The sequence below is a fragment of the Bacteroidota bacterium genome, assembly GCA_013360915.1.
Lineage (GTDB): Bacteria > Bacteroidota > JABWAT01 > JABWAT01 > JABWAT01 > JABWAT01.
Genome location: JABWAT010000005.1, coordinates 1 through 115343 on the forward strand (window position 1 = coordinate 1; position 115343 = coordinate 115343).

Genomic DNA, 115343 nt, shown 5'->3' on the forward strand with positions numbered 1-115343 from the left:
CGAGTGGGGACAGGGAATCGGCATCGAGAAAATTTCCAACGCCTCCGACGGTCATTCTTTCAGCATTGTGGCCCGTCCGCTGGATGATACGCTGGAATATTACTTTTCCATCGATCCATCCGGGCTCGATTCGGTGGTGATCGATACATTGGGTGTCTGGCAACTGGCCGTCCGGGCAGGAGAGGCATCGGCAGAACTGGCCAGTGATCTGAAACATGTAGGCCGGGTTTCTCTCTCATCCACCGGGGAAAGCATCACCTTCACTCCCAATACAGCCCGTTACGATTACTGGGTGGTCGATCCGGTCGGCAACAAGTTCCGTCTGGGACGCGATGGGGAGGCAGGTCAACGCGAGGTGACTTTCAAACATTCAGTGTCCATTTATCCGAATCCGTTCAATCCGGCCACCACATTCCGGGTTACGCTGGCCGGGCCGGAGACCCTTTCGGTCAGAGTCTTTAACCTGCTGGGACAGGAAGTGGCGGTGCTGGCATCGGGGTGGCATGATACCGGTGAGTATGCCTTCCAATTTAACGCATCCACATTGGCAAGTGGGGTGTATGTGTATCAGGTGCAGATTGGCCGGGAGGTTCAAACCGGGAAACTTCAGTTGCTGAAGTAAAACGCAGCCTCGGGAAACGCAAAAAGTCCGGCCACCAGCCGGACTTTTGAGTTTAATGGTGGGTGGAAAAACCGGACCGAGCAAAGAAATCAGAAAACTAGAGAACAGAAATACCCGGGCCTGAGGCTCCCGAAGGGGGCGGGTATTTCAAAGCAAAAATTCAACAGATCCGAACCCCTTCCCTCTCCTGCGGAGGAGAAGAAATTCGGAATTCTGAATTCTTCCTCCTGCCTTTTCCTTACTCTCCCAATTTGAATTTCACAGGCAGAATCACGTCGGCCGTAACAGCTTTACCATCTTTAAAGGCTGGTCTGAACTGGATTTTCTGAGCGGCATCCATGGCAGCCTGATCCAGGTCGGTAAAACCAGAGGACTTTGCAACGGACACTTTCATTACAGTCCCGTTTTCACTGACCTGAATGGAAAGCACCGTCATTCCACTTCGTCCTTCCTTCTTTGCCTCTGCCGGATAGATGATGTTCTTCAGGACCGATCCGATTCCTCCGATGGGTTCCGGTTCTGAAGTGACCTGTTCCGGTTTTTCTTTCCGGGCAGTATTTGGTTCATTCTGCAGTTTAAACTTGAAAGGCAGTTTCATTTCCGATTCAACCGGCTGACCATCCTTCATGGCTGGTTTAAAGGTCAATTCCTGAGCTGCCACCACCGCCTGTGCATCAAGCGTTGCTGACCCGGTTGATTCCAGTATCTGAACGGACTTAATAGCACCGGTTTTTGAAATGACCAGATTCAGCAGGACGCGGCCCTGAATTCCCTGCTGCTTATCCATTTCCGGGTACCGGATTTGCTGACTGATTTTTGCCAGCGCATCCATCCCACCCGTTAATTCAGGCGGAGTGACAGTGGTGCTGTCTCCGGTGGCAGATTCCTGCCTGGGTATCGTTGGAAAACTGGCATTGGAAGTGGCCAGCACCGAAGAAACAAGCAAAGCGGTAAATCCAACCGCAACCAGCGATTGTAGCCACTTGTTTTGGCCGGAAGTCGGGTATGTTTTCATGTGAACAATCCTTTCTTTCAGATTTCGGGTTGAGTGGGCCATGGCCGCTGCAACGCCGGTCGGAGCTGTCGGTTCTTCCAGATGCGTCAGCAGCAGGGTTGCATACTCACGTTTCTGATCAGGACAGGAAGCTACCACCCGCTCATCACACACCATTTCCCGGAAGTTGCTGATTTGCCGGGTGATCAGATGCAGAAGCGGATTCCAGAAGAAAAGAAATTTCAAGGCTTGTTCGAGGATCTGTTTAAGGTAATCTCCATTGCGAATGTGCATCAGTTCATGACGGAGAATCAGATCGAATTGAATCGGATTGGCTGAGTATCCGGCCGGAATAACAATTTTGGGGTACAGAATTCCAAAGGTAAACGGTGTTACAAAACCGTTTGACCGGTAAACGGTTATGGGAATCCGGACTCCACAGTCACGTGCAATCTGCCGGATGTGTTCCGTCTCGGGAATCCACTCGAGATATTGATGATAACGGGCTAACCGGTGAAACAGGATGAGATAACCCTTCAGAAATGAAAAACCAGCCAGAAGGGAAAGTCCGGTTATCCACCCGATCAGTGGCTTCCAATCAAGAGCAATTCCGTTTGTTGGTGCTGTCAGAGTTGTTACCGGTTCTGATACAAGCCATGCAATGGGTTCGGGTATAATGAGGTAACCGGAACCTGGTTGAGTCCAGGCAACATTTAAAAGGATATGGAGAAAAATGGATGCGGGAAGTCCCCACAGAAGCAACAGCCGGGCCCGGGTCTGAAAATCAGGGTCGGATGGAAATAAAAAACGCAATGTCCACAATAAAGGAAGACAACCGAGAGACCAGAGCACCACCGGAAGGAAAATGCGGTCAAACAGCCAATACCCTGATTCGGGCGACAGCAACAGGTCCATTATAAATCCCCGATGAGTTTCTTCAATTCTTCAATCTCGGCAGTTGACAGATTTTCACGTTTTACAAGGGTCTGAACCAACTGGACCCGGGAATTGCCGAAGACAGAGGAAACGAAAGAACCAGCCAGTTCCGCTTTCACTTCCGCTTCGGTCCGGGTGGGGAAATACCGGTAGGAAACCCCCTCCTTTTCGATGCGGAGCAATCCCTTATCCGCCAGTTTTTTCATAATCGTCATCACCGTGGTATAGGCCACCTTCCGGTAGGACCGCATCGATTCATGCACATCGGATACAGTGGCATTCTGTAGCCGCCACACATGATTGAGCACTTCCATTTCAGTTTCTCCGAGACCGGCTACGGATCGCTTCTGCATCATTTTCTCCTGACAAATCAGCAACTAAGTCAAAAGTACTACTATAATAGTACGTTGTCAATAGTAAGACGGTGAATAGTGAGTGGTGAGTGGTGAGTGGAAAAACGAGTGAACAGTAATCAGAGAACAGAAATACCCGGGCCCTGAGGCTCTCGAAGGGGGCGGGTATTTCAAAGCAAAAATTCAACAGACCCTCACCCATTCCCTCTACGGTGGAGAGGGTGAAATTCTGTATTCTGAATTCTGAATTCTGAATTCTGAATTCTGTATTCCTTCTTCTGTCTCCTGTCTCCTTTCCTCTTCATTTCGTATTTTCGTTCATGATCCGCCCAGAACAGATTTTTTACCAGGGAGAGCCGGGAGCTTACAGCCAACTGGCCGCATGGTCGGTTTTCCCGGGAAGCAAGCCGGAAGGGCTGCCTGCCTTTGCCGATGTCTTCGACCGGCTGGCCACTGTGAAGGGGAACGTGGCAGCCGTCCTTCCCATTGAGAATTCCATTTACGGATCGGTTCACCCGGTCCTTGATCTCCTTCAAACCAATCCGTTTCCCATCGTTGGCGAATACAAACTGCGGATTCAGCATTGTCTGCTCGCCCATCCGTCCACGCCTGTATCTTCCATCCGTGAGGTGTATTCCCATCCGCAGGCACTGGGACAGTGTGAAAGCTTTTTCCGGCAGAATCCGCAGATGAAACCCGTACCCTGGCCCGACACTGCCGGTGCTGCCCGGTATCTGGCCGACCATCCGGAGCTGACCACCACCGGTGCCATTGCCTCTGAACAGGCCGGATTGGAGTATAAACTGGCCGTCCTGCAGAAAAATATCGAAAGTTTCGATCATAATTTTACCCGTTTTGTGGTGGTCACCCCCCAACCGGAGCCGGTTCCTGATGCGAATAAAACGTCCATCTGGTTCGAGGCCAAGGATTTACCAGGAAGTCTGTATAACTGCCTCGGCTGTTTCGCCTCGAGAGAAATCAACCTGATTAAAATTGAAAACCGTCCCGTCTGGGGGAAAGCCTGGAAACAGATTTTTTATCTGGATATCACCGGCGGACTTCATCAGCCAGCCATCCGTGAAGCCATTGAAGAACTTCATGCTTTCACCGAATCGGTTCACATTCTGGGTTCGTACCGTGAAGATCAATCCGAAAAAGGACATGTATCGGGCTTATGAGTTTATCCTACATCATCCGTGAAAGTCTGTCGGGTTTTAAGCGGACCAAACTTTCCAGTTTCGTCAGCATTTCAACCATTACGCTCAGTCTGGTTCTGCTGGGCACCTTTCTGCTGCTGGCGGTCAATGCACAGAGACTGGTGACCGAACTTCGGGCACGACTCGAAATTGAAGTCTTTCTTGAAAAATCGGTCAAGCAGGATGAAATCAAGTCGATCGGGGATTATCTCGGCGGAATCAAAGGGGTGAGGGAAACCCGTTTCATATCCCGCGAGGAAGCAGCGGCGATTTTTGAGCAGGAGTTCGGTGAGAATGTGTTCGACATTCTCGACACCAATCCGTTTCCGCCCAGTTTCCGCGTATTTGTCCGACCGGAATATGGGGTGATGGATTCGCTGATGCTGATTATTCCGCAGATAAAAAAGCTGGCTGCTGTCACCGATGTGAATTTTAACGAACAGTACATTTCGGCCCTGGATAAAAATGCACGCATTCTGTGGGGACTCACAGCAGGCATTGGCCTGATAGTGGGTCTGGCCTCAATTTTTCTGGTCAGCAACACCATCCGGCTGGCCATTTATTCACGTCGTTTTCTCATTCAGACCATGAAACTGGTGGGAGCAACGGCCGCCTTTATCAGAACCCCGTTTCTGATTGAAGGATTTCTGCAGGGGGTGCTGGGCGGTCTGATTTCCGGATTGACCATTTTCGGATTGCTCACCCTGACCGATCAGCGGATATTTCCCGTATTCCAGTACATCGTGTTGTCCCCTTCCTTTTTCCTGACTCTCATTGTGACCGGAGCAGTTTTTGGATTGCTGGGTTCTGTGATTTCGGTACGGAAATTTATTTCCATGAGGATCAGTGAATAACCCGGTTTCCTTTGCCGACGCACACAATGATTTGCTTCAGCGGGCACTGGCAGGTGATGCCATTCACCAGCGTTTACCCGATGGACATTCCGATTTTGTCAGAATACGTGAAGCCGGTGTGGTTTTACAGATTTTATCGGTCTGGGTTCCGGTCCGGTATGAACAGGAAGGAAAATCACCCGACCAGGCTCACCGTCTGATTGATGCCTTTGAAAAGTCCATCAGTCAGGCCTCCGATATTGCTGCCACCCGTTCTTCCCCGGGAAAAACCACTTACCTGCTTGGCATGGAAGGATCGCATCCTCTTGCAAGCGATCCACGTCAGGTGGAAGTGTTTCGTCGCCGCGGAATCCGGTATTTGTCTCCCACCTGGAACAACAGTGTCTCCTGGGCCACCAGTGCCCGCGATGAACATTCACCGGGGTTTTCCGGTCCGAAGGGACTAAGTGGGGCGGGTCGCGAAATGATTGCAGAATTTAACAGGGTTGGCATTGTTCCCGATGTGAGTCATGTGGGAGAAAGAACCTTCTGGGACATGATTGATGTGAGCAAAGGCCCCCTCATGGCCTCCCACTCGGCCTGCATGGCGCTGTGTTCCCATCCGAGAAACCTGACCGATGAACAGATCAGGGCCATTGCCATGACCGGCGGGGTGGTCTGCATGAATTTTTTCAGTGGATTCCTGGATCCCTCCTATTTCACCCGCCGGAATGAACGGCTGACGTCCATCCGGGCTGAGCGGAAAGGACCGGTTGAGTCCGATTTCCCGAACTACGAAGCTTTTTTCACTCACGAGGACCGTTGGATCGGCCGTGAAGTGGCCGACCTGAGACCCTCCATTGATCTCCTTACCGACCACATTCTTCATGCCCTGCGGATTGCTGGAGAAGACCATGTGGCTCTCGGCAGCGACTTTGATGGAATCGAAACAGCACCTGCCGGTATGGAGTCCGTTCTGGATCTTCAGAAAATTCCCGGCCTGCTCAAGGAACGGGGGCTTAGTGACCAGACCATCTCAAAAATCTGTTCGAAAAACCTGATCCGGCTTTTCACGGACTGATCAAAACAATCTTATCCACACCGGAGCGCCACATGAAATACATCACTCTTTTTCTGGCTGGTATATTCATGAGTCCGGTTGCGGCCCATTCACAATCCACCGGTAATCTTGGAACCCTCAATTTCTGGAATGCGACCAGCACCACCTGGACCGGTTCGTTTACGGGGGCCACTCTTCGTATCCGGTCGGTGAGTGATTCCATTTTTCAGATTGCCTATGATGACGGGGCAGACGCACCCACCGTCATGATTCAGACACCGCTTGCTGAAGGCCCAGACCTGACGGTGACCGAACTGGCCGACCGGATCACCCTGAATAACGGAACCCTCCGGATCGACGTGGCGCTTCCCGGCGGACTGCTGACTTTTCTCCGGTCCGATGGGTTGCTCATTACCAGCGAATCATCGTCCAGCCCGTATTCCAAATCAGGAGATATCACCCGGTTCACTTTTACTGAAGGCCCGGGACAGGTGTTTGGATTCGGGGAAAAAGGCATGTCCCTTAACCGGAAGGGACAATTTTTCGATACCTATAACCGGGCCAATTACGGATATTCCTCTGCGCTGAAAACCATGAAAGTAAACATCCCGCTGATGACCACCACCGAGGGATATGGTGTCTTTTTTGACTCATCCTATCCGGCGAATGTCGACCTGCGTTCCGGTTACAGTTACCAATCCCTTGGCGGACCCATGGTGTTTTATTTCTTCACTGGTGATCTGCGTGCACAAATTCGGCATTATTATCAGCTAACCGGCTTCCAACCCCTTCCTCCACGTTGGGCATTGGGATTTATTCAGTCCAAATATGGCTATCAGAATGAAACGGAAGTCAGGCAGATTGCATCCACCTTCCGGTCGAAGAACATTCCGGCCGATGCCATTGTTCTCGATTTATACTGGTTTGGCCAGGAAAATAAAATGGGAGATCTGCAGTGGGATCTGAACCGGTTTCCCGATCCTGCAGGAATGGTGGCCGATCTTCTTGATGATGGATTCCGGGTGATTCCCATACAGGAAACCTACTTTGTCAACGGAACACGCCTGTACAGCCTGTTCTCGGCATACGTGGGGAAAAAACCTGCCGGCGGGGCTTATACGTTCGGATTCTGGGCCGGCGATGCCCGGTTGTTCGATGTCACCCATGCGAGCGCGCCGCATTTGTGGTGGTCTCAATCCAAGGCCATCATGGAATCGGGAATTGCCGGCTGGTGGACCGATCTGGGTGAACCGGAGACCCATCCTTCCGACATGATTCATGCCGGCGGAAGTGCTGCCAAAGTTCATAACATTTACAATCTGATCTGGGCGAAAATTCTCTGGGACGGATTTAACAAGGACTATCCCGGAAAACGGTTTTTTAATCTGACCCGGTCGGGAACGGGTGGCATGCAACGGTTTGCCACCTTCCCCTGGTCGGGCGATGTGGACCGGTCTTTTGACGGACTTAGTCTTCAGCCCGGGATCATGCTGGGCATGTCCCTTTCAGGAATCGGATATGAGCATTCCGATCTGGGCGGATTTGCCGGGTCCCCCGCTTCGGCTGAATTGTACACCCGTTGGATGCAATTCGGTGCGTTTACAGGAATCATGCGTGCTCACACCTCCCATCAGAATCATGAGCCGTGGGCTTTCGGTTTGGTTACCGAACGCATCACCGGTAACTACATCAGAATCCGTCACCGGCTGAATCCCTATTTCTACACCGCCGCCTGGAATCATTCCATCCACGGTGAATTGCCCATCAGGCCGTTGCTGCTCGATTTTCCCGATCTGCCGGGTGTTTCTGACCGGACAGACGCATTTTTCTTTGGTCCTTCCCTGCTGGTAATGCCCGTTCTGCAACCGGATGTTACCTCGGTTAACACCGACCTTCCTTCGGGGACCTGGTACGATTTTTATTATCCGAATGCCGTCGTTCCGGCCGGTTTTCAGACCTTGGCCGCACCCTTGCAACAGATTCCGGTACTGGTTCGCGGCGGATCGGTCATTCCTCAGCGACCCGATGGCCGGACGGTGGCAGATGAATGGGGCGATACCCTGCTTCTCAGCGTCTTCCCGGACCGGGAAACCGGGCTGGCTTCCGGCTCCCTGATAGAAGACGACGGTCTCACCACCCAATCTCTTGCCGGTGAACGTCTGGAAACCCGGTTCCTCTGGGAGGAAACCCGGACCGATTCCATGACCGCACAGTTGACCTCGGTGATCTCGGGAACCGGATATCCATCCCTTCCAGGATCACGGATGACTCATATCCGGGTGGCCCGCCATGGATCCTGGACCCGGGTTCAATCGGGAACCACCCATCTTCCCTACATCGCCGATTCAACCCTATGGGCACAAAGCAACGAACCCGCCTGGACTCAAACCAGCACCCATGGTATGATCCGTACAACCGGCACTCCCTTTTCACCCCTGAATCTTTCCATCAGAGGTTCCCTTTACACATCAGTCCGTTCCGAACAACCGGCTGACTGGTCATTGGGAACGTTGTATCCCAACCCATTCAATCCGTCTGTGAACATTCCGGTAACCATTGCATCGCCCGGATCCCTGCGCCTCGTCGTACACAATGTATTGGGTCAGCAGGTGGCAGAAAAAATCTTTGTTTTTACAGTTGCCGGACCTCAAACCCTTTCATGGGAACCTCATCAGTTAACCTCGGGGCTGTATCACCTCACATTTATCAACGGATCAAAGCGTGAAACCCGCCGGGCGGTCTATCTGAAGTAACGCATGAAACGCCAGCCACTGCTTTTTCCCTTTCTGCTCATCCCTTTCCTGCTGCAGGGGCAGGAACTGATTCCGTTTTTCGAACAGAAGGCGACCAATGTGGCTCAGGTGATGTCAACTCCCGATGGCGACCGGTGGGCTGCCGTCCGTGGGGCCGGATTCGAAACGGCCGGCGGATTTTACCGCTACCGAAACGGATCCTGGTCGGTTTCCATGGCGTTCCCTTACTCAGATTCCCCGCTGCTGAAAGTCTTCTCTCCCCGGTCGGTTTACGGACTTCACCACGAAACCCACTTCGGTCATTGGCGGTATTTGTTTTATCACTTCGATGGCAGTCACTGGACCCGTCAGGACATTCCGCTGAAAAAGTGGGACGCCACGGATTATGTGATTATTCACTCCATGGATGGCAGGTCAGAGGCAGATTTGTGGCTGGTTGGTCAGAAGGCCACCGTACTCAGGCGGGTCAACGGAAACTGGGTGCCGGTGCGGTCTCCGGTGATCTGGAAAGAAGGGGAAGATGACTTTGCCAAGGATTTCCTGTCGGTCCTTACCGGCCGGAATGGCTACGTCTGGGTCGGTGGAAAAAACGGCATTCTGATCCGCTTTAACGGGTCAGAAGGAACCAGTATTCCGCTTCCCATCCGGTCAGCCGTGGTCTCCCTGGCCGAAGATGAAACCGGGTTGCTCTGGATCGGAACCGATAAAGGTGAGGTGATCACCTGGGATGGCACCCGATTCAACCCGGTACCTTCACCCGCTGGTGAAAAACGGATCCAGCAGATGATCAGCCGGTTGAATGGCTTGTTTGTCCTTTCCGGCGACCAGATTTTTCAATGGGATCCTTCAAGGCTGGCATGGTCCGCCCGCATGAATCTGACCGAACCCGGTGTTCCCATCACCTCATTTGATCTGGTCAATCCTGCCGATACAACCAGCGGATTCATCATCGGAACCACCACAGGACTGTTTGGAACGACGACCCGCGGAACCGTGAGCTTTCGTGATGTGACCAGTGCCTCGGCCATCTCTGCAAAGGCTCGCGGCGGATTTTTCCTCCAGGCCAATGACGATACCCACCCAGACCTGTACCTGACCGGGGAGCCCGGACTCCCCGACCAGTTGCTGATCAATACCGGAACCGGTCCGTTCACCGACCAGACCTATGAACGCGGACTTCTGGTTTCGAGCAACGGATCGCTGGCCGGAACGGCAGGCGATATCGACGGCGATGGAGATCAGGATCTGTTGGTTATCCGGCACACCGATCACAAAGTCTCTGTTTTCAGAAACCGTGATCAGATCCGGTTCGATGACATCACCGGTTGGTCCGGTCTCGATGCCATGAACGTTCCGGAACCGGAAACTTTCTGGGGCCACAGCATCCGGCTGCTCGATGCCGATCTGGATGGTGATCAGGATCTGTTTGTTTCATCCTGGGAAGCCGGGATTCAATGGTTTCAGAATGATGGTGTCGGGCGGTTTACACCCGGTGATTCAACCCTTTTCCAGGCATTGAATCAATTGGATAACCACCGGTTGATGGGATGGGTTTTGCTTCCCGGAACGAAGGAAGGTCTGGCCAGCCTGGTTGCGGTAACCGATAACGCCGGAACCTTTCTTTTCACCCTGTCACGTCCGGGTTTCAGCCTTCAGTCTGTTCGCCAGCATCCATCGCTGAAAAGCATTTCTGTCAATATTCTGACTCTCCCCGATACCGGTGAGCCGGTTCTTTTTCTTCCTGACCGGAATCTGGTCAATCGCATTGCCAGAGTTTCGGGGGATTCGCTGGTGGTCTCCTCCATTCCGGTCCGGATACCCTCCATACCAGCCTTTCCGGGATTTCCAGGTGGGTTCTGTCTGATTACCGATGCCGATGGAGACGGGGCGGATGATATTCTTTTTGGCAGTCATCTGCTCAGATGGGATGGTTCACGATGGGTGAGTGTGAAGGAAACAAGTGGTCTGACCCTCGATGGAAATTCCATAACAGGCGATGCCGATTCGGATGGAGACCCCGATCTGGTATTGTGCAGAGGGAGTGAGTTTGGAGCCTATCCGGTTACATTTTACCGGAATGAAGGAAAACCTGCGGCCGTCAGTCGTCTGTTTCTGACTGGTCTGAGTGATCCTGGTTTTCAGGTCAGCATAGAAACTGCCGATTCCGTTGGTAAACCGTTCCGGGTAAACGGCTGGTCGGGACAAACCGCTTTATCAACCGTGACCGCCATGCCGCTTGTTGTTCCGGTCGCTTCCGGTCGACAGGCCACGGTCACCGGACCGGGCGGAAATTCATGGTCCGGAAGGTTGTCTGGTCCGATGACAACTATTCAGGTCAACCCGGCAGGCAACGGGATCCTGCCAGAAGCCATCGTGAGTCCGCTCATCCGGACCTGGCTTTATCTTTCTTTGTGGCAGGAACTCTTGAAACTGCTGTTTATCGGGACCGGGCTCTGGTTTCTGAACCAGCGGAGCAACCTGACCGGCTGGATCGGGTATGCCCGTCAATGGTGGGCCTGGATACCGGGAGTTGTGCTGTACTGGGTGCTTTTCCTGAGAACCGCTCAGCATCCGCTGGCCGTTCATTTACTGGGTCCGGTTGCCGGGTCACTGCTTCTCTGGACATTAATTGCCACCGTTGTTTATTTCTGGGTCACCTACCTGCGGACTTCCCGAATCGGACCATACCGGTTGGGAAGGCTTCTGGGCGAAGGATCGAGCGGTAAAGTCTGGGAAGCCTGGAGCACCTCGGACCGGAAACCCGTTGCCATCAAAGTCTTTCACGACCGGGCTTTCGATACCTCAGAAGGTCAGATCCGGTTTCAGCGGGAAGTGGCGGCAGGAACGGCTCTTTCTCATCCTGCCATTGTTAAAATTTTCGGTCAGGGTGTACATGGCCGGCAACGGTATCTGGTCATGGAACTGGTTGAAGGAGAGAACCTGCGTGCATGGCTGACCCGGGACGTGTCGCCGGGTCAGGTCGTTCGGTGGCTTGCCGATCTGTGTGAGGCGATTCAGGTTCTTCACGATGCCGGCATGATTCACCGCGACATCAAGACCGAAAACATCATGATCAGTCCGGATGGGCATCCCAAAATCATGGATCTTGGCTTGGCAAAAGCGGCGGTTTTCGCCACCATGACCCGCCTTGGAACCAGTGTGGGAACCCTGGCCTACATGTCGCCGCAGCAGGCTGTTGGGATGCCGCTCGATGCCACCGCCGATGTGTATTCGTTGGGTGTGGTCGGTTATGAACTGCTTACAGGCGGTACCTTGCCGGTGACCGGTGATCATGACATGGCCTTTGTTTACAATATTTTTAATCAGGTGCCGGTTCCCCCTTCGGTCTATAACCATCTGGTTGACTCCGACCTCGATTCCATTATCATGAAATGTCTGGCCAAACAACCTGGTGACCGGTGGGCCAGTGCACAGGAAGCCGGGAATGCATTCGGCAACTGGCTGAAGACCTCAGCTGAATAAACAAAAAAGGCTGCCTTTTCGGGCAGCCTTCGTGTCAAACTTTTCCTGTCTGGTATCAGGGATTTGGTATCAGTTTATATCCGATTCCGTGAATCGTAATGATGTTTTTCGGATGTGCTGGATCTTCTTCCATCTTCTGCCGGATTTTCAGAATGAAATTATCCACGGTCCGGCTGCTGATGGAATCATCATATCCCCACACGTTGGTCAGCAGATCATCACGGCTGACTGTCTGGTTCCGGCGTTCCCACAGGTATTTCAGTACTTCCACTTCCTTGGGAGTCATTGGAATGTTTTCACCGTTGCGGGTAGCTGCGTAATTCGAGAAATCCACCACCAGAAGTCCGATGGTCACCGGGGCCATCACATTGCCGGTAAGCGGAACCTGACGCCGTAACACAGCCTTTACACGGGCCATCAGTTCACGCAGGCTGAATGGCTTGGTCATGTAATCGTCAGCACCCAGTTCAAGACCGAGGACCTTATCAATTTCATCTGCCTTGGCAGTCAGCATGATAATCGGGGTGGAATTTCCTTCGAGACGAACCCGGCGAAGCACATCAAAACCCGATAAACCCGGTAACATCACATCCAGAATAACCAGATCGAAGTCGCCTTTCTTGATATGATCGTACCCGTCGGTGCCAGTCAGGGCCAATTGGACCTGATACCCTTCCATTTCGAGGTTGTCCTTCAGACCAAGGGCAAGCTGGGCTTCGTCTTCAATAATAAGAATCTTACTCATAGATGGATCCTAAATGGGGACAAAGATAGCCTAAATATCTGGTTTTTTCCGGTTTGGGTGCAACATGGTGCACAAATAACGGCCATACCGGGTTATTAACTCTCTTTTGCAGCAGGAATCCAGATGGTGAAAACCGATCCTTTACCCACAGCACTTTCCAATTCAATGATGCCATCGTGATGGTTGATGATGTGAGTGGTAATGGCCAGTCCCAGGCCCGATCCCTTCGATTCATGAACCAGTCCGCTGGAAATCCGGAAAAATTTGTCAAAAACCTGACGGTGGTATTTCTGATCGATACCGATCCCTCGGTCTTCCACCCGGATTCCCACCAGTCCCCCTTTCCTGATTGTTTCGATCCGGAGGTACTTGCGGTCACGGCTGTATTTAATGGCGTTGTCGATCAGGTTGTTCACGGCTTCACCAAGTGCATCGGCATCGGCCAGGACTCTGGGCACCGGATTCAGGATCACATCGGCCTGAAAACCATCCTGTTCGATCTGCAGCTGATAAGGCTCCAAAACCCGACGCACAATTTCGCCCACATCTACCAGGGTTTTCCGGTAGGTGGGTTTGACACTTTCCGTGCGCGAAAAATTCAGGATGTTATTGATCAGCCGGCTCAACCGCTCCGTTTCTGTCAGAATTATGCGGTAATATTCTTTCTTGCGGTTTTCGTCGGTGGTCCGGTTCATACTCAGGGTTTCGGCATACATCCGGATCAGGGCCAGCGGGGTTCGCAATTCATGTGACACGTTCGAGACGAAATCGGTTTTTAACCGGACCAGATCCATTTCCTGCCGGATGTAACGGAATACAATAAAAATCCCCACCAGAACCAGGACACCCAGCACGGTGATGATGGAAATATTCAGGATCAGCCGGTTACCCAGCCAATCATCAATGGCCCGGTTTTTAAAACGGATTCCCACCTGATATTCCGGAATAATCCACAAAGGCTTAGAGACCCTGAATCCGCCGGGGTCAGAATCAGAAGTGGAGAAAATCAGCGTTCCACCATCGCGGTACTGTATACCAAGGTCATACTGTTCACCAGAAATTTCATTCAGCCGCGGACGGAGTATGTTTCTGATTAACTGATAGCCGTCAATGGTCAGGGCAGCCAGTTTCTTACCCGACCCGGGAGAATCGAACAGAAAGACAATGGCAATCAGCGGATCACGGACATCCGGTTTTGATAAGCGGATGGGAAGTAATTTGCGGTATCCGGTTTTCAGAAAGGAATACAGTTGCCTGATGCTTTCCGGGCGTCTCTTGAGACTATCCAGAATAACCGCGTTGGGTTCATAGAAGGTGGATCTCGCAGTCACCGTGCGGACGTTCACCCAGCTCGTATCCATATACAGAATCGAGTGAACAGCCGGATGGTTATTCAGAAAAAACCGCAATGCCCGCTCTTCGCCGGGCGGAATGCGTGCCACGTCATTGGCCCAATTATCCACCGCGCTCCAGGCATACTGATTCAGATTCAGGAGGACGGCCGCCAACTGCTCATCATACAGGTCCTTCAGAATCACTTCGTTACTGCTCAGGGTGTTGGCAAGATACCCGATATAGAGCAGAACCGGCAGGATGACCGAGGCGATAAACCAGAGTGTGATGCGTTTGATCATGATGTTGTTGTGCAAATATCATGAAATAGTCTGGCCATTCACATCCTGCCTGTCTTCGCCTTTCCGGATTTCATGTATGATATTTACGTTTTTTAATGGGTGGCCATCCGGAATGAACATACTTTTCATCAATTCCATCGGGGTAAACAAATTAGGTGGTGGCGAGAAATGGATGGTTCGTGCCGCTCGCGGACTCCTGAGCAACGGTCACCGGGTTTTTCTGGCGGGCAAGCCAGGCAGTGAAATTCTGGCCGAGGCCACCCGAGCAGGTGTTCCGACCCGGGTATTCAACATCCGGGCCGATATCAGCCCCATTGCCACCTGGAAAATTTACCGTTTTCTCAAAGCAGAACAGATTGATGTGCTGGTCTGCAATCTGAATAAGGATGTCCGGGTGGCTGGTCTTGCCGCCCGCCTGGCAGGTCATCCGGTGGTTCTGGCCCGTCATGGAATCCTTCTGGCTGGTAAAAAGTGGAAGCACAAGGTCACCCTGACCAATCTGGCTGATGGCATTATCACCAACTCAACCACCATCCGCGATGCGTACCGGGGCTACGGTTGGTTCCCCGACGGATTTGTACGGGTGATTTACAACGGCATTGCAGATAAATCTCAGGTGATGGCCCATGATTTTTCTAAAGACTATCCCGGTAAAACCGTGATTTTCTCGAGTGGCCGTCTGGCTGAACAGAAGGGATTTGATGATCTGATCACTGCCTTTGCTCAGGTCCATGCTCAGCGACCCGAAACAGTTCTGGTGATTGCAGGAAAGGGAAAACTCGAACAGGACCTCAGACAATTGGCCTCCCGCCTTGGGGTTGCCGGATCGGTTCATCTGATCGGATTTCTTGACAATCCGGATCCTTACACCAAAGGATGTCACCTCTTTGTGCTTTCCAGCCTGTTTGAAGGCATGCCCAATGTGGTGATGGAAGCCATGGCCCTGGGTAAGCCGGCCATTGCCACCGATGTAAATGGCGCCCGTGAACTGATGGGTGATACCGGGTGGATTGTTCCGCCAAAAAATCCATCCGTTCTGGCTGAAACAATTCTGAAGGTTTTATCAGATCCCACTGCCATGGACCAGGCAGGTAAGGCTGGTCTGGAACGGGTGCGATTGCATTTCACCATTCCCGCCATGGTAAGCCAGCTCGAACAGTTTTTTCAGGAAAAGTGTCGTGAAAAACAGCAGCGAACCCCTGAAAAAAACCATTAACCGGAAAAACAAACGGTTGCTTATCGACCTGATGGGGTTGTTTGCACGCCGCCGGAAAAGGGTCAGCCATTTCGAAGGACCCCTGGGTTCCGTTCTGATTCTGGCTCAGGAAAAACTGGGGGACTGCCTGTTACTGACTCCGCTTCTCAGACAGCTGCGTGACCGGTACCCCGACCTGGTGATTCACGTGGCTTGTTTCAGCGCCACTTCGTCAGATTTTTTCCGTCAGGAACCGGTCGTGAATCAGGTATTCAGGGTTAAAACCGATCTGTGGGGTTTTTTCCGTCATGGCCGGCGGTTTTCCTATGACCTTTTGTTTAACACCAAGGATCATCCCTCTTTTAACTTCATGCTCCAGAGCCTGCTGGTTAAGGCCCGGATCAAGGTGGGAATAGCCCATCCGAACCATCAGCGTTACTTTGATTATGAAATCGGTGGTGACTTTTACCGTCACATGCTCTCCAAGTATCTCGATTTTCTGCAATTTCTGGGGCATTCGCTTCAACCAGCCGATCTGAAACCCGCCCTTCCGCCTGTCCCCGTGTCACCGGCGGTTCAGACTTTTGCAAGTCAGCTGCCCGCCAGCACTGTCATCCTGAATCTGTCCGCCGGATCACCCGACCGTGAATGGACAGAAAGCCAGTGGGGTGCTCTTATCTGCCGGCTGAACAGTCCGCTCGTTCTGCTGGCGGTCGGAGAGCAGATGGCCGTGCGTTCCCGGCTCGAAAAGCGGTTCAGTCAGATTCTGCCCTGCCCCGATACCAAATCGCTTCAGGAAGCAGCAGCCATTCTGGAAAAGGGCAGACTGCTGGTCTCTCCCGACACCTCCATGATTCACCTGGCAGCTGGCGCCGGAATCCCGGTTGTGGGTCTGTACCAGAAAGGCGATCTTCATCTGGCCCGTTTTTCTCCCTGGCAGGTCACCTGCCGGATTGTTCAAAGTTCAACCCTCCGGGTGGCGGATATCGATCCCGACCTGGTCTGGCAGGCTGTAAAGGAATTATGTCCCGACTGATTGAACGCATTCTCATTTTATCGGAAGACTACCCGCCGTATCCGGGCGGCATTGCCCAATGGGCGCGGGGAATGGCACGTGGACTGGCAGGTGCATCGGGTGCCGATGTTCGGGTTCTGTACCGTCCGCGCAAAGAATTCAAGGTTCCCCCTGTCGATTCCGGTCTGACTCTGATACCGATTCAGGGAAAGCGGTGGAAACAATTCCGCACCTGGATCTGCCGGAAAGCCGTCCGCGAAACGATCAGTTCCGGGTTCCGGCCCGATCTCATCATCGCCACCACATGGAATGTGGCCCGTGGTCTCACCGGATTGAAGGAAAAACATGGCTTCCGGCTGGTGCTGGTGGTTCACGGTCTCGAAATCACCCGCCCGATGCCTGCACTGAAACGGTGGTGGCTTTCCGAAACGCTGGAAAAAGTGGATCAGATCATTTCGGTCAGTCGGTTCACTGCCGGACGACTGATTGCAGGATACCCCGATGTTGAATCCAAAGTCAGGGTGCTTCCCAATGGGGTTGATCCCGCCGATTTTCAGACCTCTGGCCTTATTCCATCTCTGAGGCAACGTTTCAACCCCGACGGCCATCCTTTGTTACTGACTTTTGCCCGTGTCATTGAACGGAAAGGACATGATACGGTGATCCGTGCACTGCCTGCCATTATCAGGGAAACCGGACCGGTTATTTACCTGATTGCAGGAAAGTGGGAGGAGTCCTGGTATCAGCAACTCACCCAATTGGTAAAGGATCTCCAACTGGAATCGGTTGTCCGCTTCACCGGCTATGTCACCGACGAGGAAAAAGTGGCTATTTATCAGATGGCCGATCTGTATGTCATGATGAGCCGGGAACTGGACGGTGATACCGAGGGATTCGGCATCACCTATCTCGAGGCCAATGTATGCGGGAAACCCGTCATTGGTGGTCGGTCGGGCGGCGTGGCCGATGCCATCGTGGATGGTGAAACCGGTTTTCTGGTCGATCCCACCGATTCTGACCGTTTGGCAGATCGCTGCATCGGATTAATTAAGGACCCCGGACTCCGGTCCCGGTTGGGTGAAAACGGCCGCAGCCGTGTAAGGACCACCCTCACCTGGCAGGCATTGGCCACCCGGTTTCTGTCGGAATAAACGGCATGCCCACGGTCAGCGTCATTATCCCCTGCTTCAACTACGGACACCTGCTCCCCGAAACGCTGAGTAGTCTTCTGGCACAAACCTTCCCCGATTGGGAAGGGATTGTTATTGATGATGGTTCCACTGACAACACCTCAGAGGTTGCAAAGGAGTTTGTTAAAAAGGATCCCCGTTTCCGGTATCATTACCAGACCAATGCAGGTCTTTCTGCTGCCCGGAACACCGGCCTGGATCTGGCAACCGGTGAGTTTATTCAGTTTCTCGATGCCGACGATTACCTGTTCCCAACCAAATTTGAACGTCAATTGGAAAATTGCCAGACTAACAAATCAGATATTTCAATTTGTGATTACCATAAGTCTGAGTTTGAGAACTTATTTACATTGACCCCAGAAAATATACACAGGATTCACTTAAACAGGGAGTATCCCTTACTAGACCTTTTTTTTAACTGGGAAAGAACTCTAAGCATACCCTGCCATTGCTTCTTTATACGTCGTTCACTTTTAATTAAAGGAAATCTGAGATTCAATACTTCACTTCCCAACCATGAGGATATTGATCTCTGGTTACGACTTTTTTCTGAAAATCCCTCATTCTCAATTGTCCATGATGTATTAGCTGTTTATAGAAAAACACCCGGTGGCATGACTAAAAATATCAAAAAAATGAGGGCAGGATATACAGAAGTTCTAACCAACCTTAACATTCCACAAACAAAGGATGCGAATTTCCAGAAACTATTGGCAAGAAAGATTAATCTTGTCAATCGAAAGGTTGCATTTAAATCTACTTTTCTTGCTTCGGTTTTCTACCATATCCAGAAAATAACCGGACCTTCAGTCATCAATCGATTTCTGCTTGGTGATCTTCCCAGAAACATCAGATAGATAATGAATACCATTTTCTTTACAGCTGATTACCATCAGACAATGAGCAGAAACAGATATCTGGCAGGAGCACTGATCAGGGATGGGTTCCATGTTATAAAAGGAGTCCCCACCAAAAATGATACGGGATCAATCTGGTTTCACGGTCTAAGCTTAAACGAGAAGCATCCGATTTCACCCGGTATCATTGACCATCTACGTCAATTTGAGGGTCGGATCGCCTTTTTTATGAATGATGATCATGAATTCTTTCATTGGAGTAAAATAGACCGGCAGCTTACTGAAAAGGCAGTTGGGTTTTATAAAAATCACTGGACCGATAAAAGTTTTCCTGCAGACTCAGCCATTATGGATAAAATCGGATTTGTAAATCCGGTACTTTCTCCACTTTCCTGTTATCCGGGGAACGATATTTCAAAAAGAAAACAACGAATTTTTTTTATCGGGAAGTTAACAGGTAATTCTATTTCTGATATCATCAGAAATCAGCGATTTGAAATTGTGAGCAAACTAAAAGCATCAGGACTTCCATTTGCTGGCGGACTAATCCAGACAAGAGACTTCCGAATTCCGGATGAACTGATTACCGACCCGTTAAAGCAAACAGACTTTCATAATGAGTTATCATCAAGTTCAATTGTTTTAGCCCCATGGGGTTTTTGTCCTCTTACTTACCGGTTCTGGGAGGGGTTAGCAAATCGATGTTTAGTGGTTGCACCTGATTTTAGTAATTACAGATTCGCATTTCATAATTTAGTCCCGAATGTTCATTATGTATCAATCCGACCAGATCTCACCGACTTACTTGATGTATGTGAGTACTATCTTATGAATCCAGATAAGGCTCAAGCGATTGCTGACAATGGGTATAATTGGTTCTCGGAACATGCCAGTTTTCGAGGTATATCCCTAAATTACCATATATCTGACATCATCTATGATTCATGGAAGAATCTGGAGTTACAGAAAGTCAATCGTTCTGGATTTCGCTTTTCGGCACGTGCCCTTTATTGCAGATTAAAAAAGCGTTGGTAAGTGTTAGCTAACGAAGTCATCCATGAAACAACAGCAAAGCAACCTGACTCCACTTGTATCGGTCATTATTCCGGTCTACAATACGGAGGGCACCATCAAAAAGGCTGTTGAAAGCATCGTAAAACAAACTTATCAACATCTTGAAATTATTCTCATCGATGACGCCTCCTCTGATCGGTCTTTTCAGGAAATAGCAAATCTGAATGACAGCCGCATCCGGATCCTTCGCAACGAAACCAATCTGAAAACCGCTGCCACCCTGAACCGCGGCATTGCTGAATCAAATGGAACACTCATTGCACGGATGGATGCTGACGATGTCTCCCACCAGGACCGGATCAGGCTGCAGGTCGGGTTCATGCAGTCACACCCGGATGTAGATGTGCTGGGAACAGCTTTCCGTAAACTTCCATCAGGCAAAAAAATCACCCAGCCACTTACTCACGAAGAAATTGATGTGGCCATGCTGGTCAGGAATCCCATCGCACATCCGTCGGTTATGATCAGAAAATCCCTCCTTGGTTCCGATTCGTTGTATAATCCTGATTTCCCCGCTGCACAGGATTTCGAACTTTGGCAGCGATTGATTTCAAAGGCTCGTTTTGCAAACCTACCCGACGGTTTACTGGATTATTACATTCACGCTAACCAGATTTCCACCGGACAGAAGGATAAACAGAACCGATTTGCTGATCTGGTCAAATTAAAACATCTTAGTACGCTACATTCCATTTCGGATGATGAAACCAAGACACTTTACCTCCGATTCATAAACAAGGATTTTCAATTCACTCCGGCTGAAACAAGAGAAATCGGGAACCTTTTGGTGGAACTGATTCAGAAAAACCGCACAATCAAAAGATTCGACCCGGTCAGGTTTGAAAGACTGTACGGCCGGTTGTGGTTTCAACTGAATCAGTCTGTTTCTTCAAAAACCGGCTGGGACGCCTCTGGATTTTTTCTCCCCGTCTTTTCATCAGGTCAATCGGTTCACCGTTCAGAGTATGCAAAGATTCGATTAAATCAGTTTAAGAGTTGGATACGGAATTTTTAAAGGAGCAAATCAATGATCATCCATGTGCGGATTCAGAATGAATTATACGCTATAATTGTAAAGGCAAGTTTCAGAGATCCGGGTATCAGGTTTTTTACCGATAATGAATTCTCCCAACAACTCGCCTTTATGAAGCATCCGGCAGGGAAACTGATACAACCTCATGTTCACAATCAGGTGCCCCGCCAGGTACAGTATACACAAGAGGTTTTATTCATCAGAAGTGGCCAGCTTCGTGTGGATTTCTTCGATGAAAAACAGGTTTATACAGAAAGTTATATTCTGGAGTCTGGTGATGTGATTCTGCTGATCAAAGGAGGGCATGGTTTCGAAGTCCTTTCCGATCTGGAAATGTTCGAGGTAAAACAAGGTCCCTATGTTGGAGAATCAGACAAAACCCGGTTTCAATCACCATCTATTGAAATAAACCTGAAGTCATGACAACGAACTATACACCTGTTCCAGTAAATGAACCCGATCTGTCGGGAAATGAAAAAAAATATCTGAATGAATGCATCGATTCCGGGTGGATTTCTTCAGAAGGTCCCTTTGTTAAAAAATTCGAGGATCTTTTCGCTGAGCGGGTCGGCAGAAAATATGGAATTGCTGTCGCAAATGGGTCAGTTGCACTCGATCTCGCGGTGGTGGCACTTGGAATTGGTCCAGGTGATGAAGTAATCGTACCGGCCTTTACCATTATCAGTTGTCTCGGTGCCATCGTCCGTGCCGGGGCAACGCCGGTTCTCGTCGACTCAGATCCGGTGACATGGAACATGGATGTCAGCCAGATCGAAGCAGTCATTTCAAAAAAGACGAAAGCAATCATGGTGGTGCATATTTACGGATTTCCTGTTGATATGGACCCTGTCCTTGAACTGACGAAAAAGTATGATCTGTATCTGATTGAAGATGCGGCTGAAATGCATGGTCAGACTTACCGCGGCAAACCCTGCGGAAGTTTCGGCACTATTTCCACATTCAGTTTTTATCCCAACAAACATATTACCACGGGCGAAGGTGGAATGGTTGTTGTGAGCGATCCCCTCCTGGCCGACACCTGCAGAAGCCTCAGAAACTTGTGTTTTATCCCGGAAAAACGATTTTATCATGAAGATCTTGGATGGAATTTCCGGATGACCAATCTGCAGGCTGCTCTTGGAGTTGCTCAGTTGGAACGTCTGGATTCATTTGTTCAGAAGAAACGTCACATGGGTGCATTGTACAGACAACTTCTGGGTAATAACCCACACCTTGAACTTCAGCCTGAACGGTTACCTTATGCCTCTAATATTTATTGGGTTTTTGGTATTGTTCTTAGTGATACGGTTCCATTCAATGCCGCTGCAGTCATGAAAAAACTGGCAGCAAAACAGGTGGGAACACGACCGTTTTTCTTTCCGATGAACCTTCAGCCGGTTTTCCATAAATCAGGATTGTTCAGGGATGTATCCATGCCTGTGGCTGAACGCCTGGGCGAAAGGGGATTCTATGTACCAAGCGGATTGGGACTGACCGATCATCAGATACATGAGGTTTCAGGCCGGTTGCTGGAGACTTTACATGAATCCCTTTAAAGACTATGCGGCCTATTACAATCTGATCTATCGCGACAAGAATTACGAATCTGAAGCCGACTACATCATTTCACTGCTAAATAAAACCGGAAAATCGGTTCAAACCATTGCAGAACTGGGTTGCGGAACCGGCGGACATGCCCTGTGTTTTGCGAAGAAAGGATTTCGGGTCGACGGCTTTGACTTAAGCAGCGATATGATTGGGATTGCCAGGTCGTCCCTGACAACAAGCGATTCATCCGTAAAAGAACAAGTGACCTTTTCTGTCGGTGATATCAGGTCACTGGACGTCCGCAGTAAACGAGACATGGTCCTGTCATTGTTCCATGTTATGAGCTACCAAAACAGCAATACTGATCTGATCAGTTCGTTCCGGACCGCTTCAGATTTCCTGAATCCAGGAGGTGTTTTCATTTTCGATTGCTGGTACGGTCCGGGGGTTCTGCGCGATCTCCCTGTTCGTAAGGAAAAAAACTTTGAAAATGATCATTTAAAAATCACCCGGTTAACCGTACCCGAAATGAAGTACAATGAAAACGTGGTGGATGTCCATTTTTATCTGACTATCCTCAATAAATTGAATGGCTCTCTGAATGAGCTTCATGAAATTCATCCGATGCGGTATTTCTTCCTACCCGAACTCACCCACTTTTTAGACCTGTGCGGATTCAGAATTCTTAATGCAAGAAACTGGATGACCGATCAGGCCCCAGATGAAAATTGTTGGTATTTGTGTGTTACTGCAGAGAAAGTGGCCTGATCCGCAATGAAAGTGAATCTGATCAGTTATGAAAATGTTAATGAGTGGATACTGGGGAAATTTGCACTCAGGATGAATGACCACCTGATTTCAATGGGTATTCAATCGGTCATTTCTTCGACACCCGATCCTGAAGCCGACATTAATCATCACATTTATTATGAACATGTGATTCCTGATCATAACCGTCAGTCGGTTGAGACCATGATGATCACGCATGTTGATCAGGATAAAAAGCTTAAAAAACTGAAGCACCAACTGGTAACAATGGATGCAGGAATCTGCATGTCAGCCGAAACCATGAATTTACTGGTTGCCCATGGTTTGGACAAAAAACGACTGACCTGGGTGTATACTCCTCAGGATGGAGTTATTAAACCCAGAAAAAAAAACATTGGCATCACAACCCGGTTGTATGCAGATGGCAGAAAACGTGAATTTCTCATCGACCGGCTGATCATGACTCTGGATCCGGAGTTATTCAGTTTTACCATCATGGGAGGTGGATGGGAGTCGCGGGTTTCCAGAATGAAAGAAGCCGGTTTTTCCGTCAGTTGGTTTCCCGATTTCGATCTGGACTCCTACCAGCGGCTGATCCCCGGATTGGACTATTATCTGTATACAGGAGAGGATGAAGGGCAAATCGGCGTACTGGATGCATTGGCAGCAGGGGTGTCGGTAATCACCACCCCGCAAGGGTATCATTTAGATGTAGCCTCCGGTGCAATTCCATTTTTTTTCCGGTCAGAGAATGAATTGATATCTGTTTTCGATTCTATCACTGCCGAAATCCGGCAACGGACCGGTTCGGTAAGTGACTGGACCTGGGAGAAGTATACCAAGAAACATCTTGAAATCTGGTTATATCTTCACAATAAAGCACATCACAAATCCGTTGCTTTCAGCCAGTTTCAAAATCCGGATGGATTGAATGGTTTAATCAATGTTCAATCGGTAACCCTGACCCAAAAATGGGTTCTTTTACAAAAAAACTGGAAAATTCGTTGGAAAGGTAAAATACGGACCAAAAGGAAATACCGGTTTTTACGTCCATTTCTGCGGTTCCTGGAAAGCTGATAAAAATTACCGGTATAATAACACTGATTCATGAAAAAAAAGCTTAGAATTTTGTCTGAGTGGGTGCGAACACTGTTTTCACCTTCAACAAACAGTCATCCTGAATCAATTACCTGGATTCAGACGACCAGCCTGGGTGATGCAGCCTTGCTGCTGCCGGTTTTGTATGTCTTTCAGTCCCGGGGCTACAGACAAACAATCATTTGTCAGCCTGCTTTGACAGATTTCTGGGAATCATTGCTTCCGAGTGTCAAAGCAGTGGGGATTGGCAACCCGGCAGTTTATCGTTCCCTTGCACCTTCCCGCTACATCATATCGTCATCTATCAGTCCGCAGGCAGCGGTAATCGCATTACAGGTTCCGGGTACTTACCGCTACGGAATGATTGAAGAAAGACGTTATTACACAGGAAGCCGACTCGCATTTAAAAAGGTATATATGGCCGGACGGAATGAACACATCAGCAACCGGTTCAGAGGTCTGGTAAGTTTGATTCCGCAATTTGCAGACTGGTTCGGAAATGGACTCTCCTATCAGGTATTTTCTTCCTCATCAAATAAGCACATTCTGATCCATCCGGGTGGAAAGTGGAAACCACGCCGGTGGCCGGCAGAAAATTACAAGGAACTGATCAGCAAATTGGTGAATCAGGGAAACCAGGTCCGGGTTCTGATTCACGAAACTGAGAAGGATCTTATCACAGAATTTGGAAAGCAAACAGGTGCCACCGTAGCTCTGACAAGATCTGTTCAGGACCTGATCACAGAAGTAAGTGCATGCAGTGTATTTATCGGTAACGATTCGGGACCCGGGCATGTGGCCAATTTGTTCGGAAAACCAGTCATTATACTTTGGGGGCCCGGAAACCTGGATCGTATTAGTCCGGTTGGATCGTTAGTCCGGGTAATCTATAACCCGATTGAATGTCGTCCCTGCAGGCAATACATTGATCCGGATTTTTGTGAACGGGGTGAGAACAGGTGCCTGACCCAAATCAGTGTAACCCGGGTTCTGACTACAATCAAAGAGCTACAACTTCTTTACCCGGTTTCCACAGATGAATAACCCTGGCAGACAGGAAAGATTCCGGAACAACACCGCTTACTGATTGGTTATCGGCCGGTTGCTCCTTATTTTCAGACCTGAGCGGGATCAACCGGGAACCCGGTGATCTGAATCAGGCGATGTTTGTACGATTTCTGGGACGATTCTGGTTTTCAATCTGTTACCAGTTCCCCGACCGAACCCTGGCACAGAAGTCCTATTTTGCACATCCCCTTTCCGCATAACCGCGATCATTTTTTTCTGAACCTATGAAAATGAGGCTTAATCGCTTTCACTGATTTTATGTCCGGTACCCCTCTTGTCTCGGTTGTCATTCCGGTTTATAACGGTGAGTCATTTCTCACTTCCTGTCTGAACAGTGTCCTCGATCAGACCTGGCCCAATCTGGAAGTGGTTATTGTTGATGACGGATCCACCGACCGGTCCCTCGATGTTGCCAATGCCTTTACAGGTCGCAAACAAGTGATCAGCATGTCCAATGGGGATGTGGCCCGTGCCCGGAACGCAGGCATTCTGGCTGCAACCGGTGAGTACATCGCCCTGCTCGATCAGGATGACATGTGGAAACCAACCAAAACAGAAAAACAGATGGCCGTTTTTCTGGCAGAACCTGAAATTGATCTGGTGTTTACAAACCTGACCAAATTTTTCAACAGTGGCAAAACCCATCTTTCTCGTGACAAGGATATAGCAGCACGCAACCTCACCGACCGGAACCTGTTTGGGAATCTGGTAATGAAAAATGTTCTCATGCCAAGCGCTGTGATTGCCAAAAAGAAAAGCCTGATTGACGCCGGCCTGTTTGATGAAACTTACCGCACCGCCGGGGATTATGAACTTTGGTTACGGATGGCTGCCCGCGGTATGAAATTCCGCTACATCCCCGAACCCCTGACTTTGTACAGGTATCACGGCGGCAATACATCCCGGAAAACCCAACTGATGCATGAGGATCGTGTAAGGGCCGTTCAAAGCATTTTTAACTCCGGATTGGTCCCCGCGAAATGGATGTACCTTAAAAACCGGGCATTGGGACAGGTCCACATGATTGGTGCACAAACGTTCTACTCGGACCGCAACTATGAAAAGTTTCTCGAAAACTTCTATCTTGCACTCCGGTACAGTAAAACATCCCTGACCTTCAAGGCCGCCAAACGGTGGCTAAAAACCAAGTTGTTCCGTAGACAGCGCCGGTTCTGACAGGCAGGTTCCCAGAAAGGCCGCCCCCGTTGAATTCCACTCCATCCACTGTGGTGTATGTGAACAAAGTCCACCTGGATGATGCGCTTCCTGCCGTCAATTTTACGTTATTCAATGCCATTGGTCTGGCACTTGCCGGTGCTGATACCCACCTGTTTGTTCAGGTCTGGCAGGATTACCCCGACGGAACCGGCTGGTTGAAAAAGTTTGGTTTCAACGACCCCCTGTCGCTATCCATTCACCAGATCCCCGACCGGCGATTCTTCGGAATCAAGTCGAATCAGTGGTTTTATCTGAGAACGTTCCGGGCAATCAGGAAATTACACAAATCCAAACCGGTCTCGGCTGTTATTTCCCGTGATCCTGGTGCACTTCCCTACCTGGTCAGACTGAAAAAACGCCTAGGAATTCCGGTTTTTTACCAACCCCATAATTTTTATCTCGATCTGTCCCTTCAACCAGACATCAATCCGAAAAATGCGACGAAATACCACCGGTTAGAAACCACTTATCTCCCCGGTGTGGATGGCCTGCTCTGTTTACAGGAAGCACAAGCAGACTGGTACCGTCGTTACCTTCCGGATCAGCAGGTAGTGGCCTCTCGGCCAGGACTGGTCAGTCACCGGTTTTCAGATCAGGATCGGTTGAAAAATCCATTGATCGGTTACAGCGGTTCGCTGCAATTAAAAAAGGGAATCCGGGTATTGTTGCAGGCCCTCCGTCTTCTTCATGATCGCGGAAGAAAAGTGCCGCTCGTTCTCATCGGCGGTAGAAATTCCGATGAAATTATACCCGTGCAGGAAGAAATCGCCACGCTCGGGCTGACCAATGCGGTTACCATTACCGGCTGGATTCCTTTCCCCGAGGTTGAAGCCTGGCTGGATCAGGTAACCATCGGTGTGCTGCCCCTGACCACCGGATTTTATAATCAATATCTGACAGCCCCCAATAAATTGTTTGATTATCTCTCCCATGGCATCCCGGTCGTTGCCAGCGACCTTCCGTCTGTCCGCGACTTCTTCCCGGATGGTGTTCCCGGTGACCTGGTCCCTCCGGACGATTCCCATGCGCTGGCCGCCGCCCTTGAATCTTTACTGAACAATCCTGATCAGTACAATTTTGCCAAGGATCGTTCCAGACAATTGGCCTTACAATACCATTGGAAAAATCAGGGAGCCATCATGCTTGGTCATTTAACCCAACTGATTCTAAAGAAGTCAGCTCACGTATGAATCTGTACCTGAAAGTCCTTGCTTTTGCCAAACCTTACTGGAAACACATTCTTTTCAGTTTTGGACTCACCCTTTTTTACATTCTGTTCAACTCGGTCTCCCTGTGGGTCTCAGTGGATTTTATCCGTGAATTGTTCCTGCCTGCCTCCTCGGGTGCGGGAACGGCAAAAGACCTGACCGGCCTGGTGGATACTCAGGGTATTTATGACAAAATCAGTAACGGATTCAGGTCCCTGCTGATACGGGATTCCAAATTCGATACTCTCTGGATGGTCTGTATGGTCATCCTGCTCAGTTATCTGTTTAAAAACATTGTCGAATATTACCGGAAAATCCTTCTCAGTTACATCGAGCTGAAAATCATCACTGCCATGCGTGACCGGCTGACGGCTGCGCTGGTGACATTCCCCCTAAGCTTCTTTGAACGGAATAAAACCGGAGAGCTCACTTCCATCGTTTTCAATGATGTCAGTGCGGTGAATTCGATGATCAACAACAGTTTCGGCCGGATGCTGCTGGCCCCTTTCCAGATTCTGGTCAATGTGCTCATCATGTTCATCATCAACTGGCAACTGGCCCTTATTACCGTTACCGTGATTCCGCTTTCAGCTCTGTCGATCTGGTACATCGGAAAAAGCATCCGCCGCCGAAGCCGCCGGGTCTTTTCAAAAATCGGATTGGTCTACAGCCACTTTCAGGAAATGGTCTCGGCCATCCGTGTGGTGAAAGCATTTACCAGTGAAAAAAGAGAGTCAGAAAAGATTGTTCACTCAAACCGCGAATTTTTTAAAGCCAATTTCCGTGCCACCCGGCTCAGCCACCTGACCTCTCCGCTGAATGAAGTTCTGATTGTTATCGTTCTGGTATTTCTATTATGGTATGGCGGCAACATGGTTTATACCAGCCAGCTGAACGCCGAAGATTTCATCCGGTTCCTCATTTTCATGATCACCATCTTTCAGCCGCTGAAGGAACTGACTCAGGTCAACAACGTGATTCAGAATGGAATGGCTGCAGCAGAGCGGATAGTCGGAACCCTTGAAACAGTACCTGAAACATACGATAAGCCAGGCGCTTCCGATATGAAGCCTCTCTCTGGTTCCATCGAATTTCAGTCCGTCCGGTTCAGATATTCACCCGATGGGCCGTTGGTTCTGAAGAATGTAAACCTCACGATCAGGAAAGGTCAGACAGTCGCTTTCGTCGGCCATAGCGGAGCCGGAAAAACCACCATGGTAGACCTGGTTCCCCGCTTCTATGATCTCGATGGAGGAAAAATTATCATTGACGGCATCGATATCCGCGACTACCGACTCGATTCCCTCAGGAAACAAATCGGGATCGTGGCCCAGGAATCGGTTTTGTTCAATGAAACCGTCCGGTACAACATTGGTTATGGCATGGAAAATGTAACCGATGAGGCCATTATTGAGGCAGCCCGGTCGGCCAATGCCTGGGAATTTATCCAGAAAATGGAAAATGGCCTCGAAACCATCACAGGTGAACGCGGAGTAAAACTATCGGGCGGTCAGAAGCAACGTCTTTCCATCGCACGGGCCATTCTTAAAAATCCACCCATTCTGATTCTGGATGAAGCCACCTCGGCACTTGATACTGAATCGGAAAAACTGGTCCAGGATGCCATTTACAAACTCATGAAAAACCGGACCGTTTTGGTCATCGCTCATCGTCTTTCCACGGTGGTACATGCCGATCTGATCGTGGTCATGTCGGACGGGGAGATTGTTGCAACCGGAACGCATCAGGAATTGCTGGATCATTCTCCCGACTACCGGAAATTGTACACCCTTCAGTTCCAGACCGGTTCTACCGATCAATCACAGAATCAATGAACATCGGTTTTCTGAATTCAGCCCGCTCCTGGGGCGGGAATGAGCGCTGGATGCAAATGGCTGCCGGTGAACTTTCAGCCAGTCATCAGGTTTTCCTTTTCTACCGCAGCCCGGTCATCGGCGATCGCTTTTCAAACAGAAAATGGCGCTTCCCCATGCTTTCCGAAGCCGATTTTCTTTCCATCGGACTTCTGGTCTGGAAGATTCTTACTCACCGGATTGATGTGTTAATCCCAACCAAACGGAAAGACATTGTTCTGGCTGGGATTGCTGCACGCCTGACCCGCCGGTACTCGGTGCTCCGTATCGGGATCCTACGCCAATACCAGCCAACCATCTGGAACCGGCTTATGTATGACTGGCTCGCCGATGGCATCATCGTCAACGCCCGCGCCATCCGGACCCAACTGACCGACACCCGGTTTGTAAATCCGGAAAAAATCCGGGTTATCTACAATGGTCTCCTGATGGAGGACATTCTGCAGAAGGCAGCAGAACCCACCGATCCGTTTACCGGATTTCAGGTGATTTCGGTGGGTGAACTTTCGGACAGGAAAGGACATGATCATGCCATCCGCGGATTTTCATCCTTTCTTCAGAGGCTGCCCGGGGAACAACGTTCCCGGTGTCGGCTGGTCATCGCAGGTTCCGGGCAAGCTTTGCGATCTCTGGAATCATTGACCGAATCCCTCGGCATTGTCAATCAGGTCAGTTTTGCCGGATTTCTGAAAAACCCCTATCCCTCCATCCGTCAATCGTCTGCCTTCCTGATGGTCTCCAGATCAGAAGGGCTTTCCAATGCCCTCCTAGAGGCCATGGCCCTGGGAATTCCCGTTGTTTCAACCGACGCAGGTGGTGGGGCAGCCGAAATAATTGACCATCAGAAGAATGGATGGCTGCTCCCCGATGCAGAACCGGAATCCATCGCCGAGGCCTTGTTCTTCCTTCATAACCACCCGGCAGATGCCAGGCAGATGGCTTTGAATGGAACCGAAACCATCCGGAATCAATTTGATCCCAAACGCATGGGACGGGAAATAGCCAGCTTTCTTTCCGGCATTGTAACCGGAACCAGATCTCCTGCGTAAACCACCATTATTTAAACGGAGCTGATGATGCAAAACAATCCCAAACCTCCCAAAATCGGATTTGCTGTATTCCTGATCATTCTCGGATTGTTCCTTTTACTGGATCAGGCCGAGGTGTATGATTTCGGCGAACTGATCAGAATCTGGTGGCCGCTCATTTTTGTGTACTTCGGGGTTCTCAGGATCTATACCAGTCAATCGCTCTCCGATTGGTTCAACTGGATCCTTATCGGTGGTGGTGCTCTTCTGATCCTTGACCGTCTTGATGTTCTGCCCATGGACCTTTCCGGATTTATCGTTCCCGCAGCCATTATCCTGGCCGGAATCTGGATTCTGATCAGGTCACGGGCACCGATCACTTCCTTACCTTCCACCGATACCTCTGCGGCCGGAAATGTCCTGCAGGAGCAGGTTTTTATGTCAGGTACTAAAAAATACTACACTTCCACCTTTTCACGGGGATCGGTCAGTGTCATCATGGGCGGAATCGAAATTGATCTTCGTGAAGCAGAACCAACCCCCGGAGCCACACTGGATCTTCAGGTCCTGATGGGAGGATGCGAAATTTATCTGCCCGCCAACTGGACCATCGAATACCGGACCCAGACTTTCCTGGGTGGAATTGAGGATTCGCGGAAAAACCGTCCGGAAAACGATACCCGGCACCTGGTGATTGTAACAGGAACGGTTATCATGGGTGGAATAGAAATCAAAAACTGACCCCTTTCCTCTTTATTTTGAGGCCGGACCGGTGATGACCGATCCGGCCTTTTTTTAATCCCACCTCAGATCCTTCCATTATAATTTAATTAGGTTTCCGAAAATGGTGGTGCAAACACAAAAAAAAGAGTAGATTGTACCCAAATTCTCGGGAGAACCGTCTGTGAAAGAGACCATGGCCATCATTCTGGCAGGCGGAAAAGGCGAACGACTTCATCCGCTCACCTCCGACCGAAGCAAACCATCGGTCTATTTCGGAGGCATTTACAGGATTATTGATGTGGTGTTAAGCAACTGCATCAATTCGGGTATTTACAACATCATGGTCTTTCCCCAATACAAGGGACAGTCCCTGATGGACCACATTGATGACGGCTGGAACATCTTCAATCATGAATTGGGTCACTTCATCCGGATTGTCCCCCCGCAAATGCGCGTGAGCAAGGAATGGTACAAAGGTACCGCCGACTCGGTTCGTCAGAACCTGTATACCCTGCATACGCTTCCCTTCACCAATTTCCTGATCCTGTCCGGCGACCATATCTACAAAATGAATTATGAGATTTTTCAGCAGTTTCACGAAGAAAATGCCTCATCACTGACCATCTCCTGTTACGAAGTACCCATTCAGGAAGCAGGACGTTATGGAGTACTCGAAGTAGATGCCGAGTGGAGAATTGTGGGATTTGAAGAAAAACCAAAGGAGCCGAAACCAATCCCAGGTAATCCCGATAAGGCATTGGTTTCCATGGGAATTTATCTGTTTAACCGGGAAACCCTGTTCGAGTCACTTGACACCATTCAGGGTGATGATTTTGGTAACCACATCATTCCCAGGCTGGTTGGGAATGAACGGGTATATGCCTATCCCTTCAACCGGCTGAACCGGATCAGGGATTACGTTTTTAAGACTTACCCGGATGGGACCCGTGAAAGGGTGATTGATACACAAACGGGAGATTCATCCTATTGGCGCGATGTCGGGGACATTGATTCTTACTGGGCAGCTAATATGGACCTGACCGGTATTGCACCAGCCTTTAACCTCTACAGTGTATTGTGGCCTCTGCGAACAGCCCCTCGCAATTACCCACCGGTTAAAACCATTTTCAAGTCTGAAGCAGAAGGTCGGGTTGGACTGATGACCGATTCTGTGGTTGCGCCGGGTTCACTCATCTCAGGGGGGCGGGTCGATCAGTGTGTCCTGCACTACGATGTACGCGTCAACAGTTGGGCCGATGTTCACCAATCTGTGATTTTTCCGCATGTGGATATTGGTCGTTATTGCAAAATCAAACGGGCCATTATTGACCGCGATAACCACATCCCACCCGGCACTGTGATTGGCTACGATCTGGAAGAAGACCGGAAAAAATACACAGTGTCCGATGGGGGTGTGGTGGTAATCGGGAAGAAATTCTTCGCTTAACCCTCTGCCCGTAAAGCGGAAACAATATTCAGGCGGGCTGCTCTGACGGCCGGTAAAAATCCGCCTACCAGACCCATGACCAGCGCAAAAATAAACGTGCTGATGATGGTTGAAGTACTCATTGAGAACCCGAAGGCCAATTCGGAAAACGTTCCGAAATTGGTGGTTGAGAACGTCACAGCCTGAAGTCCCGACGCTAAAACCAACCCGACAGCACAGCCAATCAGGGCAAGAACAACAGCTTCCACCAGAAATGCAGTGAGGATGCTTCTTCTTTTAAAACCCAGTGCCCTCAGGGTCCCGATTTCGGTGGTCCGGTTAGAAACCGCTGCATACATGGTGATCATGGCTCCGATCATGGCACCAAAACTGAATATGATGGTAACCACCAGTCCGAGAGCAGTGATAAATGTGGCCATGAACTGGGATTGTTCAAGGTAATAATCCTGCTCACGTTTCACCTCCAGATCCTGAAGTCGTTTCTCGGAACTCAGCCGGGTTTTAATCACCTCGAAATCATCCTGATTTCCCAGATGGAAAGTGAAGGTTGAAAAGGCATTGGCCCGGTTGTATTCATTCAGAATCAGGTCGGCATCGGTCCAGATTTCAGAAGCAAACCCGGTTTTGCCGGCATCCAGAATTCCAACAACCAGCAGTTTCCTGCTGCCGATTTCAATCTCCCTGCCAACTTCGGCGCCCTGAAACAGATCATGAACTTTATTACCCACCACTGCTTCTGCCTGCCCGGGCCGGAACCACCGACCTTCAACCAGCTTCACCTGTGGACGAATGTTGTTGGCTGGGTTTGCCATCCCCCTCAGGTAGATGTTACCCATATCACCGCTGCCCTTTTTATCCAGATTGATCATGGTCACCACATCAGCGGTTGCCATGATTGAGCCATCGGCATGTTTCTGCATTTCCGGGAATGTGGAAACCAGGTCGATCTGTTCACGCATGACCACACTTAATAAGTCAGAAGTCGACCCTTTTCTGATGATAATTAAATTGTCTTTTGAACCGGTGGCCACCATGGTATCCCTGATTCCTTCCGAGAGCATCAGAACGGCTGCAAAAACAAATACCACCAGTGAGATACCGGTAACCGTCAGACCAGTGGTCAGTTTTCGGGCCCATAGATTTCGCCAGTTGTAACTGAATGGAACTTTCATGGTTAATCTCCTTATTCGATCTGGCGTAAACCGTCTACGATGGTGGTCCGGCCCGATTTCCATGCAGGAAAGGCCGAAGCAAGCAACCCGACTCCCAGTGAAAATCCGACCGAGAGAATCATGGTAACCGGCATCACTTCAAAGACAGGGAAAATGGTCGGGAATGCCTGACCGAATGCATTGGCAATCGGAAAGGTCAATGCCAGACCAATCAGTCCGCCTGCGAATCCGATCAGCACCGATTCCCCGATAATTAAACCCGATACCAGAGCTGATGAAAATCCCAACGCTTTCAGAACGGCATATTCTCTGATCCGTTCCCGGGCCGACATGATCATGGTATTTCCAAGAACCAGAAGGATGATACCTATGATAACAAAGGAAATGATCTCGAGGGAAGCCAGAATGGCACTCGACATGGAAACAAATCCCTGCTGAAAGGCTTTTTCTGTTTCGGTTTTGGTTTTGGCGGAAGAGTTACTGAACAACCCATCAATCGACTCTGAAACCATTCCAGCCTGGTTGGCCTTATCAATGGCTACAATATACCAGCCCACATAACCCACACGGGAGGGCGAGGTTTCCTTCAGTGATTCATCCAGGTAAGCCCATTGAATGATCATCTGAGTCTCATCGACTGTTTTGTCGCGCCCAGAGTAAATACCGGTCACCACAAAGTCCCACATCCCAGGGAAAATATCGCCCTGCATGGTAATGATATCCCCGATTTTAAATCCGAACTGGTCGGCAATTTTCTTACCCACCACACACCCGTTCCGTTGAGAGATGAAAGCCTTCAACTGATCATCGGGCAGGATAAATTCGTTATAAACCGGGAAAAATGATTCCGGATCCACCGCAAACCGGGGGAAGAAAGCATCGGGGGCATTGTCTTTATAAACACCACCGAACCAGGTTGCAAAGGAAACCTGCTTAACACCCGGAATCTGGGCAATCTGGTCGCGGTAATTATAGGGTAGCGGAAAAATAAACGAGACCGCATGTCTGGTGATCAGGCGGGTCGACGAAGAGGCATCCACGCCGTAATTCCAGGCGGTCACCACAGTACGAAGCAGGCCAAATGCCATAACAGCAATGGCCAGACCAAGGATGGTCAACGCCGTCCGCAATTTGTGCCGGAAGACGTTTTTAACAATAAATTTGGTGATAATCATGGAGAACCTCAGCTTGCCATGAGCTCACCTTTTTCAAGGTGGCGAATGGTGTGTGCCCGTTCAGCTGCATGGGGGTCGTGGGTGACCATGATAATGGTTTTTTGTAGTTCCTTATTCAGTCGCTCAAGCAAGGTGAGAATGTCACCTGCCGACTTGCGGTCCAGATCTCCGGTTGGCTCATCACCAATCAGAATGGCCGGATCGGTTACGATGGCACGTGCAATGGCCACCCGCTGCTGCTGCCCGCCCGACAGTTGCTTGGGATAGTGATCCATTCTGTCGCCCAGACCCACCAGATTGAGCATGGCTTCCACCCGCTCTTTTTTCTGTTTCTTGCTCAGCGAGGTCAGCTCAAGCGGCAACTCCACATTTTCATAGGCTGTGAGAACGGGAATCAGGTTATAAAACTGGAAAATAAATCCCACATTCCGGCTTCTCCAGACAGCCAGCTGAGACTCTGACAGAGTGGCGATGTCGGTTCCTCCCACCATAATCGAGCCGCTGGTGGGACGATCAATTCCTGAAATCAGGTTCAGCAGGGTGGTTTTTCCCGATCCTGAAGGACCCATCAGGGCCAGAAATTCCCCGGATGGAACCGACAGATTCAGGTTTTGCAGTACCGGAATCTCGATGGATCCCCGATAGTATAATTTCGTCAGACCACTGACAGTTACAATATCACTCATTGCTTTGTCCTTTTTTTCGATCCACAGATTACTCGGTTGCCATCTGATCACCTGATTTCAGTGTCTCAGCGGGGCGGAGAATCACCCGTTCACCGGCCTGAACACCCGACAGGATTTCAATTCTGGAACCGGATGCTTCACCAGTGGAAACCACACGGCGATCGACGATTCCATTCGCAATCACAAACACCACTTTTTCACCGTCACGGTCCGTCACGGCGGTAATGGGAACGGTCAGCTTGGGAACCGATGCCTTTGCATCCCCCACCGACTTTTCATTAAGAAAATTCACTTTTGCCCGCATTTCCGGAAGCACTTTTTCATCCAGCGTTCTGAACCGAACCTTAGTAAGGACCGTGGCCTTTGCACGATCAGCGGTGGGAACCACCTTGTTCACAAAACCATTGTAACGGACCGATGGATAAGCATCCAACATGATTTCACAATTCATTCCTTCGCGGATGGATTGAATGCTTGATTCTGAAACTTCCGCCTCGACTTCAAGAGAAGTCATATCGGCGATGGTCACCACGGCACCACGGCTACCGGCAGCAGCACCAAACGGAGAAATCACCTCGCCAACATTTGCATTCTTGGTCAGCACCACTCCGTCGAACGGAGCACGGATACGGGTATTTTCGACTGCAACCGAGGCCGCTTTCAGATTTGCCTCTGAAACCTGAACAGATGCTTCCGCAGAAAGATAGGCCGCTTCAGCCCTGCGGAGCCGGAAATCGGCCAATTCCATTTCACTTTTTGAGATCAGATTGGTCCGAAACAGTTCAGCCTGACGTTTTTGAAAAAGAATGGCCTCTTCTTTTTCCACCTGAGCAGTGGAAAGGGTGGCACGGCTGATGGAAACCGAGGCAGACGCCTGATCATAAGCGGCCTCCACATCTCCCGATTCGATCCGGCCTATAATCTGACCCTGTTTGACACGATCACCTTCAATGACCGATAATTCCTCCAGCCGTCCGGTTCCTTTGCTGGCAACGGCTGCTTTCCGCTGGGCCACCACATAACCGCTCGATGTCAGAAGGGTGTTTTCCTGGGCCGGCGTCGTCAGAACCGCCAGTCCGGTTTCGGTTTTACCGGCTGTTTCACCGCCCGTCAGCAGCCAGATCAGACCCACCACAATCAGTACAATGGCTATGGCCAATCCCCCCACAAGCAGGGGCCGGCGTTTGGGTTGGTCCGGCTCCCGTGCCTCACGGTTCATTTTAAGAAAAGACAGATCGGTATTTTGGGCATCCGACATTCCAGAATCTCCAGAAAATGTCCGGTATACGATCCGGACGTTAATTTGTTACCTGTCAGGAAGGAAGTTTTCCCTGAAAATGAACCACCCGCTGCGGATAGGGAACGACCACACCAGCCGACCGGAGTGCTTCATTGATCTGAACACGCAATTCTTCGGCCACGCGGAATTCATCGCGGTAGTTAGCAACCCGGCTGATTACAGTCAGCAACAACCCATTCTCCTGAAACTCGAGAAAATAACATCTCGGAACCGGGTCTTTCATAATTTCCGGATGTGCAGCCGCGGTGGTTTCCAGTAATAACTTGACCTTTTCCAGATCGGTTCCGCTTGCCACAATCACATCAATCTTGACCCGGGCAGCCGGATCTGGGTAACTGTAATTGATCACCTGACTTTTTGCAATCTCTGCATTGGGAATAATAACCGTGTGGTTCTCAAAATTCAGAATCTTGGTGGACCGAAGCCCGATATGAATAACATCCCCGACCAGACCACTTGCCACCAGCCGTACGCGGTCTCCCACCCGGAATGGACGATCAATCATGATCACAAATCCGGCAATCATGTTCGACAAGGTATCCTGAGAGGCAAATCCGACTGCAAATGAAACAGCCCCGGCAAAAATGGCCAGACCCGTAAGATCAATCTGGAAATAATTCAGGACGAAGGCCACGCCGCCCACGTATATGACGATTTTAACAAGTCGCTCCACCAATGGAGCAAATTCCTCATCAACCGACGTTTCGGTTTTTGAAGCAATCGATTCCACATACCATTGCATGATAATATCGAACAATTTCACCAGGAACCGGCAAACGAGATAGGAGAAGATGGTTACCGACAGACCGATAAGCACGCTTTGGGTGGTTTCAGAAAAATGTCCCCTGATCTCATCGAAGGACAGGTAGAAGGCAATGATGAAAATGATCTGATCGATGGATTGGCTGATCAGGGTAAGAATTTTGTCGTCAAGGGTGGTTTCGGTTTCGCGGGTGATAAACCGCTCAATCACCACAAAAATCAGTTTGACCACCAGTACCAGCACACCGGCAGCGGCCAGCGCAAGAGCCAGAAAGGAAAAATCGGCCCAGACATCATCGGTTATGTAACCGGAAATCCATTGTCTGATGTCATTCAGACCCGAGATTAAAAAGAAAGGTGCCATTTTTTCAGTTCATCCAGAAATTGATAAGAAGTTAAATCGAATTGAATCGGGGTTACCGAAATAAAATTATTCAATACAGCAATTTCATCCTGATCATCGGCATCATCCACCATGATCATTTTTCCGGTCAGCCAGTAATAGGTGTTGTTGTGCGGATCCTTCCGGCGGTCATAGTCATCATCCCAGACCGCATTCCCCATTCTGGTGACTTTGATTCCTGCGATTTCAGATTTTGGCACCGGGGGAATGTTCACATTCAGGAGAACGCCGGCCGGTAATTGGTTTTTCAGGACCAGCTTACTGAACCCGGGAATAAAATCTGCGGCAGGACCAAAATCGGGGATGCCGAATGTTGCCAGGGAAATGGCCACCGAAGGAATCCCCATAAACGTTCCTTCCGTTGCAGCCGACACGGTTCCGGAATACATGATTGAAGTCGATGTATTAGCCCCGTGATTAATACCCGACACAATCAGATCGGGTTTTTCCTTCATGATGGATCGCAGGGCAAGTTTCACGCAATCTGCCGGTGTGCCATTAACCGCATGACCGAAAAATTCACCATTGATCCGGTGTTCCTGAACTCTCAGGGGAGATTGAATGGTGATGGCATGACCCACTGCCGACATTTGTTTATCAGGAGCGACCACTGTTACATTGAAATGATCTTTCAGCGCCTGTGCTAGTGCATAAATACCCGGTGCATTGATTCCATCATCATTGCACACCAGAACCCGTGGTTTATTCATAATCGGAATCAGTAACTTTCTTCTGCTGAAGGGAATTTTTTATTTCGGACATCATCGGCATACCGGCGGGCCGACTCAATGATTCTGGACCCCAGATCATCATAACGCCGGGCAAAGCGCGGCTTGAATTCGGTGAATAACCCGAGCATGTCATAACTGACCAGCACCTGACCATCACAGGAGGGTCCGGCACCGATTCCAATGGTCGGAATGGACAGGCTGGCGGTCACCTGTGCGGCCAGTTGGGCGGGTACTTTTTCTAAAACGATTGCAAAACAACCGGCCGCTTCCAATGCACGCGCATCCGATATCAATTGTTCGGCTTCCGTCTTTTCCTTGGCCCTGACTTTATAGGAACCAAACTGGTGAATACTCTGCGGGGTCAGGCCGAGGTGACCCATGACCGGTATACCAGCCGACACAATCTTGTTTATGGTAGCAGCCACGGCTTTGCCACCTTCCAGTTTAACCCCGGAAACCCCCGATTCCTTCATGATCCGTCCTGCGTTGATCAGGGCCTCCTCGGCTGTTACCTGATAGGACATAAAGGGCATATCGGTAATCACCAGCGCTCGGGTAGTTCCACGGACCACAGCACTGGAGTGATAAATCATCTGGTCGACAGTGACGGGAAGGGTGGTTTCATAGCCGGCAATCACCATTCCAAGGGAATCGCCTACCAGGAAAATATCGATGCCGGCCCGATCGAGCAGACGGGCCATGGTAAAGTCATAGGCAGTCAGCATGGTGAGCCGGGTGCCGGTCAGCTTGGCTTCTCTGACGGTTTGCGTGGTTACTTTTTTAAGCGATCCTTCAATGCTCATGGTTCACCCGGAATTTTTTTGACAGTTGAGCAATCAGTTCGTGCTCTTCCGGTTTCCAGTCCCCCGACTCAACCTTAAAACCGGTTACTTCACCGAACAGCCTGCGAAGATCGGAATAAAACACCGGAATAGAAAAACCGGGGTTCGCCTCTGAAAGACATGTTGCTTTCTTTGCGAGCACCGCCCTGGCTGATGCCTTTTCTTCGGGGGAAGTCCAGTTCAGATAATCAATCACCGCTTCATGGCTGTGATCTACCGGAATCGATCCGTGCTGCAGTATCACGGGACCATACTGCCGCTGGGCGCTGCCCACCACTTTTTTTCCGTTCAGCAGCAACTCACTCTGTGCAGAAGAAATGAAGCAGGGAACACTCCGGTATTGCTGATAAATGGCACGGAATTCATCCGATGAAGTGGTCCGCACAGTTTGAACGGACTGTTTCAGGAGAGCCAGATGAATGGCTTCATGAAGACGCTCGTACCAGTAGGACGGCGGGTGGTCACCCAGCGGAATAATGCAGCTGTAGGTAATTTCATTGGCGTGAAACACGGCTCTTCCGCCAGTGGGGCGTCTGACTACCATGGCCCCGGCGGCTCTGAGGGCCTCAAAATTGACTTCATCCGGCTTTTGGTGATAGCCAAGAGACAGACACCAGGGGGACCAGTTATAAAGGCGGAAAACGGGTTCTCCCAATCCGCTGATCAGGGACTCGATTGCAGCAGCATCGGCCCCCATATTGAACAATCCTGTTTGACCCGATTCCTCCATCCATCGGATGGAGCTCACTTTGGTCCCCGGATTATTCCGCGGTCACAACTGCGGATAAATTGCACAAAATAAGATACCTCAGGATTGGCAGGAACCTCGGCTTCAATGGCTTTCAGCGCATCACTGACATTGAGTCCCCTGCGGTAGAGTATCATAAAACAGGTGTCCAGTGATTCGATCGTCTCGCGTGAAAAACCACGCCGGCGCAGTCCGATCAGATTCAGTCCTTCCGCCACCATGGGTTCCCTTCCGGCCAGCACGTAAGGAGGAACATCCTTGGTTGCACGGAATCCGCCCCCGATCATGGCATGAGCGCCAATCTTAGTAAACTGATGAACCGGTGTCATTCCGCCGATGATGGCATGTTCGTGGATTTCCACATGTCCGGCCACCTGAACGCCATTTGCAAGGATAACTTTATTTCCAACCACACTGTCATGAGCCACATGCACATAGGCCATTAACAGGCAATCAGACCCGATTACGGTCTTATTGGAATGAACGGTGCCCCGGTTCAATGAACAGAATTCCCTGATCACCGTCCGGTCTCCTACCGACAGGATGGTAGGTTCTCCTTTGTATTTCAGATCCTGAGGAGCGGTAGAAACCACTGCTCCGTGATGAACCTTCACCTGATCACCCAGCCGGGCCCCGTTACCGATAAGGGTACTGCTCCCGATCACACAATCCTTCCCGATGATCACATCATCCTCGATGACGGCAAAAGGGCCCACGCTGGTACCTTCGCCTAACACCGCCTTTGAGGATACGATGGCTGTTGGATGTATCTGAGATGACATTGAAATTTCCTCAGGAATTACGTTCGATTATTGAAGCCATCATGTCTGCCTCGCAGACCACCTGCCCATCCACCAACGCCTTGCCTTTAATAGAGCAGATTTTCCGTTTGCGGGAAACCATTTCGATCTCTATCACCAACTGATCACCCGGCGTAACCGGTTTACGGAATTTACAATTATCAATGCTCATGAAATAAACAAGCGTTTCATTCACATTTTCCATTCCGTTGAGAAGAAGAATACCACCAGCTTGTGCCATGGCTTCCACGATCAGCACGCCCGGCATTACCGGATGTCCGGGAAAATGCCCATTGAAAAACGGTTCATTCCGGGTCACGTTTTTGATGGCTGTGATCTTTTCATCAAGCTTAAACTCGGTGATCCGGTCAATGAGCAGAAACGGGTAGCGATGGGGAAGGATTTTCTCGATGGCCTGGATATCAAAGACAATGTTTTCTTTTTTAACATGCTGGAATTTCCTGGTCAGCTTTCTGGCTTCGACCAGTTTTCTGAGTTCCTTCACGAACGCAATGTTGGCGGCATGGCCGGGACGGGCTGCAAGAACCTGCGCTTTCAGCGGGGCACCAATGAGTGCCAGATCGCCCATCAGGTCAAGGAGTTTATGCCGGGCCGGTTCGTTTTTATATCTCAGTTCCTTGTTATTTAAGATCCCGTTTTCTCCCAGAACCAGCTCAGATTGCAATCCGAGCTTTCCTTTTAAACGGTTCAATTCTTCCGGATTGATTTTCCGGTCTACGATAACCACTGCATTGTCGATGTCGCCACCCTGAATGAGGCCTGCTTCGGCCAGCATTTCGACTTCTGTGAGAAAACAAAAAGTCCGTGCAGAGGCAAATTCATTTACGAACTCACGGATGTTGAACATACCGGTGTGCTGACTTCCAAGCGCTGGGTTGTTGTAATCCACCATAACCGTCAGACGGAAATCATCGCTTGGCAGACCAACAATCTGAATACCCTTTGTTTCATCGACATACTGAATGGTCTGATCAATGACCAGATAATCCCGCATGGCCTGCTGTTCAACGGTACCCACGGTCATCAGGGCATCTACAATGGGTTTGGCCGACCCATCCATCACAGGTGGTTCCGGACCATCCAGTTCGATCCGGCAATTGTCGATCTGCAATCCAACCAGCGAAGCCAGAACATGTTCCACGGTATGAACCCGGGCCTCTCCAAGCTGAATGGTGGTTCCGCGTGCAAGATCCACCACATAGTTCACATCGGCAGGCACTTCGGGGTGTCCGGGTAAATCGACCCGAACAAACCGGTAACCATAATTTTCAGGGGCCGGTTTAAAGGTCAGTGTGGTGTGATGCCCGGTGTGAAGTCCCACACCGCGGATCGTTACATCACCATTGATGGTCCGCTGTTTTTCGATCATACGATTTATTTTCCTTCAGAAAGTTTAGCTTCCAGGTGATGGAGTTTGTCTTCCAGCTCCTTAACCTGCCGAAGCAAGACAGGCAACTGTCGCATGGCACCTTCCTGACGGAAAGCTTCCTTGACAGGCTTTGCAGGTGTTCCAAAATAGGTAAACCCGCTCTGGGTCAATGATTTACTCACTCCCGATTGTGCACCGATATTGACCTGATTGGCAATTTCAAGATGTCCGGCAATTCCGACCTGCCCGCCGATCTGACAACCAGATCCGATTTTCACCGAACCAGCCACGCCCACCTGTGCAGCCATGACCGTATTCTCTCCCACATTGACGTTGTGGGCAATCTGAATCAGATTATCGAGTTTGGTCCCATGTTTAACCACTGTGGCACCCAGTGTTGCACGATCGATGGTGGTATTGGCTCCGATTTCCACATCATTTTCAAGAATCACAAAGCCCATCTGCGGAATTTTGCGGTAAACACCGTCTTTTCCAGGTACAAAACCAAATCCATCCGAACCGATAACTGCACCGGCATGAATGATCACCCGATCATGAATCTGGACCTGATGATAGACGGTCACATTGGGATACAGCAGACAGTCATCGCCCAGAGAGGTTCCGGGACCAATCACAGTATTGGCATGAATCCTGCAACGGTCTCCGATTTTGACCCCTGCATAAATCACCACACCGGGACCAACAAAAACATCCTTGCCGACTGTGGCAGTGCGGTCAATAACGGCGCCGGGATGAATACCGGGAACCGACCAGGAAACCGGCGGATTAAACCGTTCAAGCGTAAACAGAAAGGCAGAATAGGGATCATCCACCCGGATGGAGTGTTCCGGCCCATGTTCGGGAATGGTGGTATCGTGGGAACAGATGACGGCCGAGGCCCGGGTGTTTGCCAGAAACTTTTCGTACTTCGGGTTCGAAATAAAGGTGATCTGGCCTTCACCCGCTTCTTCGATTTTGGCGATACCCGTCACTTCAAGCTCGGGATTCCCCTGTAAACGGCCGCCCAGAAAGTCGGCTAATTCTGCAAGTTTCACCATGTCCTCCAATCGGATTGGCCTTTTTTCAGGTGATCTGTCCCGGTAAGCCGGTTTTTCAGGCGCCTGATCAGGCATGTGTGTATGCTAAAATAAAGAACCAACCGAAAAAATCATTATCCGGCCGGATGGCTTTAAATAACAAAGGGCTACGGTTGACATCAGTCCCTCCGCAGCCCGTTTATTAACAGATTTTAAACTGTCTTATTTGCCAGACTTGGGTTTAGCCGGCGCTTTTGCAGTCTTCAGATAGTCCAGTACCTTGAAGGTAATATCCAGGCTGTCATCGGCATACATCACCACATTGGCAATGCTGTTAGTCTTATCAAGCACAAGGGTTAACCCTTCTTTTTTGGCAACAGCTTCGATGGCAGACATGACCTTTTCTTCCATTGGTTTGGTCAGTTCAACCTGCTTTTGCTGCAATTCCTGAACTTTATACTGGTTCAGTTGCTGAAGCTCCTGCTGTTTCGATTGCAGTTCTGACTCGGTCTGCTTACGTTTTTCCGGGGTGAGCAACTCTTTTTTTCTTTCATAGTCGGCGGCTTCTTCCTGAAACTTCTGAACCTTGGTGGCAAATTCGCTCTCGGCTGCCTCACGCAGCTTCTGCATTTGCTGCTGGATCGATTTGGTTTCGGGAATGTTTTCCAGAATCTGTTGCGAGTTTACTGTCCCGATTTTAACCTGGGCAGAAACCGGCTGAGAAAATCCGGCCAGCATAACCAGTGCAAGAATTGCAAGACTGTTTTTCATAGGTGGTTCTTTCTTTTATTGATTGTCGATGCCGGTAACCCGGATTTTCTTAATGATGGCTTCGGTAAGATCTAGCGAGGGGTTCGCATAAAAAATGGCCAGCTGCGAACTGCGATCAAACACATAGTCGAGTTTTTCTTCTTCGGCGACCAGTTTCACTGCTTTAAAAATACTGTTCTGAATGGGTTTCATCAGTTCGGATTGTTTGGTGAAGAGTTCACCATTCACTCCGAATTTCTGATTCTGAAATTCTGCGATTTTTTGTTCCATCGCAATGATTTCATCTTCCTTTTTCCGTCTGACTTCTTCAGAATACAAAAGCTGCTGGGTTCGGAATGCCTGAAATTTTTCATCCAGTTCTTTTTTCATTTTCTGAATTTCCCGGCGCCATTCATCCGACAGAATATCCAGCTGGGACTGAACGTCTTTCACCTCGGGTAATTTTTCCATAACCAGATTGCTGTCAAAGAAGCCGATTTTGCTCTGGGCAGCCCCGGTTAACGGGAACAACATCAGAAATGAGAAGACAAAAACGAAACGGTTTTTCATGCTGATACTCCGTGATTATTGACCCTGTCCGAAGGAAAAGGTGAGGGCCCATCCGTTCGGATTCCGGTTGGTGCCAATTCCATCCAGACCATACCCGTAATCCAATCCGATCATTCCCACAAACGGCAGGAAAATCCGCACACCTGCCCCAGCCGATCGTTTCAGGTCAAAGGTGGCTGCTTCATCAAAAGTCCGCCAGGCATTACCTGCATCAAGAAAGGTGAGAAAGTAAACACTGGCCTGTGGATTCAAAGTAAGTGGATAACGCAACTCTGCTGAATATTTATAAAACGATTTGGCACCAATGGGAATACCACTGGCATCCAGAGGACCAACCATCCGGTCATCATAGCCGCGCAATGAAACGGTTTCGAAGGCTGATAAACCAGAGCCGCCCATGTAAAAATATTCCTGATAGGGAATGGCTCTCAGATCATTGGGTTTTGTAGTGTGCAACAATCCGAACCGGGAAGACTGAAAGAGAACCAGATCACCGGCAATTCTTGAATAGCCTTCAAGGAAAAATTTATGTTTTGTGTAGGTAGCCGTTCCGGGTAAGAAGGGCGGTCCTGCAAGCTCCGTGTATAAAGTCAGGTTCGATCCGCTTCTTGGGAAAATCGGATTATCAAAACTATTTCTTGAAATCACCTGAGTCAGTGTATACTGAGTGGTGAAACCGCTCAGATAGTAGAGGGAATTATAACCGCCGCTGTAATCATTGCTCTGGTAACGAAATACCCAGTTACCGGAAAAATAGTCATCGGGCCATTTCAGGCGGCGGCCGACACTGACAGAAAATCCGCGCTGAATCAGCTGATAATAAATATTCTGGTAGGTGTAATACACACTGAAACCAACCGAAGTAGGTGTATCGAGAAACCACGGCTCCTGAAAGGAGATGGAGAAGGTGTTGTATCGGTTATTGACACCAAACTGTGCATCGAGGGAGAGGCGCTGAGCATCCCCAACTGGGATCGGACGCCAGGCACTGCCTTCGAATAAATCACCACCGGCAAAATTGGTGAAAGTGAGACCCACTGCACCCGAAAAACCAAAAGTGGCCGAATAGCCGGCGCTCAGATTCAGCTGATCACTCGATTTTTCTTCAACCGTGTAAACAAGATCCACCGTTTCCTGATCCACGATGGGGGTCTGGATATCAATTTTTTCCGGATTAAAGAAATTCAGCACCGAAATCTGACGCTGGGAACGTACAATGGCATCGCGTGAGAAGGTATAGCCAGGAAGCGTGTACAACTCACGGCGGATTACTTTTTCCTTGGTTTTTGTGTTTCCGCGGATGTGAACACGGCCGATATTAACCTGATTTCCCTCGGTAATGGTAAAGGTCAGATCCACCGAATCCTGCCCGATTACAGTTTCCTGTTTATCCACCGAGAAAAACATGTAACCGCGGTCGTAATAAAGCGACCCGATGTCCTTGCCTTCCTGAGTGAAATACAGGTTCTGATTCAGTTTTTTCTGGTCATACACATCGCCGGAAGCAAATCCAAGCACATCGGTCAGGACGGTATCGGAATACAATTTATTACCGATCCAGTTCACATTGCGAACGTAATATTTATTTCCCTCGTACAGGAAAATATCGATGAATAATTCCCGTGGTTTATCGGGATGGTAGTAAACACTGTCACGGATAATACGGAAATCTTTGTAACCCTGTTCCTGATAGAAATCCTTCAGAATACCTTTGTCTTTCTCGTAATCGTCCTTTTTAAACTTGGGTCCCCCGAAAATCCGCCACCAGCTATCCTGACGGGTTTCTTTAAATTCAGAAATCAGATCATCATCCTCATAACCGGTATTTCCATGAAATTTGATTTTCTTTACATAGACATCCGGTCCCTCATCAACCTCAATAATGAGATTGACTTTTCCCGTGGTGATCGGTTCTTCGGTGAACTTAACCGTTGTTTTCAGATAGCCGTCTTTGGCGTACCGGTTTACAATCAGATTTTCCCACCGTTTCAGCGTGGCCGGATCCAGCATTTGTCCTTTAATCAGAGTGATTTCCTTTTTAAGGTCATCCTCATCGAGTTCATCCAGACCTTTGAAGGACCAGGAGTCCATCCGGCTGTACTCCTGAATTTTGATCACCACAAAAATCTGATCACCGATCCGTTTATCTTCCAGAATCTGGATATCACTGAACAGTCGCTGACGCCACAGGCGTTTAACGGCGTTGGAAAATTTATCGGAAGGAATGGAAACCTGGTCACCGATGGCGAGACCTGAGTTGGAAATCACGACCTGCGGATCGCTGAAAACAGCACCTTCAACCGAAATACCGGCGATGGTGAACATTTCCTGTTTGGGTTGACCGAATTGAGCAAATGCGCTGGAGGAAAACAACAGCAGGGAGAGGAGAAAAACCAACCGGTTTGTCATGTTTACTAAAAAATCCTTATGCCGATACCGGCTTTAGTTGCTCACTGACTTTTCCGAATCGCCGTTCCCTGCGGTTAAAGGCACGGATGGCTTCATACAGCTGGTTTCTGCGGAAATCCGGCCAGAAACAGTCGGTGATGTAAAATTCTGAATACGCTAACTGCCAGAGAAGAAAATTGGAAATCCTCAGTTCCCCGCTGGTTCTTATCAACAGATCCGGATCAGGAATGCCTGCTGTGGACAGGTTTTCCGATACCGTTTCAGAGGTAATGTCTTCCGGCCGGATGGTGCCGGCCTTCACTCCTGCTGCAATTTGCTGGCAGGCATGCACCAAATCCCATCGACCACTGTAGGACAGAGCCAGTACCAGGGTCATCCGGTCATTCTGACGGGTCAATTCCACCGTCTGTTCCAGTTCGAGCCGGACTTTTTCGGGCAGGTCACTGGTATTCCCGATGGTTCTGAGCCTTATTTTGTTTTCGTTCAATGTGCGGAGTTCTTTCCGCAGACTGTGAATCAGCAGACTCATCAGGGCGCTGACTTCATCCTTCGGGCGACCCCAGTTTTCGGTACTGAAGGCATACAGGGTCAGATAGGAAACTCCGAGTTCCGCACAGGCTTCCACGGCATCCCGGACCGAATCAACACCCGCCTTGTGACCGGTAACCCGTGGCTGACCCTTCGCTTTGGCCCATCTTCCGTTACCATCCATAATGATGGCAATGTGTGCCGGAATCTGGCAACCAGCCTTTAACTCATCCTGTAACCGGCGATCTTCCGGGGTCCGTTTGTCTTTCACAGCCATCAATTTTAAGGTAACCTGCAAGTTACCCACCGGTCATTTTAAAGTCAACGAACCTGGCAGCCGCACGTCGGTTCGGTCGGTCAGAAACGCATGTATCAAAGGTACGATTGGGCAAACCCGTTGTGAATACCGATATTTGTACACCAACTAGTTAGTCTCAGGACCCCACTTATGCGTCAGGCCACCATAGACCGGAATACCCGCGAAACCCAGATCCATGTCGAACTGACTATTGACGGCAGTGGCCGGTACAGTGTCGGAACCGGCATTGGTTTTTTTGACCACATGCTGGAACAATTCAGTAAACACTCGGGGATCGATCTTCATATTCAGGCCAATGGTGACATCCACATCGATGATCATCATCTGGTCGAGGATACCGGACTGGCCATCGGTGCCGCCCTGAATCAGGCTCTTGGAGAGAAGAACGGGATCAACCGTTACGGATCGTTTTATGTACCGATGGATGAGACCCTTGCCCGCTGTGTGATTGATCTGTCAGGCAGAGCCTACACCGTATTTAATTGCCATTTTGAAAGAGAAAAGATCGGGAACCTCTCCACCGAAATGATCAGGGAATTTTTTGTGGCCATGGGAAATACCCTGCGGGCAAACATCCACCTTGAAGTTCTCTACGGCGTAAATGACCATCACAAGGCTGAAGCCCTGTTCAAAAGCTTTGCCCGCGCTCTCCGGGAAGCTGTCCTGATCAACGGCACCAGCCTGCCTTCCACCAAAGGAATTCTTTAAGGCAGACGCCCTCCCCTTACCGCCGTATAAAGGGCATACCATTCTTCCCGTGACAACTCGAGAAGCGTGGCCTGTGCGCACGCCCTGATTCGATCCGGATTGGTGGTTCCGATCACGGCCTGAATGCCTGCCGGAAGCCGAAGCAGCCAGGCCAGCACAATGGCTTCCCTGCTGACCGTGTATTTCCTGCTCAGTTCACCAATCATGCCGATGACCTTCCGGTAGGATTCATTTTCAGGGCTTGCGTTCTCATTGGTCAGGAGGCCTTTTGACAACGGTCCGTAGGATTGAAGCTGGATTTTATTTCGCTGACAATACTCCATGGTACCATGAAAGGCCGAGGAACCCTGCGCAGACCGGTGATTGGCGGTAACTCCCAGATCGAGCCAGTGATGATGAACCAGACTGAGCTCGACCTGATTGATCATGAGAGGCTGCTCGACAACCGTCTGCAACCAATCCAGCTGCTGCCAGGTAAAATTGCTGACTCCGAAATGACGGACTTTCCCCTGCCGGTGCAGTTGCGAGAAGGCTCTGGCCACTTCATCCGGTTCCATCAGCGGATCGGGGCGGTGCAGCAGCAGAAAATCCAGATAGTCGGTTTGCAGTCGGGTCAGGCTCTTTTCCACCGATGAGATCAGGTGGTGGTAGGAAAAATCATACCGGTGGGGCTTCCAGGGATCATCACTCAGGTGAATGCCGCATTTCGACTGGATGTAAATGGTGGATCGAAGACCCAGGTTTTCCTTCAGCAGCCGGCCAAACACCAGCTCAGCTTTTCCACGGGTGTAAATATCGGCATGATCAAACAGCGTGATACCCGCGTTAATGGCCGCTTCTGTGGCGACCCGGGCCTTGTTCACATCGTCGTTGGTTAGAGGGGAATCGTTCCACTCACCGCCCAATCCCATGCATCCGTAAACGATGGGACCGCATTGGTAACCATACGTGGTCACAGGAAGTTGTTTCATGTTCTTTTCTCCTATACTATGGACGTCCGGGCCAGTGATGACCCAGCAGCACGGCCGGATTTAACTGATCACCACCTGCCTGAATCCGGATCCAGTCAATAATCAGATTGAGACGGAAAACCAACTCTCTGAACTCTCCATCAAACACCCGCTGGTCCTCCACCATGAGTGCCAACCCCGGTTCGGACAACCCGGTGGCCAGCTCACGTTGCAGGATGATCACTTTCCACCGGAAAGTCACGGGAGGAAGCCAGTGAGTCAGCAACCGGAAATAGGAAAGCCAGAGTCCAGCCCATCGATCAGGCCAGCCATCTATCACCGACCCATGCCAGTGAATGGTATCCAGCAACCATGGGACCGGCGGAAAAATCAACGCTTCATCATCGGTGCCAGCCGGCACCTGTTCACGGTTCACCAATCCCTGAATACGGGAAGGAACCAGTTCATTCCAGGAAACATGCCCGGTAAGAACGTTCAGTGCCTTTCTGATCAGAATTAACCGGCGCGCCGGCACTTCACCGGTCAGCACCATTCCGAGAACCGGCGGACCAAACAACTCATCGGTGATGGTCACCACCTGTTTCTGAAAGCAATAACTTCCCACCGCCTCCAGATAGTCTCTGAAAAAGGATGAAAGCCACTGCTGACCCTCGGGGTCGAAACGGTTCCAGATGGATTCCGGGATGGGTCCGATGGGGTACCACCGGTTCAGTTCTCTGATGGCCATGCACAAAAATACACGGTCTGTTCGCGGAAGTCCGGATTGGCAACCTGAATGAAACCGCCAACCAGATTGACCCGAACCACTGTTTGGTGCATTTTTGGATATGAGAACCTTCAGAGCGCTCCTCAATCTTCTGATACTACCCGGTTATGTGATTCCCGTGCTGATCTGGTTTTACCTCATGATTCACAGCAGGCGATCGTACCGGTTCGAAATTGCATTAAAGCGACATTGCCGGATTCTCTTTCGCCTGCTGGGTGTGCGGGTCATTGTGAAAGGGAATCTGCAGCCGCTTTACCGGCAAAAGGTTATTATCATGCCGAACCACATCAGCTATCTGGATCTTCCGCTGCTTTTCGGATTTCTGAAGGTACCGATGTGTGGACTCGAAGATCACCGGCATTTCCGGTATCCTCTGTATGGAAAAATCATCCGGCGCATCGGAAACTTACCAGTCGACCGGCGCAATCCGGTTCAGAGTTTCAAATCGGCCGAACAATTGCGGATCCATTCGGAAAGTAAACAGGTTGTCATCTATCCGGAGGCAGGACGGTCCCGGGATGGTCATCTGATGGAATTGAAACGCATGCCATTTCAGGTGGCAAAGGAATTTGGAAGGCCCATTCTGCCGGTTTTTGTTTACGGAATGGCTGATGTGAATACGAAACAATCCCCGCTGATTTATCCCGGCGAAATTGTGATTTTTATCAGACCCGTGGTACCGCGTGAGGTGGTGATGAGATCGAACCTGGATGACCTCAGGTCTCAGGTAGCCGCCGAATTGTCCTTCGCGCCTTTTACCAAAAAGCCCACCCGGTCCTGACCAGAGAAGAAGTTGCCGGCCCGCGAAGGTTGTTCCGGCAAAAATCAGGGTCCGCCTTCCTGTCTTGCAGCCGAAGACAGAACCCTGCTTTTCATGTATTTCCGACTAAATCCTGGCAGATTCAGTCGTTTGGTAATCAGGGAACGATTCCGAGCAATTCCACTTCAAACAGCAGAATGGAACCAGGAGGAATTGGTCCGTTGCCCTGATTGCCATATCCCAGATTTGGAGGGACAATCAGCTCAATTTTTCCGCCTTCTTTCATAAGCAGTATCCCTTCGGTCCAGCCGGCAATCACTCCATCCAAAGAAAATTCGATGGGTTCGCCCCGTTTATAAGAACTGTCAAACTCCTGCCCATTGGTGAGGGTACCACGGTAATGAACCCGCACTTTTGAATCGGATCCCGGCTTCCTCCCCGTTCCTTCCTTCACCATCTTATACATCAGACCGCTGGGTGTCACCTGAATACCGGGTTTTTTTGCCATGGAGTTGAGGAATTTTTCGTTTTCCTCTGCCTGTTTCTCGTCGCGTTTTGCCATGGCTTCCATTTGTTTCTGCTGCATGATCATCTGAAATGCTCTGATCAGACCTGCGGTTTGTTCTTCGGTCAGATGCCCTTCCAGACCTGCAAAACCATCCTGGAAACCACGGGAAACCAGCTCCGGATTCAGGTCAAATTCGTTAACCCTGAAATTTTTTCCCATATCCTGACCAATGGAATAACTGATGCTGTCGCGCTGATCCTTCATGGATACCGGGCCGGAATTCTGTCCGCAGGCGGTCAACGGAATCAGCGTCAGTAGCAGGAAGGGAAAGAAATGACTTTTCATGTAGATGTCCTGTTAGTTGTGAAAAATTAGTAGCAGGTCTGGCTGACGATCCGGCCATTGATCAGAACGGTGCAGACCCGTGTGGTGTATTCGAACGGATCTCCGGTCAGAACAACCACATCGGCATCCTTACCCGGATCGAGGCTCCCCGTCCGGTGGCCAATGCCAAGAATGGTTGCTGCATCGAGAGTCAGGGCCTTCAGGGTCCGTTCCAGACCCAATCCGTTTGCTGCATATAACCCGGCCTCAAACAAAACCACACGGGTTTTGGGAACATATTCTTCATAGCCCGACTGGAAGGCAAACGGAACAGATGCCTCTGCCAGCATCCGGGCCGATTCAAACGTTGAATTCTTTAGATCACCCATGGTGCGAACCATGGAGGGCTGCAGCAGAACCGGACAGCCTGCTTTCCGGAGTTCAGGAATCATTTTCCATGCTTCCGCGGCTCCATCCAGCACCAGATCCAGATTAAACTCCTGTGCAAGCCGGATTGCCGACTGAATATCAGCCTGACTGTTCGCATAAATCAGGGCCTTGTCCTCCCTGCTGAGCAAACGGGAAAGGGACTCAAGACGCAGATCCGTCGCCGGATATTTCGAAGGATCTTTAGTGGCTTTCTTCTCACGGTATTCTCTGGCTTTGATCAGGTCGGCCCTGAGCATGGCAATGGCCTTTGCCCGGGTGCCTGGCGATTGAAAATGGCGGGAAGGTCCTTTTCCGACGGTGATGGCCTGCATGGTTTCCTGATCAATCAGATCTCCATCTGCCGATTCACCCAGGGTCTTCACAATGAAGGTTTGTCCTGAAATCAGGGCGCCGGGGGCATGGCCGGTGTGAATGGTGGTTACGCCAAAGCTCTGCAGCCATTTTACCAGTTCATCTTTCGGATTGTAGGCATCCACGGCTCTCAATTCGGGTTGAATGGCCGAAGTCAGGTCAAGCTGATCCTGATCATGGGGCTGGTTCAGCACACCGGTCAGTCCGACAACCGTCCGGGCATCAATAAATCCGGGAGTAACCACTTTTCCACTGATCACCTTGTAACCGGCGGGAATTGAGACCGAATCGGCCGGGCCGACCTGTTCAATTTTTCCGTTATTCACCAGAACCACGCCATTGGAAACCGGGGGTTTGCTGACCCGGTAAACCATTTCACCCCGGATGGCAACCTGCGAAAACAGACTGGCAGGTAATAAAATCAATCCGGTTAAAAAGAAAAATTGTTTCATTGATGACCTCCGCCGAGATCATGATGATCATACAGCAAATCGCGGTAAATCTGATATCCGCCGGTGGCATAAGCCTTGTCTGCAGGATTCTGCCTGTCAAACACTTTCTTTCCCTCGACCCACGTTTGTTCCACCGTTGTGTAAACACTGAACGGGTCACCGGAAAGAATGACCAGGTCGGCTGATTTTCCGGGTGCGAGGGAACCGACTTTCTTTTCAAGTCCCAGCATCTCTGCCCCGGCAATGGTTAATCCTTCCAGCGCCTTTTCCCTGTTCATGCCGAACCGGACAGCCATGGCAGCAGACCGGAGAAAGAGTCTGGAATCGGTAATCGGGTCATCGGTATGAAATGCCACACGGGCGCCTGCAGAATCAAGAATGGCCCCGGTCCGCGGACTTAAATTGGCTGCCTCCAGTTTACCGCCGGGCGAGTCGATGACAATAATGGAAGATGGAATACCGGCCCTGGCAATTTCACCGGCCACCATCCAGCCCTCAGAGACGTGATGAAGGACGACTTTGAATTGGAATTCTTTAGATAGGCGGATGGCGGTCATGATATCATCATGCCGGTGTGTATGAAAATGCACAATCCGTTTTCCATTCAGGATTTCCAGCATGGATTCCATCTGCAAATCTCTGGCCGGACGTTTGGAGGCATCGCTACCCGCCTGATCCAGTTTCTTTTTATAATCCTGAGCACGGACAAACAAGTCGCGCATCATGGCTGCACTTTTTGAACGGGTTCCGGGAAAAGGACCGGATGTCCGCATGGAATTTGTTCCATTGGCCATTTTCATTCCGCCGTAAACCGTACGGGTGTCATCGGTGTGGATCAGCAAGTCTTCTGCGGTCTTCCCAAACCGCATTTTCAGGTAAACCGTCTGACCACTCATCAGGTGTCCTGAACCCGGCATCACGTTAACGGTGGTGATTCCTCCTGCCCTGGCCCGCATGAATGTGTCACTTTGCGGATCAACCGAATCGAGAATCCTTACATCGGGATTCAGTGCGGATGTTCCGTCACCACCATCTCCCTGTCCGAGATGGGAATGGGTATCGACCAGACCGGGGATGATGACCTTGCCTTTGCAATCAATGATTTCGGCTCCCTCAGGAATCTGAAGAGTCCCGGCAGCACCCATGGCCGCAATGGTTTCACCCTCGGTAATCAACACTCCATTCTGTATGACCGGTGCTTTCACCGGATGGATGGTTGCGCCGGTAAACACTCTGGTCTGAGCCAGAACGCCCGAAGCAGCCATGAGGAAAATACAGACCCACGTACCTGACTTCATATCTTTTCCCGATAGGTAAAGGGGGCAAAGAACGGGAAGCAGACCGGAGTTTGCAAACGAACCGGCCCGTCAGGAAGGGAGGATCGGACGGGGAGTAAAAAAACCCGTTGCCTGCGGAATCGGAAGCGAGTACAGGTTATCAATCCGTATTTCCAAAGGTGGTTGTGTATCGCCCGATTCAGGGATCGTGAGAGCAAATCCGGCCAATCCCCCCGGATGCGTTCCATCCATCACCGAAAATCTGGTCCAGGAGGAAGCCGTACAAACCGATAAAACCTGATCACCCCTCACCAGACTGATTGAGGGATGGTTTTTCTCAGGAATCCACACGGTGCCCGATAAAACACCCGGAAGCCGGTTGTAAATATGAACAACCGGTCCTGTCAGACGGCGTGAGCTTCCGATTTTCCAGCCAGACAGGAACCGGACGAACCGGTTTTTCCAGATTTTTCCGGGGAAAGGACGGATTTTTTTCCTGAAGGGTACCGGAACCGCTGCCAGCACCAGACTTCTGAGCATCAGGGCCAGCAGGTAAACCGTTGCGGTTAAGGACCACTTACCGATTCCCAAAACAGACCAAACCACCTGAATCTGGCGCAGATAAATGGATATGAGGTTCAGGTAGTTGACCGACCAGGAGGAGGTTGTACTTCCATCCCATTTGTTTTTGATATATACAAAAGAATCGAGCCACCGGAAACGTCCCATGAGAGCCAGTCCGGAGAGCCACACTCTTTCTGTGTACATTTTTTTCCATGTCGGCCTGAAATAGTGCCCGGCGGCATGAACCGGGGCTGTTCTGAACAAGGCCTTCAGAGCCCCCAGCGCCAGGTGCCAGTGCTGGAAGAAAACAAATACATCCAGCGACCAGGTTTTCTGCTCAGTGAAACCGGCATAATCCACCGTTTCACCTGCAAGCACCTGCCCATCCAGTTCCCGACCCCGTGATGGACCGAAAACGGCAATTGCTTCCGGATCGGTTTCCAGGATTGAAACCATTTCCTTCAGGTTGCAGACTGGAAAGTGATCATCATGAGGAATCCAACGGAAGTAGGTGCCTTTTGCAGACTGCAGCAGCAGGTTATAATTATCAATCCATCCCTTCTGATCAGATGATTTCAGAAACCGGAATCGTGTATCGCCGGCATAGCGGGCTTCAAGCCGTTCAATGGTATCATCCAATCCATGACGGTCCGATATGAGAATTTCAAGATTCGGATAGTCCATGGCATCGATATTCCGGCAGATATTGTCGAAAAACCGGGCCGACCGGTACAGGGGAATTCCAACCGAAACCATCGGCCATTGAGCCATCAGACCAGACTCCCGGCCAGAGCAGACCCGAGTTGTTTTTTTAACTGAAGTGCGTGATACGGTGCGCTGGTGAATTTTCCGGTGGAAATGGAGAAATATCCGTCTTTTTTCTGAACACCGATGTCATATCGTTCATGTAATTCACTGTCAGGAAGGGTGATATCCTTGTAGGAGCCGCGTGAAAAAATAATTCCGGCATCAACCAGCCCTACCTGAGAGTTTTCAATTCCAGGTACCAGATGTTTATACACTTCGAAGACGTCGGAAATCAATTGATTTCTGAATTCCTCGGGCGTCAGACCATTGCAGGCTGCTTCCCAGTCTGAAGGCGTTGAAATATCATTGCTCCAGCCTTTCATCACCACCGGGTACCAGGACAGGTAAGACCATTCAGAATGGGGATAGGTAACCAGGTCCCCATACGCACCCAGCACATAAGTGAACGAGTCCCGAACAGGCAATTGGTCAGGTAACCTGATCATTAACCGGTATTTCAGGCGATTCACCCAGTGATAATCGGGAACCAGACCCACCTGTTGATCAATCCGGATACGGTCTTCCCACAAACAATTGACAACCAGATCAGACTCATAGGTTTGAAGGGATCCATCAGCAGCAGACGTAACCACCCGGAAGCCTGCAGGGGAATCATGTACTTCCATCACCTTTTCGTTCAGCCTGATCTGCACGCGATCACCATTCCCGTTCAGCCTGGTCAATAATTCCGTCCGGAATCCAACCAGATCCAGTGCGAGTTCACAGGTTTTCGCCCATGCCAGTCCCCTGTCGGGAGCAAATCCGACCGGGCATGAAATCGGTTCCCAGAACACCGGTTCCCTGAAACCCAGATAGTTCAGTTCAGGATCGGAAAGTTCACGGTGATAATCCTGAGCCAGCTGATCATAACATGCAAACAACCGGTCGGCCGGTACCATGGTATCGGTCATCACGGTGTAGGTAAACGGATTGGAGACCAGTGATTTCCAGGGAAACGGGGATCCGGTCAGTAAATCAAGACCCGGGGCAAACCTTAAGGCAGATCGCAGCATGAGAACCGGTGTTTTTCCGGTCGGATCATTGGCATAGACAAAGCCGAGGTGAATTTTTCCCTCATTCCGAAGGCTGGCCCTGTTGAACAGACTGGCAGCTTTATCGATAATGGTTACAGAAAATCCTTCTGATAGCAGGGCAAAGGCGGAGGAAAGTCCCTGAATTCCACCACCCAGAATCAATGCTTTTTTCAATTGAACAACCATTCCTTAAGTGAAAATTGACTGCAAAGTAACGGACAGAGAAAAACCGGAAGCAAAAGGAGACTTCTTGGTTTTATCCGGAAAGAATTCCCGGTAATCCACCCCAAAGAGACCATTAACAGGAATCGTAAATTCCTGCCTCCGTGGAGAACCATCGATTTTTACGTGCAATAAAAAACCCGCAAATCATTGAAATTCAACAACTTGCGGGTTTTTTTAGCGGAGGAGGTGAGATTCGAACTCACGATACCTTTCGGTATACACACTTTCCAGGCGTGCGCACTAGACCAACTATGCGACTCCTCCGGGAAGGGAATGCTTCCTTTTACAAACTGATGTGGGCCCTGCAGGGCTCGAACCTGCGACCAATGGATTATGAGTCCACTGCTCTGACCGACTGAGCTAAGGGCCCCGAACCCTGAGGGGACCGCAAAGTTAGACAAACCAGTGAATCGATGCAACCGGTTTTCAGAAATTTGACTCATCGGTCCAGCGAACCAGTTTCCAGGGAGAGGTAGCCGTTGGCCGGCCCAGCTGGAATCGGGCAATACCATCCCCCTGAATGACATCCACCGAAGAAAAAACCACGCGGAGGGTAAATGCCCGCGAGAGAATGGCCTGAACCGAATCGACACGGTAATCCCTGAAATAACTCCACTCCAGTTCCAACTGTTCACTGTTCCTGAACAGACCAGCTGTGGTTTTCATGTCCTCAGAACGGCCCCAGGACACATCGATACCCCGCTCGAAATCATAATAATTAAACTGAAAGCCATCATCCAGCAACTGACCGTAGAGGGTGGTGTCCTGTATCCGGTAGGCAGTTTTAAATGCTTCGTAAAATCCTTCGATCGTGACCTGGTTCCGGGTACCCGTGTTCCCTGCATCTGATTCTGTGCCGACAGGAGGTGCAAACGGATTGTGGCAGGAGGTGAGAATCAGAAGACCAGCCAGAAGGAATCTGTTAAATATCACGGATCAGATCCTCGGGTGTATTCAGATTTAAAAAATGCCGTGAATGGCTCTGTGGAACCGGAAGCAGCAAGGGATCAATCAGACCGAAAAAATAATCCAGGGACCGGATATCACCTCTTTCGAGCATCAAATGGAGTTTTTTTGCCTGAGTGACCGGGCACAGACTGTGAAGGACCTGCCGGTTACCCTCCTGAGTGACCGGAATGGTAAGCCGGAGAGGATCAGCTGAGTGCAAGAACCATTTCAGCCCCTCATCAGACAGGCAGGGCAAATCACCAGCAAGAAATAATACCGGCTCTGATGGGAATTCTTTCAACACCGACACCACTCCTCCTAACGGACCCGGGTAACCAGGCGTATCGTAAAGAATCCGGTCCGGCCCAGGTTCCAGTCCATCCTGCTGACCAATCATCCATACCTGCGTGGCGTAAGGTCTGATCTGCCCGAATACCCGTTCAAGAAGGGGAGTTCCATTAATGGGCTCGGCAAGTTTGTTTCTGCCGAAGCGGGTCGATTTTCCTCCTGCTAAAACGGCCGCAATCACGCGCGACCTGCTTTCCCCTCTGCCACCCACATCAGTTGAACAAAATCACGGGCCACCTCTCGGCCATTCTTGCCTTTCAGCACTTGCATCACGGCCTGCTGGAAACTCATGATATACCCCTCTCCTGCAGTCAGTTCAATGGCCTGCAACACATCGGCGAGCAGATGGGTGCTGGTCTGATTTTTCCCATCCTTCCGGCCGGAAATTTCCTGTTCTGCACTCAGGTGAAACCACTCCAGATCGGGCCAGGTTACCGTGACACCCGCTTTTCTGAACCGCTCAGAAAGACGCAGGTAAGCGGTCACCGGAAATTTTTTTGCCTGAAGCTGATAAAACTGAATCAGAGTCAGGGACAGCCCGCTCCGACGGATCAATTGCCATGGCCAGAAAACCACAAGAAGCAGCATTCCTGCAGCAATTAATGCCACAATTCCTGTCAGAATCATCAACATGGTCATCCCATCTCTCATTTGTTATTCAGAGCAACCAGAAACTTCCGGCACTTTCTCAATACTATAATACGTTGTAACTTAACAGAATTTACTACTTTCTTACATGGGAAACCACCAAACATCCCTGTCAGACATCCTGTCAGGATCCATACAACCATTTCGCTCACAGTTAAATTCCTACCGGATTCTGTCGGCGATTGCAATCGGAGTCTTGCTGATTGGTTGGCTTCTGCATGAGAGTTATGACAATCCCGGTGTCAATCCGGTTATCCTCCGGTTACTTCTTATCGGTGCTTTCACCCTGTTTCTGACCGGCACACTGATTTCCCGGTACATACAATCCCGTGCTGCTTTTTATTTTCCGATTCTTCTGGTTTTTCTGAATGCCTGGATATTATATCTCGTTCTGATTAACGGATTCCGAATTCAGTTTCTTCCCGGACTGGTTTTTTCTGTGATGCTCACCAGTGCCGTTTTTCAGAATTTCCGGTATCTGACTGTATACATCGGAGGCCTCACCCTTTTTCTGGTCCCGGGAGCTGCCCTGGCCCCTCAGACAGCCACCAATCAATTTATTTTTATAACGGTGGTTCTGATTGTTTTTATTGGCATTTACCTGATTCTGTATCTGAGAACCTTCACCAATGAACGGTTTGGTCTTCGCACCGAAATCTTCTCATCCATTTTTATGGATTCAGATGCGGCCCTGTTGCTGTTAAATCCAGATAACGGAGAAATCGGATATGTGAATTCGAAGGCCTATGATCTTTTTCATTTGCCCGAAGCCTATTTCAGCCAGGGTCCGGTGCCCTTCAGTCAGCTTGTTCCTGTTCCGCTCGATCCACAGGCACCCAATCAGTTTTATGAAGTCAGACTGAGCACATTTGATGGCAGTTTGTTCTGGGGTGACATTTCGGTCAAACCATTCCGAACGGCCAACAGCCGGTTTATTCTTGTCAGAATAATGGATGCCACTCTGCGGAAAGGAGCAGAAGAAGCAGCCGAACGAATGACTGCCCAACGCAGACGGCTTCTCGATATTGCCCGATCCCTTTTAAACACGCTCAGCCTGGATGATGTGTTTAAAACCATCACCGATGCCCTTTCCACTGTGGTCCGTTACAACCTGATTGTTTTGTACTGGCAGGAACCTGGCAGTAAAATCCTGCGTCCGCTTGCCAGCCGGGCCATTGACTGGAAAGGATATGATCCCGATCAGTTTGTGATTCCGGAGGGACAAGGCATTGCCGGACGTGTGGTGGTGACCGATGAAATTGTGATGATCAATAATTCTCACCTGGATCCTGAAAGTTTTTATCCATCGGGATATGATCCGGGTGAAGAACACATCATTGCCATTCCGGTAAAAGTCTCCGGAAAAAATGTCGCAGCTTTTTCGGTTATCCGCACCGGTCCGGTTCCCTTTTCCCCTGATGATTTTGAACTCATCCAATTGCTGGTCACTCACTCCATTTCTGCTATTCAGAACAGCGTTCTGCATGAAGAATTCAGACGACGGGCCCGGCACAGCGAATCGCTTGTCCAGGTTACCAAGGCCATTAATTCCACCATGAAGCAGGAAGAATTGCTCGACCTGATTGTTGAAAAAGTGCTTGAACTGATTGAAGCCCGTCATGGAGCCCTGTTTCTGCTCGACCCGCAATCGGGCCGGTTATCGGTTGGGGCAAGCCGCGGAATCGACACGTCCATTATTCCAAGGCTTCAATTTGGCCCCGGTGATTCCATCGCCGGCTGGGTGGCACAAACCGGCCGGGGCGTCATGATTCATGATGTGGAAAAACATCCGCGTTTTCAGGTGGTGGATCAGAATGAAGTGTTTACCTCCATGATTTCAATACCGCTTAAAATCAAGGACTTGGTGGTGGGAGTCCTCGGTGTTGACCGGATGGCTGGTGAAAAATACTTTACCGAGAGGGAATTCAATATAGCCTGTGATTTTGCCGAACAGGCCGCCCTGGCCATGGAAAATTCCAGGCTGTTTAATCAGATCGGGGTTTCTGAAAAGAAATATCGGTCCCTGTTCGAGGAAATAGATGATGCTGTTTTCATCGCTTCCACCGAAGGATTTATTCTGGATATCAATCCGGCCGGTTACCAGATGTTCGGGTATACTTCAGCCGCAGACATGTTCAAAGTCAATATCTGGGAAGATTTGTGTATTGACAAAGCCAACCGGGATGTTTTTCTGAAAAACCTTTCGCGTATCGGCAATGTTAAGAATTTTGAAATCACCATGAAACGGAAGGATGGCACCGCAATCACCGTTCTGCATTCCTCCAGCCTGGTAAAAGGTCAGGATGGTGAGGTGCTCTATCTGCAGGGAACGATTAAAGATATCACCGAACAGCGCCGGTTTCAGCAGCAGTTGTTTCAATCACAGAAGATGGAATCGATCGGGCAGCTTGCCGGCGGGATGGCTCATGATTTTAATAACATCCTGTCAGGAATCATGGGCTATGCCAGTTTTATCCGCAATCAAATGGATCCTGACCATCCGCAATTCCGGTACGTGTCGGCCATCGAACAGGCTGCAAACCGCGCAGCCGACCTGATTTCTCAGCTGCTTGCATTTGCCCGCGGTACCAGTGCCAATAAAATTCCGACACAGATCAACAAAATAATTTCGGATACGCTTCATATTATAGAACGAACCTTCGAAAAACAGGTTACTATCCGGACTGATTTTGACGCGGATTTACCGCTGATCATGGGAGATCCTGTTCAGCTACAGCAGGTTTTTCTGAATCTGTGTGTGAATGCAAGAGATGCCGTCCGGGGAAAAGGAACCATTGTAATCACCACACTCCGCAAAACCATTTTTGCCGATCCTCAGATCCCGGAAGTCAACCCCGGAGAATATGTCATCATTACCGTAACCGACAATGGAATGGGAATGACAGAGGATGTCAGGAAACGGATTTTCGAACCGTTTTTCACCACCAAGGAAGTCGGAAAAGGAACGGGCCTGGGCCTGGCCATGGCCTATGGCGTGGTGAAGAGTCACTCCGGATTTATTCAGGTTCGTTCGGCTCCCGGCGAGGGATCGACCTTTTCGGTATTTCTGCCTGCCCATGTGGCCGGGGGAAATGAACCGGCCGATTCAGTTGAGGTGCAGACACAGAATACTCAGGCTGTTCATGACGGATCAGGAGCCAGCATTCTGGTGGTGGATGACGATCCTTCCATCCGTGGTCTTATTTCGGATATCCTCACCCACTACCACTACCATATCCTTCATGCAGGAAACGGACTGGAAGCCATTCAGATGATGGACCAGCACGGATCGGGAATCCGGTTGATCATTCTCGATATTATGATGCCGCAGATGAATGGAGTGGAGGGTTACTTTGAAATTATTCAGAAGTTTCCCGACGTGAAAGTCATTTTCTCGAGCGGATACTCACAAACCGATCTGCTGGATGGAATCCTGAAGGAGAAAAGTGTCCGATTTCTCCCGAAACCGTATCATGTCAAGGACTTGCTTGATATGGTCAACAGCATGATGGAATCCCCTTCATAGTTTCAGATACCGGATGATTTCACGGCAAAAGGCCGGTAAATCATCGGGCCGTCGGGAGGTGATGAAATTACGGTCCACCACCACTTCCTCATCGACCCATTCACAACCCGCATTGATCAGGTCATCCATAATTCCCGGAGTTGAGGTAACCCGGTACCCTCTGACAATTCCCGCTGAAATGGGAATCCACCCGGCATGGCAGATAAAAGCAATCAGCTTTCCGGAGTCATGCATGTGTCGTGTGATGGCTTTTACTTTGGGTGAGCGACGAAGCTGATCCGGGGCGAATCCACCCGGGATGACCAGCGCATCGAAGTCATCAGGATTCACCGATGGAATGGACACATCGGACCTGCACGGATAGCCGTGTTTACCCTCGTAAACATGCCTGGCCTCAGGTCCGGCAACCACCACCTCAGCGTGGGCTTCGATGAGTCTCAATTTCGGATACCAGAGCTCAAGATCTTCATAAACATGGTCAACCAGCATCAGAACCCGCAGTTTTTTCATGGTTTCCTCCATTTTTCCTGCAAAACAAATCCCCGATCATGTTCATTCCTGAATCAGATGACAATCGGGAAAAAATTACCTATATTCCCAAGAGATAACCAATACAGGGCTTCATGTCAAGACTTTCGGTTCTTTTTGTGGATGATGAGGAAGCGGTCTGCTCGACGTTTCAGAGCATTTTCAGCCGTTTCTACCGGGTTCACATTGCCAGCAACGGACAGGAAGCACTTGGAATCCTTTCCACCACACCGGTTCACGTGATCGTCACCGATCAGAAAATGCCGGGCATGAGCGGGACCGACCTGCTGAAAATTTCGAAAGAAAAGTATCCCGAAACCGTCCGCATTCTGGTCACCGGTTATGCCGATCTTGATGCAGTCATCGAAACCATTAACAGCGGTGATATTTTCCGGTTTATTTCGAAACCGTGGAAAGTAGACAAACTAAAAGAAACCATCGACCTCGCTGGCCAGGTTTACCAGCAGGTGCAACTCGCCCGATCCAAATCTGATTCTGCAAGATCCGCTCCTTCCGGCGGACCCATTCGCCAGAAACCTCACCTGTTGTTTGTTGATGGCAGTGAAGCGCAGTTACACTCCTTTTCAGAAACATTCAGCGCCAGTTTTACTGTACACACTGCAAACTCTGCCGAGCGTGCCTATCAGGTGCTGAGATCAAATCCGGTGGCAGTGGTCATTTCGGAAGCAAGAATTGGCGAGACCGATGGCATTGATTTTATTTCGGTTATCCGGGATGATTTCCCTTCTGTGGTGCCGGTTCTTCTTACTGAAATAAAAGACATCGACCTTGCCGTCCGGTTGATCAATCAGGGCCGGATACACCGGTATTTTATTAAACCGTACCGCAAGGAAGTGTTTGTTCAGGAAATTGAGAAAGCGGTTTCCCTCTACCAGCAAAACCAGGCAAAACCAGAATTGAATATCAGAAAAATTGAAAGTGATATCCTCAATACGGAAACTGACCAGCCCAAATCAGAAAGCCTTGCTGACTCCCTTAAAAACACACGGAACCGTCTGCAGCGCCGTCTTGGATATTAATTAAACTGCGGTTGGCCATTCTCCTCTGAACGTCATTCGATCCTGATCTGTTTCTCTCCAAACCGCGGCCCTTGTTCCTTCCTTTTCCTTTTTTCACTGCAGTGGTTGTTTGTCCGACATCCCTTTTTCCATCATTTAATTATGATCATCCGCCTGAATACCAGTGGATTTTCTGAAATCAGAACGTGATTTACCGCATCATTCCTCAGATTTGCAGTGAAAAGGCAAGTATTTTAAATCTATTTTTCCTGAGGGTATTGAATTTGAAACAATTTATATTTTATTTTTGTTGAAGAAATAGTTGACTTTAAATCAGATTTTTATAAAAGTCAGTTCAGAAAAAATAAAATCCGTCCCCAACCGGAAAAAGAAAAGAGACTGTTTGTCCATTAATATCCGTCAGAAGGATATCTCTGTCAGCCAAAAGACAGCATCACTTACCGGACCACACCAGCCCATATGAAACCTCTGTCCCCAACGGAATTTCAGATCATCCTGATCCGCCACTCAAAAGCAGAATCGGATGAACTGGTTTTTTCTGACCGGGAACGTCGGTTAACAAAATCAGGCAGAAAGGATGCAGAAAAATCGGGTGACTACCTGGCATCATTGTCCATTTCGCCCGACCTGATTCTCACCAGCCCTGCACAGCGTGCCATTGAAACAGCCCAACGCATCAGCACTTCAATTTCCTACCCCGAAGAAAAAATCAGGATTTCAGAGGTATTGTACTCTGGCGATGCCGGGTTACAGATTAATCTGATCAGGCAAACCAGATCAGAAATCAGACAGTTAATCATCATTGGTCACAATCCGATGATCAGTGATCTGCTGACCTGGTTGACCGGATCATCCGGCTGGTCACTTCCGACCAGCGGAATCACGGGAATCCGGTTTGAAAGTTCAGACTGGAATTCCATCCAACCCGGCTCAGGAACGATTGTATTTGTTCACACCCCCTCCGATAAAGTCAAGCACCTTCCCGAGTTCGCGCCAGCGAAGTCCCGCATCGAGCACCTGCTGTTCGAGACCCTGTATTCACTAACCAAACACATAGGAGAGTCATCCATGTCCAAGATCGAAAAAGAGGTAAAGAGCCTTACCGATCAGTTCCTCAAAAAGGTTCTGAAAGCTGTTAAAGATGCCGAGAAAAAGGCAACAGCGGCCCCTAAAAAACGCGGACGCAAACCAGCTGCCAAGGCTGCAAAACCTGCTGCTGATGCTGCTCCCAAAAAACGCGGACGTAAACCAGCTGCTAAAGCTGCAAAACCAGCCGTTGCAAAAGCCCCGGCGAAACGCGGACGTAAACCGGCTGCCAAGGCTGCAAAACCAGCCGTTGCAAAGGCACCTGCTAAACGTGGTCCGAAGCCAGCAGCTAAAAAGGCAGTAACCAAAACCGGAGCCAAACGCGGTCGTAAACCGAAAGTGGCACCGGCTCCTGCACCTGCCGCAACCCCAGCACCGCAGGTCTGATGCCAACAGTCAACAACCTGTTTAAAGAACGGGAAATCAGTTGGCTGTCTTTTAACGAACGGGTCCTCCAGGAAGCGGAGGACCCTTCCGTTCCGCTGATTGAACGTTTAAAATTCCTTGGAATCTTTTCATCCAATCTCGATGAGTTTTACCGCGTTCGTGTTGCCGTTCTGAAACGCATGTCCAAGCTATCCAACCGATACACAAAAATGGTTGGGAAAAAGCCCGAAGTGGTCCTTGATGAAATTCAACAGATCATGTTCAGGCAAAACAAAAAGTTTAATGCCATCTATGCCGATATCCTTCAGGGACTTTCACGGCATCATATTCATATTATCAATGAAACACAGCTGAATCACGATCAGAGCCAGTTTGTCCAGCAGTATTTCCGAAGCGAAGTACACCCCACCCTGGTCCCGATCATGATTGATGACATCAAAGAATTTCCGTATCTGAAAGACCGGTCCATCTATCTGGCGGTCATTCTTTCCTCGCACCGGAAGCACAACAAAAACCGGTTTGCTCTCATTGAGGTTCCTTCACAGCTTCCCCGGTTTATTGTCCTGCCCGATTCCTCTCAGCGTACCTCGATTATTCTGCTCGATGATATCATCCGGTATTGTCTGCATGATATATTTTTCATTTTCGGATTCAACCACTACTCTGCCTACACAGTTAAAATGACCCGGGATGCAGAATTGGATCTCGATAACGATGCGGTTGCCAGTTATGTGGAAAAGCTGGAGAAAAGTCTCAAACAACGTCAGAAAGGAAATCCGGTCCGGTTTATTTACGATGAAACCATGCCGGAAGAACTGCTGAATTATTTCGTCAAGCGTTTGCATCTGAATAAAAAGGATACCGTCATCCCAGGGGGCCGTTATCACAATTTTAAAGATTTTATCCGCTTCCCCAAGGTGGGTCCTTCAGAACTCAGATATCACTATCCGCCGGTTTTAAAACACCGCGATCTGCCGCATGGGGTTTCGGTAATTGAAACCATCAGGCGCAAAGATCTTGTCCTGCATTTTCCCTATCAGTCCTTCGATCATGTGATTGACCTGCTCAGAGAAGCCGCGATCGACCCGAATGTAACCTCCATTAAAATGACGCTTTACCGGGTGGCCAGTAAATCAAATGTGGTCAATGCTCTCATCAACGCTGTCAAAAACGGAAAACGGGTGGTGGTGGTCATGGAGCTTCAGGCCCGGTTCGATGAGGAAGCCAATATTTACTGGTCGAACCGGCTGGTTGAAGAAGGAGCCAAGGTAATTCACGGGTTCCGTAGCACTGATTCAGATCCGCGCGACAATTCATACAAAGTCCACTCGAAACTTCTGCTGATCACCCGGCAGGAAGGACGGCATGTAAAACGATTTGCCGCTATTTCAACAGGTAATTATAATGAAGACACCGCACGGATTTATACCGATAAATGCCTGCTGACCTCTCATAAAGGAATTACCGAAGAAGTGTCCCAGTTGTTCGAGGCCTTTGAAGACCACATCAAGCTGTTTAAAATCCGTTACAAACATCTTGCGGTCAGCCCGTACAACATGCGGTCCACCTTTGTGAAACTCATTAAATCTGAAATCAGAAATCACCAGGAAGGAAAACCGGCCTACATCATTCTGAAGGTGAACAACCTGGTTGACAAGGATGTGGTAATTCTTCTTAACGAGGCGGTTAAGACAGGAGTGAAAGTAAATCTGATCATCCGGGGAACCTGTTCACTGGTCCCAGCCGAAAAAACCGACACCTCCGATTTCGAAGCCATCAGTATTGTTGATAAATTTCTCGAACACAGCCGGGTTTATTTCTTCTGCAACAACAATGATCCGGTCTGTTACATCAGTTCGGCTGATCTGATGACCCGAAATCTCGATCAGCGGATTGAAGTGGCGGTTCCTATCTATGACAAATCCCTTCAGGAGGAACTCCGCACCATCATTGACCTGCAGCTTGCCGATACGGTTAAAGCGCGTTTGCTCGATATTCACCAATCCAATATTTACAAAGAAACGCCGGCAGGAGAGAAGCCAATACGGTCTCAGGTATCCATTTACGACTATCTGAAAACCTTATCTGCCGCTGACTGATATGGCCCGGTCGCTTTTTTCTCTGCCCGCTCCCGAAGAATGGCCTTCCGTTCCGGGTTCTGAGCCCCTTCGTTTTGCGGCCATTGACATCGGTTCCAATGCAGTCAGGCTGTTATTTGCCCACGTATACGAAAATCCCGATCAATCCATTGATGTCAAAAAGGTCAATCTCGTCAGAATGCCTCTGCGCCTCGGTGATGATGCCTTTACGAAAGGCAAGCTTTCAGAGGACCGGGAAATGGCCCTGACCAATACCATGCTGGCCTTTTCTTATCTGATCAGAGTGTTCGATCCGATAGCCACCAAAGCCTGCGCAACCTCTGCCATGCGTGAAGCACGCAACGGACTGGAAATTGCCATGCGGATAAGAGAAAAAACCGGAATCGGTATTGAGATCATCGATGGAAAGACCGAAGCAGATTACATTTTTTCGAACCACATTGCCGAAGCCCTTCCCGGTGACCGGGCGTATCTCTACATTGATGTCGGCGGCGGAAGCACCGAACTGACCCTGTTCGGAAATGGAGTCAAGTTTACCTCTGAATCGTTTAATATCGGAACCATCCGCCTGATCGATGAACGGGTATCTGATGAAGAATGGACCCGGTTGAAAAACTGGGTCACGCGGCAAACGGGACTGTTCAGCAAGGTGACTGCCATTGGCTCGGGCGGAAACATTAACAAAATCCACCGGCTGGCCGGACGGTCAGACGGGGAGTCCCTGTCCTTTAAAAAATTCAGGGAAACTGCTTCCTGGCTGTCTGGCTTTTCGACTCAGGACCTGATCAGGAAACTAGGCCTCAAGCCAGACCGCGCCGACGTGGTGCTTCCTGCAAGTGACATTTATCTTTCCATCATGAAGTGGGGATCCATCAAAGAAATCCTGGTGCCTCAGATCGGACTTTCTGATGGATTGATTCACGTGTTGTATGAAGAATGGAAGACCCGAAGCTGATCCTCACATCCAACGGACCAGTGAACCAATCACAAAGACTGTAAAAAATACCGACACTGTGAAGACTCTGATCAGGGTAGTGAGTGTCTGCATATTGGCTCCGTTTTAGTTCCGCCCATCCTTCCTGCTATCTTTATGCCAATTCAGCCAGCCTGCCAGGATTCCATCAAAAACACAGGGTTGGTCCGATGACTGTAATCAATCGTTGACAAGGGGTGTATCCGATGCCAGACATACAGATCATTCTGAACAACCTGGTCAGCCCACCCATTCTCTTTTTCTTTCTGGGTGCTCTGGCGGCTGTTGTGCGGTCCGACCTGGATATTCCGGCACCGATACCTAAACTGCTCAGTATCTATCTGCTGATTGCCATCGGCCTGAAGGGCGGCTATTCTCTTTCTGCAACGGGCCTCAGCGGACAGATTGTTACAGAACTGGCTCTGGCGGTCGCATTGGCGGCTTGCATTCCCCTCGTTGCCTGGTTCATCATCAGGCGATGGGTTTCACCTGCCAACGGCGCAGCCATTGCAGGAACCTACGGCTCGGTCAGCGCAGTCACCTTCATTACCGCCATTTCCTTTCTTTCGACCCAGCAGATGGTACCAGACGGACATTGGGTTGCGGCACTGGCTCTGATGGAAAGCCCGGCCATTATCATAGCAGTTATTCTTTTCAGACGCTCTCAGAGAGGAACCGCCGATCCCGCCGGTTTTGGCTGGGGTCACCTGATTAAGGATGCTTTTCTAAACAGCTCCGTTTTTATTCTGCTGGGAAGTCTGGCGGTTGGTGCTCTGACCGGCGAGAAGGGAAAAACCATGACAGAACCATTTACGGGTGGCTTGTTTTATGGGATTCTGATGCTGTTTCTTCTCGATATGGGATTGGTTGCGGCCCGGCGTCTGCTTGAAGGAAAAAGGCCTGGGTTTGCCCTGATCGGCTTCTCGCTGTGGTTCCCGGTTCTGGCCGCTTGTCTGGCCATCTCCATTTCCGCAATGCTGAATCTGTCGATTCCATCTGCCTTTCTCCTCACAGTTTTAAGCGCTAGCGCCAGTTATATTGCTGTTCCCGCTGCCCTGAGGCTGGCGATTCCCGAAGCCAACCCCGGATTGTATGTGACCATGTCACTGGCCATCACCTTCCCCTTCAACATTATCGTTGGAATTCCTCTATACCTCACCGTTATTCAAGCCATCTGGAGGTACTTATGAAACCAGTCAAACGGGTCGAAATCATTATCGGATCGGTAATTATGCCGGTTCTGATCAGAAACCTCTCTGCGGCCGGGTTTCATCAGTACACTCATATCCGTCATGCAAATGGAAGGGGGTCCCTGTTTGACCGCACCGCTGACGATGTGACCGATGTTTTTGCAGTTGATGTTCTGATTCTTGCCATTGATTCCACCTCCCTTCCCGATCTGACCGCCGCGATTGGTCCCATGATTGAATCCTACGGCGGAATCTGTCTGGTATCGGATTCCATGATATTGGAACAAAGCACCCAATGAACCGGTTACTCCTCCTATCGGACCGGTTGGACCGGTTCACAAACCGGGCAGGACTGCTGACCATCTGGTTGTCCCTGTTTCTGGTCATTGTCATTATTGCCGATGTGATCATCCGGTACCTGACCTCACAAACTGCGGCCTGGATTCCCGAACTGGAATGGCATCTCTTCGCCCTTTTGTTTCTCCTCGGTGCCGGTTACACCCATCAGGCGGACCGCCATGTCAGGGTCGATATCTTTTATTCCGGTTTATCACCGAGAAAAAAAGCACTGGTGAATACGCTCGGCACTTTTCTCCTCCTGCTTCCCTTTTGTGTGCTGGTTGTGGTCACTTCCATTCCCTTTATTCATGCCAGCTGGTCACTGGGTGAAACGTCTCCCGACCCCGGCGGCTTACCCGCACGCTGGCTGATCAAATCGGCTATTCCGGCCGGATTCATGCTCCTGTTCATCGCCGGGCTTTCATCCGGACTCAGAAGCCTGTACACACTCCTTACCGGAAAGGCTGCACATGATCATTGAACTGAACCCGATGATTTTGTTTGTCTTTCTGATTCTGCTGCTCATGCTGGGGTACCCGGTCGCCTTCTCGCTGGGCGGACTCAGCCTGATCGTTGGCGCACTTACCTTTGGGGTCGATTTTTTTAACCTGCTCCCCCTGAGGGTCTGGGGAATCATGACCAATTACGTCATGCTGGCCGTTCCCCTCTTTGTCTTCATGGGGGTTATGCTGGAAAAATCCGGACTGGCCAATGACCTGCTTGAAACCATGGCGCTTCTGTTTGGAAAACTGAAAGGCGGACTGGCCATTTCCGTTCTGTTTGTGGGGCTTCTGCTGGCTGCCTCAACCGGCATTGTGGGTGCCACCGTTGTGACCATGGGTCTGCTCAGCCTTCCCACCATGCTGAAACGGGGATACAAACCAGAACTGGCCACAGGAACCATTGTTTCTGCCGGAACCCTTGGTCAGATCATTCCGCCGAGCATTGTGCTGGTCCTGCTTGGCAGTGTTCTGAATGTATCGATTGGTGACCTGTTCATCGGAGCACTCATTCCGGGAATGCTCATTGTGGGCCTTTACTTTATTCTGATTCTGATCATTGCCCATATCAAGCCGGAATGGGCACCCGCCATGCCATCCGACGAACTGGCCGCCTTTGAAGCATCCGGCAAATGGAAACGCGTGGGTAAATCGCTGGCTGCACCCATCGGTTTGATGGTGGCCGTTCTGGGCTCGATTTTTACCGGAATTGCCTCACCCACCGAGGCGGCGGCCGTTGGCGCAGCCGGTGCAACGCTGATGACCTGGTCACAGGGCAAACTGAACCGGGACACACTCCTTGCGGTCATGAAGGAAACCACCTGGCTGACCTCCATGGTCATGATTATTCTGGTCGGCGCCACTGCCTTCGGGCTGGTCTTCCGTGGGGCCGGCGGCGATCTGTATCTGGCCGGACTGATTTCCCATTTCGATTTGTCACCCCATCACTTTCTGCTGATCGTTATGATCACGGTGTTTATTGCAGGATTTTTTATCGACTTTATCGAAATCTGTTTTATCATTGTGCCGGTGGTGACACCCCTTTTCATTCAGATGGGTATTGATCTGACCTGGATCGGGATATTACTGGCTGTCAATCTGCAAACCTCGTTTCTGACCCCGCCTTTCGGCTTTGCCCTTTTTTACCTGAAGGGGGTGGCTCCTCCCGGCATCACCACCGGACATCTTTACAGGGGGATCATCCCTTTTATCGCCATTCAGTTGCTGGTCTTGTTACTGGTGGCACTTTTTCCTGAACTGAGCCTGTCTCTGGTTCACTGGATAGGAGGCTGACATGTGGAAACTCGAAACTCCGAGGTTGCTGCTCCGTGAACTCACGGTAAACGATGCAGAGAACCTGTTCAGTTTAAATGCCGACCCAGAGGTGATAAAATGGACCGGCGACGAGACTTTTCCATCGGTTGAGGCGGCCCGGGCCTTTCTCGAATCCTACACAGCCTATCAGGAAACGGGCATGGGTCGGTGGGCCGTTGAACTGAAGGAAACCGGGGAATTCATCGGTTGGTGCGGACTGAAGGTGCATACAGACAGTGGTGCCGTGGATCTCGGGTTCCGTCTTAAACAATCCGTCTGGAACCATGGACTGGCTACCGAGGCAGCCAAAGCCTGCCTGGACTATGGGTTCAATCACCTGGGATTGCTGATTATTATCGGAAGGGTTCATCCCGGCAATGCTGCCAGCAAACGGGTACTCGAAAAATGCGGTCTGACCTTTTGGGAAAAAGGCTTCGACCATGAAACAGACATTGATATTTACCGGATCATCAACCTGACCGGAATGATTCACTGACGACCGATCTGCAGATAATAGGGAATTTCGGACATCTCGGACCAGGAGACCGATTTTTCCTGAAAACTCCGGTACGATTCATACACCTTTGCCGCTTCAGGATCGGTTTTTACCAGGTTTTCCAGCACCAGTTTTGTTTGTAACCGCAGCGCCGTCATCACGTCCTCGGGAAACGGAAGAATCTCAACAGATCCTTCCTGACGGATCTTTTCCAGATAGTCACGGTTTCGCGCTTCGAACCGGGTCAGCATGTAGTCATTCAGATTGGCAGCCGCACTGCGGATAATGGCCTGCAGATCGGGCGGAAGGCCATCCCAGGCCGTTTTATTAATCATCAATTCCAGCGTGGGTCCCGGTTCATGCCAGCCAGGATAGTAATAGTAACGAGCAATGCGGTGAAAGCCCATCAGGTAATCATGATACGGACCGATCCATTCGGCAGCATCGATCACCCCGCGTTCCAGATTCGTATAAAGTTCACTTCCCGGAACCAGAACCGCGGTCGCTCCCAATCCTGAAATGACCTTTCCGCCAAGCCCCGGCATCCTGATTTTCAGACCTTTCAGATCATTCACGGTCCGGATCGGCTTGTTAAACCAGCCTCCCATCTGAACACCCGTGTTTCCTGCCGGAAAAGGAACCAGATGATACCGGGCATAGAGGTCGGTCCACAATTTCAATCCGCCCCCTTCAGTCAGCCAGGTATTCATTTGCTGGGCATTCATTCCGAAGGGAACCGTGCAGAAAAACTGAGCGGCCGGTACCTTTCCGGCCCAGTAATAGGAGGCACCATGACCCATTTCGGCCGTTCCCAGGCTGACTGCATCAAAAATTTCCAGAGCGGGAACCAACTCACCGGCCCCGAACACCTGAATGGTCATTCTTCCGCCCGACATCGCAGCAACCTGTCTGGCAAATTCATCAAGTCCTTCACCCATGATCGGGAAGTGAGGAGGCCATGTGGTGACCAGACGCCAGTGCCAGGTCTTCCCGGAAACCACCTGTCCGTTTTCAGCCGACTGAAACCTGATTTTACAGGAAGAAAACACACCCAGGGCAACCAGACCGGTCACCAGTAAAATGAGAAGTCGTTTAAGCATATTTCAGAACCGGAAAAAAGCTGAAATGATAATGGAAATACCAAAAATGGACAGAATGATGCCGCTGATCTGGTTCAGCCGGCGAAGGGTATCCAGGTTGATGCGGGTCCGCAAATGACTGATCAGCTGGCTGAATCCGAGCCAGAAGGAAATGGCCCCGGTAAAAACACCCCCGACCAGCAAGGCCACATTCACCGGGGAATGACTGATCGAATCGATCCCCAGAGCGGCAAAAATAGCCAGAAAACTGAAGATCATAACCGGGTTGGTAAAGGCAAGAATGAAGGCATATAAAAAGGACCGTTTGATACCAGACTCACGGGTGGTATCGTCCTGAACATTCAGTGGAATACGTGCATGCGTAAATAACACCCGCGTTCCGAAAATGACCAGAAAGGTTCCGCCAGCCAGACTCATCTGAAAAGAGTAAGCCAGCAGAAGATCGGCAATGAACTGCAATCCGACCGCCGCAATCAGACAGTAGATGCTATCCGCTGTGGCTGCGCCAAAACCGGTCATCACACCGTGAAAGGGACCTTTCAGCAGGATCCGCCTGATTCCCACCACACTGATGGGACCAACCGGCAGACTGACAAACAGACCAATAAGCAGGCCTTTAAGAAAAACAGTTAGTTCCAATGGGTCTTTTTTCTGTATCCAATCCTTTAATATAAGTGAGGATCGGATGAAAAAAAACCAAAATCAGTCGGAAAGGCTTCCCCCTTCAGGTCGATGGGATCTGGTTCAGCTGATAGACAAAATAGTCATCGCGGATCCCCTTCAGTTTAGCCCGGTATTTAAAAATGGCCGGCATGCCTCTGAGCCGCTGTCTGGAACGGGGGTCATCAAAGACCGATTTGGAAATAAAAACATCTCCTCCTTTGCTCAGACCCTGCACCCGTGCAGCCACATTGACCGTCCCGCCGAAATAGTCGATCCGGTTGTTAAGGTTTACCACCAGGGCCGGGCCATTGTGCAACCCCATTTTAACCACCAGCGGAGTCGGGGACTTCTGAGAGGCAAAGTGATTCTGAATATCGATGGCCGCATTCACACCGTCCTCAATTTTGGGAAATATGGCCATGACGGCATCGCCGATGGTTTTCACGATGGTGCCATTGTTGTTTTCAATCAACAGATCCATGATGTTAAAATGACTTCTCACCAGCCGGTAAGCATTCAGATCGCCGATCGATTCATACAATTCGGTTGATTTTTTCAGGTCGGTAAATAAAACCGTCACACTCTTGATTTTAAGTCCCGCATCTTCGGCAACCACCTGCCCTGAAAAATGACGTCTGAAATAGCTGTTGGTCAGCAAATCCTTGGCTGAAAGTCCGGCCACCTGTGAGATTCTTGCCAGATCGGCTGGACGGTCGGCCAGATTATCAGAAACCGACAGATGGACTTCCAGATTATCATCCACCGACACCTCAAAGGATACGTTACAACCGGGGCAGGATCCGGTTTCATGAACATGTCCGAGAGAGCGGGTATGATGGGTTACTCCTTTGCACATACCGCAAACGGCATTCCACTCCAGATCGAGAATGCCATGCCGGACCGCTCTCAGCAAGTAAGTGGTTACCGAGTAGGAAGGTAACCCGAGCACCTGCCTGATTTCATCCGGATTCACCGGAAACAGGGATTCAGCCGGTGCCTGTCGCAGATAGTCCCCGAAACGCTGAACCACTGCTGGCTGGCACCCTTCCTCTGCGGCCATCTGTTTTAATTTATCGGCAAGGTAAAGATCGGCTCCGGATGCTAACATGTGGTTGATTCCTTTTTATCACTTAGTCGCCAGGATGACTCAAACCTTACCATCTTTTTTCATCAGGTTCAGTCGGTCCGTATTTTCGCAGGTCACAGGAAGGAAAGTTAAATGAGCGATTGGTCAGCTGCAATTATTTTGGGAATTGTGGAAGGGTTAACCGAGTTTATTCCGGTTTCTTCCACCGGGCACCTGATTCTGACCCACCACCTCCTGTTTGGTGGCGAGGAAATGACCGGATTCTGGGCCACATTTGAAGTCGCCATTCAACTGGGCGCTATCCTGGCCGTTGTGGTTCTCTACTGGTCCCGTTTTATGGAATTGCTCGGAATCTCAAGACCGTCAGGAACGCCTTTCCCTGCAGTCCGTTCCTTGTTTTTACCCGATCAGCGTCTCGGACTTCTTCATATTCTTTTTGCCATCTTCCCTGCCCTTGTGGCTGGGTTTCTGCTTCATGGTTTTATCAAATCGGAATTGTTTTCGGCCGGAACAGTGGTCATTGGCCTCATTGCCGGTGGCCTGGTAATGGTTGCCCTTCCCTACATCGTACCCAAACCAAAGACCGAGTCGCTTGATTCGATCTCCCTGAAGCAGGCTTTTCTGATCGGATTGGGCCAATGCCTGTCCCTCTGGCCAGGCGTTTCGCGGTCGGGCGCCACCATTATCACCGGAATTTTCTCTGGTCTCGGGCAGAAAACAGCCGCCGAGTTTTCATTTATTGTGGCCGTACCCGTCATGATGGCCGCCACTGGTTATGACCTGCTGAAATCATGGTCACTGATCACTTCAGACACCTTTGTCACCCTCACCATCGGATTTGTGGTCTCCTTTCTGGTGGCCATCGCAGCCATTAAGGGATTCCTTTCCCTGCTTTCCAGAATCGGTCTTCCGGCCTTTGGCTGGTACCGGATAGTGGCCGGATTGGCCTTTGGCTGGTTTTTCCTCTGGTGACCACTCTGGTCAACAGTGAACAAATTTTTAGACAGTCCGGTTTGCGGCCGTGCTGTGAAAAACCAGCATTCGTTTCTCTCATTCAACCAGAACACGCAGGCACCTTCGACACTTCAGGTGATTTTGCTCACAGCAGACCAGATCCTGCTATAAATCAGGATCATTGAGAAAAAAAATGCCACCTTTTTATTCAATGACCGACTAAATGGTCTGATTTTTGCTATGATTGTACCCGGTTGGGTTTCCAACTATGGTTTCATTAAACACTCAAACTCAGGATACTACCCATGAAAAAATTGACTCTCGTTCTTGCTGCTCTGTCACTCGTTGCAGTTGCTTGCGGTCCTAAAGGTCCTTCACCCGAAGAAGTTGCAAAGCGCATTGCTGATTCTACCCGCGTTGCTGATTCCGTAGCTGCTGTTAAGGCTGCTGAAGAAGCTGCTGCTGCCCGCGCTGCTTTCGTAGCTGATTCTACCCGCGTTGCTGACTCCGTTGCAGCTGCTGCCAAGACCAAGAAGAAGAAATAATTTCTGACCTGGCAGGGATCAGGTTTTCCTGATCCCTTATACAAAAAAGCCCGGCTCTGGCCGGGCTTTTTTGTTTTCAGACAGCAAGAGCAAGCCGTTGGGTAAGATGGGATTCGATAAAGAGCTGGGAAGGCAGTTTAACTGCAAGCGCCAGATCGGTCTGAAGTGACATGAGAACCGACAGAGAAATGGACCGGACCACGTACTGATCGTTTCCGATCGGCCGGAAAACCACCTGTTCCTTCTTAAGCCGGCTGATTACCTGTTTTTCCTTTCCGGAAGCTACCCGAAGATAGACCTGACCGAGCGGCTGTGCATGTCGGATGGTCCAGTCCACCGACTCATCAACGTCGGGTAACCGGTGATCGATGGCTATCAGATCGGCCAGAACAGAACAGGCGGTCGGATGTCCGCCAGCACCCTTTCCAACCAGCAATTGACCGCCGGAATACTCGGTATCCACCAGAATGGCATTAAACTCATCCTGAACACGGATAAACGGATGGGTGTCTTCGATCAGTGTGGGGATCACCAGCGACGACAAGGTATCTCCTTCCCTGCAAATCGTCGCCAGATATTTGATTCTTCCGTAACGGGTGAGAAACCGGTCCGGATCCGAAAATCCCATCAGTGAAAGAACCGGAATTTCACCAGGCACCAGACGGCAGCCAAAGGCATGCCAGGCAATGATGGTCAGCTTCTGCTGAATGTCCCAGCCTTTCAGGTCAAAGGAAGGGTCCGCCTCTAAAAACCCCTTGTCCCGGGCTTCCTGAAGGATGTCATCCACTGACCGGTTGGGTTGCGAAGAAAGGGCGGTGAGAATAAAGTTGGTCGAACCATTCAGGATGCCGGTCACCGAGCGGATCTGATGATGCCGCAGACTGCAATTCAAGGCAGAAAGAATCGGGATGGATCCGCCTACGCTGGCTTCATACAACAACTGAACTCCCTGCTCTGCAGCCAGCTTCCTCAGTTCATTTCCATGGTAGGCAATGAGATATTTATTGGCCGTCACCACCGATTTTTTATGCAGCAGGGCCTGCCGGATAAAATCATAGGCTGGCTGAATGCCCCCGATCACCTCGACGATGACCTCGATTTCCGAATCCCAGATCAGACTATCCAGTGAGGTGGTAAAGGGAATATCCGTTTCCGGATGCCGGTCTGGATGTTTAATGGCCACCGCTTTTACATAAAACTGTTTCCGGTGGACCGTGGTTAATTGCTCATACACATGGCGGCCTACCACTCCGAAGCCAGCCAATCCGATACATTTCCGTTGGTTTTTCATGGTTTTTAAATTTCTATACTTTCAGGTCGTTCCGGTTAACCGCAGATCGGCGGTTCCGTGAAGAAAATCCCGTATGACCGGATTCAGATCATCCGACTCGGTCAGGAACGCATCATGTCCCTTATCCGAATTGATGACAACAAACCGATGAACGGGAAAAAGTGAACAGACCGCCTCCTGATCGGCAAGCGGATACAGCAAATCCTGCTGATTACCTATAATCAGTCCGTCAATTCCATCCAGCACAGAGGTTACCAAATGAGTGTCCATGGCCCTGACGAGCAACTCGTATGAACGGGTCGTAAACCGGTTCACAAATTTGGATCCCTGATAATACAGATAATGCTGAACCGTTTTACCCGGCTGGTCTTTCGAATCAAAATCGGGCGGAGTCCGGTAACTGAGCATGGCAATCTGACGCGCAAGTGCAAGTCCGGCCGACTCATTCACGCTGTTTTTCAAGGCAGACAAACCCAGATGTCCCCAGGATTTGGCCCAGGCCGATTGACGGGCGCCACAAGACAGGATCACCGCCTTTTTCACGGGAATCAGTTTATCGGCACAAAACTGAAGGGCGACCATGCCACCCAGACTTCCGCCAATGACCGCATCAAGCGATGAAATCCCGAGGGAAGAAATCAGTGCGGCCAGAATACGTGACTGGTCGGCGATGGAAAGTCCGATTTCATCCCGTTCATCAGGAACCCAGGAGCCATAGCAACTTCCCGGAAGATTTGGGGCAATGACGGTACATCGGGTCAGATCAATGGCTTCGCCCGAGGTTCCCAGGAATTCTTCCCACCATCCGGGAGTCGGATCTTCCTGGGTGGATTTGGCATGGGAGGAACCGGTCAGTGCATGAATCAGCAGAAAAACCGGACTCCCGCCGGCTGGTTCAATTCCCCATGATTCGAAAACCATGGGAATGTTGGTAACCAGCCGTCCATCGCTGAGGTTTACCGATGGAAGCACAATCTGCTGACGGGATCCGGAACGGAGTTTCATACGCTGACGACCGATTTACCTTTCAGACACAATTGGATGGACTGATCGAAATCGGCGATGATATCATCGATATGTTCAATTCCCACCGACACCCGGATCAGTTCGGGGGAGACCCCGCTGGCCCGTTGCTCGGCTTCAGAGAGCTGCTGGTGGGTGGTGGCCGTCGGATGGATAACCAGGGTTTTCGCATCGCCCACGTTTGCCAGATGGCTGGCCAGCTTCACGTTCGAAATAAAGCCGCGGGCGGCATCGAAACCAGCTTTCAGGCCAAAGGTTAACACACCGCCGTAACCGTTGCGCAGATACTTCTTCGCCAGATGATGCTGCGGATGACTGGCAAGACCCGGATAGTTCACCCAGGCCACATCGGGATGATTTTCGAGCCATTGAGCCAGGGCCAGCGCATTGGAAGCATGACGCTCCGCCCGGAGCGACAGGGTTTCCAGCCCCTGAATCAACTGAAACGCATTAAATGGTGACAGAGCCGGACCAATATCACGCAGTCCTTCCACACGGGCTCTGATAATAAAGGCGATGTTACCGAACGGACCTTTGGGACCAAAGACATCCTGAAACACCAGTCCGTGGTAACCCGGATTCGGTTCGGTGAACAGGGGGAACTTGCCGTTTCCATAATCGAACCGGCCGGAATCGACAATGACACCCCCGATGGAGGTTCCATGCCCGCCGATCCACTTGGTGGCCGAATGAACCACCACATCGGCACCATGGTCGATCGGGCGTACAAAGTAGCCACCGGCACCAAACGTATTATCCACAATCAGCGGAATTCCTTTTGAATGGGCCAGTTTGCTCAGCAGTTCAAAATCGGGAATGTTCAGACGCGGATTCCCGATGGTTTCGACGTAAAGCGCTTTGGTTTTATCATCAATGGCATCGATGATTTCGTTCGGATCGTCTCTATCGACCAGTTTCACCTGAATGCCCAGCCGTGGCAGGGTCACCTTAAACAGGTTGTAAGTCCCGCCATACAGATGCGAGGTCGAGACAATGTTGTCACCGGCTTGTGCCAGATTGATGATGGAAAGAAACTCGGCCGCCTGCCCGGAAGCAGTGGCCAGACCAGCAACCCCGCCTTCAAGGGCGGCAATCCGTTTTTCAAAGACATCCGTGGTCGGATTCATGATACGGGTGTAGATGTTTCCGAATTCGCGCAGACCGAACAGATTGGCTGCATGGTCGGAATCATTAAATACATAGGATGTGGTCTGATAAATGGGCACGGCCCGTGCATTGGTGGCCGGATCGGGTGATTGACCAGCGTGAAGCTGGAGGGTTTCGAAACGATGGGATTGACTCATGGGTGACTCCGTTGTTTTATGGTTTTGTCTTCCGCCCCTCTTCTTCAGAAAGAAGAGGCGGCAACGGATTCCCGGTCGGGAGAGTGATCAGTGCAGCGCTCTCCTTATCTGTCCCCGGCTATATTAACCCGGGCAGGAATTGGCACCGGTTCGGTTTCCCGCCGGTTGTCATGGCTTCATCGGGCCTGTCCCTCAGCCATTCTTGATAAGAAAAGGATCTTGTGAAAGAACTGGCTCAAAGATAAGCCGAAGAATATTCGCCTGTCAAGGCACTATTCTCACCTTTGACGGACTTTTAGGAGACATTGGCTTGTTTATTCCGTATCTTATACTGAATAAATAAGAAATAGCCAACTAACTACCTGCAAGCGGGCAGGTCATAAGATTTTTTTCACCCAAAAGCCGTGTTTCACAAAATCTTACAGATTCATTGGTTTAACTAACAATCAGAAAAGTCTGAGAATTAAAAAAGGACAGAAGAGAAAGCCTGATCAACTTCCCTTGTGTCCTTTCTCACCACCCGATATGGGCTCCGGAGCATGATCTGCCCGAAGGAAAACAGCCGGTTGCAGGCACCGGCTGTTCTGTAGTTGGAAATCTGTCCTTTACTTCAGTAGCTGAAGTTTCCCGGTTTTGACCTCACCCGCTGTTTCCAGCCGGTAGAAGTACGTCCCAGAGGACAGGTTGCTGCCATTGAAGGGGAAGGAGTGACGACCAGCTCCCAGTTCTCCACTGACCAGTTCACTTACCTGCTGACCCAGCAGATTGTAAACAGCCAGGCGGACGGTTTGCGGTGCCTTCAGACTGATCTCGAAGGTGGTCACCGGATTGAACGGATTCGGGTAGAGTCGGATGCCCTCTTTCAATTCATCCAACTGCGTTACCGGGTTCTCTTCCGGAGAGTCCTTCTGCAACCCCTCCTCCCAAACCGAATAGACTTCGAATCCCCAAATGGAAACTGCCGGATCGGCGAGCCGGAAACGAAGCAGATCGCCGGTTTGCAGATCGGTAAAACTGGCCACACCCAACACCTTCCACGAAGCAGCCGCATACGCGGCGATGGAGGCTCCATCCCGGATTACATCCACCGACAGGGGAACAGCCAGACTATCGGGCTGGCGAACCAACACCCCGTTTACCGAGGGCTCTCTCACTTCGATCACTGCCAGATTCTCACCCGTTTCCAGTGAATCGACCGATTCAACCCGACTACCGGAAAAATCCAGAATCGCCCCGCCGCTCACACCCGATTTAAGCGTGTAATACCGGTAAGCACGCACATCAACTGAAAAATCACCCGCTTTCGTAAGAGACCCGCTGCCCGAATAATACTGAATTGTGGCAGGGGTGGTCGTACTGCGGACCACCATGGCTTTCCGGATGCCGGCTGGCACCTGTGCACTTACCCAGGAACCGGCGGAAGTGGGAGCAATGGTTGTTATCGATGACCCACCATCGGCCTTCACCCGGGTGCTGGTTCCCGAATTGGTCATGTGAACCTGATAGACCGGTGAACCAAATGAAGCGGTGTTCTGAACCATAATGGCCGGTGAAACCGTATTTGTGTACACTTTCGCAACCGTTGGCAGGCTGTTGCCTGAATAGGTGGGTTTTGTATAAATGTTGGTATTATAGCTGGTAGTGGGATAGTTCACCTGGGCAGTAGCAACCAAAGCGAAACTGGCACTGGTTTCGTTGGAAGCACCAGACAGGGACAGATAGGTGTAATCATTGGGGGCGGTTGCCAGGACCCGTTTTGTGGTCGTTAAGTAGTCATATTCCACAATCCGGTGCCCTGCTGCATAGCCGGTGCCCAGATAGTACAGTGCCAGACGGGCTGGTTGACTATAGGCGGCCGGATAGGAAATGAGTACCGGGTATTTGTCATTAACTGACGAAGAAATGACCAAACTCATATCCCACATTTGCCCGCCAGTTACATAAGGTTGACCCGCTGCAATCTCAGGTAAACTTACACCATTTCCATCTAACCAAAGTTGACCCGTCAATATACCGCTGTTTGTTCCCTCAAAGGCCCAGGTAAGAATGACATCATCTCCTTCCCTTGAAAGCCACACCACCGGCCGGGCGTCTGACCTCGCGTCTTCTCCCACCAATTGGGTCAGTGAGAGATGATTGGACGCATTCCTGACTGATGGTTGGTTGGTCCACTCCCATCCCCAATAGTCGGACCCACCCTGGTTGGTTAGCGATTGCAGGTGAACATCATAGACCCCACCGGCCGTATCAACCCACGCTGCAACTGCAATGGGTTTGTTGTAATAATAAATCGTATTACTGAGCGACGGATTTTTTCCCCCTATGCTGGTACTCAGTTGTTTTTCCTGTGACCAATTTGCGCCATTGTCACCGGTTGAGGCAATCCAGCATTTACCCATGGATTCGTAAACCATGAGATTATTCGTATAAACGCCCATATTGGTTAACCGGTATTGGTTTTTTGAATCGGTGTTTTGCGGGACGCCTGTTCGCAGGTGACCTTTGTAGTTGGCGGTGACAACTGCATTGGCAGCATCAAAACGGACAGGAGTTTCCAAGCTTGTCCTATTGTAGAAATAACTGCCAGTTCCATCCCAATTGGAAAAGTAACCTTCCAATCCATTTGATGAAATCAAATCATTCGTTTTTACTTTATAATGTGCAAACCCAGGGTTTGACTCAAAATATGAAACACCCTTAAACAAGCCACCATATTCAGTATCAATTCCTGTTCCCGGGGTAAAGGGTCTCAGATAGGAATCCCAGTTCCACGGGCGGATTCCGTTTACCACCTTCCATGGGTCCTTAAATTGAATTCCCATATCCGTTTGTAAAACACCATCAATGGCAACAAACATGGTCTGTGAATAAATTGGATGATGTTTGGCATGTATATTTGAAACCACTGGTGTTGTAGCATTTGTTTCCAATTCAAAGAATCTTTGAAAATCAGCAAATGCCCCATCCCAATTCTGGTGATCAGAAAGGACGCCGGAAACAATACCCTTAGGGACATTGGTGGCTATTTTGATCGTCTTATCAATCGGCACAATATATTTCTGCCCAGAAATATCACTACCTGTTAAAATACCATTTTGAGAAATATTGAATGTTGAACCGGCAATATGTGTTTCCACTGTTCCATTCACCAGATCATTAAATGGCCGGATATTTTTTACCGGACTGTTATGAATAATCAGGTTTTGAGTGGCTGTGCCCTTAATAAATGAGAAGGTAAGTTGTTCTGTAGTATCTGACCCCATTGTAATTTTATCAAAAGCAGCGGTATCACTAGAAGCAGACCGGATTAAAACGTTACTTGCCTCTATTTGAATCGGACTGTTTTCTTTAAAATATCTTGTAAATGATGATTGTGTATATGGAAAATACTGTGAATTCAACTTAAATGCGTTTATATCCGTTGTGAAGAAATTGTAGGTTGTTTTTTTAATATCTACGACCAGCTTATAGGTAATATAGTACTCAATAGAAATGTTCACAGGTGATAAGTTGATCCCATTACTTGCATTACTTTCATCAATATTCATAATACCCATCACTATTTCCGGATTGGAAATCCCCTCAAACAGATTTAGTATTCCCGACGGAATCGAACTCCTTTCAAGAATCAATTCATTTGTTGAAGAAACAGTGGCTAATGTACTAAAGGAGGCAATTTCATTATACCACGCCTTGTAGTCCCCAAGTGAATTGGAATTATTGCTTATTTTTACTAATGCCTTTTTACTTGACGTAACATTACTTAACTTTATTTTTATCCGAAGTATTTCAATACTTGTACTTGTTGAAGTGCCTGAAAACACAAACAATGCGGTATGAAGCCTACGGGTGTACTCATATGGATCTTTTCCAACAAATCCTTGCCAATTAGGTTGGCCTTCAATTAAATAGGTGGTATCTTTCTTTGAAATGGTGTGAAATTCGTTCGAGAGGTTAATTGTTCGGAGCGTTTGCCCATACCCCACACCTTGTATTAGCAGGAAAAGAGTGAGGATGAATTTGCCGGTTTTCATAATTGTCTCCTGAAAGTTATGCACCGGAAAATATTCCGTGATCAGGTTACTGGATTTGCACTCGGGTATCCTGTTTCAAACACGGTGGGGGTGGTGTCCGGTACACCACCCCGGTTTTTAAAATCTTTTTGCCATATACACTCTTGGTGGAATCAGATTGCTGTTGTTTCCGCACCCCCCAATCAAATTCCCCCTAACGGTAAACGCCTCCTGCCCTTCACCGTTGACAGTAAAGGTTTTCCATGTTTTACCGTTAAAGTGAGCAAAACTTTGGGTATTCCAATCACCGAGATAGAGATCATTCGGGGCATTGCCTCTCACCCAATAGAAATAATACCCCGACTCCACATGATTTAGAATTGTTGAATAGGTTAGAGGAGCCGTACTATTAACTTCTAATGTGAATCCCTGAATTAATAGATACAAGGGGGATTTTATTGATGGCTTGTAAACAGAAATATATCCAAACGGAAACCTGCTTTCTCCCTTTGGATTATTGTCAACCATCCTAAAATTATTATTTCTATACTCGCCAAATGCAAATGCAGTTGAAGATTTATCATCACTGGTAATCCAAACAGACTCCTCATCTCCCCATATATCAACAAAATCATTGGTCACACCGGTCGGAATGGATCTGAAACTTACTCCATCATAGTGGGTAAATGCACCACCATAACCTGTAAAATATATATCCGTTTCCGAACGTGCCCAACAGTAATTCACAGGAGATTTTGCATTTTTATATGAATCCTTTCCGTTTTTTCTAAAAACACATTCTGCTCCAATAGAAAGAAACAGTAAGGAACTCTCCCCAATTTTCCTGATTTGTTTAATTGGAGACTGCTGAAAATCTTTGCTCTGATCATTTATTTGGAAATTTACCTTTTCAAAGGTCCACTTAACACCATTCCACACCGCCAGATTATACCGCTCACTTATTGAGAGATCATTTGGATTCGGATATACAAAAAATTCACCCCCGACATAGGCCTCCGTTTCACTGACGATCTCTATACTGATTGCAGTTGAGAATATTCCACCCAGCGTATCCACCCGCCAGATAAAATGATGGCTCGTCGTATCCGGTCCCGGGTCGGGTTTGGGTTCTGTGGGATGCTCGCAGGAAAAAAGGTAAAGTAATAACAGAGCTGCTGGTATCTTCATTAATCGGGTATTTGGGATCATGGGTTTCCTTTGACGCCTTAAAGATGTTACAATCAAAAAAAAAAAAAGCAACTTCAATTAAGGGAAATTCAGAGGACAAGGGGGTGTTTTTGTGAGAAATGTCACAAAAAGTAAGGAAATCAAGGCATTTCAACGCAATGACGCAAAGAATTCGCAAAAGACGCTGAGATTTCTGTATTGAAAACATTAAAACCTTGCGTCCTCTTGTATTTAACCTTTGCGCTTTCTGCGTTAAAACGCATTTAAACGCAAAGGACGCGGTTATAGTCGGGTTCCTGCTACCAAACCGGCCGGCACCACACTCGTGGGTGTTTCCCTTCCCCAGCCATTTTCATAACCCTCATTAGGAAAGCAGGACCTGATCACCTATCTTTGCACCCTTCACAGGCTACGAATTCTTTTTCCTCTTGATTTCACACCGGTTTCCCGGTTTTTTGGTTGGGGCAGGAATAACGGGTTCCGGCCTACACTTTAAACCAATGGGAAACATCGCATGTCTTCTTTTCAAGCCTTTGGCCTTGATCAGGCCGTTTTACAGGCCATCACCGAAATGGGGTTTCAAACCCCGACACCTATTCAGGAAACCGTTATTCCGCGTCTGCTTGCCGGCAGCGAGGATATCATCGGTCTGGCTCAGACCGGAACCGGTAAAACCGCAGCCTTCGGTCTGCCAATCATTCATCATCTCGATGCAAAGAGCCGGCATCCGCAGGCCCTGATCTTAAGTCCGACCCGTGAGTTGGCTCTGCAGATCACCCGCGATCTGGAAAACTTTTCGAAATACTCCACCGGTGTCTCCGTTCTGGCCGTTTACGGCGGGGCCTCCATGGAAAAACAAGCCCGTGCCATTCACAGCGGCGTCAACGTGCTGGTTGCCACCCCGGGCCGTTTGGTCGACTTTATCAACCGTGGCATCATCAAACTCGGTTCTTTGCGGATTCTGGTTCTCGACGAAGCAGATGAAATGCTCAACATGGGCTTCAAGGAAGAACTCGATGCCATTCTGTCGGCTATTCCTGCCGGTCGGCAAACCCTTCTTTTCTCGGCAACCATGCCTCCCGATGTGGCCCGGATCGCCAAAAATTATATGAAAGAACCGGTGACGGTTTCTGCCGGCAAAGTCAATACAGGCAATGCAGCCATTGAGCACCTGAGCCATCTTACCCACGAAAAAGACCGCTATGAAGTTCTGAAACGGATCTGTGATGCCAATCCCGATATCTACGGAATCGTTTTCTGCCGCACCAAGGTTGAAACCCAGGCCATTGCCGATAAACTGATGCGGGATAAATACCCGGCCGAATCACTTCATGGCGATTTATCACAGGTTCAGCGGGACTATGTGATGGGCAAATTCCGTGACCGTCACATCCGTATTCTGGTGGCGACCGACGTGGCCGCCCGTGGTCTCGATGTTCACAGCCTCACTCACGTGATTCACTACAACCTGCCAGACGATCTGGAAGTGTACACTCACCGTGCCGGCCGTACCGGTCGTGCGGGAAAAACCGGTATTTCGGTTTCGATCGTGAATTTCCGCGAAAAGGGCAAACTGAAATTCCTCGAGCGGTCTCTGAAAATTCAGATTCCGATGAAACCCATTCCCACCGGCTATGATATCTGTCTGAATCAGCTCCACTCGGTGATTGATAAAATTCATCAGGCTGAAATCCGTGAAGATCAGATTTCACGGTTTATGCCCGAACTGGAAGATAAACTGATGCATCTGGACCGCGAAACCCTTCTGAAAAAGGTCCTCTCGCTGGAATTCAACCGGTTTAACGATTACTACGCTTCCATGCCCGATCTGAATGTTCACGACTCTCAGGATCGTCGTCCTGCCGCAGGACCCGGTGGATTCGGAAAAGACCGTTACCGCGAAGGCGAACGGTCAGGAAGCCGGGATGGATTCCGTGAGGGATCAAGGGACCGTCACCGGGAAGGTTCCCGCGACCGGGTCCGGGAAGGTGAACACAGCCGTCCGCGTGAAGGAGACCGTGAGCGCCGTAAACCTGCAGGAGATGTGGAATTCACCCGCTTTTTCATCAACATCGGAAAAGTGGACGGACTCGACCCCCGTACGCTGATGGGAATCATCAGCGAGGCCACCCGCAAACGGAATATTGAAATCGGAAAGATTGATCTGGGAAAAACCCATACCTTTTTCGAAGCCGATGCCGCGTTCAGGGACCGGATTCTGACCAGTTTCCAGGGAGCCGATTTTCAGGGAAGACCTGTTACGGTTGAAGAAGCCCAGGATAAGAAACCAGCGCCTCCCCGCAGTGGTGGTGGCGGAGACCGTCCGTTTAAAAAACGCCGGTTTAACTGAGTAAAATAAGAGTGATGGCTGTTACCAGTTTAAGGGGTAACAGCCATTTCTTCCTTCACCGGCAGGCCCAGCAGCCAACGTGCATTGTTGCACATGACATCATGAATTTCCTCACGGGTAAATCCGGCCGCTGCCATGGCCTTTAACTGGCTTTCCAGCACATCCTTCCGGTATCCACGCGGAAACGTTCCGCTGTCGGTACCAAAAAACATCCGCTTCGCCCCGAACACATGCCGCGTTTTTCTGAATATCTGAGCAAGATCCATATCGGTTGACTGATACTCGATCCACCGGTTTGAACTGCTGGTGTCCACACAGATATTGGGTGAATTGGCTCCCAGCATCAGCGTTTCCCTGAAAAATCCGTTTCCGAAATGAGGGACGATAAACGGTATGCCCGGGTACCGGTCGGCCACTTCGATCAGGTTAATCGGATTCGAGAACTGCCCGCCATACGTCCTTGGCAATCCCGCCAAATCACGCAGTCTGATTTTCAGAATACCGAAGTGAATCGTCACCACAAATCCCAACCGCTCAATGTCATTGAATACTGCATCCAGCGCAGGATCCTGAGGCAGGTAACGGTGCAGAACCGGAAACAAAACCAACCCCTTAAAACCCATGCTGTGTAATTTATCGAGGGATTCCGAGGCATTTTCCACCAGCGGATTGAACATGGCGAATCCGGAAAACCGATTGTTATCGGGAAGCAACCGGGCCAGAGTGGGAATTTCATCGGCCGAACTGGCAAACAGCACCATGTGATCGACCAGGTGGGTATCCATCTGCTGCATAATCAGATTCAAATGGTCCTGGGGGTTTTCGGGTGGCAACTCAATTCCATCTTCTGACATCCGGCGGATGAAATAGGCCCGGTTATCAGACAACGGACTTTGCCGGAGCAGTCCTTCAAAGTAGTCCCGGCTGAAAAAATGTGAGTGGAAATCAACGATTTTCATGGTGACCTCTCCTGTTTCCTGTCGATGGTGAATTTACACAATTTCCGACCATCCCGTCTGTATTTCCGGGCACTTTTAATTAAAATTTCATCTGGTTGATTCATGATGGTTTCCCCTTTACCTTTTCAAGATGAAAACACCTTTTTCCTACTGGGAAGATCAATTTTTTGCACGCTCCTGGGATGTGATCATCATTGGCGCCGGTCTCATCGGGATGCAGTCTGCCCGGTTTCTCCTGCGTAACCACCCTTCACTGAAAGTGCTCATCCTCGAACGGGGATACCTGCCGCATGGCGCCAGCACCCGGAATGCCGGTTTTGCCTGTTTCGGAAGTCTTTCCGAACTGATCGCCCATGAAGAAAAGGAAGGAACCGGACCCATGATGGATCTGGTCAGGAAGCGGTATAACGGATTGAAACTTCTGCGCCAAACCGTACCCGATGACCTCATGAATTATGAAGAGCTGGGTGGTTATGAACTGTTCACTTCCGCCGATTCGGAAGCATGGTCAGACTGCCAGAAACAGCTTACGCGGTATAATGACCTGATGAAGCCACTCACCGGACTTCCCGCCACCTACCGGCTGGTAACAGAGCAAGCATCCTCATTCGGATTCAATGGTGTTACCGGACTGATTCAGAACCAGGCCGAGGGACAACTGGATACCGGAAAACTGATGCACTTTCTGTGGATGGAAACCACCCGGTCCGGGGCCATGATTCTGGGTGGTGCACCGGTTCAATCAGTCCAATCTGGTGTGGTCACTCTGTCGGATGGGGGCCGGTTTTATGCAGGAACCATTCTGGTCACCACCAATGCCTTCACCAGACAGCTACTTCCCAGCCTTGATGTGGTTCCGGGACGCGGACAGGTCCTGGTCACCGATCCCATTCCCGGCCTGAAGGTCCGCGGAGCCTTTCATTATGAGGATGGATATTACTATTTCAGGGATGTGGGGGGCCGGCTGCTCCTGGGCGGCGGCAGAAATCTGGATTTCAAAGCAGAAGAAACCACCGACTTTGCGCTGACCGATCTGGTTCAGAACCGGTTAAAACACCTGCTGAAATCGGTCATCCTTCCAGGGAAGGAAGTGACCATCGGGTATCAATGGTCAGGCATCATGGCATTTGGTGCCGAAAAAGCACCCATTATTGCGGAAGTGGACCGGAATGTGTGGGTGGCCGTCAGGATGTCGGGAATGGGCGTGGCCATCGGCACTGGTGTTGCCAAAGAGGTGACTGACCTGATGAAGGTCTGAAATTACCGCCGGTCCAGACGGATATCTTCCACCATCCAACGCGCGCGGACCCGAACGGTATCTGAATAAAAATACCTGAATTCGGCCGGCTTCCATGGCAGAGGTTCGCCGGAATCCCACAACCGATTCTGATTCTGATCATCAAACCCTGACAGAACATATCTGCCGCCCGGCAATCCGTTCACCTGAAAAGAGCCGGTCGTGAGTGCAATTTTCCTGACTGGTTTTCCGGTCTGTGCATCGATGACCACCAGCATTCCTTTCCCTTCACCCGGGACCACACCTTTCAAACCGCCCGTTTCTTCCGGATCCACCGTCCGGAATCCGAATTCAACCGTATCGGCCGCTGTTTTCAGCCATCCGGTGATCTGAAATCCCTGAGGCCAAACCGGTGAAGGATGAATCATGAGCTGGTGCGGATGAATCTGGCGAATGGATGATTTTAACAACCGGGGGGACGGTCGCTGGGATTTTGACGGATACCCGGTGACCCGGAGAGAATCCACGTTGGCAACCGGGCGGCGGAAAGTCAGAATCACCGGTTCCTGCGATCCGACCCAGGCCAGGGTATCGGCAGGGAAAACGGAGAACAAGCTTTTGGGAGGAGCCGGTACCGAAGCGATGGAAAACTGAAAGGTATCACCAGCCGACCGGTTCAACCGTTCATCGGACATTCCCCGCTGAACCAGGGTGTAGGAGGTTTCCCTCAGGCTATCCGTAATCAGCAAAAACTGATCCTGTCTTCCCGGCATGATCAGCCAGGAATGGACCCGGAAGGACCGTTTCTCTTCATCCATCAGCGAAAACCGGATGGAATCAGGATCGGAATCGGCGGATTCATTCATGGTCACTTTCAGCATTACCGGCGATTCGGGAACCACGCCCTGCATGACCGGTGAAAACTGATCGACCACCTGAACATAAAACGAGTAAGTGGTATCAGGCGATGGCACGGCGCGGATAACCGGAGACCTTCCGACACCGATACCCTCGGTTTTGGCATCCCACCGGTCGTTCCTGAACTGGTCGGTAATGACAAAGAGCCGATACTCTCCCTCTTTCAGGTAGGTAAGTTCAAACCGGCCATCAGCACCCGTCTGAGTCACATAATCGGCCGTATCAGCCGAGGGATCGGGTTCCGGTTTAATCAGCCGGTTATAGGCAAGAACCAACGCACCGCTGACGGGTTTTTCATTGGCCGCCGACCAGGCCTGTCCCCTGATTCGTGAGGAATCAATGGTTTCGCCCGTGGAAAAGGCCAGTTGTACCGATTGGGCCATGGGGTTGCCTGCACGATAATCTTTTGCCCCGGTTCCAAGGGTAACCACATAGGTGACCCCATCTCTGAGGGGCTTTTTAAACCGCAGATCCATGTCGCGGCCACTCCAGGTCAATTCAAAATCCTGACCCACAGAGGGTGAAATAAACAGCGCATTCCGTACGGAGTTTTTATCCATGTATTCGGAAAAACGGAAACCGATGCGGTCCGAGGTGAAACGGGTGGTTCCCGACAAAATGGTGGTGGCTTCGATGGTTGGCGCTTCGGTATCCACCGGCCCGCCGCCGGGGTATTGCTGGTTGGCGCACGAGGCCAGTCCGGCCAGGGAAGACAGACCAAACAGGAGAGGAAGGAAGGACCGGAACGTGACTTTCATGACTTCAGTTTCCTTTCCATCCGGGGTATAACGACTGTTCCTCACCCAGCAGAGACAGCACCCTGCCCGCAATAAAATCGGCCAGATCATCAATGGTTTTGGGTTGCTGATAAAAGGCCGGCATGGCCGGGAGAACGATTCCGCCCGCTTCGGTCAGGGCCGTCATGGCCTTCAGATGAATGAGATTCAGAGGTGTTTCCCTCGGAACTACGATCAGGCGCCGGCGTTCTTTCAAGGTCACATCGGCAGCGCGTTCAATCAGATTGGATGAAAAACCGTTGGCAATTCCGGCCAGGGTTTTCATGGAGCAAGGGATCACAACCATGCCCCTGATGGTAAAAGAGCCACTGGCAATGGCAGCCGCCTGATTTTTCACTGCATATTCGGTGATTTGACCCAGATGGTCCGGAATGGCATATAACTGTCTGATCTGCTCACCCATGGGTTGCCTGAAATCGAAACTGGTTCCCATCTCCTCATTGATCACCACCCGTGCATAATCAGACAGAACCAGATGCACATGAAAATCCTTCATCAGCAACGCCCGGATCATCCGCATGGCATAAATGGATCCCGAGGCCCCGGTCACCGCCACGATTACCGAATCACGATCCTTGTTCACTGTTTTTTCCTCAGTTCTTTCCGGCGGGGAGCCATGATTTTATCATAACGGTCCTTGGCAACTGCGTGCTCCGACAAGGTTCTGGTAAAGACATGACCCCCATGACCATCGGCCACCATAAAAATGAAATCATGACGGTCCGGATTCAGTGCAGCCACGATGGCATCGCGACCCGGGTTATTTACCGGTCCTGGTGGCAACCCCCTGTACTTGTATGTGTTGTATGGAGAATCCACTTCCAGATCCTTGTAGAGAACCCGTCTGGGACCATTCTTAATCAGATACTGGATGGTTGGATCGGCCTGCAGCTGCATGTTTCTTTTAATCCGGTTCCAGTACAATCCCGAAATAATGGTTCGCTCGTGAGGAAGACGGGCTTCCCCTTCCACAATGCTTGCCATGGTCAGGGCCTGATGCCGGGTGATTTTCATCCGGGTCAGGGCCTCGGTTAACGTTGAATCTTCCCAAACCTTCAGTGCAGCTTCAACCAGTGAAGTAAAAACCTCTGAGGCAGAAACACCCAACTGATACTCATGGGTTTCGGGGAGCAGATATCCTTCGAAAGTAGGAGCCGGAATTCCGTAGCGTTTCAGAAGGTCCCTGTCAGAAAACAGTTGCATGAATTCAAGGGAATCAATGCCCAGGCGTTTTTTCAGCAATCCGGCCATCCGTCGGGCAGTCAGACCCTCCGGAATGGTGACCTGACGGGTGATTACTTCTCCTTCAGCAAACCGGTTTAACAGATCCAGCACCGTCAGGTTGTCTGGAATGGTGTAAAAACCGGCCCTGATATCTTCGGTTCGGCCGGTCAGCCGGGCAGCAATGACAAATGCCTGGGCGTGACGAATGTATCCCTGGCGGTACAGGTCACGGGCGACCTGCCGCAAGGTCATCCCCTTTTCTATCCTGAAATACGCTTCTTCCGGCGTGGATTTTCCGGTCATGTTTACCGGACCGGTAAGCAAGAAGAAACCGGTGATTCCCAGAACAAGACCTGCTCCCGCTACCCACAACAAGGGTCGGATCATGAACGGTCTTCCTTTGCTTTTTCGACGTGCTCACGTTCGAGGCGTCTGGTTTCATCAATGATCCGTTCAAACAGCCGCCGGATGGCATCTTCAGGCAAGGGTCCCGGATTGTGACCGGTTACATTCTTCATTACCTCGGTTTCGCGCTGCGGATTGTAAACAGGCAGCTTCAGGCGTTTTTTCACTTCGCCAATCTGGTTGGCTAACTGCGCCCGTTCGTTCAGAATCCTGACCAGTTGCCGGTCCAATTCGTCAATCTGCTGACGCAGAGCATCCATTTCATCAGAACTCATTGGCAACACCGGCTAAGGGAGCAAACCAGTTCAATCCGCGCTGAGCTGCTTTTTCTGCCGTAGTCTCAGCACCCAGTTCTTTAATCAGGGCACTTCCAATCACGGCGCCTTTGGCCTCACTCAGCACGGCTCTGACATCCTGTGCCGACCGGATTCCGAATCCGACCACAAATGGTTTTGGGTGGTGTTGCCGTACCTGATTCAGAGTCGTCTTCATGAACCCGGCATCGAGTACCTGATTACCGGTCACTCCGTTCATACTCACGCAATAGGAAAACAAATGACTGGCCTCCGATATTTTTGAAATCCGTTCGGGGCGTGTGGTGGGAGCCACCAGAAAAATCATGGCCAATCCGAATTCATCGGCCAGTTTAAGAAACGGTTCTGCCTCATCCTGGGGAATATCTGGAATAATCAGTCCCTGAACGTTGGCAGCCGCCGCTTTTTCGAAAAACAATCGTGTTCCCATCCGCAGAATCGGATTCACATATCCCATCAGGACCACGGCGATTTTAGTGTTTTCATACGTCCATCGGGCCAGTTCCAGCACACGATCCAGGTTCACGCCATTGGCCAGTGCAACCATGGAACTTTGCTGAATCGTGGGTCCATCGGCCAGCGGATCGGAAAACGGAATTCCCAATTCGATGATGCGGACCCCCTGACGTTCCAGGCCGGCGATCAGTAATTCGGTTGTTCCCTTTACCGGGTAGTCTGGTGTGATGTAGGGAATGACCACTTTTTCAGCAGTCGAAAAATTAGAGGTAAGTCGTTTCATATCAGTGTATGGCCAGCGTTGGTTTGGGTGTTAATTGGTAATGAGGCGCAGCAAAGGCGGGGCCTTTCATCAGGGCCAGCAAAGCAACCATGGCTGCATTATCGGTGCTTAACAGCGGAGTTGGCAGATAAAGCCTGAGGTGGTGTTGCTTCTCTGCATCAGAAAACCGTTTCCGCAGTTCTGAATTGGCCGAGACACCTCCGGCCACCACCACTGTTTTAATTCCGGTTTCTCTGACTGCCTTCAGTGTTTTCGATACCAGCACACTGGTAATGGCTGCCTGAACCGATGCACACAGATCGGGAAGATGCTGGCGTGCCGTTTCCTGGTTGGATTTCAGATATTGAATCACAGCCGTTTTCAGTCCTGAAAAGGAGAAATCAAAATCATCACTGTTGATCATCGGCCGGGGAAAGGTGACCCAGTCGGAAGAACCGGTGACCGCCAAACGATCCACCACCGGACCACCCGGATAACCCAGACCAAGCACTTTTGCAATTTTATCAAACGCTTCACCTGCAGCATCGTCACGGGTTTGTCCCAGTAACTCATACCGGAATCCCTCCCGGGCCACCACCAGTGAGGTGTGTCCGCCAGACACAATCAATCCGATGAAGGGGAAAGGAGGTGGTTCATTTCCGGGGAACGACGCATATAAATGACTTTCAATGTGATTAACCGGAATGACCGGTATTCCCAATGAAAAGGCCAGGGATTTGGCCATGGAAACGCCGACAAGCAGCGGACCCATCAATCCGGGTCCCTCTGTTACAGCAATGGCATCGAGCTGCTGAAGGGTCACCCCGGACTCATCCAGGGCCGCACGGATCAGTTCAGGCATCAGCCTAAGATGGGCCCGGGCCGAAATTTCGGGGACCACACCACCAAACTGCCGGTGCATCCATTGTGAAGAAATGACATTGGATAGGATCCGTCCGCCATCCACCACCGCCACACTCGTTTCATCGCAGGACGATTCTACACCTAAAATGATTTTCATGAAGGGGCTAAAGATAACCCCCGGCAAAAACGCTTTCAAAAAAACACCGTCTTCCACCCGTTAATCACCTGAATTTTTGATGATATCCGGTTACTTTTGCCCTAAAAAGAGGAGATGTCCTGTGAAACTGATTCTCGCCATTGCCGGAATTCTGCTGGCTGCCCTGTTTACCGTGCTGATTCACTATGGCCTGTTTGCCGACATGACACTGACAGAGAAAACCAGTGACCCCATCTATCTCGTCTATGAAAGTCACCTTGGTGATTATTCAAAAACCCCGCAGGTCATAAACAAAGTCTTCTTTACCCTGCTCATGATCGACAGTATCAAAACCAACAGAGGTTTTGGAATCTATTTTGATAATCCCGAATTCACACCGAAAGAAAAACTCCGTTGGGTGGCTGGTTCCATTCTGGAGGAAAAAGATTCTTCCCTCATTCCGCTCATCCGCGAGAAATTCAATGTAATCCGGCTGGAAAGCGAGCCAATTGCCGAAACAACCTTTGAGTATAAGGGCCGGCTTTCAGTCATTATGGGAATTTACAAAGCCTATCCCGTGATCGGCACCTACATCAGAGAACGCGAACTGGGCAGTCTGGCCACCATGGAAATCTATGATCAGCCGGGCAAGGTCATCCGTTACCGCATTCTGAAATCGACCCGGTTTGAACAATTTTCCCCGGTCAATCCCTGGCCAACCGAATTGAAATAAATGGTTCTTTCGGTGTTGAGACCCATTCGGTACTTTCTTGTTTTTTCGGTTCCTGCACTGGCCGGATGGTCGTTCTTTCAGGCCGGAATTCTGACGCTGATTCCGGTTTTCTATGCTTTCGGATTCATTCCCCTGATTGAACTGGGCATGAAACCAGATACCACCAACCACCGCCCGGATGATGAGCCGCTGCTGACCGGCAGGAAGTTGTATACATGGGCATTGTATCTGGTGGTGCCGGTTCAGGTGGGCCTGATGATCCTTTTTCTGTACCAGATCACCCAGGCTGACTCTGCGCTTTCCTGGATCGGACACACCCTTTCCATGGGATTGCTTTGCGGAATTTTCGGAATCAATGTTGCTCACGAACTGGGGCACCGGACCCGTGTTTTCGATCAGGTAATGGCGGGGATTCTGCTGGCAACTTCGCTCTACATGCACTTCACTCTTGAGCATAACCGGGGTCACCACCGTCGGGTTGCAACACCGGCCGATCCGGCTACCGCACGAAAAAACGAAACGGTTTTCCGGTTTTGGATCCGGTCCGTAACCGGAAACTGGCTGTCTGCCTGGAATCTCGAAAAGCGCCGTCTTGAAAAATCAGGAGAACCGGTGCTGTCGGCTCAGAACCAGATGATCCGATCGCTGATGATTCAAACCGGTTTATTGGTGATGGTGGGTGCTGCGTGGGGGTGGGAAGGTTTAGTTGGGTTCTCGGTGGCCGCTTTTGTTGGGATTCTGCTGCTGGAAACGGTGAATTACATTGAACATTACGGATTGCTGAGACGTCAGCTTCCCGATGGAAACTGGGAGCGGGTCCGGCCGGTTCACTCCTGGAATTCCGACCATCTGCCCGGCCGTCTTCTGTTATTTGAGCTATCGAGACATTCCGATCATCATTATCTGGCCAGCCGGCCCTATCAGATTCTCAGACATTTCGATGAGTCGCCGCAATTGCCCACCGGCTATCCAGGCATGATGCTTCTCAGTCTGGTGCCACCGCTGTGGTTCCGGGTTATGAATCCGCTGATCCCCGAAGACAATCAGTTGCCGGTTTCGTCGAGTCCCAGCGCCTGAATTTTATCGGATGAACGCTGAAGGTACAAGGTGGTGTCTTTGTAACCCATGTCCTCGAGATTACTGAGCAGTTCGTATGCCTTCATGTAATCTTTCTTTTCATAGGCTTCCACGCCCTTGCGGTACAACGCTTCCTTGTCCTCCGATTTAACCGGTTTGCTCACCGGCCTTTGAAGAGAGGCCAGGCCTTTCAGCGCCTGCTCATTGGTCGGATCGAAGGCTAGAACCCGGTTATAACTTCTTTTTGCAGCCACCTGATCACCTGATGCGGCCGATTTCCGGGCCAGATCCAGATTGGTTTGCAACCGTTTCTGAATTTCAGTCGAATTCGAATCGAGGAAAGCCTTCGCTTCAGCATTTCCCGGTTCAAGCAGCAGAACCTGTTTGTAATACCCGGCTGCTGTGAAAATGTTTTTCTTTTCCCGCGCCTTAACTGCCAGTTCGAGCCGTTCAGTGCGGTAAGATTCCACAAACTCATTGGCTTCCACCAGTTTCAGCCGCGCAGCATCATGTCCCAGGTTCTCAAAAATCCATTTCCATTCTTCAGTCGCCTGCCTGATCAGACCTGCATCGAGTTTTTGTTTCCCTTCTGCAAATCGTTTGCCTGCCCGTTCCATCGAAACGGCAATTTTCTGTTCACGGGTGAACTGCTTTCCCCATTGTTCATCCAGAGAGGAACACCCGGTTCCCGCAAAACCGATCAGAACAACCAGAGAAAAAAGACCATTAATTTTGTTCATGCTGCACCTTGTAAAGAACAAGTTGTTCTTTTTTGTTTTTCATCGGAACCGAAAACGGTTCTCCCAACCGGAAGGCGGTCACGTCGATTGATTTCCTGACCACTTCCGAAATTAATATTTCACCGGCTGCCGCAGCCGAGCACATTCTGGCACTGGTATTGACGGTATCACCAATCGAGGTATAATCCATCCGGTCACGACTTCCGATATTTCCCGAAACCACTTCACCCGAATGAATACCAATTCCGATCCGCAATTCCTTGTAAACCGAATCAGAGTCGGCCAGTTCTTTCATGGCCTGCTGAATACCGATGGCCGCAGTGACTGCTCTCGATTCCTTGCCGTCACCTTTAAAGACGGCCATGACCTCATCTCCCACAAATTTATCAATGTCACCCTGATGCTCGCGGATGATTTCGACCTGGCGGTTCAGAAGGTCATTCAGGTAACGGACCACCCGATCCGGATCGCTTTTCTCAGAAAAGGCCGTGAAACCACGGATGTCTGAAAAGAAGAAACAAAGTTCACTCCGCTGACCGCCAAGCTGCTGATCGATCGGATTCTGTTTCCGGATGGCCTCAATGGTTGATTCAGACACATACTTCGACATCATGAGCCGTTCTTTTACCGCCTGTGTCATGGTATTAAAAGACCGGGTCAGCTCACCCAACTCATCATTGCCCTTCACCGGTACTTCCGGAAACTCTCCCGCTTCAATCTGCCGGGTAGCCGCATGAAGCAATTTGATACGGCGGACCAGTACCATCGTGACCCCGATGACAATCAGAACCGAAATCAGAAAGGCAATGGTCCCGGTCAGGTACGTTTGTTTCTGCTTGGCGGCAATCAGGTCATTAATGGGCTTCAGAGAATATGACAGCTGGATGTAACCGAGAAACACTGTCTTTACAGCGGTCTCATAATCAATCTTTTTGGTCAGGTAAACGAGATCACCGGTCACGAAGGGTTTTCTCGACTTTCCCTCGAATTCCTTCAGCTCAATTTCTGAAATGCGGTCACCGGTATCGCGGGTTCCGCTTGTATCGGCTTCGAGGTAAATTTCACCGTTGCCTTTAATTACCCGGATTCGTTCAAGACCAGGAATTCCCGACCGGATCAGATCATCCAGACTGGCTTTCAGCGCCAGCTTGTCTGCTTCACCCACCGACAAGGCTTCTGCAGCATTCGGGGCAATGGTATTAAAAATGGCTGTAAACTGCTGATGGGAAAGGCGCTCAAGATCCCGCTTTTCTTCTTCGAACAGATTCGAAACCATCGAATACAGGACAGTTAGAAAGATTCCGCCAAAAATCAGGGAATATTTGATATGCAGACTGATCCGGACCCCGGAACCCAGGTTAGGTTCGTTCGTCGGTTCTGTTTCCGGCTGGGATGGCAGGTCTGTTTTCGGTTCTGGTGCTGGTTTCATGTTTCCCGTTATAAAGAAAGCGACAAAAGTAGCAGAAATGGTGTTAAAATGGAAAATAGTAACCCGATGAATGAACCAAACCCGTGAGGCTGGTCAAAAACAAAAACGGCCGCCAGACCGGCAGCCGTTTCGTCATAACCACTTGTTTTTTTATGGTTTATGTAGTACTCTCGAGAGGATTCGAACCTCTGGCCTTTTGCTCCGGAGGCAAACGCTCTATCCAGCTGAGCTACGAGAGCAGAATGGGATTGCAAAGATAGCACCGGATATGAACACTTTCAAAACACTGCCGATTCATTTTTTCGCGCTTCTGACCGGAATCAGTCTGATCTGTGCACCCATGGCGGGTTTTTCACAGATCCGGGTGGGGTTGCTGAAATACGGTGGCGGAGGGGATTGGTATGCAAATCCGACCAGTCTGCCCAATCTGGTTCAGTTTGCACGCGACCAGGCCCGGCTGAATCTTTCACCCCGCGTCGAATCGGTCGATCCGTTGTCACCCACGCTTTACACCTTTCAGGTTCTGCATACCACCGGACACGGAAACATTTCCTTTTCAGATACAGAAAGGGAGGCGCTCCGCCGGTACCTTCTGAATGGCGGATTTCTCCATGTGGATGATAACTACGGAATGGCTCCCTATTTCAGAAAGGAAATTTCAAAACTGTTTCCCGACCGGGAACTGGTTCCGGTACCTGCCTCGTACGGTCTTTTCTCTGCGTGGTTTGCCTTCCCTTCCGGACTCCCGAAGATTCATGAGCATGACGGCAAGGCGCCTGAAGCATGGGGAATATTTGAAGGGAACCGGCTGGTGCTTTTATTCACCACCGAATGCGACCTGGGAGATGGATGGGAAGATCCCGAGGTTCACCAGAATCCGCCCGATAAACGACTGGCCGCCCTCCGGATGGGAACCAATATTCTGGTCTGGGCGCTGAGTCAGTAAAGACGGACCACCATGACCCGCTTTCCCATTCCCGGCTATCTGCGTCGGTTCATTTTCCGGACTGCACTGGTAAGAACCTACCGGCTGGCAGCCTATACCCTTTTTGCGTGGCTGATCCTCATTGTTGCAGCTGTTCTCTTTCTGAACGATCAGCTTTCCGATCTGACAGTCCGGTACACACTTGGCGGACTGGTTCTGATTTCGGGACTTGCAGGAGTGACCGCCAATCTGGTCCGGTTATTCTCCTTGCTCCATCAGGATCTGAAACACCTTTCGCCTTTGCGCCTGGAATGGCTTCTTGCCCGTTTTACCAGTGTCGGTGAGGACGACCGGTTCCGGTTTCTGAACCGGTTCTTTCTGTCCCCGGCCGACTGTCCCGATCCGCACTTTCCGTTTATCCGCCCGGCCAAACCAGATATATTCCGGTTTTTGTTACCGGGGGCTGCCCTGATCTTTCTTGCCATGCTTCCCTGGCTTGCACCTGCCGGCTGGAATGACCTCTGGTTCCCCTGGAAACCCAGCACCCATCTTTCCCGGCTGAAAATGGATGTGATTCCCGGATCAACCGCTCTTGAACGCGGAGACAGCCTTCAGATCAGAGTCCGGTATACCGGATCCCCCGGACCACTCAATCTGCAGATCCGGTTCGAAGACGGGCAGGTTCTGACCGAGAAGAGTCCAAACAACCGCGATCTGGTCTTTATCCGACCCAACCTGCAGCAATCGGTTGTTTATTCGGTTGGGAATGCCTGGTTTCAGTCCGAAAGTTACACCATCCGTTTACTGGACCGGCCTTTTGTTTCCGGTTGGAAACTGACCGTTCATCCGCCCCGGTATACCCAGGGTCGATCTTTTGTTCATCCCCAGTCCGATGGAAACCGGCTTCAGATACCCGAAGGAAGCCTGGTTACCCTTCAGGCCAGATTTACCGGTGATATCGATTCGGGCATGGTGAAAGGCTGGCCCGGAAATCCGGTTTTCCGTTCAGGTGATATTTCCACCAATGCCACTTTATTTCATCCTGCACAGTTCAGGTTTCTGCTGACCGATATTCACCATCTGTCCAACCGGGATACAGCCCGGATCGAGATCGGATTGATTCCGGATGAACCTCCGGTCATTCAGGCTGCTCCGCTGCATGCGCTCACGACCCGGGATTTCCGGATTCCCCTGGTGGTCCGCCTTGCTGATGATTATGGACTGAACCGGCTTATTGCAGAATACCGGATCCGGTCCGTGCTCGATCTGATGGAACCGGACTGGATCAGGCAGGACCTGCAGGTGTTTTCATCTGCCGGTCAGCAATTTTACGAGGGTTTACCCGTTTGGCAGGTTCCGGGGCAATCGGTCTTTCCCGGCGATGTGATTGAGTTCAGGCTGGGAGTCACCGACCATTATCCCCGGATTCCGGGCGGCCATCTGGTCTGGACCGATGTTTTTACCATCAAAACACCCGGAACGGAAGAAGCCTTTGCCCAGGCCGATTCACTCAGCAACCAACTTACCGAAACCATGGAGGAACTCAGGGCCGAGGCAAAGGAACTCGAGAAAAAGGCCAAACAAGTGGCTGATGATATCAAGCGTCGGTCTGGTTCTCTCAATTTTACCGAGCAAAACCGGTTGAATGATCTGGCCAGTGAACAGAAAAAACTCGATGAAAAAATGGAGAATCTGAAACAACAGGCCGATGATCAGTTTACTCAGCTGAATCAATCTCAGGTGCTTCCTCCCGAAACCCTTCAGAAATATCTCGAACTTCAGAAGTTACTGGAGGAAACCGATAACACCAGACTTCGCGACATGCTGGAGCAGCTATCGAAACAGTTGAACACGCTCGACCGGCGTGATGTGATCAATGCACTGCAATCGGTTGAAATGACAGCTGAGGCCATCGACAAACAGCTCGATAAATCCATCCAGACCGTTAAACAATTGCAGCTCGAACAGAAATTCGAAGAGTTTACCCAGAAAAGTCTCGAAACAGCCATGGAGCAACAATCCATCCGGAATGAACAGTCCAAACCTGAGGCCAACGAGGACAAACTGGCCTTGCGGCAGGACCTTCAGACCTCCCGGATCGAAGACCTTGAACGGACATTGGATGAACTGACCAAACAAGCCAGGGAATTGAAGGAATCCTCTACCCAAACCTCAAAAATGGATCAGGCCCGGCAACAGATGAAACAACAGGACATGACCAACCTGAGCCGTCAAACCGCGGAATCCATTAAAAAGGGTGACGAAGAACAGGCAGCCGAGCAGAGCAAAAAACTTTCGGAGCAATTGCAGTCACTCAATCAGCAGGCGACCGACATTCAGAAATCGTTTAAGAAGAATCAGAACATGGTGGTTCTTGAGAAATTGCGTCGTTTGCTGACTCAGGCAACCCAATGGTCCGAACTGGCCGGACAGAAACCTCCCGCTTCTGATGTAAAAAAATGGGGAGCCTCCTTTTCTGATCAGTTGCTTCAATCATTGAAACCTTTTCAGGATTCTTCCCGTGCAATTTCAGCAATGGAACCGCAATTGGGTCTCTTACTCGACCGTGATCTGGAATCGGCCGCCAATCAGCTGGCCAATGCCCGCGATCAGTATGTGAACAACCAGGTATCGGCAGGGGAACAAAACCGGGCCGGGGCCCGTGTCACCATGAATGGAATGGTATACCGCCTTTTAACCATGATGAATACACAGAGTGGAAATCAGGGAGGCGCCAGTCCGGATAGTCGTGAAAAAGGGTTTTTTGAAGAAATGCGGGAATTGGCCAACCGGCAGCAACAGTTGAATCAGCAGGTTTTAAATGAGAGCGGTCAGTCTTCCAGCAGTGGTCCTGGCAAAGAAAGACTGGCTCAAATGGCCGCCCAGCAACAACTGATACGGCAGCAACTGTCAGAACTGATGAAACAATCGGGCGGGCAGCAGCAGGGCCTGTCGGGATCCATGTCAGCGGTGGAAAAAGAGATGGAGGCCGTTGCAGAAGATCTGATGAAGGGAATTGACAGTAAACTGGTTGAACGGCAGCAAAAGATTCTGAGCCGCATGCTCGATTCACAAAAAAGCACCATTGAGCGGGAGTTCGAGGAAAGACGGGAAAGTCAGTCGGCCAAACAGACCAACCGGATGCGCGATTTCACCTTAAAAACCGGATCGGTTTCCCCCGATCAAAGAGGAAAAATCCTGCGAAACCTGGACCGGTATCAGGAATCTTACCGGAAGCTACTCATAGATTACTACACCCTCCCTGACCTCAAACGACCCGATGCTGCTGTACCTAATCGGTAGTTTCAGGTAGTCGGCAGTCGGATACCGGTCCATCGGACAGCTGATCAGACTGGAAATTACCGCAGAAGGAAGGCCCGGCTGATGAACCAACAGGTTTGGAAGGACATAGTACTCTCCTTTTGAGATATTGGTTGGCGCCACAAATGGCACGTAAGAAGTGATCGGAAACTGAAACAAATTGGTGTAGGTTTTTCCTGCCCCACCAAAAAAATCATCCCACCTCGAAAAGCCGTTGTTTTTTATCCGCTCCACTCCGTTCGAATTTTTCTGCAGAACCATCCCAAATGCAATCTTATTTTGCGGCGAAATGGGTATCCTGAGAGAAATCCCTTCACTGCCCTGAAGAAACCGGGCCGTCACAACCATATTGGCGGTATCACGGTTATTAAAGACATTGTATCCGATTCCATTTTCCTTCTCGCGGAACAATTCATCTTTGATCATGATGACCGGTGGGTACATGACCGTGCTCAGTTCAACAAGTTTGGCCATGGTCCGGTTGCGTTTTAATGAACCATCGGCGGCAAGATCCTGTTGCGGAAGAGGAATCTGGCCATTAATTAATTGAACAATGGCAGAATCATACTTAAAGGTGGAATTATAAAAATAGAGTGCGTAGGATCCCGCCTGCGTTGATGTGCCACCAATGGGAATGGTCAGACGGAATCTCCCCGACTCATCAGTCCGCGTTGAGATATCAAATCCGGTCAGATAGACATACGTGTTTTCATGGGAAGGCTCCCCTGCCAGCAGAATCTGTCCGGTCAGCGTGGTTCCATCATTCCTTGAAGAGCGGTCGCTTCCATCAAGGAAACTGTCGGTACAACCGCCTAAAAGTCCGATTAATCCGAAAACAATGATGGGTCTCATCAGTATTGCACCGTAAAAATGATATAAAAACGCCGGTCACGCAGAATCAGGGTTTCAAATGTTTCCGGCCTGTTCAGAATATTTCGCGCACTCAGCCCCACCGTTCCCCGGAAATCATTCCATTCGAGTTGTTTCGAGGCATGAAGATCCATGTTGTTATACGGTGGCAGTTCTATCGTCTCGAATCCGGTTCCAGCATTTCTTACCCACGCGGTCTGTTCGTTTTCATAAAACCACCTTCCCTGAACCTGATATCCGCTCTGAGTCCAGGTAAGGGCAACGGTTTGTTTCAGATCGGACTTAAACGGAAAGGCTGCCTTTTCTGAAATATCATAAAGAGACAATCCCAAATCGACTGAAAGCCGGTTCCGGAAAAAGAAAAGGGATAAAGTCTGGTCCGTGCCGGTTATTTCAGCCAGATCCACATTATCAAACAACAGAACCGGTGAGGATGGGTCGGCCAGGTTGCGGAATTTGTTCTGGTAGTACGTTCTGAAAAAGGATGACTGCAACTGCCATCCTGAATACCGGTCGTTATCCGGATACTCCCGGGCTATCAGAAATCCAGCATCCATTCCCTGGATTTCTTCGGGTTCGAGATGGGTCACCGGGTCTTCGTCTGGTTTTTCGAATGGAAGACTGATCTGGTATAACAAGCGGGGAAATTTGACTGTCCGTCCAAAGTTCAGGTACCCTTTCATGTAGTGGTGACCACGAGCCCCCTCAAAGGAGGAAGACAATTTCAGAACACCTGCATTCCAGGTTCGGGAAAGTGATTTGTTCAGTTTGTCTTCGTTTGTTCCTTTGGTTTCCGGATCCAGATCATCCCTGACATGATCATAACGGAATGAAGCACTGATATCGGCCATGTGTATCCAGTCTGCAGGCTGTTCAAAAGGATAGCGGATAATTACAGCTGTCCCGATTCCCTGCCTGCCGATGGCTACCTTTTGACTGTAGGTCACAAAACCAGGTGGAGACTGCAGGTTGTCACTCGTCTGAAGCCAGGCTTTTTCCATCTGGAGGACCCCATCGAGAAACAACCCACCAAAAGGCCGGGTTACCGTCAGCGTTGCCTGTAACGATTGATCATCCACCAGACGCTCCGTGACCTGATTGGCCACCTTCATTTTTTGTTCATCTGTCTGATACCAATAACCAGCCATCAGACCAACCCGATCGAACCCCAGTCCGGCCGTTTCCATTGAGAGACTTAGCAGGTTAAGCCGCGTAGCCACCACTTCACCGCTGCGCTCATTTTCATACTTGTTTGATCCGGTTTGTGTAAAAACCGACACGTCCTTCACCACTCCATCCGGATTCTCATAACCAGCCATCCCAGAATAAACCTGATCTGAGTTCTGCAACTGGTAAACCACCTTATCAGACTCGTACTCCCGGCGATAGGCTCCCATACCGGCAGATACAGAACCATACCAGGGACCCGAGGTCCGGTGTAGCTGGAAGGTCCAGTCTCCGTTCCGTTCCGGTCCCAGCAATTGCCTGAATTTGACCGAATAATCCCGGTGCTTTCGGGGAACAATATTAATCACCCCACTGAATGCATCCGGACTGTAACTGCTTGTCAGTGCTCCTTTTATGATTTCGAGCTGTTCCACATCCGCAAGGTCAATGGTTGAAACATCGGCCTGCCAGGTGAGATTGCCATTCAGACGCAAGCCATGATGAATAATCGTCACGTCATCCGGATTGCCACCACGAAGACTGATGGTTTTTCTGCCGCTGACCAGTTCCGTGGTCTGGATGGAATGATCGGTCGAAAGAATATCGCCGGTATCGAGAAATCCTTTCACTTCAAACTGACGGACGGGCATAACCGCAATGGCAAGTGGGATGTCCTTCACGGTAAGTCCCGATTCGCGTCGTCCCACCACCTCTACTTCATTGAACTGAATCAGTCTTGACCGCAGATCCACATCCGGATTCTGAAGCAGGGCTCCGATGGTGACCGTTTTCTTCTCGTACCCGATGTGGCTTAAGACCACCGACAGGCTGGTATCGGCCGTCTGAAGCTGAAGCACATACTTTCCATAGATATCACTTACCGTACCCACCCCGAGTGCCGGTACATAGAAATTCACGTAGGGAATCAACGTTCGCTGGTTAACATCGCGGCATTTCCCCTCCAGTATCAGCGACTGACCGTGTGAAACAGACACCATGAACAGTCCAAGCACCATCCATCCGGCCTGCCTTCCAATCCGCAACCACGAAACATGAATGAATTTTAATTTCAAAAGATTGACTCCCAATGTGGAATTACTCAACTTTGTTATGAACGATTTGCACGATTTAGACGATAAGGACTTTTATGGCACCGCTTCTGAAATCAATGATGATTGAAAAGGCCGACAATCCGCATCTTGAGTTTGAACGCGAAATCAGGCCACACCTTTCAGTTTTGTACAATTATTCCCTTCGGATGACTGGCAATCCTGAAGACGCAGAAGATCTGGTTCAGGAATCCCTGATGAAAGCATTCCGCTTTTTTCACTCCTTCGAAAAGGGAACAAACTGCAAGGCGTGGTTGTTCAGAATTACGAAAAATACGTTCATTAATCAATATCGTAAGACCAGCAAGGAACCTGGTAAGGTTGATTATGACGAGATCAAGGAATTTTTCAACTCGGTAAAAGATGACCGGTTCGAAATGCTTGATCTGGAAAATGAATTGTACAGTGATCTGCTGGATGACACGCTCACCCGTGCACTTCAGCAGCTTCCGCCCGATTTCAGAACTGTGGTTATTCTCTGTGACCTCCAGAGCATGACCTACGAGGAAATCGCTGATATGATCGGTTGCCCGGTTGGGACCGTTCGCAGCCGTCTTCACAGAGGGCGTCATCTGCTCAAAACGATTTTAAGTGACTATGCTGCATCGCGGGGATTTCATGCAGCGTGAAAGGACATTGCCATCAGCCAGTTTCACCACTCTTCACTTTCCTGCCGGGAGGCACTTGACCTGATTACTCCCGGAGTGGATAACCGGCTTGGTAAGGATGAATGGAATGCCTTACAGGCCCATCTGATGGTTTGTCCCCCTTGTCAGGCCGCTTGGGAAGAAGAGGAACAGGTTAAAAAAGTTCTGAAAACCTGGTGCAAGCCAAAACCCGTCCCGGCCTCACTCGAGGCCTCCATTCATCAATGGCTGAACGATCCCTCCGTTACACAAAACAGCGAACAGGCCGACTGTGCCCAGTTCCGTGACACCATGAAAACCAGGCTGATGTGGGTAGGAGCCATCCTACTGACGTTGATTCTCATTCTCCAGTTTTTTCCGGACTGATCGTCAGCACCAACCGGATGGTGGTCCCGATTCCTTCTGCTGTCTGAAACACCGAAATTTTCCCACCGTGATAGGTTTCAATGATCCGGCGCGTGAGGCTGAGTCCCATTCCCCATCCTCGTGGTTTTGTTGTAAACCCTGGCCTGAAAATGTTTCGGGCCTGCTGCCTGCTCATCCCCTTCCCATTGTCGGTCACATCAATTATGGCACGGTTCTGATCGGCCATCAGATTGATCTGTATCCGTGAAGCACCGGCATCTGCAGCGTTCTTAAGGACATTTTCAAGAGCCCACTGAAACAGCAGACGATTGACCCTGACCACCGGAGAGGTCTGACCGCTGATCTCAAGAATCACTCCCCCTTCAGCAGATTTCGGCAGCCGTTTTTGCAGATAGGCCACTGCCATCCGGATTTCATCCATTAATGGAACAGGGGTCAGAACCGGTTTACTGCCGATTTTGGAAAACCGGTCGGTAACCATCAGCAACCGATCGATATCGGTTTGCATATCCTTTAGAACCTGGTTGGCTTCTTCGGTTTTCAGAGAGCCCTTCAGCACCTCCATCCAGGCTAATAATCCCGAGAGCGGTGTGCCGAGCTGGTGAGCCGTCTCCTTGCTCATGCCAACCCATACAGAACTCTGCTCCTGTTTACGGATAAGACTGAATGCCAGATAGCCAAGTAAGATGAGAATGGTCACCGAGGTAATCTGAACGTAAGGGAACCAGATCAGTTCCTCAACCAGGTCAGAATGGCCGAAGTGAATCCGTTGAAGAATCACCACAGAATCCAGTTTAACATCAATGGGCGGATTGATTTTATCGAATCGGACGATCAGGTCCCGCAGGTACTGATCGGACTGAAGTGAATCAAGAGTCGCAGGTACGGTTATATTCCGGTAAAAACCAGGGATCGGGTCATTTTCTGCGGTGGTAACAATGATGGGGAAATCGATGGTCGACACGATTTCTTCGAAGATGAAGGTCAGGTCAGTGGTTCCGGACTGATCGGACACCAGATTTTCAAGTGCCCGGGCCCAGATGCCGGCCACCTGCCGCTGTCTTTTTTCAAGCTGGTTCACCAGCGAGGAGGTGTACCAAACCGTGGCAAGGGCAAACCCGATGGCAACAACCACCAGGCCGGCTTTGATCAGTGATGAGTAGCGGAGAATGGTCCGCATGAAACCGGCTGGCCTTCTTAGAGAATCAGAGTGGATTCCCGTTTGGGTCCGATTGAGAAGAATTTCACTTTCACACCGGTTTCCTTTTCTATGAAATCAACATAGGATTTACAGGTGTCCGGAATGGATGACCAGCTGGTTGCCTGGCAAATATCGGTTTTCCATCCTTTGAAATATTTCACAACGGGTTTGCAACGGGAAAGATCCTCATGCCGAAGCGGGAATTCATGGATCAGCTGACCATCCAGTTCATAAGCCGTACAGACTCCGATTTCATCGAGATCATTGAGCACATCGATCTTGGTCAGGGCCATTTCATTGATTCCATTGATCATGAATGAATAACGCAGGGCAACCAAATCGAGCCATCCGCAACGGCGGGGCCGGCCGGTAGTGGCTCCGAACTCATGTCCGGTTTTCCTGATGTACTCTCCGGTTTCATTCAAAAGCTCACTGGGGAAAGCGCCATTTCCAACCCGGGTGGTATAGGCTTTCACAACGCCAATCACGCGTTGAATGGTGGTCGGATTCAGACCGAGCCCGGTGGCAGCACCCCCTGTGGTCGGATTTGAAGCCGTCACAAACGGGTAGGTGCCATGGTCAATATCAAGCAAGGCACCCTGTGCCCCTTCCACCAGAACCGTTGCGCCCGACCTGATCTCGCGATCGAGGAAGTAAGCCCCATTAACCACATACGGCTTCATTTTCTCAATGGCAGCAAATACCGGTTCATAATCGACATCCAGAATGGTGGGATCGGCTTTGAAACTGTGCTCGATCAGCACCTTTTTTTCCTGAATGGCCTTGGTCACCTTTGCCCTGAGTCCGGGCATATCGGCCAGATCGGCAACCCGTATTCCGTTCCGCATGTATTTATCCACATAAGAAGGCCCGATTCCACGCCCGGTTGTACCGATCTTATCGGCACCCTTGCTGGTTTCCCGGATGGTATCCAACACTTTGTGGTAGGGGAAAATCAGGTGCGCTCCTCCCGAAATAAACAACCGTCCGGAAAGGTCAATGCCAAGCCGCGACACCATTTCAAGTTCTTCCTGCAACGCCAGCGGATCAATCACCACTCCATTTCCGATCAGACAGCGGGTTCCTTCATGAAAAACCCCCGAAGGCAGCAGGTGAAGAACAAAGGTCTGAGTTCCGAAGGAAATGGTATGACCGGCATTGGCCCCGCCCTGATAGCGAGCCACAACCTGACAATCCTTCGAGAGCAGGTCCACAATTTTTCCTTTTCCTTCGTCGCCCCATTGGGCACCAACCACCACGACAACTGGCATATTGATTTTACTTTCTCTTTAAAATAAAAAACTCCGGTTCACCCTTCTGAAGGATGCCGGAGTTAAACTGGATTTCAGACTGATTTCAGAAACTGTCAATGGCCTCTTCCACCGACTTGTGAGTCGTGAACACGGTAGACAGTTTGGTAATAACCAGAAGGCTTTGAATTCGTTCGGCCGGGTTTGCCAGTTTCAGCTGACCGCCGGCATTTCTCACGGTGGTGAGACCACCGATGAGCATTCCCAATCCGGAGGAATTCATAAAATTCACCCCACTCAGATCCAGAACCACCTTGACCTGGCCATTTCTAACCAGTTGATGGAGTCTGTCATTGAGTTCGGTGGCATCCGGTCCGCCAAGCACGTCCCCTTTCAGTTGCAGAACCGTGACCGGTCCGACTTCGGTTTCTCTGGCGATCAGCGACATGGTTGGTTCCCCCGTCAGGATTTGGCTTTTTCGATTCTGTTTACCCACTCCAGAACAATCGGAGAGGCCACAAAAATCGATGAATATGTTCCGATAATAATACCAAGAATCATGGCAAATGCAAATGGCCGGGTGGTCTCTCCACCAAAAATGTAGAGAATCACCATAACGATCATCGTGGTGAAAGAGGTCATGAAGGTCCGGCTAAGGGTGGAATTTACCGATTTGTTAATCACTTCCTCGAGTGTTTCACCCTTGAAAATTTTCCTGAATTCACGAACCCGGTCGAACACAATCACGGTATCATTGAGTGAGTAACCCACAATGGTCAGGAAGGCAGCAATGATGGTCTGATCAATTTCGAGATTCAATCCCGGGAACAAGCCATACAACAGACTGAACAGGCCGAGTACAACCACCACATCGTGGAATGTTGCAAAGATGGCAGCCACAGCAAATTTGAATTCGAACCGGATGGAGATATAGGCCAGAATAAGAAGCAGGGACCCCAGAATGGCATAGACGGCCCCGGCTTTCATGTCCTCGGCGATTTTAGGACCGATGACGTCGTTCCGGTCAATGGTGGCCGGATTATCAGGAAGTATTTCCTTCAGGCCACCCATTACTGCCTCTTCAAGGGCGGTGGTTTCCATTTCCACATCGGTACGAACCAGAATTTCGGTATCGGCACCAAACCGTTTGATTTCGGCTTTCACGCCAGCAAAATCCATAGCACGGCGGACTTCAGAAACTTCAACAGCAGAGGTAAACCGTAGCTGAATCTCGGTTCCACCCTTAAAATCGATGCCATATTGCAATCCCCTGATCAGGATGCTGAGCAGAGCTACCAGCAGAAGAACAGCGGTAACCACATAACCCACTTTTCTGGCAGCCACAAAGTCATAGTTGGTGTTTTGAAAAAAGCGCATGATAAAACTCCTGAGTCGTTCTAAACCTTACCCGATACGCAGTTTGGCATTCGGGCGGTGAATTAAATAGTCGATGGCCAGACGTGACACAAACACAGCTGTAAACAGGGAGGTCACAATACCGATCATCAGGGTCAGAGCAAAACCTTTGATGGGACCAATTCCGAAGGCATACAGAATTACACCGGTAAAGAAGGTGGTGAGATTTGAGTCAAAAATGGCCGTCCATGCGCGGGAGAACCCGGCTTCAACGGTGGCTTTAAGAGTTTTTCCTGAAATCAACTCTTCCCGAATCCGTTCGAAAATCAGAACGTTGGCATCCACGGCCATCCCGATTGTCAGAATCATACCGGCAATACCTGGCAGGGTCAGAGTCCCCTTAAAGGCAGCCAACACACCAAGGATGATCGTGAGGTTCAGAATCAGAGCCAGATTGGCAATCAAACCAGCTGTATTGTAATAAACGACCATGATGATTGCTACAATCAGAAAGGCCCACAAGGCAGAGATGAGACCCATTCTGATGGAATCGGCGCCCAATGAAGGTCCGACACTCCGCTCCTGAACAATTGCAATGGGAGCGGGAAGCGCACCGGCCTTCAGAACGTTTTCAAGGTCCTTTCCTTCTTCCATGTTTTCCAGGCCCTCGATCGAACTGTTTCCGCCGGTGATTTTGGTATTCACACGCGGAGCAGAGAAAACGGTGTTATCGAGAACAATGGCAATTTGCTTGCCAACATTGGCACCGGTCAGAATGGACCATTCTCTTGCACCATCGGCATCCATCCGCATGGTTACTTCGGGCAGATTCGACATCGGGCTGATGGTGGCACGGGCTTCTTCAATAGACCCACCACCCATGGCAGCTTCCCGTTCAAGAGCATAGAGTGCATAAACTTTCACATCATTGCTGACTGCAATGGGTTTTGCTCCCCAGTGGAAAGAAATGTCACCGGGAATGAACTCCTGCATATCCGGGCGGTTGAGGAACCGGTCGATGACTTCGCGGTCATATTCCATGGCAGCCCCGATGGCGCCATAACCAATATTTCCGACCTGCATACGGGCAAACAGAGGATTCTTTTTCTGATCAGCAGCATCGGCTCCGGTTTTATCTTCCCCGGCCTGAGCAGCCAATGAGGTGGTATCCACTTTGGTTTCCGGACCTTTCACCAGATCCACCGAAGCGGAATCGCTGACCACATATTCAGCGGCCAACCGGTCATTGATCGTTTTGAGTGCATTGAAAGCGCGTGTTTCATCGGCCATCAGTTTGAATTCAAGCTTGGCCGTTGATTTCAGAAGGCGGCGAACCCGTTTCTCATCGGTCACTCCGGGTAATTCCACAATAATCCGGCGGGCCCCCTGAAGGGTGATGGAAGGTTCCGAAACCCCATACTGATCGACCCGGGCACGGATAATCTGAAGGGCACGCTGAACAGCCTCGGTTTGCTGGTCCGTCAGGTAGGTGCCGATTTCACTGTTGTTATCCTGAATGTTCCCATAATAGCGCGATAAACGCACATCGGCTTTATCTGCTTCTTCTACCAGAACAGATGCAGGGTCTTCTCCGGATTTGTCGGTGCGGGCCACTGTTACTTTCAACAGCGAGTCAATGGTGGCATCCTTGGTCTTGGCCAGATTCTCGATCAGTTCGATCAGATCCACTTCCAGAACCACATACATTCCGCCCTGAAGATCCAGCCCCAGCTTCAGCCGGTTATCCTCAATCGACTCGATTTCCTTCCGGTTCTGCTCAACGTAAGCAAGGGAATCTTCGGTATTCAGTGATTTCAGCTTATTCTGCAGATCATAATTCTGCCAGGTCGGGAATAAAAAGTATAAAATCAGGCCGAGTACAATTGCCACGCCGGCCAGTTTAAAAGTATTGTTACCCATCAGTCGCTAAACCTCCAGTCGCTCAGGACTTGCAGTTGATTTAAAAAAAGAACATCAAAGATATTTTTACAGGCTTTTAAAGTCAATGAAACCGGCCGATATGCCAAGCTGAACCCTTCTGGTTAAAGACAAAAATGACGGAAATTTGAAATTCCGGTTCCTGAAGTATCTTTATAATAGTAATGGAAGCTCAGACCTCTGACAATCGAACCGTTGTGAAGCACTTTACCCCAGGCAATCAGGATATACCACTGGTCTCTTCCTGCAATACTTGTGTCCCTTTCATCACCCCTGCACCCGTTTTAAAGGAATCCTTCCAACCATTTTCCATCTTCAGAATCCGGTTGTTCTTTTTATCCTTGCTGTTTTTCTGGGTGATTCTTTCCGGCTACACCGCTGCCGTGGCCGATGGCAACAGAGGGTATACCATCCGGGCCTACGGCCGCGGGAACACCGATATCCCTACCAATCTGACCAAGGCCATCACTCAGGACAAAGATGGGATGATCTGGGTTGGCAGTGATAATGGCCTCATTCTGTTCAACGGCAGCGAATTCAGGACCATTACCGACGGGCTTCCCAGCTTCCTCATCAAACGGTTTTATCATTCCCCCTCTTTTGCCTATCCGTTAATCATCACCGACCGCGGAATTGTTGAAGTCCAATCCACCGATCCGGTTTCTGTCCGTACGATCATTTCAGGGCACAATCTGGTGACCGACTCGACCATGTTTTACGCCAAGAGTATCTATGAACAAAAGCCCGGTCACTATTTTCTTGGCGAACCCGGCTCGGTTCTGCGCATAGTTAACGGCCGCTTTACCCGGTATGATTTCGAGGAAAAATACCGCGCAGATGATTTCTTCAGATCTTTCCAGTTTACCACGCTGAATGACTCGACCCTGCTGGTCACCTCCCAGCGTGGCTATGTGTTCCGTTTTGATGAGC

General features: G+C 50.0%; 100 protein-coding genes, 3 tRNA genes and 1 riboswitch (1 of these 104 running past the window's edge). Of the genes, 46 read left to right on the forward strand and 57 right to left on the reverse strand.

Going from position 1 to position 115343, the window contains the following annotated elements; genetic code table 11:
• Nucleotides 1-622: T9SS type A sorting domain-containing protein (locus HUU10_07985; protein NUQ81533.1), on the forward strand; the 622-nt coding region annotated here is incomplete at its 5' end.
• 238 nt (nt 623-860) lie between these two features.
• Here HUU10_07985 and HUU10_07990 read toward each other — a convergent pair.
• A complete protein-coding gene (locus tag HUU10_07990; GenBank protein ID NUQ81534.1) occupies nt 861-2531 on the reverse strand; it encodes a M56 family metallopeptidase in 1671 nt (556 codons plus the stop codon).
• On the reverse strand, nt 2531-2905 hold the full coding sequence (locus tag HUU10_07995; protein NUQ81535.1) for a BlaI/MecI/CopY family transcriptional regulator: 375 nt from the start codon (nt 2903-2905) through the stop codon (nt 2531-2533). The genes HUU10_07990 and HUU10_07995 overlap by 1 nt, the downstream gene beginning before the upstream one ends.
• Before the next feature lie 320 nt (nt 2906-3225).
• Here HUU10_07995 and HUU10_08000 point away from each other — a divergent pair, with 320 nt between their 5' ends.
• The 5 genes from HUU10_08000 to HUU10_08020 are packed head-to-tail and all read left to right on the forward strand — an operon-like array spanning nt 3226 to nt 12230.
• Complete coding sequence (locus tag HUU10_08000) at nt 3226-4083, forward strand: prephenate dehydratase (protein ID NUQ81536.1); 858 nt, start codon at nt 3226-3228, stop codon at nt 4081-4083.
• A complete protein-coding gene (locus HUU10_08005; GenBank protein ID NUQ81537.1) occupies nt 4080-4955 on the forward strand; it encodes an ABC transporter permease in 876 nt (291 codons plus the stop codon). Before HUU10_08000 ends, HUU10_08005 begins: the two co-directional genes overlap by 4 nt.
• Nucleotides 4948-6015 (forward strand): membrane dipeptidase, encoded by a 1068-nt coding sequence (locus tag HUU10_08010; GenBank protein ID NUQ81538.1) that lies wholly within the window; start codon nt 4948-4950, stop codon nt 6013-6015. The genes HUU10_08005 and HUU10_08010 overlap by 8 nt, the downstream gene beginning before the upstream one ends.
• Nucleotides 6016-6047: 32 nt before the next feature.
• Entirely contained in the window at nt 6048-8747 is a 2700-nt protein-coding gene (locus tag HUU10_08015) for a T9SS type A sorting domain-containing protein (GenBank protein NUQ81539.1), read from the forward strand.
• 3 nt (nt 8748-8750) lie between these two features.
• On the forward strand, nt 8751-12230 hold the full coding sequence (locus HUU10_08020; protein NUQ81540.1) for a serine/threonine protein kinase: 3480 nt from the start codon (nt 8751-8753) through the stop codon (nt 12228-12230).
• Nucleotides 12231-12285: 55 nt separating this feature from the next.
• On the opposite strand, the gene HUU10_08025 is transcribed toward HUU10_08020, so the two are convergent.
• Both HUU10_08025 and HUU10_08030 read right to left on the reverse strand, forming a co-directional pair.
• A complete protein-coding gene (locus tag HUU10_08025; GenBank protein NUQ81541.1) occupies nt 12286-12975 on the reverse strand; it encodes a response regulator transcription factor in 690 nt (229 codons plus the stop codon).
• Between the two features lie 95 nt (nt 12976-13070).
• Nucleotides 13071-14609 (reverse strand): hypothetical protein, encoded by a 1539-nt coding sequence (locus HUU10_08030; GenBank protein NUQ81542.1) that lies wholly within the window; start codon nt 14607-14609, stop codon nt 13071-13073.
• 112 nt (nt 14610-14721) lie between these two features.
• On the opposite strand from HUU10_08030, the gene HUU10_08035 reads away from it, so the two are divergent.
• The 17 genes from HUU10_08035 to HUU10_08115 all read left to right on the forward strand — a co-directional run bounded on the left by HUU10_08035 (nt 14722) and on the right by HUU10_08115 (nt 32953).
• Nucleotides 14722-15825 carry a glycosyltransferase gene (locus tag HUU10_08035; protein ID NUQ81543.1) on the forward strand — a complete coding sequence of 368 codons (1104 nt, stop codon included), beginning with the start codon at nt 14722-14724 and terminating at the stop codon, nt 15823-15825.
• A complete protein-coding gene (locus HUU10_08040) occupies nt 15788-16840 on the forward strand; it encodes a glycosyltransferase family 9 protein (GenBank protein NUQ81544.1) in 1053 nt (350 codons plus the stop codon). Before HUU10_08035 ends, HUU10_08040 begins: the two co-directional genes overlap by 38 nt.
• On the forward strand, nt 16828-17970 hold the full coding sequence (locus HUU10_08045) for a glycosyltransferase family 4 protein (protein NUQ81545.1): 1143 nt from the start codon (nt 16828-16830) through the stop codon (nt 17968-17970). The genes HUU10_08040 and HUU10_08045 overlap by 13 nt, the downstream gene beginning before the upstream one ends.
• Nucleotides 17971-17975: 5 nt before the next feature.
• On the forward strand, nt 17976-18866 hold the full coding sequence (locus HUU10_08050) for a glycosyltransferase family 2 protein (GenBank protein ID NUQ81546.1): 891 nt from the start codon (nt 17976-17978) through the stop codon (nt 18864-18866).
• 3 nt (nt 18867-18869) lie between these two features.
• Nucleotides 18870-19901, forward strand: coding sequence for a glycosyltransferase family 1 protein (locus HUU10_08055; GenBank protein NUQ81547.1), 1032 nt, complete (start codon nt 18870-18872; stop codon nt 19899-19901).
• Between the two features lie 22 nt (nt 19902-19923).
• Nucleotides 19924-20955 (forward strand): glycosyltransferase, encoded by a 1032-nt coding sequence (locus HUU10_08060; GenBank protein ID NUQ81548.1) that lies wholly within the window; start codon nt 19924-19926, stop codon nt 20953-20955.
• Between the two features lie 12 nt (nt 20956-20967).
• On the forward strand, nt 20968-21396 hold the full coding sequence (locus HUU10_08065; protein NUQ81549.1) for a hypothetical protein: 429 nt from the start codon (nt 20968-20970) through the stop codon (nt 21394-21396).
• Nucleotides 21393-22529, forward strand: coding sequence for a DegT/DnrJ/EryC1/StrS family aminotransferase (locus tag HUU10_08070; GenBank protein NUQ81550.1), 1137 nt, complete (start codon nt 21393-21395; stop codon nt 22527-22529). Before HUU10_08065 ends, HUU10_08070 begins: the two co-directional genes overlap by 4 nt.
• Nucleotides 22516-23289, forward strand: coding sequence for a class I SAM-dependent methyltransferase (locus HUU10_08075; protein ID NUQ81551.1), 774 nt, complete (start codon nt 22516-22518; stop codon nt 23287-23289). Before HUU10_08070 ends, HUU10_08075 begins: the two co-directional genes overlap by 14 nt.
• A 6-nt stretch (nt 23290-23295) precedes the next feature.
• On the forward strand, nt 23296-24366 hold the full coding sequence (locus HUU10_08080; GenBank protein NUQ81552.1) for a glycosyltransferase: 1071 nt from the start codon (nt 23296-23298) through the stop codon (nt 24364-24366).
• A gap of 30 nt (nt 24367-24396) precedes the next feature.
• A complete protein-coding gene (locus HUU10_08085; GenBank protein NUQ81553.1) occupies nt 24397-25431 on the forward strand; it encodes a glycosyltransferase family 9 protein in 1035 nt (344 codons plus the stop codon).
• Between the two features lie 282 nt (nt 25432-25713).
• Nucleotides 25714-26631, forward strand: a complete 918-nt coding sequence (locus tag HUU10_08090) for a glycosyltransferase (protein ID NUQ81554.1) — start codon at nt 25714-25716, stop codon at nt 26629-26631.
• 29 nt (nt 26632-26660) lie between these two features.
• Complete coding sequence (locus HUU10_08095) at nt 26661-27863, forward strand: glycosyltransferase family 4 protein (protein ID NUQ81555.1); 1203 nt, start codon at nt 26661-26663, stop codon at nt 27861-27863.
• Nucleotides 27860-29716 carry an ABC transporter ATP-binding protein gene (locus HUU10_08100; GenBank protein ID NUQ81556.1) on the forward strand — a complete coding sequence of 619 codons (1857 nt, stop codon included), beginning with the start codon at nt 27860-27862 and terminating at the stop codon, nt 29714-29716. Before HUU10_08095 ends, HUU10_08100 begins: the two co-directional genes overlap by 4 nt.
• Entirely contained in the window at nt 29713-30804 is a 1092-nt protein-coding gene (locus HUU10_08105) for a glycosyltransferase (GenBank protein NUQ81557.1), read from the forward strand. The genes HUU10_08100 and HUU10_08105 overlap by 4 nt, the downstream gene beginning before the upstream one ends.
• Before the next feature lie 27 nt (nt 30805-30831).
• On the forward strand, nt 30832-31524 hold the full coding sequence (locus HUU10_08110; GenBank protein ID NUQ81558.1) for a hypothetical protein: 693 nt from the start codon (nt 30832-30834) through the stop codon (nt 31522-31524).
• A 163-nt stretch (nt 31525-31687) separates the two neighbouring features.
• A complete protein-coding gene (locus HUU10_08115) occupies nt 31688-32953 on the forward strand; it encodes a glucose-1-phosphate adenylyltransferase (protein NUQ81559.1) in 1266 nt (421 codons plus the stop codon).
• On the opposite strand, the gene HUU10_08120 is transcribed toward HUU10_08115, so the two are convergent.
• From HUU10_08120 to HUU10_08190, 15 genes are all read right to left on the reverse strand, one after another.
• Complete coding sequence (locus tag HUU10_08120) at nt 32950-34125, reverse strand: ABC transporter permease (protein NUQ81560.1); 1176 nt, start codon at nt 34123-34125, stop codon at nt 32950-32952. The two genes, HUU10_08115 and HUU10_08120, sit on opposite strands and share 4 nt — an antisense overlap.
• A gap of 11 nt (nt 34126-34136) precedes the next feature.
• On the reverse strand, nt 34137-35300 hold the full coding sequence (locus tag HUU10_08125) for an ABC transporter permease (protein ID NUQ81561.1): 1164 nt from the start codon (nt 35298-35300) through the stop codon (nt 34137-34139).
• Nucleotides 35301-35308: 8 nt separating this feature from the next.
• A complete protein-coding gene (locus tag HUU10_08130; protein ID NUQ81562.1) occupies nt 35309-35986 on the reverse strand; it encodes an ABC transporter ATP-binding protein in 678 nt (225 codons plus the stop codon).
• 28 nt (nt 35987-36014) lie between these two features.
• Nucleotides 36015-37244 (reverse strand): efflux RND transporter periplasmic adaptor subunit, encoded by a 1230-nt coding sequence (locus HUU10_08135; protein NUQ81563.1) that lies wholly within the window; start codon nt 37242-37244, stop codon nt 36015-36017.
• A 55-nt stretch (nt 37245-37299) separates the two neighbouring features.
• Nucleotides 37300-38412 carry a mechanosensitive ion channel gene (locus HUU10_08140; protein ID NUQ81564.1) on the reverse strand — a complete coding sequence of 371 codons (1113 nt, stop codon included), beginning with the start codon at nt 38410-38412 and terminating at the stop codon, nt 37300-37302.
• Complete coding sequence (gene surE, locus HUU10_08145; protein NUQ81565.1) at nt 38394-39161, reverse strand: 5'/3'-nucleotidase SurE; 768 nt, start codon at nt 39159-39161, stop codon at nt 38394-38396. Before surE ends, HUU10_08140 begins: the two co-directional genes overlap by 19 nt.
• 8 nt (nt 39162-39169) lie before the next feature.
• Entirely contained in the window at nt 39170-39985 is an 816-nt protein-coding gene (panB, locus tag HUU10_08150) for a 3-methyl-2-oxobutanoate hydroxymethyltransferase (protein ID NUQ81566.1), read from the reverse strand.
• Nucleotides 39975-40772, reverse strand: a complete 798-nt coding sequence (locus HUU10_08155; GenBank protein NUQ81567.1) for a lipoate--protein ligase family protein — start codon at nt 40770-40772, stop codon at nt 39975-39977. Before HUU10_08155 ends, panB begins: the two co-directional genes overlap by 11 nt.
• Nucleotides 40769-41554 carry an acyl-ACP--UDP-N-acetylglucosamine O-acyltransferase gene (gene lpxA / locus HUU10_08160; GenBank protein NUQ81568.1) on the reverse strand — a complete coding sequence of 262 codons (786 nt, stop codon included), beginning with the start codon at nt 41552-41554 and terminating at the stop codon, nt 40769-40771. Before lpxA ends, HUU10_08155 begins: the two co-directional genes overlap by 4 nt.
• Nucleotides 41555-41564: 10 nt before the next feature.
• Nucleotides 41565-42962 carry a bifunctional UDP-3-O-[3-hydroxymyristoyl] N-acetylglucosamine deacetylase/3-hydroxyacyl-ACP dehydratase gene (locus HUU10_08165; protein NUQ81569.1) on the reverse strand — a complete coding sequence of 466 codons (1398 nt, stop codon included), beginning with the start codon at nt 42960-42962 and terminating at the stop codon, nt 41565-41567.
• Nucleotides 42963-42967: 5 nt separating this feature from the next.
• Nucleotides 42968-44020 (reverse strand): UDP-3-O-(3-hydroxymyristoyl)glucosamine N-acyltransferase, encoded by a 1053-nt coding sequence (lpxD, locus tag HUU10_08170; GenBank protein ID NUQ81570.1) that lies wholly within the window; start codon nt 44018-44020, stop codon nt 42968-42970.
• Between the two features lie 201 nt (nt 44021-44221).
• Entirely contained in the window at nt 44222-44770 is a 549-nt protein-coding gene (locus HUU10_08175; GenBank protein NUQ81571.1) for an OmpH family outer membrane protein, read from the reverse strand.
• A 15-nt stretch (nt 44771-44785) separates the two neighbouring features.
• Complete coding sequence (locus HUU10_08180; protein NUQ81572.1) at nt 44786-45319, reverse strand: OmpH family outer membrane protein; 534 nt, start codon at nt 45317-45319, stop codon at nt 44786-44788.
• 15 nt (nt 45320-45334) lie between these two features.
• Nucleotides 45335-47728 carry an outer membrane protein assembly factor BamA gene (gene bamA, locus HUU10_08185; protein ID NUQ81573.1) on the reverse strand — a complete coding sequence of 798 codons (2394 nt, stop codon included), beginning with the start codon at nt 47726-47728 and terminating at the stop codon, nt 45335-45337.
• A 16-nt stretch (nt 47729-47744) separates the two neighbouring features.
• A complete protein-coding gene (locus tag HUU10_08190) occupies nt 47745-48533 on the reverse strand; it encodes an isoprenyl transferase (protein NUQ81574.1) in 789 nt (262 codons plus the stop codon).
• A gap of 171 nt (nt 48534-48704) precedes the next feature.
• Between HUU10_08190 and hisB the strand changes: the two genes are divergently transcribed.
• Nucleotides 48705-49283, forward strand: coding sequence for an imidazoleglycerol-phosphate dehydratase HisB (gene hisB / locus HUU10_08195; GenBank protein NUQ81575.1), 579 nt, complete (start codon nt 48705-48707; stop codon nt 49281-49283).
• Here hisB and HUU10_08200 read toward each other — a convergent pair.
• Together HUU10_08200 and HUU10_08205 are read right to left on the reverse strand one after the other, a co-directional pair.
• Nucleotides 49280-50254, reverse strand: a complete 975-nt coding sequence (locus tag HUU10_08200; protein NUQ81576.1) for an aldo/keto reductase — start codon at nt 50252-50254, stop codon at nt 49280-49282. The two genes, hisB and HUU10_08200, sit on opposite strands and share 4 nt — an antisense overlap.
• Before the next feature lie 16 nt (nt 50255-50270).
• A complete protein-coding gene (locus tag HUU10_08205) occupies nt 50271-50981 on the reverse strand; it encodes a hypothetical protein (GenBank protein ID NUQ81577.1) in 711 nt (236 codons plus the stop codon).
• A gap of 100 nt (nt 50982-51081) precedes the next feature.
• On the opposite strand from HUU10_08205, the gene HUU10_08210 reads away from it, so the two are divergent.
• Nucleotides 51082-51801 (forward strand): 1-acyl-sn-glycerol-3-phosphate acyltransferase, encoded by a 720-nt coding sequence (locus HUU10_08210; protein ID NUQ81578.1) that lies wholly within the window; start codon nt 51082-51084, stop codon nt 51799-51801.
• Nucleotides 51802-51937: 136 nt separating this feature from the next.
• Here the strand turns inward: HUU10_08210 and HUU10_08215 are convergent, their stop codons facing one another.
• The 10 genes from HUU10_08215 to HUU10_08260 form a co-directional block, all read right to left on the reverse strand.
• Nucleotides 51938-52633 carry an FKBP-type peptidyl-prolyl cis-trans isomerase gene (locus HUU10_08215; GenBank protein NUQ81579.1) on the reverse strand — a complete coding sequence of 232 codons (696 nt, stop codon included), beginning with the start codon at nt 52631-52633 and terminating at the stop codon, nt 51938-51940.
• Between the two features lie 26 nt (nt 52634-52659).
• On the reverse strand, nt 52660-53865 hold the full coding sequence (locus tag HUU10_08220) for an amidohydrolase family protein (protein NUQ81580.1): 1206 nt from the start codon (nt 53863-53865) through the stop codon (nt 52660-52662).
• Entirely contained in the window at nt 53862-55163 is a 1302-nt protein-coding gene (locus tag HUU10_08225; GenBank protein ID NUQ81581.1) for an amidohydrolase family protein, read from the reverse strand. The genes HUU10_08220 and HUU10_08225 overlap by 4 nt, the downstream gene beginning before the upstream one ends.
• 69 nt (nt 55164-55232) lie before the next feature.
• On the reverse strand, nt 55233-56477 hold the full coding sequence (locus HUU10_08230; GenBank protein ID NUQ81582.1) for a glycosyltransferase family 2 protein: 1245 nt from the start codon (nt 56475-56477) through the stop codon (nt 55233-55235).
• The gene (locus HUU10_08235) at nt 56477-57721 is read right to left on the reverse strand and encodes an FAD-binding oxidoreductase (GenBank protein NUQ81583.1); all 1245 of its coding nucleotides are present in this window, start codon (nt 57719-57721) and stop codon (nt 56477-56479) included. The genes HUU10_08230 and HUU10_08235 overlap by 1 nt, the downstream gene beginning before the upstream one ends.
• Before the next feature lie 229 nt (nt 57722-57950).
• Nucleotides 57951-58036 (reverse strand) — tRNA-Ser (locus HUU10_08240).
• A gap of 32 nt (nt 58037-58068) precedes the next feature.
• Nucleotides 58069-58142: transfer RNA gene (locus HUU10_08245), tRNA-Ile, on the reverse strand.
• A gap of 56 nt (nt 58143-58198) precedes the next feature.
• Nucleotides 58199-58705, reverse strand: a complete 507-nt coding sequence (locus HUU10_08250; GenBank protein NUQ81584.1) for a hypothetical protein — start codon at nt 58703-58705, stop codon at nt 58199-58201.
• Nucleotides 58695-59249, reverse strand: a complete 555-nt coding sequence (locus HUU10_08255) for a molybdenum cofactor guanylyltransferase (GenBank protein NUQ81585.1) — start codon at nt 59247-59249, stop codon at nt 58695-58697. The genes HUU10_08250 and HUU10_08255 overlap by 11 nt, the downstream gene beginning before the upstream one ends.
• Complete coding sequence (locus HUU10_08260) at nt 59246-59707, reverse strand: hypothetical protein (GenBank protein NUQ81586.1); 462 nt, start codon at nt 59705-59707, stop codon at nt 59246-59248. Before HUU10_08260 ends, HUU10_08255 begins: the two co-directional genes overlap by 4 nt.
• A gap of 97 nt (nt 59708-59804) precedes the next feature.
• Here HUU10_08260 and HUU10_08265 point away from each other — a divergent pair, with 97 nt between their 5' ends.
• On the forward strand, nt 59805-63242 hold the full coding sequence (locus HUU10_08265) for a GAF domain-containing protein (protein ID NUQ81587.1): 3438 nt from the start codon (nt 59805-59807) through the stop codon (nt 63240-63242).
• Here HUU10_08265 and HUU10_08270 read toward each other — a convergent pair.
• Nucleotides 63237-63752, reverse strand: coding sequence for a type 1 glutamine amidotransferase (locus HUU10_08270; GenBank protein NUQ81588.1), 516 nt, complete (start codon nt 63750-63752; stop codon nt 63237-63239). The genes HUU10_08265 and HUU10_08270 overlap by 6 nt on opposite strands.
• 113 nt (nt 63753-63865) lie before the next feature.
• On the opposite strand from HUU10_08270, the gene HUU10_08275 reads away from it, so the two are divergent.
• From HUU10_08275 to HUU10_08315, 9 genes are all read left to right on the forward strand, one after another.
• On the forward strand, nt 63866-64810 hold the full coding sequence (locus HUU10_08275; GenBank protein ID NUQ81589.1) for a response regulator: 945 nt from the start codon (nt 63866-63868) through the stop codon (nt 64808-64810).
• 459 nt (nt 64811-65269) lie between these two features.
• Nucleotides 65270-66283 (forward strand): histidine phosphatase family protein, encoded by a 1014-nt coding sequence (locus HUU10_08280; protein NUQ81590.1) that lies wholly within the window; start codon nt 65270-65272, stop codon nt 66281-66283.
• Nucleotides 66283-68382, forward strand: coding sequence for a polyphosphate kinase 1 (gene ppk1, locus HUU10_08285; protein ID NUQ81591.1), 2100 nt, complete (start codon nt 66283-66285; stop codon nt 68380-68382). Before HUU10_08280 ends, ppk1 begins: the two co-directional genes overlap by 1 nt.
• Nucleotide 68383: 1 nt before the next feature.
• Nucleotides 68384-69337, forward strand: a complete 954-nt coding sequence (locus HUU10_08290) for an exopolyphosphatase (protein NUQ81592.1) — start codon at nt 68384-68386, stop codon at nt 69335-69337.
• A gap of 224 nt (nt 69338-69561) precedes the next feature.
• Nucleotides 69562-70545, forward strand: a complete 984-nt coding sequence (locus HUU10_08295; protein NUQ81593.1) for a sodium-dependent bicarbonate transport family permease — start codon at nt 69562-69564, stop codon at nt 70543-70545.
• Nucleotides 70542-70844, forward strand: coding sequence for a hypothetical protein (locus HUU10_08300; GenBank protein NUQ81594.1), 303 nt, complete (start codon nt 70542-70544; stop codon nt 70842-70844). The genes HUU10_08295 and HUU10_08300 overlap by 4 nt, the downstream gene beginning before the upstream one ends.
• A complete protein-coding gene (locus HUU10_08305) occupies nt 70841-71365 on the forward strand; it encodes a TRAP transporter small permease subunit (protein ID NUQ81595.1) in 525 nt (174 codons plus the stop codon). The genes HUU10_08300 and HUU10_08305 overlap by 4 nt, the downstream gene beginning before the upstream one ends.
• Nucleotides 71355-72677 (forward strand): TRAP transporter large permease subunit, encoded by a 1323-nt coding sequence (locus HUU10_08310; GenBank protein NUQ81596.1) that lies wholly within the window; start codon nt 71355-71357, stop codon nt 72675-72677. Before HUU10_08305 ends, HUU10_08310 begins: the two co-directional genes overlap by 11 nt.
• Nucleotide 72678: 1 nt before the next feature.
• Nucleotides 72679-73194 (forward strand): GNAT family N-acetyltransferase, encoded by a 516-nt coding sequence (locus HUU10_08315; protein NUQ81597.1) that lies wholly within the window; start codon nt 72679-72681, stop codon nt 73192-73194.
• Here HUU10_08315 and HUU10_08320 read toward each other — a convergent pair.
• The 3 genes from HUU10_08320 to HUU10_08330 form a co-directional block, all read right to left on the reverse strand.
• The gene (locus HUU10_08320; GenBank protein ID NUQ81598.1) at nt 73188-74294 is read right to left on the reverse strand and encodes a TRAP transporter substrate-binding protein; all 1107 of its coding nucleotides are present in this window, start codon (nt 74292-74294) and stop codon (nt 73188-73190) included. The two genes, HUU10_08315 and HUU10_08320, sit on opposite strands and share 7 nt — an antisense overlap.
• Nucleotides 74295-74297: 3 nt before the next feature.
• A complete protein-coding gene (locus tag HUU10_08325; protein ID NUQ81599.1) occupies nt 74298-74933 on the reverse strand; it encodes a LysE family transporter in 636 nt (211 codons plus the stop codon).
• Between the two features lie 85 nt (nt 74934-75018).
• Nucleotides 75019-76065, reverse strand: a complete 1047-nt coding sequence (locus HUU10_08330; protein NUQ81600.1) for an adenylate/guanylate cyclase domain-containing protein — start codon at nt 76063-76065, stop codon at nt 75019-75021.
• 111 nt (nt 76066-76176) lie between these two features.
• Here HUU10_08330 and HUU10_08335 point away from each other — a divergent pair, with 111 nt between their 5' ends.
• Together HUU10_08335 and HUU10_08340 are read left to right on the forward strand one after the other, a co-directional pair.
• Nucleotides 76177-77016, forward strand: a complete 840-nt coding sequence (locus tag HUU10_08335) for an undecaprenyl-diphosphate phosphatase (GenBank protein NUQ81601.1) — start codon at nt 76177-76179, stop codon at nt 77014-77016.
• Between the two features lie 287 nt (nt 77017-77303).
• Nucleotides 77304-77543 (forward strand): hypothetical protein, encoded by a 240-nt coding sequence (locus HUU10_08340; protein NUQ81602.1) that lies wholly within the window; start codon nt 77304-77306, stop codon nt 77541-77543.
• A 76-nt stretch (nt 77544-77619) separates the two neighbouring features.
• Here HUU10_08340 and HUU10_08345 read toward each other — a convergent pair whose 3' ends face one another.
• The 5 genes from HUU10_08345 to HUU10_08365 form a co-directional block, all read right to left on the reverse strand.
• Entirely contained in the window at nt 77620-78834 is a 1215-nt protein-coding gene (locus tag HUU10_08345) for a homoserine dehydrogenase (protein ID NUQ81603.1), read from the reverse strand.
• Between the two features lie 21 nt (nt 78835-78855).
• Entirely contained in the window at nt 78856-79839 is a 984-nt protein-coding gene (locus HUU10_08350; GenBank protein NUQ81604.1) for an alpha/beta fold hydrolase, read from the reverse strand.
• Entirely contained in the window at nt 79836-81161 is a 1326-nt protein-coding gene (locus HUU10_08355) for an O-acetylhomoserine aminocarboxypropyltransferase/cysteine synthase (GenBank protein ID NUQ81605.1), read from the reverse strand. The genes HUU10_08350 and HUU10_08355 overlap by 4 nt, the downstream gene beginning before the upstream one ends.
• A gap of 101 nt (nt 81162-81262) precedes the next feature.
• A riboswitch (SAM riboswitch) is annotated at nt 81263-81373 on the reverse strand.
• 393 nt (nt 81374-81766) lie between these two features.
• Nucleotides 81767-84424 carry a T9SS type A sorting domain-containing protein gene (locus HUU10_08360; GenBank protein NUQ81606.1) on the reverse strand — a complete coding sequence of 886 codons (2658 nt, stop codon included), beginning with the start codon at nt 84422-84424 and terminating at the stop codon, nt 81767-81769.
• Between the two features lie 888 nt (nt 84425-85312).
• Nucleotides 85313-86383 (reverse strand): hypothetical protein, encoded by a 1071-nt coding sequence (locus tag HUU10_08365; GenBank protein ID NUQ81607.1) that lies wholly within the window; start codon nt 86381-86383, stop codon nt 85313-85315.
• A 493-nt stretch (nt 86384-86876) separates the two neighbouring features.
• On the opposite strand from HUU10_08365, the gene HUU10_08370 reads away from it, so the two are divergent.
• Complete coding sequence (locus HUU10_08370; GenBank protein ID NUQ81608.1) at nt 86877-88712, forward strand: DEAD/DEAH box helicase; 1836 nt, start codon at nt 86877-86879, stop codon at nt 88710-88712.
• Nucleotides 88713-88741: 29 nt separating this feature from the next.
• On the opposite strand, the gene HUU10_08375 is transcribed toward HUU10_08370, so the two are convergent.
• A complete protein-coding gene (locus tag HUU10_08375) occupies nt 88742-89671 on the reverse strand; it encodes an amidohydrolase (GenBank protein ID NUQ81609.1) in 930 nt (309 codons plus the stop codon).
• Nucleotides 89672-89801: 130 nt separating this feature from the next.
• Here HUU10_08375 and HUU10_08380 point away from each other — a divergent pair, with 130 nt between their 5' ends.
• A complete protein-coding gene (locus tag HUU10_08380; GenBank protein NUQ81610.1) occupies nt 89802-90929 on the forward strand; it encodes an FAD-binding oxidoreductase in 1128 nt (375 codons plus the stop codon).
• 2 nt (nt 90930-90931) lie between these two features.
• On the opposite strand, the gene HUU10_08385 is transcribed toward HUU10_08380, so the two are convergent.
• From HUU10_08385 to tsaD, 6 genes are read right to left on the reverse strand one after another with little or no spacing between them, the layout of a single operon-like run.
• Complete coding sequence (locus HUU10_08385; GenBank protein NUQ81611.1) at nt 90932-92584, reverse strand: Ig-like domain-containing protein; 1653 nt, start codon at nt 92582-92584, stop codon at nt 90932-90934.
• Between the two features lie 4 nt (nt 92585-92588).
• Nucleotides 92589-93206 carry a UbiX family flavin prenyltransferase gene (locus HUU10_08390; protein NUQ81612.1) on the reverse strand — a complete coding sequence of 206 codons (618 nt, stop codon included), beginning with the start codon at nt 93204-93206 and terminating at the stop codon, nt 92589-92591.
• Entirely contained in the window at nt 93203-94234 is a 1032-nt protein-coding gene (mltG, locus tag HUU10_08395; protein NUQ81613.1) for an endolytic transglycosylase MltG, read from the reverse strand. The genes HUU10_08390 and mltG overlap by 4 nt, the downstream gene beginning before the upstream one ends.
• Complete coding sequence (pheA, locus tag HUU10_08400) at nt 94231-94527, reverse strand: chorismate mutase (GenBank protein ID NUQ81614.1); 297 nt, start codon at nt 94525-94527, stop codon at nt 94231-94233. The genes mltG and pheA overlap by 4 nt, the downstream gene beginning before the upstream one ends.
• Entirely contained in the window at nt 94517-95305 is a 789-nt protein-coding gene (locus HUU10_08405; GenBank protein NUQ81615.1) for a tryptophan synthase subunit alpha, read from the reverse strand. Before HUU10_08405 ends, pheA begins: the two co-directional genes overlap by 11 nt.
• A 1-nt stretch (nt 95306) precedes the next feature.
• Entirely contained in the window at nt 95307-96305 is a 999-nt protein-coding gene (gene tsaD / locus HUU10_08410; protein NUQ81616.1) for a tRNA (adenosine(37)-N6)-threonylcarbamoyltransferase complex transferase subunit TsaD, read from the reverse strand.
• 121 nt (nt 96306-96426) lie between these two features.
• On the opposite strand from tsaD, the gene HUU10_08415 reads away from it, so the two are divergent.
• Complete coding sequence (locus tag HUU10_08415) at nt 96427-97017, forward strand: hypothetical protein (protein ID NUQ81617.1); 591 nt, start codon at nt 96427-96429, stop codon at nt 97015-97017.
• Complete coding sequence (locus HUU10_08420; protein NUQ81618.1) at nt 97018-98094, forward strand: alkane 1-monooxygenase; 1077 nt, start codon at nt 97018-97020, stop codon at nt 98092-98094.
• On the opposite strand, the gene HUU10_08425 is transcribed toward HUU10_08420, so the two are convergent.
• The 3 genes from HUU10_08425 to HUU10_08435 all read right to left on the reverse strand — a co-directional run bounded on the left by HUU10_08425 (nt 98061) and on the right by HUU10_08435 (nt 100502).
• Entirely contained in the window at nt 98061-98834 is a 774-nt protein-coding gene (locus HUU10_08425) for a hypothetical protein (GenBank protein NUQ81619.1), read from the reverse strand. The two genes, HUU10_08420 and HUU10_08425, sit on opposite strands and share 34 nt — an antisense overlap.
• Nucleotides 98821-100263: a HAMP domain-containing protein gene (locus HUU10_08430; GenBank protein NUQ81620.1), complete on the reverse strand. Its 1443-nt coding sequence runs from the start codon at nt 100261-100263 to the stop codon at nt 98821-98823. The genes HUU10_08425 and HUU10_08430 overlap by 14 nt, the downstream gene beginning before the upstream one ends.
• A 165-nt stretch (nt 100264-100428) precedes the next feature.
• Nucleotides 100429-100502, reverse strand: a tRNA-Arg gene (locus tag HUU10_08435).
• A gap of 101 nt (nt 100503-100603) precedes the next feature.
• Between HUU10_08435 and HUU10_08440 the strand changes: the two genes are divergently transcribed.
• Nucleotides 100604-101209, forward strand: a complete 606-nt coding sequence (locus HUU10_08440) for a DUF4159 domain-containing protein (protein ID NUQ81621.1) — start codon at nt 100604-100606, stop codon at nt 101207-101209.
• Between the two features lie 12 nt (nt 101210-101221).
• Nucleotides 101222-104491 (forward strand): hypothetical protein, encoded by a 3270-nt coding sequence (locus HUU10_08445; GenBank protein ID NUQ81622.1) that lies wholly within the window; start codon nt 101222-101224, stop codon nt 104489-104491.
• On the opposite strand, the gene HUU10_08450 is transcribed toward HUU10_08445, so the two are convergent.
• Entirely contained in the window at nt 104426-105361 is a 936-nt protein-coding gene (locus HUU10_08450) for a hypothetical protein (protein NUQ81623.1), read from the reverse strand. The two genes, HUU10_08445 and HUU10_08450, sit on opposite strands and share 66 nt — an antisense overlap.
• Entirely contained in the window at nt 105361-107619 is a 2259-nt protein-coding gene (locus tag HUU10_08455; GenBank protein NUQ81624.1) for a TonB-dependent receptor plug domain-containing protein, read from the reverse strand. The genes HUU10_08450 and HUU10_08455 overlap by 1 nt, the downstream gene beginning before the upstream one ends.
• 95 nt (nt 107620-107714) lie before the next feature.
• On the opposite strand from HUU10_08455, the gene HUU10_08460 reads away from it, so the two are divergent.
• Complete coding sequence (locus HUU10_08460; protein NUQ81625.1) at nt 107715-108284, forward strand: sigma-70 family RNA polymerase sigma factor; 570 nt, start codon at nt 107715-107717, stop codon at nt 108282-108284.
• 75 nt (nt 108285-108359) lie between these two features.
• Entirely contained in the window at nt 108360-108668 is a 309-nt protein-coding gene (locus HUU10_08465) for a hypothetical protein (protein ID NUQ81626.1), read from the forward strand.
• On the opposite strand, the gene HUU10_08470 is transcribed toward HUU10_08465, so the two are convergent.
• From HUU10_08470 to secD, 5 genes are all read right to left on the reverse strand, one after another.
• Entirely contained in the window at nt 108643-109848 is a 1206-nt protein-coding gene (locus HUU10_08470) for a HAMP domain-containing histidine kinase (GenBank protein NUQ81627.1), read from the reverse strand. The two genes, HUU10_08465 and HUU10_08470, sit on opposite strands and share 26 nt — an antisense overlap.
• A gap of 17 nt (nt 109849-109865) precedes the next feature.
• The gene (locus HUU10_08475) at nt 109866-111140 is read right to left on the reverse strand and encodes an adenylosuccinate synthase (protein NUQ81628.1); all 1275 of its coding nucleotides are present in this window, start codon (nt 111138-111140) and stop codon (nt 109866-109868) included.
• 85 nt (nt 111141-111225) lie between these two features.
• Nucleotides 111226-111567, reverse strand: coding sequence for an STAS domain-containing protein (locus tag HUU10_08480; protein NUQ81629.1), 342 nt, complete (start codon nt 111565-111567; stop codon nt 111226-111228).
• 14 nt (nt 111568-111581) lie between these two features.
• Entirely contained in the window at nt 111582-112496 is a 915-nt protein-coding gene (gene secF, locus HUU10_08485; GenBank protein ID NUQ81630.1) for a protein translocase subunit SecF, read from the reverse strand.
• 27 nt (nt 112497-112523) lie between these two features.
• Nucleotides 112524-114395: a protein translocase subunit SecD gene (gene secD / locus HUU10_08490; GenBank protein ID NUQ81631.1), complete on the reverse strand. Its 1872-nt coding sequence runs from the start codon at nt 114393-114395 to the stop codon at nt 112524-112526.
• Nucleotides 114396-114577: 182 nt separating this feature from the next.
• Between secD and HUU10_08495 the strand changes: the two genes are divergently transcribed.
• Nucleotides 114578-115343 carry the 5' portion of a response regulator gene (locus tag HUU10_08495; protein ID NUQ81632.1) on the forward strand. The gene runs 3554 nt beyond the window's last position, so only the first 766 of its 4320 coding nucleotides appear in the window; it begins with the start codon at nt 114578-114580; its stop codon lies beyond the right edge, outside the window.

What these genes read in the sequence shown, in the direction of transcription:
- HUU10_08100 (NUQ81556.1), top strand. Translation starts at nt 27,860, where the DNA reads ATGAATCTGTACCTGAAAGTCCTTGCTTTTGCCAAACCTTACTGGAAA.
- HUU10_08070 (NUQ81550.1), top strand. Translation starts at nt 21,393, where the DNA reads ATGACAACGAACTATACACCTGTTCCAGTAAATGAACCCGATCTGTCG.
- HUU10_08125 (NUQ81561.1), bottom strand. Translation starts at nt 35,300, where the DNA reads ATGATTATCACCAAATTTATTGTTAAAAACGTCTTCCGGCACAAATTG.
- HUU10_08065 (NUQ81549.1), top strand. Translation starts at nt 20,968, where the DNA reads ATGATCATCCATGTGCGGATTCAGAATGAATTATACGCTATAATTGTA.
- HUU10_08025 (NUQ81541.1), bottom strand. Translation starts at nt 12,975, where the DNA reads ATGAGTAAGATTCTTATTATTGAAGACGAAGCCCAGCTTGCCCTTGGT.
- HUU10_08420 (NUQ81618.1), top strand. Translation starts at nt 97,018, where the DNA reads ATGGTTCTTTCGGTGTTGAGACCCATTCGGTACTTTCTTGTTTTTTCG.
- hisB (NUQ81575.1), top strand. Translation starts at nt 48,705, where the DNA reads ATGCGTCAGGCCACCATAGACCGGAATACCCGCGAAACCCAGATCCAT.
- HUU10_08020 (NUQ81540.1), top strand. Translation starts at nt 8,751, where the DNA reads ATGAAACGCCAGCCACTGCTTTTTCCCTTTCTGCTCATCCCTTTCCTG.
- HUU10_08290 (NUQ81592.1), top strand. Translation starts at nt 68,384, where the DNA reads ATGGCCCGGTCGCTTTTTTCTCTGCCCGCTCCCGAAGAATGGCCTTCC.
- HUU10_08110 (NUQ81558.1), top strand. Translation starts at nt 30,832, where the DNA reads ATGCAAAACAATCCCAAACCTCCCAAAATCGGATTTGCTGTATTCCTG.
- HUU10_08280 (NUQ81590.1), top strand. Translation starts at nt 65,270, where the DNA reads ATGAAACCTCTGTCCCCAACGGAATTTCAGATCATCCTGATCCGCCAC.
- HUU10_08355 (NUQ81605.1), bottom strand. Translation starts at nt 81,161, where the DNA reads ATGAGTCAATCCCATCGTTTCGAAACCCTCCAGCTTCACGCTGGTCAA.
- HUU10_08345 (NUQ81603.1), bottom strand. Translation starts at nt 78,834, where the DNA reads ATGAAAAACCAACGGAAATGTATCGGATTGGCTGGCTTCGGAGTGGTA.
- HUU10_08445 (NUQ81622.1), top strand. Translation starts at nt 101,222, where the DNA reads ATGACCCGCTTTCCCATTCCCGGCTATCTGCGTCGGTTCATTTTCCGG.
- HUU10_08140 (NUQ81564.1), bottom strand. Translation starts at nt 38,412, where the DNA reads ATGGCACCTTTCTTTTTAATCTCGGGTCTGAATGACATCAGACAATGG.
- HUU10_08335 (NUQ81601.1), top strand. Translation starts at nt 76,177, where the DNA reads ATGAGCGATTGGTCAGCTGCAATTATTTTGGGAATTGTGGAAGGGTTA.
- HUU10_08075 (NUQ81551.1), top strand. Translation starts at nt 22,516, where the DNA reads ATGAATCCCTTTAAAGACTATGCGGCCTATTACAATCTGATCTATCGC.
- HUU10_08360 (NUQ81606.1), bottom strand. Translation starts at nt 84,424, where the DNA reads ATGGGGTCAGATACTACAGAACAACTTACCTTCTCATTTATTAAGGGC.
- HUU10_08085 (NUQ81553.1), top strand. Translation starts at nt 24,397, where the DNA reads ATGAAAAAAAAGCTTAGAATTTTGTCTGAGTGGGTGCGAACACTGTTT.
- HUU10_08330 (NUQ81600.1), bottom strand. Translation starts at nt 76,065, where the DNA reads ATGTTAGCATCCGGAGCCGATCTTTACCTTGCCGATAAATTAAAACAG.
- HUU10_08135 (NUQ81563.1), bottom strand. Translation starts at nt 37,244, where the DNA reads ATGTCGGATGCCCAAAATACCGATCTGTCTTTTCTTAAAATGAACCGT.
- HUU10_08450 (NUQ81623.1), bottom strand. Translation starts at nt 105,361, where the DNA reads ATGAGACCCATCATTGTTTTCGGATTAATCGGACTTTTAGGCGGTTGT.
- HUU10_07995 (NUQ81535.1), bottom strand. Translation starts at nt 2,905, where the DNA reads ATGCAGAAGCGATCCGTAGCCGGTCTCGGAGAAACTGAAATGGAAGTG.
- secD (NUQ81631.1), bottom strand. Translation starts at nt 114,395, where the DNA reads ATGGGTAACAATACTTTTAAACTGGCCGGCGTGGCAATTGTACTCGGC.
- HUU10_08225 (NUQ81581.1), bottom strand. Translation starts at nt 55,163, where the DNA reads ATGAAGTCAGGTACGTGGGTCTGTATTTTCCTCATGGCTGCTTCGGGC.
- HUU10_08295 (NUQ81593.1), top strand. Translation starts at nt 69,562, where the DNA reads ATGCCAGACATACAGATCATTCTGAACAACCTGGTCAGCCCACCCATT.
- HUU10_07990 (NUQ81534.1), bottom strand. Translation starts at nt 2,531, where the DNA reads ATGGACCTGTTGCTGTCGCCCGAATCAGGGTATTGGCTGTTTGACCGC.
- lpxD (NUQ81570.1), bottom strand. Translation starts at nt 44,020, where the DNA reads ATGGTGAAACTTGCAGAATTAGCCGACTTTCTGGGCGGCCGTTTACAG.
- ppk1 (NUQ81591.1), top strand. Translation starts at nt 66,283, where the DNA reads ATGCCAACAGTCAACAACCTGTTTAAAGAACGGGAAATCAGTTGGCTG.
- HUU10_08080 (NUQ81552.1), top strand. Translation starts at nt 23,296, where the DNA reads ATGAAAGTGAATCTGATCAGTTATGAAAATGTTAATGAGTGGATACTG.
- HUU10_08105 (NUQ81557.1), top strand. Translation starts at nt 29,713, where the DNA reads ATGAACATCGGTTTTCTGAATTCAGCCCGCTCCTGGGGCGGGAATGAG.
- lpxA (NUQ81568.1), bottom strand. Translation starts at nt 41,554, where the DNA reads ATGTCATCTCAGATACATCCAACAGCCATCGTATCCTCAAAGGCGGTG.
- HUU10_08480 (NUQ81629.1), bottom strand. Translation starts at nt 111,567, where the DNA reads ATGTCGCTGATCGCCAGAGAAACCGAAGTCGGACCGGTCACGGTTCTG.
- HUU10_08430 (NUQ81620.1), bottom strand. Translation starts at nt 100,263, where the DNA reads ATGAAACCAGCACCAGAACCGAAAACAGACCTGCCATCCCAGCCGGAA.
- HUU10_08370 (NUQ81608.1), top strand. Translation starts at nt 86,877, where the DNA reads ATGTCTTCTTTTCAAGCCTTTGGCCTTGATCAGGCCGTTTTACAGGCC.
- surE (NUQ81565.1), bottom strand. Translation starts at nt 39,161, where the DNA reads ATGAATAAACCACGGGTTCTGGTGTGCAATGATGATGGAATCAATGCA.
- HUU10_08220 (NUQ81580.1), bottom strand. Translation starts at nt 53,865, where the DNA reads ATGAAACAATTTTTCTTTTTAACCGGATTGATTTTATTACCTGCCAGT.
- secF (NUQ81630.1), bottom strand. Translation starts at nt 112,496, where the DNA reads ATGCGCTTTTTTCAAAACACCAACTATGACTTTGTGGCTGCCAGAAAA.
- HUU10_08380 (NUQ81610.1), top strand. Translation starts at nt 89,802, where the DNA reads ATGAAAACACCTTTTTCCTACTGGGAAGATCAATTTTTTGCACGCTCC.
- HUU10_08375 (NUQ81609.1), bottom strand. Translation starts at nt 89,671, where the DNA reads ATGAAAATCGTTGATTTCCACTCACATTTTTTCAGCCGGGACTACTTT.
- HUU10_08300 (NUQ81594.1), top strand. Translation starts at nt 70,542, where the DNA reads ATGAAACCAGTCAAACGGGTCGAAATCATTATCGGATCGGTAATTATG.
- HUU10_08090 (NUQ81554.1), top strand. Translation starts at nt 25,714, where the DNA reads ATGTCCGGTACCCCTCTTGTCTCGGTTGTCATTCCGGTTTATAACGGT.
- HUU10_08475 (NUQ81628.1), bottom strand. Translation starts at nt 111,140, where the DNA reads ATGCCAGTTGTCGTGGTGGTTGGTGCCCAATGGGGCGACGAAGGAAAA.
- HUU10_08350 (NUQ81604.1), bottom strand. Translation starts at nt 79,839, where the DNA reads ATGAAACTCCGTTCCGGATCCCGTCAGCAGATTGTGCTTCCATCGGTA.
- HUU10_08405 (NUQ81615.1), bottom strand. Translation starts at nt 95,305, where the DNA reads ATGAAACGACTTACCTCTAATTTTTCGACTGCTGAAAAAGTGGTCATT.
- bamA (NUQ81573.1), bottom strand. Translation starts at nt 47,728, where the DNA reads ATGACAAACCGGTTGGTTTTTCTCCTCTCCCTGCTGTTGTTTTCCTCC.
- HUU10_08320 (NUQ81598.1), bottom strand. Translation starts at nt 74,294, where the DNA reads ATGCTTAAACGACTTCTCATTTTACTGGTGACCGGTCTGGTTGCCCTG.
- HUU10_08005 (NUQ81537.1), top strand. Translation starts at nt 4,080, where the DNA reads ATGAGTTTATCCTACATCATCCGTGAAAGTCTGTCGGGTTTTAAGCGG.
- pheA (NUQ81614.1), bottom strand. Translation starts at nt 94,527, where the DNA reads ATGAGTTCTGATGAAATGGATGCTCTGCGTCAGCAGATTGACGAATTG.
- HUU10_08190 (NUQ81574.1), bottom strand. Translation starts at nt 48,533, where the DNA reads ATGGCTGTGAAAGACAAACGGACCCCGGAAGATCGCCGGTTACAGGAT.
- HUU10_08460 (NUQ81625.1), top strand. Translation starts at nt 107,715, where the DNA reads ATGATGATTGAAAAGGCCGACAATCCGCATCTTGAGTTTGAACGCGAA.
- tsaD (NUQ81616.1), bottom strand. Translation starts at nt 96,305, where the DNA reads ATGAAAATCATTTTAGGTGTAGAATCGTCCTGCGATGAAACGAGTGTG.
- HUU10_08030 (NUQ81542.1), bottom strand. Translation starts at nt 14,609, where the DNA reads ATGATCAAACGCATCACACTCTGGTTTATCGCCTCGGTCATCCTGCCG.
- HUU10_08425 (NUQ81619.1), bottom strand. Translation starts at nt 98,834, where the DNA reads ATGAACAAAATTAATGGTCTTTTTTCTCTGGTTGTTCTGATCGGTTTT.
- HUU10_08385 (NUQ81611.1), bottom strand. Translation starts at nt 92,584, where the DNA reads ATGAAAGTCACGTTCCGGTCCTTCCTTCCTCTCCTGTTTGGTCTGTCT.
- HUU10_08055 (NUQ81547.1), top strand. Translation starts at nt 18,870, where the DNA reads ATGAATACCATTTTCTTTACAGCTGATTACCATCAGACAATGAGCAGA.
- HUU10_08470 (NUQ81627.1), bottom strand. Translation starts at nt 109,848, where the DNA reads ATGCGGACCATTCTCCGCTACTCATCACTGATCAAAGCCGGCCTGGTG.
- HUU10_08015 (NUQ81539.1), top strand. Translation starts at nt 6,048, where the DNA reads ATGAAATACATCACTCTTTTTCTGGCTGGTATATTCATGAGTCCGGTT.
- HUU10_08205 (NUQ81577.1), bottom strand. Translation starts at nt 50,981, where the DNA reads ATGGCCATCAGAGAACTGAACCGGTGGTACCCCATCGGACCCATCCCG.
- HUU10_08315 (NUQ81597.1), top strand. Translation starts at nt 72,679, where the DNA reads ATGTGGAAACTCGAAACTCCGAGGTTGCTGCTCCGTGAACTCACGGTA.
- HUU10_08165 (NUQ81569.1), bottom strand. Translation starts at nt 42,962, where the DNA reads ATGATCGAAAAACAGCGGACCATCAATGGTGATGTAACGATCCGCGGT.
- HUU10_08175 (NUQ81571.1), bottom strand. Translation starts at nt 44,770, where the DNA reads ATGAAAAACAGTCTTGCAATTCTTGCACTGGTTATGCTGGCCGGATTT.
- HUU10_08200 (NUQ81576.1), bottom strand. Translation starts at nt 50,254, where the DNA reads ATGAAACAACTTCCTGTGACCACGTATGGTTACCAATGCGGTCCCATC.
- HUU10_08000 (NUQ81536.1), top strand. Translation starts at nt 3,226, where the DNA reads ATGATCCGCCCAGAACAGATTTTTTACCAGGGAGAGCCGGGAGCTTAC.
- HUU10_08260 (NUQ81586.1), bottom strand. Translation starts at nt 59,707, where the DNA reads ATGACCATGTTGATGATTCTGACAGGAATTGTGGCATTAATTGCTGCA.
- HUU10_08310 (NUQ81596.1), top strand. Translation starts at nt 71,355, where the DNA reads ATGATCATTGAACTGAACCCGATGATTTTGTTTGTCTTTCTGATTCTG.
- HUU10_08440 (NUQ81621.1), top strand. Translation starts at nt 100,604, where the DNA reads ATGGCGGGTTTTTCACAGATCCGGGTGGGGTTGCTGAAATACGGTGGC.
- HUU10_08035 (NUQ81543.1), top strand. Translation starts at nt 14,722, where the DNA reads ATGAACATACTTTTCATCAATTCCATCGGGGTAAACAAATTAGGTGGT.
- HUU10_08265 (NUQ81587.1), top strand. Translation starts at nt 59,805, where the DNA reads ATGGGAAACCACCAAACATCCCTGTCAGACATCCTGTCAGGATCCATA.
- HUU10_08270 (NUQ81588.1), bottom strand. Translation starts at nt 63,752, where the DNA reads ATGAAAAAACTGCGGGTTCTGATGCTGGTTGACCATGTTTATGAAGAT.
- HUU10_08050 (NUQ81546.1), top strand. Translation starts at nt 17,976, where the DNA reads ATGCCCACGGTCAGCGTCATTATCCCCTGCTTCAACTACGGACACCTG.
- mltG (NUQ81613.1), bottom strand. Translation starts at nt 94,234, where the DNA reads ATGATCCGACCCTTGTTGTGGGTAGCGGGAGCAGGTCTTGTTCTGGGA.
- HUU10_08120 (NUQ81560.1), bottom strand. Translation starts at nt 34,125, where the DNA reads ATGAAAGTTCCATTCAGTTACAACTGGCGAAATCTATGGGCCCGAAAA.
- HUU10_08275 (NUQ81589.1), top strand. Translation starts at nt 63,866, where the DNA reads ATGTCAAGACTTTCGGTTCTTTTTGTGGATGATGAGGAAGCGGTCTGC.
- HUU10_08230 (NUQ81582.1), bottom strand. Translation starts at nt 56,477, where the DNA reads ATGGCTCAATGGCCGATGGTTTCGGTTGGAATTCCCCTGTACCGGTCG.
- HUU10_08210 (NUQ81578.1), top strand. Translation starts at nt 51,082, where the DNA reads ATGAGAACCTTCAGAGCGCTCCTCAATCTTCTGATACTACCCGGTTAT.
- HUU10_08060 (NUQ81548.1), top strand. Translation starts at nt 19,924, where the DNA reads ATGAAACAACAGCAAAGCAACCTGACTCCACTTGTATCGGTCATTATT.
- HUU10_08340 (NUQ81602.1), top strand. Translation starts at nt 77,304, where the DNA reads ATGAAAAAATTGACTCTCGTTCTTGCTGCTCTGTCACTCGTTGCAGTT.
- HUU10_08130 (NUQ81562.1), bottom strand. Translation starts at nt 35,986, where the DNA reads ATGAGTGATATTGTAACTGTCAGTGGTCTGACGAAATTATACTATCGG.
- HUU10_08180 (NUQ81572.1), bottom strand. Translation starts at nt 45,319, where the DNA reads ATGAAAAACCGTTTCGTTTTTGTCTTCTCATTTCTGATGTTGTTCCCG.
- panB (NUQ81566.1), bottom strand. Translation starts at nt 39,985, where the DNA reads ATGAGCATTGAAGGATCGCTTAAAAAAGTAACCACGCAAACCGTCAGA.
- HUU10_08365 (NUQ81607.1), bottom strand. Translation starts at nt 86,383, where the DNA reads ATGATCCCAAATACCCGATTAATGAAGATACCAGCAGCTCTGTTATTA.
- HUU10_08215 (NUQ81579.1), bottom strand. Translation starts at nt 52,633, where the DNA reads ATGAAAAGTCATTTCTTTCCCTTCCTGCTACTGACGCTGATTCCGTTG.
- HUU10_08045 (NUQ81545.1), top strand. Translation starts at nt 16,828, where the DNA reads ATGTCCCGACTGATTGAACGCATTCTCATTTTATCGGAAGACTACCCG.
- HUU10_08305 (NUQ81595.1), top strand. Translation starts at nt 70,841, where the DNA reads ATGAACCGGTTACTCCTCCTATCGGACCGGTTGGACCGGTTCACAAAC.